104 protein-coding genes (1 of these 104 running past the window's edge) are annotated in these 115,343 nt (G+C 41.8%); 69 read left to right on the top strand and 35 right to left on the bottom strand.

Annotated elements, in window-relative coordinates:
* Positions 1-90: 90 nt before the first annotated feature.
* From P1X15_RS04250 to P1X15_RS04270, 5 genes are all read left to right on the top strand, one after another.
* Positions 91-498 carry a hypothetical protein gene (locus tag P1X15_RS04250; RefSeq protein ID WP_277336901.1) on the top strand — a complete coding sequence of 136 codons (408 nt, stop codon included), beginning with the start codon at positions 91-93 and terminating at the stop codon, positions 496-498.
* A 40-nt stretch (positions 499-538) separates the two neighbouring features.
* A complete protein-coding gene (locus tag P1X15_RS04255) occupies positions 539-1,024 on the top strand; it encodes a cyanophycinase (protein ID WP_277336902.1) in 486 nt (161 codons plus the stop codon).
* Between the two features lie 105 nt (positions 1,025-1,129).
* Positions 1,130-2,389, top strand: coding sequence for a YeiH family protein (locus P1X15_RS04260; RefSeq protein WP_277336903.1), 1,260 nt, complete (start codon positions 1,130-1,132; stop codon positions 2,387-2,389).
* A gap of 132 nt (positions 2,390-2,521) precedes the next feature.
* Entirely contained in the window at positions 2,522-3,352 is an 831-nt protein-coding gene (locus tag P1X15_RS04265; RefSeq protein ID WP_277336904.1) for a sterol desaturase family protein, read from the top strand.
* A 154-nt stretch (positions 3,353-3,506) separates the two neighbouring features.
* A complete protein-coding gene (locus tag P1X15_RS04270; protein WP_277336905.1) occupies positions 3,507-4,985 on the top strand; it encodes a lipopolysaccharide assembly protein LapB in 1,479 nt (492 codons plus the stop codon).
* Between the two features lie 803 nt (positions 4,986-5,788).
* On the opposite strand, the gene leuS is transcribed toward P1X15_RS04270, so the two are convergent.
* Positions 5,789-8,572, bottom strand: a complete 2,784-nt coding sequence (gene leuS, locus P1X15_RS04275) for a leucine--tRNA ligase (RefSeq protein ID WP_277336906.1) — start codon at positions 8,570-8,572, stop codon at positions 5,789-5,791.
* Between the two features lie 183 nt (positions 8,573-8,755).
* Here leuS and P1X15_RS04280 point away from each other — a divergent pair, with 183 nt between their 5' ends.
* From P1X15_RS04280 to P1X15_RS04295, 4 genes are all read left to right on the top strand, one after another.
* Positions 8,756-9,343: a Uma2 family endonuclease gene (locus tag P1X15_RS04280; RefSeq protein ID WP_277336907.1), complete on the top strand. Its 588-nt coding sequence runs from the start codon at positions 8,756-8,758 to the stop codon at positions 9,341-9,343.
* 79 nt (positions 9,344-9,422) lie between these two features.
* The gene (kdsB, locus tag P1X15_RS04285; protein ID WP_277336908.1) at positions 9,423-10,169 is read left to right on the top strand and encodes a 3-deoxy-manno-octulosonate cytidylyltransferase; all 747 of its coding nucleotides are present in this window, start codon (positions 9,423-9,425) and stop codon (positions 10,167-10,169) included.
* A 30-nt stretch (positions 10,170-10,199) separates the two neighbouring features.
* Positions 10,200-11,261, top strand: a complete 1,062-nt coding sequence (gene corA, locus P1X15_RS04290; RefSeq protein ID WP_277336909.1) for a magnesium/cobalt transporter CorA — start codon at positions 10,200-10,202, stop codon at positions 11,259-11,261.
* A gap of 92 nt (positions 11,262-11,353) precedes the next feature.
* Complete coding sequence (locus tag P1X15_RS04295; protein ID WP_277336910.1) at positions 11,354-12,469, top strand: mannonate dehydratase; 1,116 nt, start codon at positions 11,354-11,356, stop codon at positions 12,467-12,469.
* Between the two features lie 14 nt (positions 12,470-12,483).
* Here the strand turns inward: P1X15_RS04295 and P1X15_RS04300 are convergent, their stop codons facing one another.
* Positions 12,484-13,245, bottom strand: a complete 762-nt coding sequence (locus P1X15_RS04300; RefSeq protein ID WP_277336911.1) for a hypothetical protein — start codon at positions 13,243-13,245, stop codon at positions 12,484-12,486.
* 112 nt (positions 13,246-13,357) lie between these two features.
* Between P1X15_RS04300 and P1X15_RS04305 the strand changes: the two genes are divergently transcribed.
* The 3 genes from P1X15_RS04305 to P1X15_RS04315 all read left to right on the top strand — a co-directional run bounded on the left by P1X15_RS04305 (position 13,358) and on the right by P1X15_RS04315 (position 18,730).
* Positions 13,358-15,850, top strand: coding sequence for a PIG-L family deacetylase (locus tag P1X15_RS04305; RefSeq protein ID WP_277336912.1), 2,493 nt, complete (start codon positions 13,358-13,360; stop codon positions 15,848-15,850).
* Positions 15,851-15,947: 97 nt separating this feature from the next.
* A complete protein-coding gene (locus P1X15_RS04310) occupies positions 15,948-17,141 on the top strand; it encodes a hypothetical protein (RefSeq protein ID WP_277336913.1) in 1,194 nt (397 codons plus the stop codon).
* Between the two features lie 14 nt (positions 17,142-17,155).
* On the top strand, positions 17,156-18,730 hold the full coding sequence (locus P1X15_RS04315; RefSeq protein ID WP_277336914.1) for a hypothetical protein: 1,575 nt from the start codon (positions 17,156-17,158) through the stop codon (positions 18,728-18,730).
* Positions 18,731-18,745: 15 nt separating this feature from the next.
* Here P1X15_RS04315 and P1X15_RS04320 read toward each other — a convergent pair whose 3' ends face one another.
* Together P1X15_RS04320 and P1X15_RS04325 are read right to left on the bottom strand one after the other, a co-directional pair.
* Positions 18,746-20,440 (bottom strand): hypothetical protein, encoded by a 1,695-nt coding sequence (locus P1X15_RS04320; protein ID WP_277336915.1) that lies wholly within the window; start codon positions 20,438-20,440, stop codon positions 18,746-18,748.
* Between the two features lie 122 nt (positions 20,441-20,562).
* Positions 20,563-21,036, bottom strand: coding sequence for a hypothetical protein (locus P1X15_RS04325; RefSeq protein ID WP_277336916.1), 474 nt, complete (start codon positions 21,034-21,036; stop codon positions 20,563-20,565).
* Positions 21,037-21,214: 178 nt separating this feature from the next.
* Between P1X15_RS04325 and P1X15_RS04330 the strand changes: the two genes are divergently transcribed.
* The 6 genes from P1X15_RS04330 (at position 21,215) to P1X15_RS04355 (ending at position 28,388) form a co-directional block, all read left to right on the top strand.
* Positions 21,215-22,705 (top strand): S41 family peptidase, encoded by a 1,491-nt coding sequence (locus P1X15_RS04330; protein ID WP_277336917.1) that lies wholly within the window; start codon positions 21,215-21,217, stop codon positions 22,703-22,705.
* A gap of 17 nt (positions 22,706-22,722) precedes the next feature.
* Entirely contained in the window at positions 22,723-23,301 is a 579-nt protein-coding gene (locus tag P1X15_RS04335; RefSeq protein ID WP_277336918.1) for a TetR/AcrR family transcriptional regulator, read from the top strand.
* A 139-nt stretch (positions 23,302-23,440) separates the two neighbouring features.
* Positions 23,441-24,790 carry a 1-acyl-sn-glycerol-3-phosphate acyltransferase gene (locus P1X15_RS04340; protein WP_277336919.1) on the top strand — a complete coding sequence of 450 codons (1,350 nt, stop codon included), beginning with the start codon at positions 23,441-23,443 and terminating at the stop codon, positions 24,788-24,790.
* A 146-nt stretch (positions 24,791-24,936) separates the two neighbouring features.
* On the top strand, positions 24,937-25,371 hold the full coding sequence (locus P1X15_RS04345) for a response regulator (protein WP_277336920.1): 435 nt from the start codon (positions 24,937-24,939) through the stop codon (positions 25,369-25,371).
* A 132-nt stretch (positions 25,372-25,503) separates the two neighbouring features.
* Positions 25,504-26,130: a biliverdin-producing heme oxygenase gene (locus P1X15_RS04350; RefSeq protein ID WP_277336921.1), complete on the top strand. Its 627-nt coding sequence runs from the start codon at positions 25,504-25,506 to the stop codon at positions 26,128-26,130.
* Positions 26,127-28,388, top strand: coding sequence for an ATP-binding protein (locus tag P1X15_RS04355; protein WP_277336922.1), 2,262 nt, complete (start codon positions 26,127-26,129; stop codon positions 28,386-28,388). The genes P1X15_RS04350 and P1X15_RS04355 overlap by 4 nt, the downstream gene beginning before the upstream one ends.
* Here the strand turns inward: P1X15_RS04355 and P1X15_RS04360 are convergent.
* Positions 28,357-29,172, bottom strand: a complete 816-nt coding sequence (locus tag P1X15_RS04360) for a Cof-type HAD-IIB family hydrolase (RefSeq protein ID WP_277336923.1) — start codon at positions 29,170-29,172, stop codon at positions 28,357-28,359. The genes P1X15_RS04355 and P1X15_RS04360 overlap by 32 nt on opposite strands.
* A 451-nt stretch (positions 29,173-29,623) precedes the next feature.
* Here P1X15_RS04360 and P1X15_RS04365 point away from each other — a divergent pair, with 451 nt between their 5' ends.
* The 6 genes from P1X15_RS04365 to P1X15_RS04390 all read left to right on the top strand — a co-directional run bounded on the left by P1X15_RS04365 (position 29,624) and on the right by P1X15_RS04390 (position 34,712).
* A complete protein-coding gene (locus tag P1X15_RS04365) occupies positions 29,624-30,589 on the top strand; it encodes a DUF6528 family protein (RefSeq protein ID WP_277336924.1) in 966 nt (321 codons plus the stop codon).
* Between the two features lie 33 nt (positions 30,590-30,622).
* A complete protein-coding gene (locus P1X15_RS04370) occupies positions 30,623-31,312 on the top strand; it encodes a response regulator transcription factor (protein ID WP_277336925.1) in 690 nt (229 codons plus the stop codon).
* Positions 31,309-32,673 carry an ATP-binding protein gene (locus tag P1X15_RS04375; protein WP_277336926.1) on the top strand — a complete coding sequence of 455 codons (1,365 nt, stop codon included), beginning with the start codon at positions 31,309-31,311 and terminating at the stop codon, positions 32,671-32,673. Before P1X15_RS04370 ends, P1X15_RS04375 begins: the two co-directional genes overlap by 4 nt.
* A gap of 521 nt (positions 32,674-33,194) precedes the next feature.
* A complete protein-coding gene (locus P1X15_RS04380) occupies positions 33,195-33,593 on the top strand; it encodes a hypothetical protein (protein WP_277336927.1) in 399 nt (132 codons plus the stop codon).
* A gap of 282 nt (positions 33,594-33,875) precedes the next feature.
* On the top strand, positions 33,876-34,160 hold the full coding sequence (locus P1X15_RS04385; protein WP_277336928.1) for a hypothetical protein: 285 nt from the start codon (positions 33,876-33,878) through the stop codon (positions 34,158-34,160).
* A 150-nt stretch (positions 34,161-34,310) separates the two neighbouring features.
* Positions 34,311-34,712: a hypothetical protein gene (locus tag P1X15_RS04390; protein WP_277336929.1), complete on the top strand. Its 402-nt coding sequence runs from the start codon at positions 34,311-34,313 to the stop codon at positions 34,710-34,712.
* Positions 34,713-34,880: 168 nt separating this feature from the next.
* On the opposite strand, the gene P1X15_RS04395 is transcribed toward P1X15_RS04390, so the two are convergent.
* Positions 34,881-35,645, bottom strand: a complete 765-nt coding sequence (locus P1X15_RS04395) for a class I SAM-dependent methyltransferase (protein ID WP_277336930.1) — start codon at positions 35,643-35,645, stop codon at positions 34,881-34,883.
* 90 nt (positions 35,646-35,735) lie between these two features.
* On the opposite strand from P1X15_RS04395, the gene P1X15_RS04400 reads away from it, so the two are divergent.
* The 4 genes from P1X15_RS04400 (at position 35,736) to P1X15_RS04415 (ending at position 39,138) form a co-directional block, all read left to right on the top strand.
* A complete protein-coding gene (locus P1X15_RS04400; protein ID WP_277336931.1) occupies positions 35,736-36,092 on the top strand; it encodes a hypothetical protein in 357 nt (118 codons plus the stop codon).
* A gap of 324 nt (positions 36,093-36,416) precedes the next feature.
* Positions 36,417-37,802 (top strand): histidine--tRNA ligase, encoded by a 1,386-nt coding sequence (gene hisS, locus P1X15_RS04405; RefSeq protein WP_277336932.1) that lies wholly within the window; start codon positions 36,417-36,419, stop codon positions 37,800-37,802.
* Positions 37,803-37,954: 152 nt separating this feature from the next.
* Positions 37,955-38,170: a hypothetical protein gene (locus P1X15_RS04410; protein WP_277336933.1), complete on the top strand. Its 216-nt coding sequence runs from the start codon at positions 37,955-37,957 to the stop codon at positions 38,168-38,170.
* A 140-nt stretch (positions 38,171-38,310) separates the two neighbouring features.
* A complete protein-coding gene (locus P1X15_RS04415; RefSeq protein ID WP_277336934.1) occupies positions 38,311-39,138 on the top strand; it encodes a hypothetical protein in 828 nt (275 codons plus the stop codon).
* 457 nt (positions 39,139-39,595) lie between these two features.
* Here P1X15_RS04415 and P1X15_RS04420 read toward each other — a convergent pair whose 3' ends face one another.
* Together P1X15_RS04420 and yidC are read right to left on the bottom strand one after the other, a co-directional pair.
* A complete protein-coding gene (locus P1X15_RS04420; protein ID WP_277336935.1) occupies positions 39,596-39,739 on the bottom strand; it encodes a hypothetical protein in 144 nt (47 codons plus the stop codon).
* A gap of 56 nt (positions 39,740-39,795) precedes the next feature.
* On the bottom strand, positions 39,796-41,676 hold the full coding sequence (yidC, locus tag P1X15_RS04425; protein ID WP_277336936.1) for a membrane protein insertase YidC: 1,881 nt from the start codon (positions 41,674-41,676) through the stop codon (positions 39,796-39,798).
* Positions 41,677-42,109: 433 nt separating this feature from the next.
* Between yidC and rho the strand changes: the two genes are divergently transcribed.
* Positions 42,110-43,861: a transcription termination factor Rho gene (gene rho / locus P1X15_RS04430; RefSeq protein ID WP_277336937.1), complete on the top strand. Its 1,752-nt coding sequence runs from the start codon at positions 42,110-42,112 to the stop codon at positions 43,859-43,861.
* Positions 43,862-43,928: 67 nt separating this feature from the next.
* Here the strand turns inward: rho and P1X15_RS04435 are convergent, their stop codons facing one another.
* The 3 genes from P1X15_RS04435 to P1X15_RS04445 all read right to left on the bottom strand — a co-directional run bounded on the left by P1X15_RS04435 (position 43,929) and on the right by P1X15_RS04445 (position 46,040).
* Positions 43,929-44,627, bottom strand: coding sequence for an SAM-dependent methyltransferase (locus tag P1X15_RS04435; RefSeq protein ID WP_277336938.1), 699 nt, complete (start codon positions 44,625-44,627; stop codon positions 43,929-43,931).
* On the bottom strand, positions 44,624-45,388 hold the full coding sequence (locus P1X15_RS04440) for an alpha/beta fold hydrolase (RefSeq protein ID WP_277336939.1): 765 nt from the start codon (positions 45,386-45,388) through the stop codon (positions 44,624-44,626). The genes P1X15_RS04435 and P1X15_RS04440 overlap by 4 nt, the downstream gene beginning before the upstream one ends.
* A gap of 94 nt (positions 45,389-45,482) precedes the next feature.
* A complete protein-coding gene (locus P1X15_RS04445) occupies positions 45,483-46,040 on the bottom strand; it encodes a collagen-like protein (RefSeq protein WP_277336940.1) in 558 nt (185 codons plus the stop codon).
* Between the two features lie 296 nt (positions 46,041-46,336).
* On the opposite strand from P1X15_RS04445, the gene P1X15_RS04450 reads away from it, so the two are divergent.
* Entirely contained in the window at positions 46,337-47,002 is a 666-nt protein-coding gene (locus tag P1X15_RS04450) for a response regulator transcription factor (RefSeq protein ID WP_277336941.1), read from the top strand.
* Here P1X15_RS04450 and P1X15_RS04455 read toward each other — a convergent pair.
* Positions 46,983-48,749, bottom strand: coding sequence for a sensor histidine kinase (locus tag P1X15_RS04455; RefSeq protein WP_277336942.1), 1,767 nt, complete (start codon positions 48,747-48,749; stop codon positions 46,983-46,985). The genes P1X15_RS04450 and P1X15_RS04455 overlap by 20 nt on opposite strands.
* 290 nt (positions 48,750-49,039) lie before the next feature.
* Here P1X15_RS04455 and P1X15_RS04460 point away from each other — a divergent pair, with 290 nt between their 5' ends.
* The 7 genes from P1X15_RS04460 to P1X15_RS04490 all read left to right on the top strand — a co-directional run bounded on the left by P1X15_RS04460 (position 49,040) and on the right by P1X15_RS04490 (position 56,117).
* Entirely contained in the window at positions 49,040-50,068 is a 1,029-nt protein-coding gene (locus P1X15_RS04460; RefSeq protein ID WP_277336943.1) for a hypothetical protein, read from the top strand.
* A gap of 21 nt (positions 50,069-50,089) precedes the next feature.
* Positions 50,090-51,064, top strand: coding sequence for a hypothetical protein (locus P1X15_RS04465; RefSeq protein WP_277336944.1), 975 nt, complete (start codon positions 50,090-50,092; stop codon positions 51,062-51,064).
* Between the two features lie 47 nt (positions 51,065-51,111).
* Entirely contained in the window at positions 51,112-52,203 is a 1,092-nt protein-coding gene (locus P1X15_RS04470; RefSeq protein WP_277336945.1) for a hypothetical protein, read from the top strand.
* Positions 52,204-52,270: 67 nt separating this feature from the next.
* Positions 52,271-53,155 carry a hypothetical protein gene (locus P1X15_RS04475; RefSeq protein ID WP_277336946.1) on the top strand — a complete coding sequence of 295 codons (885 nt, stop codon included), beginning with the start codon at positions 52,271-52,273 and terminating at the stop codon, positions 53,153-53,155.
* Positions 53,156-53,268: 113 nt separating this feature from the next.
* Complete coding sequence (locus P1X15_RS04480) at positions 53,269-53,499, top strand: hypothetical protein (protein ID WP_277336947.1); 231 nt, start codon at positions 53,269-53,271, stop codon at positions 53,497-53,499.
* A gap of 40 nt (positions 53,500-53,539) precedes the next feature.
* Positions 53,540-54,673 (top strand): 5-(carboxyamino)imidazole ribonucleotide synthase, encoded by a 1,134-nt coding sequence (locus P1X15_RS04485; RefSeq protein ID WP_409049670.1) that lies wholly within the window; start codon positions 53,540-53,542, stop codon positions 54,671-54,673.
* A 124-nt stretch (positions 54,674-54,797) separates the two neighbouring features.
* On the top strand, positions 54,798-56,117 hold the full coding sequence (locus P1X15_RS04490) for an NAD(P)/FAD-dependent oxidoreductase (RefSeq protein WP_277336948.1): 1,320 nt from the start codon (positions 54,798-54,800) through the stop codon (positions 56,115-56,117).
* 165 nt (positions 56,118-56,282) lie between these two features.
* Here P1X15_RS04490 and P1X15_RS04495 read toward each other — a convergent pair whose 3' ends face one another.
* On the bottom strand, positions 56,283-56,714 hold the full coding sequence (locus tag P1X15_RS04495; protein ID WP_277336949.1) for a hypothetical protein: 432 nt from the start codon (positions 56,712-56,714) through the stop codon (positions 56,283-56,285).
* A gap of 131 nt (positions 56,715-56,845) precedes the next feature.
* Here P1X15_RS04495 and nadA point away from each other — a divergent pair, with 131 nt between their 5' ends.
* From nadA to P1X15_RS04555, 12 genes are all read left to right on the top strand, one after another.
* The gene (nadA, locus tag P1X15_RS04500; RefSeq protein ID WP_277336950.1) at positions 56,846-57,844 is read left to right on the top strand and encodes a quinolinate synthase NadA; all 999 of its coding nucleotides are present in this window, start codon (positions 56,846-56,848) and stop codon (positions 57,842-57,844) included.
* Between the two features lies 1 nt (position 57,845).
* A complete protein-coding gene (locus P1X15_RS04505) occupies positions 57,846-58,430 on the top strand; it encodes a zeta toxin family protein (protein ID WP_277336951.1) in 585 nt (194 codons plus the stop codon).
* The gene (locus P1X15_RS04510; protein WP_277336952.1) at positions 58,417-58,560 is read left to right on the top strand and encodes a hypothetical protein; all 144 of its coding nucleotides are present in this window, start codon (positions 58,417-58,419) and stop codon (positions 58,558-58,560) included. Before P1X15_RS04505 ends, P1X15_RS04510 begins: the two co-directional genes overlap by 14 nt.
* A 23-nt stretch (positions 58,561-58,583) precedes the next feature.
* The gene (locus tag P1X15_RS04515; protein WP_277336953.1) at positions 58,584-59,480 is read left to right on the top strand and encodes a sugar phosphate nucleotidyltransferase; all 897 of its coding nucleotides are present in this window, start codon (positions 58,584-58,586) and stop codon (positions 59,478-59,480) included.
* 125 nt (positions 59,481-59,605) lie between these two features.
* Positions 59,606-59,815, top strand: a complete 210-nt coding sequence (gene yidD, locus P1X15_RS04520) for a membrane protein insertion efficiency factor YidD (RefSeq protein ID WP_277336954.1) — start codon at positions 59,606-59,608, stop codon at positions 59,813-59,815.
* A gap of 24 nt (positions 59,816-59,839) precedes the next feature.
* Positions 59,840-60,190, top strand: coding sequence for a hypothetical protein (locus P1X15_RS04525; protein WP_277336955.1), 351 nt, complete (start codon positions 59,840-59,842; stop codon positions 60,188-60,190).
* Positions 60,191-60,195: 5 nt separating this feature from the next.
* A complete protein-coding gene (locus P1X15_RS04530) occupies positions 60,196-60,357 on the top strand; it encodes a hypothetical protein (protein WP_277336956.1) in 162 nt (53 codons plus the stop codon).
* A 73-nt stretch (positions 60,358-60,430) separates the two neighbouring features.
* Complete coding sequence (locus P1X15_RS04535; protein WP_277336957.1) at positions 60,431-61,516, top strand: complex I subunit 1 family protein; 1,086 nt, start codon at positions 60,431-60,433, stop codon at positions 61,514-61,516.
* Positions 61,517-61,779: 263 nt separating this feature from the next.
* Positions 61,780-61,926 (top strand): hypothetical protein, encoded by a 147-nt coding sequence (locus tag P1X15_RS04540; protein ID WP_277336958.1) that lies wholly within the window; start codon positions 61,780-61,782, stop codon positions 61,924-61,926.
* Positions 61,927-62,024: 98 nt separating this feature from the next.
* Positions 62,025-63,314, top strand: coding sequence for a PcfJ domain-containing protein (locus tag P1X15_RS04545; RefSeq protein ID WP_277336959.1), 1,290 nt, complete (start codon positions 62,025-62,027; stop codon positions 63,312-63,314).
* 56 nt (positions 63,315-63,370) lie between these two features.
* Positions 63,371-64,432: an RNA ligase (ATP) gene (locus tag P1X15_RS04550; protein ID WP_277336960.1), complete on the top strand. Its 1,062-nt coding sequence runs from the start codon at positions 63,371-63,373 to the stop codon at positions 64,430-64,432.
* Between the two features lie 44 nt (positions 64,433-64,476).
* Positions 64,477-66,003: an RtcB family protein gene (locus P1X15_RS04555; protein ID WP_277336961.1), complete on the top strand. Its 1,527-nt coding sequence runs from the start codon at positions 64,477-64,479 to the stop codon at positions 66,001-66,003.
* A gap of 99 nt (positions 66,004-66,102) precedes the next feature.
* Here P1X15_RS04555 and P1X15_RS04560 read toward each other — a convergent pair whose 3' ends face one another.
* Both P1X15_RS04560 and P1X15_RS04565 read right to left on the bottom strand, forming a co-directional pair.
* A complete protein-coding gene (locus P1X15_RS04560; protein ID WP_277336962.1) occupies positions 66,103-66,297 on the bottom strand; it encodes a hypothetical protein in 195 nt (64 codons plus the stop codon).
* Between the two features lie 126 nt (positions 66,298-66,423).
* Positions 66,424-68,154 (bottom strand): hypothetical protein, encoded by a 1,731-nt coding sequence (locus P1X15_RS04565; RefSeq protein ID WP_277336963.1) that lies wholly within the window; start codon positions 68,152-68,154, stop codon positions 66,424-66,426.
* A 315-nt stretch (positions 68,155-68,469) separates the two neighbouring features.
* Here P1X15_RS04565 and P1X15_RS04570 point away from each other — a divergent pair, with 315 nt between their 5' ends.
* Both P1X15_RS04570 and P1X15_RS04575 read left to right on the top strand, forming a co-directional pair.
* Positions 68,470-71,088, top strand: coding sequence for a valine--tRNA ligase (locus P1X15_RS04570; protein ID WP_277336964.1), 2,619 nt, complete (start codon positions 68,470-68,472; stop codon positions 71,086-71,088).
* A 1-nt stretch (position 71,089) separates the two neighbouring features.
* On the top strand, positions 71,090-71,866 hold the full coding sequence (locus P1X15_RS04575) for a hypothetical protein (protein WP_277336965.1): 777 nt from the start codon (positions 71,090-71,092) through the stop codon (positions 71,864-71,866).
* Between the two features lie 6 nt (positions 71,867-71,872).
* Here the strand turns inward: P1X15_RS04575 and P1X15_RS04580 are convergent, their stop codons facing one another.
* Positions 71,873-72,640 (bottom strand): hypothetical protein, encoded by a 768-nt coding sequence (locus P1X15_RS04580; protein ID WP_277336966.1) that lies wholly within the window; start codon positions 72,638-72,640, stop codon positions 71,873-71,875.
* A gap of 151 nt (positions 72,641-72,791) precedes the next feature.
* Positions 72,792-73,256 (bottom strand): Lrp/AsnC family transcriptional regulator, encoded by a 465-nt coding sequence (locus P1X15_RS04585; protein WP_028526450.1) that lies wholly within the window; start codon positions 73,254-73,256, stop codon positions 72,792-72,794.
* A gap of 241 nt (positions 73,257-73,497) precedes the next feature.
* Here P1X15_RS04585 and P1X15_RS04590 point away from each other — a divergent pair, with 241 nt between their 5' ends.
* Positions 73,498-74,016 (top strand): HAD family hydrolase, encoded by a 519-nt coding sequence (locus tag P1X15_RS04590; RefSeq protein ID WP_277336967.1) that lies wholly within the window; start codon positions 73,498-73,500, stop codon positions 74,014-74,016.
* A 208-nt stretch (positions 74,017-74,224) separates the two neighbouring features.
* Here P1X15_RS04590 and P1X15_RS04595 read toward each other — a convergent pair whose 3' ends face one another.
* Positions 74,225-75,700, bottom strand: coding sequence for an arginine decarboxylase (locus P1X15_RS04595; RefSeq protein ID WP_277336968.1), 1,476 nt, complete (start codon positions 75,698-75,700; stop codon positions 74,225-74,227).
* A 213-nt stretch (positions 75,701-75,913) separates the two neighbouring features.
* On the opposite strand from P1X15_RS04595, the gene glpK reads away from it, so the two are divergent.
* Positions 75,914-77,413: a glycerol kinase GlpK gene (gene glpK / locus P1X15_RS04600; RefSeq protein ID WP_277336969.1), complete on the top strand. Its 1,500-nt coding sequence runs from the start codon at positions 75,914-75,916 to the stop codon at positions 77,411-77,413.
* Positions 77,414-77,585: 172 nt separating this feature from the next.
* Here the strand turns inward: glpK and P1X15_RS04605 are convergent, their stop codons facing one another.
* Both P1X15_RS04605 and P1X15_RS04610 read right to left on the bottom strand, forming a co-directional pair.
* On the bottom strand, positions 77,586-78,383 hold the full coding sequence (locus tag P1X15_RS04605) for a sterol desaturase family protein (RefSeq protein ID WP_277336970.1): 798 nt from the start codon (positions 78,381-78,383) through the stop codon (positions 77,586-77,588).
* Between the two features lie 52 nt (positions 78,384-78,435).
* Positions 78,436-79,395 carry an L-threonylcarbamoyladenylate synthase gene (locus P1X15_RS04610; RefSeq protein ID WP_277336971.1) on the bottom strand — a complete coding sequence of 320 codons (960 nt, stop codon included), beginning with the start codon at positions 79,393-79,395 and terminating at the stop codon, positions 78,436-78,438.
* Between the two features lie 108 nt (positions 79,396-79,503).
* On the opposite strand from P1X15_RS04610, the gene P1X15_RS04615 reads away from it, so the two are divergent.
* The 3 genes from P1X15_RS04615 to xerD all read left to right on the top strand — a co-directional run bounded on the left by P1X15_RS04615 (position 79,504) and on the right by xerD (position 83,005).
* The gene (locus tag P1X15_RS04615; protein ID WP_277336972.1) at positions 79,504-80,463 is read left to right on the top strand and encodes a VWA domain-containing protein; all 960 of its coding nucleotides are present in this window, start codon (positions 79,504-79,506) and stop codon (positions 80,461-80,463) included.
* Between the two features lie 62 nt (positions 80,464-80,525).
* Positions 80,526-81,830: an ethanolamine permease gene (gene eat / locus P1X15_RS04620; protein ID WP_277336973.1), complete on the top strand. Its 1,305-nt coding sequence runs from the start codon at positions 80,526-80,528 to the stop codon at positions 81,828-81,830.
* 278 nt (positions 81,831-82,108) lie between these two features.
* Entirely contained in the window at positions 82,109-83,005 is an 897-nt protein-coding gene (xerD, locus tag P1X15_RS04625) for a site-specific tyrosine recombinase XerD (RefSeq protein ID WP_277336974.1), read from the top strand.
* 188 nt (positions 83,006-83,193) lie between these two features.
* Here the strand turns inward: xerD and P1X15_RS04630 are convergent, their stop codons facing one another.
* Positions 83,194-83,733: a hypothetical protein gene (locus P1X15_RS04630; RefSeq protein WP_277336975.1), complete on the bottom strand. Its 540-nt coding sequence runs from the start codon at positions 83,731-83,733 to the stop codon at positions 83,194-83,196.
* 167 nt (positions 83,734-83,900) lie between these two features.
* Here P1X15_RS04630 and P1X15_RS04635 point away from each other — a divergent pair, with 167 nt between their 5' ends.
* Positions 83,901-85,067, top strand: coding sequence for an aminotransferase class V-fold PLP-dependent enzyme (locus P1X15_RS04635; RefSeq protein WP_277336976.1), 1,167 nt, complete (start codon positions 83,901-83,903; stop codon positions 85,065-85,067).
* A 272-nt stretch (positions 85,068-85,339) separates the two neighbouring features.
* Here P1X15_RS04635 and P1X15_RS04640 read toward each other — a convergent pair whose 3' ends face one another.
* On the bottom strand, positions 85,340-88,402 hold the full coding sequence (locus tag P1X15_RS04640; RefSeq protein ID WP_277336977.1) for a glycoside hydrolase family 3 N-terminal domain-containing protein: 3,063 nt from the start codon (positions 88,400-88,402) through the stop codon (positions 85,340-85,342).
* 248 nt (positions 88,403-88,650) lie between these two features.
* Here P1X15_RS04640 and P1X15_RS04645 point away from each other — a divergent pair, with 248 nt between their 5' ends.
* The 3 genes from P1X15_RS04645 to P1X15_RS32560 all read left to right on the top strand — a co-directional run bounded on the left by P1X15_RS04645 (position 88,651) and on the right by P1X15_RS32560 (position 93,356).
* Complete coding sequence (locus P1X15_RS04645; RefSeq protein WP_277336978.1) at positions 88,651-90,450, top strand: TrkH family potassium uptake protein; 1,800 nt, start codon at positions 88,651-88,653, stop codon at positions 90,448-90,450.
* Positions 90,451-90,611: 161 nt separating this feature from the next.
* Positions 90,612-91,295 (top strand): TrkA family potassium uptake protein, encoded by a 684-nt coding sequence (locus tag P1X15_RS04650; protein ID WP_277336979.1) that lies wholly within the window; start codon positions 90,612-90,614, stop codon positions 91,293-91,295.
* A gap of 33 nt (positions 91,296-91,328) precedes the next feature.
* Positions 91,329-93,356, top strand: coding sequence for a serine hydrolase (locus P1X15_RS32560; RefSeq protein WP_409049671.1), 2,028 nt, complete (start codon positions 91,329-91,331; stop codon positions 93,354-93,356).
* A 75-nt stretch (positions 93,357-93,431) separates the two neighbouring features.
* On the opposite strand, the gene P1X15_RS04660 is transcribed toward P1X15_RS32560, so the two are convergent.
* The 5 genes from P1X15_RS04660 to P1X15_RS04680 form a co-directional block, all read right to left on the bottom strand.
* On the bottom strand, positions 93,432-94,499 hold the full coding sequence (locus P1X15_RS04660; protein ID WP_277336980.1) for an Ldh family oxidoreductase: 1,068 nt from the start codon (positions 94,497-94,499) through the stop codon (positions 93,432-93,434).
* Between the two features lie 83 nt (positions 94,500-94,582).
* A complete protein-coding gene (locus P1X15_RS04665; RefSeq protein WP_277336981.1) occupies positions 94,583-95,980 on the bottom strand; it encodes a pyridoxal-dependent decarboxylase in 1,398 nt (465 codons plus the stop codon).
* Between the two features lie 403 nt (positions 95,981-96,383).
* Positions 96,384-97,916 (bottom strand): RagB/SusD family nutrient uptake outer membrane protein, encoded by a 1,533-nt coding sequence (locus P1X15_RS04670; protein ID WP_277336982.1) that lies wholly within the window; start codon positions 97,914-97,916, stop codon positions 96,384-96,386.
* 29 nt (positions 97,917-97,945) lie between these two features.
* Positions 97,946-101,254, bottom strand: a complete 3,309-nt coding sequence (locus tag P1X15_RS04675; protein WP_277336983.1) for a TonB-dependent receptor — start codon at positions 101,252-101,254, stop codon at positions 97,946-97,948.
* A 52-nt stretch (positions 101,255-101,306) separates the two neighbouring features.
* Positions 101,307-102,170, bottom strand: coding sequence for a hypothetical protein (locus P1X15_RS04680; protein WP_277336984.1), 864 nt, complete (start codon positions 102,168-102,170; stop codon positions 101,307-101,309).
* Between the two features lie 175 nt (positions 102,171-102,345).
* Between P1X15_RS04680 and P1X15_RS04685 the strand changes: the two genes are divergently transcribed.
* Positions 102,346-103,602: an aminotransferase class V-fold PLP-dependent enzyme gene (locus P1X15_RS04685; protein ID WP_277336985.1), complete on the top strand. Its 1,257-nt coding sequence runs from the start codon at positions 102,346-102,348 to the stop codon at positions 103,600-103,602.
* A 180-nt stretch (positions 103,603-103,782) separates the two neighbouring features.
* On the opposite strand, the gene P1X15_RS04695 is transcribed toward P1X15_RS04685, so the two are convergent.
* Entirely contained in the window at positions 103,783-104,163 is a 381-nt protein-coding gene (locus P1X15_RS04695) for a PIN domain-containing protein (protein WP_277336986.1), read from the bottom strand.
* Positions 104,160-104,363 carry a type II toxin-antitoxin system VapB family antitoxin gene (locus tag P1X15_RS04700; protein WP_028666416.1) on the bottom strand — a complete coding sequence of 68 codons (204 nt, stop codon included), beginning with the start codon at positions 104,361-104,363 and terminating at the stop codon, positions 104,160-104,162. Before P1X15_RS04700 ends, P1X15_RS04695 begins: the two co-directional genes overlap by 4 nt.
* Before the next feature lie 229 nt (positions 104,364-104,592).
* Between P1X15_RS04700 and P1X15_RS04705 the strand changes: the two genes are divergently transcribed.
* Entirely contained in the window at positions 104,593-105,894 is a 1,302-nt protein-coding gene (locus P1X15_RS04705; protein WP_277336987.1) for a nucleoside hydrolase-like domain-containing protein, read from the top strand.
* A 272-nt stretch (positions 105,895-106,166) separates the two neighbouring features.
* On the opposite strand, the gene P1X15_RS04710 is transcribed toward P1X15_RS04705, so the two are convergent.
* Positions 106,167-108,083, bottom strand: coding sequence for a M14 family metallopeptidase (locus P1X15_RS04710; protein ID WP_277336988.1), 1,917 nt, complete (start codon positions 108,081-108,083; stop codon positions 106,167-106,169).
* Positions 108,084-108,351: 268 nt separating this feature from the next.
* Between P1X15_RS04710 and P1X15_RS04715 the strand changes: the two genes are divergently transcribed.
* Both P1X15_RS04715 and P1X15_RS04720 read left to right on the top strand, forming a co-directional pair.
* On the top strand, positions 108,352-108,879 hold the full coding sequence (locus tag P1X15_RS04715) for a GNAT family N-acetyltransferase (RefSeq protein ID WP_277336989.1): 528 nt from the start codon (positions 108,352-108,354) through the stop codon (positions 108,877-108,879).
* 44 nt (positions 108,880-108,923) lie between these two features.
* Positions 108,924-109,439, top strand: coding sequence for a peptidylprolyl isomerase (locus tag P1X15_RS04720; RefSeq protein ID WP_277336990.1), 516 nt, complete (start codon positions 108,924-108,926; stop codon positions 109,437-109,439).
* Between the two features lie 46 nt (positions 109,440-109,485).
* On the opposite strand, the gene P1X15_RS04725 is transcribed toward P1X15_RS04720, so the two are convergent.
* Positions 109,486-110,535 (bottom strand): agmatine/peptidylarginine deiminase, encoded by a 1,050-nt coding sequence (locus P1X15_RS04725; protein ID WP_277336991.1) that lies wholly within the window; start codon positions 110,533-110,535, stop codon positions 109,486-109,488.
* A 129-nt stretch (positions 110,536-110,664) separates the two neighbouring features.
* Between P1X15_RS04725 and P1X15_RS04730 the strand changes: the two genes are divergently transcribed.
* The 3 genes from P1X15_RS04730 to P1X15_RS04740 all read left to right on the top strand — a co-directional run bounded on the left by P1X15_RS04730 (position 110,665) and on the right by P1X15_RS04740 (position 112,027).
* Positions 110,665-111,204: a DsrE family protein gene (locus P1X15_RS04730; protein ID WP_277336992.1), complete on the top strand. Its 540-nt coding sequence runs from the start codon at positions 110,665-110,667 to the stop codon at positions 111,202-111,204.
* A 184-nt stretch (positions 111,205-111,388) separates the two neighbouring features.
* A complete protein-coding gene (locus P1X15_RS04735) occupies positions 111,389-111,613 on the top strand; it encodes a hypothetical protein (protein ID WP_277336993.1) in 225 nt (74 codons plus the stop codon).
* Positions 111,614-112,027 carry a putative toxin-antitoxin system toxin component, PIN family gene (locus tag P1X15_RS04740; protein ID WP_277336994.1) on the top strand — a complete coding sequence of 138 codons (414 nt, stop codon included), beginning with the start codon at positions 111,614-111,616 and terminating at the stop codon, positions 112,025-112,027.
* On the opposite strand, the gene P1X15_RS32565 is transcribed toward P1X15_RS04740, so the two are convergent.
* Genes P1X15_RS32565 through P1X15_RS04750 form a run of 3 tightly spaced genes read right to left on the bottom strand, consistent with a single transcriptional unit; the run spans position 112,017 to position 113,062 of the window.
* Positions 112,017-112,244, bottom strand: a complete 228-nt coding sequence (locus tag P1X15_RS32565; RefSeq protein ID WP_409049672.1) for a hypothetical protein — start codon at positions 112,242-112,244, stop codon at positions 112,017-112,019. The two genes, P1X15_RS04740 and P1X15_RS32565, sit on opposite strands and share 11 nt — an antisense overlap.
* 14 nt (positions 112,245-112,258) lie before the next feature.
* Positions 112,259-112,564 carry a helix-turn-helix transcriptional regulator gene (locus tag P1X15_RS04745; RefSeq protein WP_277336995.1) on the bottom strand — a complete coding sequence of 102 codons (306 nt, stop codon included), beginning with the start codon at positions 112,562-112,564 and terminating at the stop codon, positions 112,259-112,261.
* 15 nt (positions 112,565-112,579) lie between these two features.
* Complete coding sequence (locus tag P1X15_RS04750; RefSeq protein WP_277336996.1) at positions 112,580-113,062, bottom strand: hypothetical protein; 483 nt, start codon at positions 113,060-113,062, stop codon at positions 112,580-112,582.
* Between the two features lie 135 nt (positions 113,063-113,197).
* On the opposite strand from P1X15_RS04750, the gene P1X15_RS04755 reads away from it, so the two are divergent.
* Complete coding sequence (locus P1X15_RS04755; protein WP_277336997.1) at positions 113,198-114,313, top strand: DNA polymerase III subunit delta; 1,116 nt, start codon at positions 113,198-113,200, stop codon at positions 114,311-114,313.
* Positions 114,314-114,444: 131 nt separating this feature from the next.
* Complete coding sequence (locus P1X15_RS04760) at positions 114,445-114,708, top strand: GlsB/YeaQ/YmgE family stress response membrane protein (RefSeq protein ID WP_277336998.1); 264 nt, start codon at positions 114,445-114,447, stop codon at positions 114,706-114,708.
* Positions 114,709-114,771: 63 nt separating this feature from the next.
* Here P1X15_RS04760 and P1X15_RS04765 read toward each other — a convergent pair whose 3' ends face one another.
* Positions 114,772-115,343: the 3' portion of a VCBS repeat-containing protein gene (locus P1X15_RS04765; protein WP_277336999.1), read on the bottom strand. Its footprint extends 2,782 nt past the window's final position; the window shows 572 of its 3,354 coding nt (coding positions 2,783-3,354); its start codon lies beyond the right edge, outside the window; its stop codon occupies positions 114,772-114,774.

The raw sequence follows: 115,343 nt of genomic DNA on the forward strand, positions 1-115,343 counted from the left end.
TATTGAACATACTGACATTCAAAATGCCGCTAAATGCCGTTCTGATAAGGGTACTTTGTTACATATTTTTGGTAAAATCGCTACCGCTTTGTGCATTTACATCTTTTTCAACTCTTGATTCGCATTAGTACTCAATGGGTACTAGCCCAAACTCCGATTCGAGTCAATGAAAAATCTTCCACACGACATGGCCCTGAAAACGGGTCGCTCATTATCATTGGTGGTGGACAAGTCACTCCCGAAATATGGAGTAAATTTGTGGAGCTAGCAGGCGGAAAAGAAAAAGCAAAATTGGTGGTCGTGACTGCTGCTGCCGGAGACACTGCCGCTTTGAACCCAGCCGCAGTGGAATCTCTAAAAAAAAATACAGGGGTAGCCAAAGTTACGCTTCTACATACTAAAAGCCTCAAAGAAGCAAACAGTGAGGCTTTTGTAGCGCCACTTCGTGAAGCAACGGGAGTATTTTTTGTAGGAGGGCCGTCAGTGGCGTATTGCTGATTCTTACCTAAATACGCTCACGCATCAGGCATTCCAAGAGGTGTTGGATCGTGGAGGTGTGATTGCCGGTTCATCGGCAGGGGCCAGTATTCAGGGTTCTTTCCTCTGGCGCGGCGATACCAAAGGGCCGCATATTCTAGTGGGAGACCATACACAGGGGCTTGGATTTTTGAAAAATTCAGCCATTGACCAACACTTGCTGCGTAGAAATCGTGAGTTTGATTTGGTGGAATTTATCAAACATTCACCAGAATTGATCGGCATTGGCTTGGATGAGTCTACTTCCATTGTGGTGCAAAAGGACTCGTTGGAGGTACTTGGGAAATCGTACGTTGTGATTTATGATTACAATACCATTATTGGAAACGGGGATAAACATACCGTGAACAATCAGGAAGTAAATACGGCTTCCAACGGCCCGTTCTTTTTCTTGGGCAACGGTCAAAAATATGATCTTTTAAACCGTAAGGTCATTAAAGAACCTGCACGTCGTCAGTCTCCGGCTACTCAAGCTAATAACAAATAGCGTTTTTATACTGCCAAGGCTAAGTCATCTTGGTTTTGGCAGTACAAATTTTACCCGTTTTGTCGATTCCCGTAAAGCATATCTCTAAACCTAATCTCTCAAAAAATGCCTTCGATTTCTAAAAATCCCTTACTTTCCGAAGACTGGACGGTAGTAGTATTGGGCTTTGCAATTTTATTGATTACTCTTGCTGGCTTTGTATTGCCCGTACCTACCTTTGGTTGGGAAAGTACTTCCGATCTGTTTGAAAAAGTACTTTCTTTGAAAAATCTACAAATCATTCTTATTCAACTCATTGCAGTTGTGGTAATCGCGATTGCCGGTGCTTCACTGACGGGTAAAGAAATAAAGCCTTTTTTGATCGGCTTGCCTGTTGTCTATTTTTTAACCATTATTGCCCTCATCATTGCGGGAAACAGCGGTGTAAAATCCATTAATCTGGAAGCGGTGATTTTCAGTTTGGCGATTGGGCTGGTGATAGGCAATCTTGTGAAACTACCCAATTGGCTCAAATCAGCACTTTCTACCGAAGTATTTGTAAAAATCGGACTAGTACTTTTGGGAACCACCATTATCTTCTCCGATATTCTTAAAGCAGGTTCTTTAGGGTTGATTCAAGCACTGATTGTGGTGATTTCGGTCTGGTATTTTGCGTTTTGGGTTTCCAAAAAACTGGGCATCGACGAAGAGCTTTCTCTCATTATTTCGAGTGCCGTTTCTATTTGCGGGGTTTCGGCGGCTATTGCTACGGCGGGCGCCATCAAAGGGGATTCAAAAAAACTTTCCTATGTTATTTCGTTAGTATTGATTGTGGCAGTGCCTATGATGATTTTTCAGCCTTACATTGCCAAATGGTTGGGGCTTTCGGAAGAAGTAACAGGAGCTTGGCTGGGCGGTACTATTGACACCACTGGCGCAGTAGCCGCCGCAGGTACGTTGGTGGGAGAAACGGCCCTGAAAATCAGTACTATTGTTAAGTTCTCGCAAAATGTTCTCTTAGGCGTCGCTGCCTTTGCCATTTCTGTTTACTGGACGTATACCAACCACCCCTTGGCCAAAGATAAAGATACAAAACCAACGGCGGGTATTATTTGGGAACGCTTTCCCAAGTTTGTTATCGGTTTTTTGGCTGCTTCGGTACTGTTTTCGTTTTTCCTTACTCCCGAAACGGTCAATAATGTCAAGGGAAGTCTTAAAAATTTACAGGGACTATGGTTTGCGTTGGCATTTACAAGCATTGGCCTCGAGACCAATTTTTCAGATCTATTCAATGCTGAAAACAAAAAACCGCTCTATGCCTTTTTGATCGCCCAAATCTTTAATATTTTCATCACTTTGGCAGTTTCGTATTTTCTCTTTCGCTAATCTGGTTTGTACCTGATGTAGGGTCAGATGTGAATGTAGCGGAAAGAATACTCAAAAAATTTGTGTCAAAATACGCTCTAAATCTATAGGATATATAAGTTTAATTATTGTTCATTTTAATTTTTTTCAATCATGAAGTTTACCGACAGCTTAATTTATTATGAGATTCTTGGTTTGCTAATCGCGTTCAGCATAGCTGAATTTTTGACAGGAGCTTTTAAAAGCGGAAAATGGAACAAAAACGAATGGCACATTACCATTGCCGGATTGGCGCTGTCAAGTGTCATTACGCGCCCGTTGAGTTTTCTGTTTACGGCCTATGTGCTCAACTACTTTTTCCCTGATTATTATAATTATTTTTCGGGGATTTCACTTTGGGCCGGCGTGCTTATTACCTGCATTTTGGAGGATTTTACTCAATACTGGTGGCATCGCGCAGCGCATACTTATGAGTGGCTTTGGAAAGGACACCGAGTGCATCATTCCGCACCAGAAATGAGTGTTTTTCTATCTGGAAGAAATTCATGGGTTTATTTGCTGCTTTTTCCCTCTCGGATTGTTTCTGCAACATTGGTTTTTCTTGGGTTTGGGGAAGCATTTATTATCGGTTATTTCCTGAAAATACTGATCGGGATTTCGGCTCATTCCAGTATTCGTTGGGATAAACCCCTGTACGCCATTAAATGGCTTCATCCCATCATGTGGGTAGTGGAAAGAGTCATTTCTACTCCGGCTACCCATCATGCTCATCATGCCGCAAGCGATAAAGATGGTATTGGAGTGATTAACGGCAACTACGGAAACATGTTTTTTATTTGGGACATCATTTTCGGGACAGGTAAAATAACGCGCCAATATCCTGAGACGATCGGGCTGGAAGAGTATTATGAAGAGCCTTGGTATGTTCAACTGGGCTATCCGATTTTTAAATCAAAAGATAAAAGAAGTGAAATGTCGAAATAATTCAGGAATTACTTAATACAATTCCATTTGGGCGGTTCTCTATTGAAAATAAGAATGTACGAAATACTTATTTGTACCAAAAATTTGGACAGAAAAAGTAGCTGCCTCCATTTTCGAACCCAAAATCTGGTAAACCGCATTTATCAATACTGATATGATACTCCGTTTTCCCTTCATGATCTGTTTAGTCGTGCTTTTCCAAAGCGTTTTTGCTAATGATTTTGATTTTACACCAAATCTTCAAAAAGCCTATTTTGAGGTTTTTAAACTCAAGCTTCCTACATCCCAAAAGCTGATTGCTGCCGAAAAACCATCAAATCCGTTTAAAATTTATCTATCTAATTATATAGATATGATTGAAGTGCTGAATTCGGATAGCGAAGCCGCTTATGAAAGATTTGTAAACAAAGAAGGAAAACGGCTGGAATTCATTGAACAATTGAATCAAAACTCACCCTATAACCGATTTTTAAGGGCCGAAGTAAAGATGCAACTGGCAGTGGTCAAAATTAAATTTGGCAATGAAGTTAAAGCGGCCTGGAATATCGTTCAGGCGGCTCGTTTATTAGAAGAAAATCAAAAGCTCTTTCCCAATTTTGTGCCTCAACTTAAATCTTTAGGTTGTTTGCATATTTTGATTGGATCAATACCCGAAAATTATAACTGGGTAATTAAGCTTTTAGGTATAAAGGGTAATATTAAACAGGGTGTTGAGGAGTTAAAATTGGCTGGAAAAGATGAGATATGGGGGTTGGAAGCCTCTTTAATCTCCTTTTTTTTGCAAGAATATTTATTGAAATTTGGTGAGAGAGAAAATGTAAATTTACTTAAGGTCCTTGAAAATCACCCTGACTGCTTGAGTTTTTACATCATTGCTGTCAGTATATTACTTAAAACCGGCCAAGCTGACCAATCCGCTTTTCTATTGAAAAAATATTCATTTGGCGAGGAGTATCCTACATTCCCAATTTTAGATTTATACAAAGCGGATGTTCATTTATACAGGGGTGATTATTTATCAGCAGGGCGAGAATATGCTCATTTTTTAGAAAACTTCAAAGGAAGCACCTATCTCAAAGAAACATATTTTAAATTATTTCTTTGCTATTGGCTAACAGGGGAAGAATCAAAGGCAACACAAATACTGTCCAAAATTCCGGTCGTTGGAAAAACGATTTCAGAAGCAGATAAAGCCGCCGAAAAGTTCTATGAAAATTATACCAAGACCCATCAATTACCTAATAAGAGCCTCCTTCAAATTCGGTTAGCTACTGATGGGGGATACTACGAAAAGGCCGCAAGATTAGCAACAAATTTATCGGAGAAAGCACTGATTACATTGAAAGAGAAAGTTGAATATAATTTTCGGGTAGGCCGAATTTTTCAAAAAAACAATCAACCCGAAAAAGCTATTGAGCACTTTAAGCGAGCTATTCGTTTAAATGAGAAAGAAAACTGGCATTTTGGTGCAAGTTCGTCCTTGCAGATTGGCTATATTTATCAACTAAAAGGGCAACGTCCGTTGGCTAAAGACTTCTTTAATCAGGCGATATCCTACAAAAAACATGAATATAAAAATACGATTGATGGTAAAGCCCGTGCTGCTTTAACTGAGATGGGGTATATTGATTGAGATGCTTTCTGACTTTTGAATTTGTGAAGCCACTCAACTACAGACTATGATTACAATACCATCATTGCAAACGAAAATAACACACCCTAAATAATCAGGAAGAGAAGACCTCCATAGCCTCTTTTATTATTCCGTAAGTCGGCCATATGAGTAACGCGTTATTATGGGCGATATAAGTACATGACAAAAAAGGCTTTTCCGCCCCGAGTTGTTATCTTGTGGGTCACCACAACTCAAAAGATATGGCAAAGAAGGCAAAAAGTTGGCTAAACATAGTGATTTACAGGATTATTTGGGTAAAGAACTACCCATAAATGCAGCACGGATAAAAGTTCAAAGCGTTAATTTTGAACGATTGGCACAGGGTTTTGATAACCCTGTCGAGTTAAGTTCGAATTTACGTAGCTCTTAACCAACGGGCAATCAGATCTAAATCAACCGCATACCCACTAAAAAAACGCTGTATTCTGCGTAGATTACTACATAGCTGTGCATCGTACGGGTGCGTATGGGAGATAGTATGAACATTTCTAATAATTTAATTCTTGCTTTATGCTAAGGTAAAAGTAAAGCAGTTTCCCTATTTTTACCCTCCATGAGTCAATTAGGTTTGTTTTATAAGTCTTGGTAAACCCATTTTATAAATCTTTTTGCTCTTATTTTGACAGGAAAAGTAATATTAGCACAAAACTTTACCGTTGAATTGAAGAGACTCTGCTTTTAGAATGCCTTTGTAGTAAGAATATAAACTCAACGTTGGCAAGGTTCAAAACCTTGCCAACGTTGAGTTTATGATATTTTCGTTATAAAACAACATTTACAATCCGTTTTGGAACGACTACCACTTTTTTAGGTGCTTTGCCTTCCAACCATTTTTGAACCGTATCATTGGCCAACACCCCTTGTTCGATGTCTTCTTTTGACATATCGACAGGGAAAGCGAGGTTGGCACGAACTTTACCATTGATCTGGATTGGGTACTCAAACGAGCTTTCTACCAAATACTTGGGCTCAAACACAGGGAACGGAGCGGTGGTCAATGTTCCTGCTTCGTTGCCCAAAGCCACCCAAAGTTCTTCGGTAATGTGAGGGGCATACGGTGACAACAAAATGACCATTTCTTTCAAGATGGCTTTTTTGTGGCACTTCAAATCACTCAATTCGTTGACCCCAATCATAAACGTCGAAACAACCGTGTTAAACGAATAACGCTCAATGTCTTCCTCCACGCGCTTGATGGTACGGTGCAATACCTTCAATTCGTCGGCGGTTGGCTCGGCATCCACCAATTTCGATTTACCCGTTTGGTCCTCAAAGAACAATCGCCAAAACTTACGCAAGAAGTTCGACGTTCCGCTGATGCCGTTGGTATTCCACGGTTTAGCGTCGGTCAATGGCCCCAAAAACATTTCGTACATCCGCAAGGTATCAGCACCGTATTTGTCAACAATGTCGTCAGGGTTTACGACGTTGTACTTCGATTTTGACATTTTTTCAACTTCCCAACCGCAGATGTATTTGCCATCCTCCAAAATAAATTCAGCATTGGCAAAGTCTTCACGCCAGTTTTTGAAGGCTTCAGTATTCAAAACATCGTTTTCTACCATATTTACATCAACGTGCAATTTGGTCGTCTCGTACTGGTCTTTCAAGCCATAACTTACAAAAACGGGTTTTGCATTATCACTTGATTTCAAGCGATACACAAAATTACTCCGTCCCTGAATCATACCCTGATTCACCAACTTCGCCGCAAATTCTTCGTGAGGTACTAAGCCCAAATCTTTCAAGAACTTGTTCCAAAAACGGCTGTACAACAAGTGCCCCGTAGCGTGTTCGGAACCACCCAAGTAGAAGTCGATACGTTGCCAGTAGTCGATGGCCTCTTTAGAAGCAAATGCCTCGTTATTTTGAGGATCCATGTAGCGGTACCAATACCACGACGAGCCCGCCCAACCTGGCATTGTGCTCAATTCATAATCGTATTCTCCTTTGTATTTCCACCCTTCGGCGCGGCCTAGTGGCGGTTCGCCCGTTTCGGTGGGAAGGTATTTGTCAATTTTGGGCAATTCTAATGGCAAATCTGCCTCATCAATCAAGTACGGAACACCGTCTTTGAAATAAGCAGGCACAGGTTCCCCCCAATAACGTTGGCGACTAAACACCGCATTACGCAAGCGGTATTGTACCTTACCCTTACCCAATTTACGTTCTTCCAACCACTTGATAAGTGTGTCGGTCGCCTCTTGGTACGTCATTCCGTTGATAATACCCGAATTGATGTAATGACCTTCTTTGGTATTGTCAGCTTGTTGGTCAGTGTCTTTTTGGGTATCCAAAATCGGGATAATGGGCAAACCAAAATTCGTTGCAAAGTTCCAGTCGCGCTGATCACCCGAAGGAACCCCCATCACAGCCCCTGTTCCGTATCCTGCCAAAACATAATCGGCCAAATAGATAGGTACTTTTTCTCCGCTGAACGGATTGATACAATAACTTCCCGTGAACACGCCTGACACTTTCTTTTCGGCCATGCGATCTACCTCACTACGACTTGCCGCCCACTTGATATAGGCTTCTACGTCGGCCTTTTGGGCAGTAGTTGTGAGTTCAGCAGCCCACTCATGTTCTGGAGCTAAGACCATAAAGCTAACGCCGTAAATAGTGTCAACGCGGGTCGTAAATACTTCAATTAGTTTATCTTGACCATCAACAGCAAACTTTACGGATGCTCCCTGTGAGCGACCAATCCAGTTGCGTTGTTGTTCTTTCAATGGCTCAGGCCAGTCGATGGTATCTAGCCCATTTAACAAACGGTCGGCATAGGCAGTGATGCGCATCGCCCACTGTTTCATCAATTTACGCTCCACCGGGAACCCACCACGCTCCGACACGCCGTCTTTCACTTCGTCGTTTGAAAGGACAGTGCCTAAGCCTGGGCACCAGTTCACAAACGATTCTTCGGGAAACGTAAAGCGATACTTTAACAACACCAATTGCTGTTCTTTTTCACTCATCGCATTCCACTCGTCTGCGCTAAACTCCGTCACGTCTTCATCACAAACGGCATTCACCGCTGCCGAACCACCTTGCGCAAATTGCTCAACCAAATGACTGATTGGCAATGCTTTGTCGGCTGTACGGTCATAGTAGTGATTGAACAACTGCATGAAAATCCACTGCGTCCACTTGTAATAATTGGGGTCAGAGGTACGAATCTCACGGCTCCAATCGTAGCTAAAACCAATGTTTTTTAGCTGAGAAATAAATGTATTGATGTTTTGCTCAGTCGTAATGGCTGGGTGTTGACCCGTTTGAATCGCATACTGCTCAGCGGGCAATCCAAAGCTATCAAAACCCATTGGGTGTAAAACATTAAATCCTTTAAGTCTTTTATACCGCGAAATAATGTCAGAAGCAATATAACCCAGTGGATGCCCTACGTGCAGACCCGCTCCCGAAGGATAGGGAAACATGTCGAGGACATAATATTTGGGTTTATTGTGGTCGATTTCGGTCTTAAAGGTTTGGTTTTCTTCCCAAAACTGCTGCCATTTTTTTTCGATTTCGCGGTGATTGTATTCCATTTTTTTCTGTTATCAGTATATCGGTTAGCCGTTATTTGGAGATTGATGATAGCTTCAACGGATAACTATTAACAATTCAACAGATAACGGTTACAAAATAGGCCGCAAAATTACAGGTTTTCGATGACTTTTGGGGTTTGGAACTGAAATTGTTATTTTTGGTAAAAAAACGCGGTTAAAACTATGGTCGCCTTGGATGAATATGTATTGAAGTTGCCTGAGGAAATTCGTTGGGACGATGCCACGTTTTTGGCATTTTGTCGCATGAACGACGAGCTCAACATCGAAAGAGACGCCGAAGGAAATATCATTATCATGTCACCTACCAATACTTTATCAGGATTTTACGAGAATAAGTTGCTGTTTGTTCTTGAGCTATGGAATCATACCGCAAAGCTAGGATACACCTTTAGCTCCTCCGCAGGCTTTACATTCAAAGATGGCTCCATGCGCGCGCCAGATGCGTCTTTTATCCTCAAAGAACGGTTTGACGCCTTGCCCGATAGTGAAAAAAATCAGTTTGCGCACATTGCCCCTGATTTTGTGGCGGAGCTGCATTCCAAAACAGATAGCCTCCAAAAACTTCAACTTAAAATGAAATCATATATTCAAAACGATGTACGGTTGGGCTGGCTTATCGACCTTGCGGACAAAGAAGTATGGGTATATCGACAAAACGGGACGATTTCACGTGTTCCGTTTACTGCCCAAAAAGTCTCTGGCGAAGAAGTGTTATTAGGTTTTGAGCTGGATTTGAGTGTTTTTGAGTAAAGTTTTTTGAAATTTGTAGCCAAAAACTTTGTTAATTTTCGACAGAACTCTTTTTAAGAGTATAACATATTTACTTGAAATGATTATTGGAATTATACCCGCACGCTATGCTTCGACGCGCTACCCCGGAAAACCGCTCATCGACATTCAAGGTAAAACCATGATTGAACGCGTATACGAGCAGGCCTTGCGGGCAAAGTGCCTTTCAGATGTTATCGTTGCTACTGATGATGAACGTATTCTTAAGCATGTCCAGTCGTTTGGTGGTAAAGCAGTAATGACTCACCCCGACCATCCAAGCGGAACAGATAGATGTTGGGAAGCAGTTCAAGCGGTATCGACTTACGGAAAAGAAGGACGATATGTTATCAATATTCAAGGCGATGAGCCTTTTGTCGCACCTGAGCAAATTGATGAATTAGGGGCAGTGCTTGATGGCAAGGTAGAATTGGCCTCGCAGATGATTCCGGTTAGCGACCACGAATTGTTGTTTGATATGGGGGAAGCGAAGGTGATTGTAAATCAAGATTTCGAAGCTATTTATTTTAGCCGTCAGGTGATACCATTTTTGAAAGGCGTTGACCCACAAGAATGGCACAAACATCATACCTACTATCGTCAGGTGGGAATGTATGCCTATCGTGCGGATATATTAGAAAAAATCACTCAATTGCCTGTCTCAGATTTGGAAAAAGCCGAATCGTTGGAGCAATTGCGGTGGCTACAAAACGGCTACAAAATAAAAATGGTGCTTACTTCTTACGAAAGTCACTGCATTGATACGCCAGAGGATGTAGAAAAAGTGCTTCGGATGATGCATCTTTAAGCCTATTTTATCATAAGTACAATCGCTGATATGACACCTCCCTCGTCTTCTAGGTTTGGTCTTTCGCCCGGAACACTCGTATATGTAGGGCCCGAAGTAGCACATGATACTACCCTTACTTTGGTGGAGTACAATGAGCAATACTACGAACATCGTTCCCTCAAACACCTTAAAGACTGCCAAATATCGGGAGATAAGCCCTACATCAGTTGGCTTGATGTGGACGGAATTCATGAGCCACTGGTCATTGAAACCGTGGGCAAGCTGCATAATATTCATCCGCTTGTGTTAGAAGATATTATGAATACCAAGCAGAAGCCCAAAATCGAATTTTATGGCGATAGTTATGTGTTTGTGACGCTGAAGATGTTTTATTGGGATGAGAAAGAAGGGCAGATAGATGCCGAGCATACGAGTTTTGTGTTGGGAGCTAATTATCTCATTTCTTTTCAAGAAAAAAGAACGGGCGATATTTTCACACCCGTACTGGAGCGTATCAAAGCATCTGTGGGCAAAACCCGCCGCAATGGCGCGGATTATCTGTTGTTTTCGTTGATAGATTTGATAGTAGACAATTACCTCGAAATCCTTGAAAAAGTAAGTGAAGAGTTGGAGGAGCTTGAAGGGAAGATTTTAGCAGGCAAACACAAAGACCCCATCGGGCAACTTTATAACCTAAAACGTCAGCTTACTTTGATGCGCAAGCATGTGTGGCCCTTGCGCGATATGCTCAGTCAAGGGCTTCGCGAAAACTCTAAACTCATCAGCAAGAGTGTATTCCCTTATTTTAGAGACGTACATGACCACGTCACCAATGCCATCGATTCCATTGATTCTAATCGGGAATTATTGACGGGGTTGATTGATATTCACTATTCGACCCTCAGCTCGCGTATGAACAGTGTCATGAAAACGCTCACGATTTATTCGGCGGTTTTTATGCCTTTGACTTTTATAGTGGGGATTTATGGGATGAATTTTGATAATATGCCTGAGCTTCGTCACCCTGATGGTTATTTTTATACCTTGGGCGGAATGCTGGTACTGGCTATGGGGCTGTTGGTGTATTTTAAAAGGCGTGGATGGATGTAATAAGCCTATTTAAGATAAAACTCAATCTCAAAAACAGTAGGTATCTGACGGCCTTGGACTTTGAAAATAATGTAACTTAAAGTCCAAGACCTATGTCACACTCTCGCCGTACTTTCATCAAAAAAAGCACTTCTTTTGCGATCCTCACTATGGGTGGAGCTTCGGTAGTTTCGCCCAAAAAACATTCCAATGAAGACTTACGTATTTTTACAAAAGATGCAGGAATGCAGCTTTGTGAGGCATATTTTTTTGGAATGAACGAACAAAAAATAGCCCTGACTAAGCAGCTTGATGTGCTAGGAGCAGTGGGGGGCATCAGCCCCGCGATGGTGGGATTGAAAGAGGTCAAGCCTTGGGAAATGACCGCCGTCAAAGCCGTGAAAGAAGCATGGGATAAAGTGGGGCTTCAACTTAGGGTAATAGAAGGCCCGCCTTCCTTGGGCGAAAAAACCAAACTAGGATTGGAAGGGCGGGACGAAGAAATCGCCAATTTTATTACATTCATGAAAAATCTTTCCCAAGTGGGAATAGATACCATATGCTACAATTGGATGCCCGTGATAGGCTGGTACCGTACCCAAAACGACCGCCCTGGCCGTGGAGGAGCATTGGTAACGGCTTTTGACAATGAAGCTATCAAATCACTCCCGCTTACTTCATACGGAGAATTTTCGAAAGAAAGTTTGTGGAAAAACCTAGACTATTTCTTGAAAGCGGTAGTGCCCGAAGCCGAAAAAGTGGGTATCAAGCTAGCGATGCATCCCGACGACCCGCAAGTGGATAGTGTAAGAGGAATAGGGCGTATCATGAATACGGTAGATTCTTTCAAAAAACTATTGAAAATGTATCCGAGTCCGAGCAATGGTATTACGATGTGTCAAGGCAATTTTGCATTGATGGACAAAAACATCAACATCCCACAGCTTATCAAAGAGTTTGGCAAAAGTATTCACTTTGTGCATTTTAGAAATGTGCGCGGAGATAAATACAATTTTGAAGAGACCTTTCACGATGAAGGAATCATTGATATGTATGAAGCCATGAAAGCCTATTATGAAATTGGATTCCGAGGCGCGATTCGTCCTGACCATGTTCCTACGATGGCAGGAGATAGCAATCAATACCCTGGCTATAGTACAATCGGAACGCTCTACGCTATCGGGTATATGCGTGGGCTGATGGAGGCTGTGAGTAAAACAAAGCGCTAAGAAAAGGGCAATTATCAATTAAAACTTACTAACAAAAGCCATAGCGCAATTCCTAAAGCTGTACCTCCCAAAGTACGTAAATAGCGTCTACGTTCGCGCTTTCGTTGCTCGGGTGTCATATCTTTGAATGGAATGAGTGTTTTGCTAATTCCGCGCCCCAAAAAGTAAAACCCTCCCGCCAGAATACCAATGCTCAACAAACCCACTATCACCGCCCCAAAACCATAACTGCTACAGGCTAAGTTGCAGGCCAAAAGAGCCCCCACATAAGCCAAGGCTACACCTACCACAAACAATACAAAGCTGCCGATGCGACGGCCGGTGGAGGAAGACTCCTTTTGTTTGAAGTGCAATAAGGGCCTTTTAGCTTTTGGCAAGCTATTTGATTCGGAGGTTACGGAATGGGTATATTGGCTAGCATGAAGAGTGGCGGTAGGTGTAGGGAAGGCCGACATACGCTCCAGTAAACCACCGGCTATACAATAAGCGATAAGGTTTAGACAAAACATGACTCCCAAAGATTGTTTCTCCCATCTATATCGATGAGCCTTGATTTGGGTGCTTGTTTCTAACAGACTGTATTGATTCCATAGAAAACGCAGCATAATTACTCCGCCAATAACCACAAAAAGCACACCTGCGGGTAGAGTCCCCCACCACTCGCTTCCTACTATAATCCCAATTAAGAAATTGAAAATTTCTATCATTACAATGAGCGTAATGGCAATTTTGGGGTGGTTAGCAGCCCAAAACGAAATAGATTTGAGAGATGCCATGAGTGCTTGAGATTAAAAAATGGTGGAAGAATTTATAATCAAAAATAGAAGAAATTTATTCTTATCCAAAGTTTTGTAGTTTTGTCAAATCACTCGCAAATTTTGCCAAACTATGAGAAGAACCAAGTTTTACCTCCTTTTTACTTTTCTCTTTTCCACCCTTATTCTTCAAGCTCAAGTAAAGCCTCTCACTTCGAGCGAGATTCTGTTAAATCTTAAAAAATTGAACGTGTTGGGCAGTGCGATGCACATTGCGGCTCACCCCGACGACGAAAACACGTTGCTTCTTACTTATTTGTCGAAAGAACGGCTCGTTAAAACGCAATACTTGGCCTTGACTCGAGGCGATGGAGGTCAAAACCTCATCGGGCCAGAGCAGGGGGAATACATAGGTATCATACGTACCCAAGAGCTATTGGCAGCTCGTCGTATCGATGGTGCCGAGCAGTTGTTTTCGAGAGCTTATGATTTTGGTTTTTCTAAAACCCGCGAAGAAACCTTGAAGTTTTGGGGAGAAAACAATATCCTTTCGGATGTAGTGTATCATATACGCAAAAACCAACCGGATGTGCTTATTACGCGCTTTCCGCCAGATGCACGCGCCGGCCATGGTCATCATAATTCCTCCGCTTTTTTGGCTGAATTGGCTTTTAAGATGGCAGGTGACCCTACCCAATTTCCCGAACAACTCAAGGAAGTAAAACCTTGGCAGCCGAAGCGAATCGTATGGAATACATTTTCGCCCGGTTTTTCTAATCAAAAACCCACCGACAAGGGGAGCTTTATCACGGTAGATATTGGTGGATATAATACATATTTGGGGAAATCTTATGCCGAAATTGCCGCCGAAAGCCGTAGTTCTCACAAAAGCCAAGGGTTTGGTTCAGGTGCTAATCGCAATGCAAGGGTGGATTTTATGATGCATAAAGATGGTTCTCCTGCCGAAAAAGACCTTTTTGACGGTGTTGATATGTCATGGAGTCGGGTCAAAGGTAGCGAACAAGTAGCGTTGCTAGTGGACCAAGCAATTCGGAATTACAATATCAATTATCCTGCTTCGTCAGTGCCAGTGTTGGTGAAAATATACCAAGAACTAGGAAAATTAGATGGTCAAAATAAATATGTTCAGCAGAAAAAAGCCGAAATAGAAGTCTTGCTTCAAAATTGTTTAGGGCTTTGGTTTGAAACCAATCCTACCGACTATGCCGTGGCTCAAGGCGACCGCGCCGAGGTCAAAGTGAGTGCAGTGAAAAGAGCTGATTATCCTTTAAAACTTACAAAGTTGCAGTTTTTGGGAGTCAATAGAGATTCGACGTTGAATTTAGACCTTAAAAACAATGAGCTAACCAACCTTACTTTTAATTTTCAAGTACCTAAATCAACGCCGATTTCACAACCTTATTGGCTCGAAAAACCCATCAAAAATGGGGCTTTTCAGATAGATGACCAATCCAAACTAAGTACACCCGAAAATATCCCAACTCTCCAAACCGCTTTTACCTTTGTAATAGACGGACAGGCGTTTATTTTTAGCAAACCTTGGGTCTATAAATCTACCGACCCCGTGGATGGAGAAGTGTATCGCCCTTATGAAATACGACCCGAAGTGACCGCCAACGTTACTGAAAAAGTGTATGTATTTGCAGACAATCAGCCTAAAACGGTAGAAGTATTGGTAAAAGCACATCGCCCCAATGTAAAAGGTACGATGGCTTTTGAGGTACCTTCTGGCTGGCGTGTCGAACCAGCGCAAATTCCGTTTGAATTACCCGAAAAATACCAAGAAAAAATAGTGACAGTGAAGGTGTTTCCGTCGGCTGAGCAAAGTGAAGTGAAGCTAAAAGTTATCACAAAAACCGAAAATGGAGAAAATGCCTATAGTCTCAAAACGGTAGAGTATAAACATATTCCGACACAAACGATTTTTCCTACGGCAACTACTGCTTTGGTAAAACTTGACATCAAAAACAAAGCAAAAAACATTGGCTACATAGCCGGAGCAGGCGATGAAGTGCCGGCGGCTTTGCGTCAAATGGGCTGCCAAGTGACTTTGCTTGATGAGGGCGCATTGAGCAAAAATCTCGCCGTGTATGATGCGATTGTAGTGGGAGTAAGGGCTTACAATACCGAAGAACGCATAAAATATTTTCAAGAAAAACTCATGGATTACGTCAAAAATGGCGGTACTATGGTAGTACAATACGTGACGGCAGGTGGATTTGGGAATACGCTCAAAGTAAAAGAAATGGGGCCGTATCCTTTCAAAGTAGGCCGCGACCGCGTGACGGAAGAAGATGCCGAAATGAGAATCTTACAACCTGCACATCCGATTTTGAATACTCCCAACAAGATTACTGCCAAAGATTTTGAAGGCTGGATTCAGGAAAGAGGGATTTATTTTGCGGTAGAATGGGACAAAAATTATGTGACCCTCTTCTCTGCCAACGACACCGGAGAAGCGGCCAAAGAAGGTAGTCTTATTTATGCGCCTTACGGCAAAGGGCATTTTATTTATACAGGTATTGTGTTTTTTAGAGAATTACCCGCTGGTGTCCCGGGAGCCTATCGGCTTTTTGCCAATATGATTTCACTAGGTAAAAAATAACCGTTGCCGATTTTGTGTCATTTATAATGCCCAATAAGTCTTGGGAAGTTTTTTTTAATACTTTCCAAGACTATCTTAACTCATTACAGCCTTTTCAATGTTTTTCGAGATATACGATAAAATATATTCAGGTACTACTCAGTGGATTGATAGATTTACGGCTACTAAGTATTGGCAGTGGAAGTATGTTGCTTTTTTGACAATCTATATTCTAATCACTTCTTGTCCCAACTATTACTTACTAGGTGGTAATCGAAACGATAGCAAAAAAACAGTCTATATCCTAAAACTAGTAGATTGGATAGCGGCTCATCCATTTCAAAACTTTCCCGCCCAATATCTCAATTCTGAGGAGTTAGGTAGTGGTATGAAATCCCATTTTGCCAAGCGTCCAGGGCGTGTTGCCGTGCCGCTTTTTTGTAGGTTTTTAGGGCTGAATGCTCAGCATTATATTTGGATACAGCATTTGTTGGGGTGTTTGTTTTTATGGGGACTTATAAGGTGGCTTACATTATATACAAATGTGCGAATAGCCATGATATCCGCTTTCATGATGGCCAATTTGTTTGTGGTTAAGTGGTTTTATTACGACTTTTTTTATTACGACTCTACGGCTTTTTTGCTGATGTTCGTGGCTATTATGTACCGAAATCCACTTCTTATTATTGGGAGTGTTGTGATATCAGGTTTTGTAGATGAGCGTTCTGTGATTGGAAGTGGTGGGATACTACTGTGGTGGCTGTGGCAAGAGAGTAAAGGTAAACTTTACATCTCAGACCTAGCAGATTTTAAAAAATATAGGGCAACTTGGGCTACTATATTTGGAGTATTGCTGGTCATAAGTCTTCGTATTATGGTGTTACGTTTTACAACGCTTGAGGTCGATACTTCGCTGATAGGTAAGAATCCTATTCTCCAAAACATGAATACATGGCCTATTGCATTATTTATGACTTTCGAAGGAGCTTGGGCTGTGATTTTGATGACTATTTTGACCCTTTATTACGATAAGAAATGGGCTTTTTTAGTCTTGTTTATGACAACTTTATTGGCGATTTTTTTGGGAGGTATGATTGTCATTGACCTCACGCGTAGTTTTAGTTATGGTTTTTTGTTGATACTGTTTAGTTTGGTTTACCTTTATTCACCATCGCGTTCGGTGCAAATGGAGCGGGCGCTATTGGGATTGGCGGTAAGCTGTGTATTGGTACCTACTTATTACGTATATGGCCCAGAGATGAGTTGGTTGTCGCCCCTTATTCTGAAAATCCAAATTTTCTTGCGGGCTTAGTTTTTTTAAATCATATGAGTCAATCTCCGTCTTTCTGGCAGCCTTCCGAGCAGCAATACAAGCGTTTTATATGGGCTTGTATGGGCTTGGGTGCCTTCTTTAGGCTTTTTCATTATTTCAGTAATCGGTCGCTCTATACGGATGAAGCGTATTTAGCCAACAACTTGCTTGTGCGTAATTTTGGAGAATTGACCCAGCCTCTTGACACAGCCCAACATGCGCCGCTCTTTTTTTTATGGGTGCAAAAATTCAATCTTTTATGGGCGGGCAATGGCGAATTGGCACTACGGCTTTTTCCCTTAGTGGTAGGTTTAGTAGCACTTTTACTGTTTGAAAAACTATTAAAGGTTTTTAGAGTAGGTAAAGTAGGAAGTATGGTGGGTTTTGCTGCTTTTGCTTTTGCACATCCTTTGGTATATTATTCGTCAGAGTCGAAGCAGTACATTGTGGAGGTGCTGTGTACTATTTTAGGGCTTTTGATGTATTTTCGTTTTAGAAATACTTCGTCGTGGCGCGATTATTTGGTATATGCCACCGTAGGAGTAGCGATACTGTGGTTTTCATATTCATCTTTATTTGGATTAGCGAGTATCGGGTTGGTACATTGTTGGCAACTTTTACGTCAGAAACAATGGGTGCAATTGCGGATTTTTGTGGTAGTTTATGCAAGTTGGGGAATTAGTTTTTTGTTAAACTACTTACTTATCATTGCTCCCAATAGCCTTCAATCAGGCGAAATACAAAGTATGTGGCTTGATGCTTTTGCACCTTTTCCACCTACATCAGTAGCAGATTTGAAATGGCACTTTATTACTTTATTTTCTCTCTTCGATTATCCATTGGGGCTCAATTGGTCGTTTTTGCCACCCCATGTTCCTTATTATTTCACATTTGCTGTCTTTGCTTTGGGTGTGATGATACTTGGTAGTTGGGTGTTGTACCAACGCTCTAAAGCTGAGTTGCTTTTGCTTATTTTGCCTATTGGCTTGACTTATCTCGCATCTGCTTTAGGAAAATATCCTTTTGCTGAAAGGCTTATGTTGTTTGCGGTACCCTATTTTTTTGTTTTGATGGCTATCGGTGCGCAGCAACTTTATCAAATGGCGATGTACAGAAGGTTGCGAAGTGTGTGGGTTGTCATGCTTTTGATTGTGATAGCTCCGATGATTTCGGCGATAAAGGATGTTGTTTACGAAAAAGAATTTGGAGGATGGAAACGAAGAGAGATGAAAGCAGCGATTTCTTTTTTGAAAACCCACAAAAAGTTACAGGAGGTGCTGTATATCAATCATATAGCGTCGGCATTGCCTTATTATAATAAAGTAGAAGCCCTGAATTGGTCTTATCAGATGTTTACGATTGATGTAGTTCCTCCTGTGAATGAGCGGGAGATTTTAAGGCAAATTTATCTCAACAAACAACAGTCCGATACTTTTTGGATAGTGGTAGCCGGAGATTCAGAAATGGATAAAACCGCCGCTCCTTTGACCCATAAGCAAGCTTTTATTTACTTTTTTGATACTCATTTCCAAAGATTACAGCAGTTTAGAGCCAAGGGAATATATACCGCCCAATACCGGTTTAGGTAAAATATCCGCTAATGATTATTTGCCTGCTACTCTAGCATTCAGGTTTTTAATTTTTTTCAAGCCTTTGCGTTTTAGTACGCATTTGGCCATAGCCTGTCTTAGGCTTCGCCACAAAGTAGCAAAATAAGACTTTTTAGGATCGCGGGTATAGTCGATAGCGCCGCTTCGGATGGGTGCATTGGGCGAAGGGTTGTTGTCTTGAATAAAGACCAAATCCGCAATTCCAGTAATAAGCTTTCGCTTGCTCAAATTACCTTCTTCGTCTATTTTCAGAATTGAAGTTTTGAGGTCGTTATAAAGCAAAGTGCCATGTCCTTTGACCCTATATTCGTCACCTTTCATCGAAAACTTAAAACTTCTCACCACGCCCGATTCAATTTTGGTTAAAGCGAGGGGCTGAGTGACTGGATTGAGACGTTTTAAATCTATTTCACCTAGTTGGCCATCGCAGCTAAAAGTGCCTCTTGGTGAAGCGATATTGAACTTAAAGAGCGTAGTGAGTGGTGCTACTCCCATAAATTCGCTTTGGATGTGTGCTTCACAGATAGGGTTTTGATGGAGCGCGAGGCTATCGTTGGTGAGGTTGTAGAGCTTGCCGTGGGTAAGATTGAAATTAACGCCTCCGCTAGCTTCGGTGTCGGGATTGAATTCTGAATAAGAAATCAAAAAGTTTTCTACTTGCACTGTATCAAGTTTCATTTTGAAAGGCAATCGGCGAAATTGTTGCTGAGGGTACTTTCCCACTTTCGACCCACGAGCAGGGTAGGTACCATCTCCAAAAATATCAATGTTGCCGCGTTTGATGATGGCTTGGTCAGCTATCAATTTTTTTTCAAAAACTAATGCATCAAGGTTGACTTGATTGACCTCGATGTCGTGAAAGACAAAACCGATTCTGTCGTTTCCGTCTGCGCGGGTGGTGAAGGCGCGCCCCTTAAATTGTGGTGTATAATGAATTCCTTTGATACTAATTCGCCTTTTTTGGGAGGAAAATGAAATGCTATCAAGCCTAAAATCGTGCAATGCTCCTATCGACGGAATCGATAGGTTGGAGAGTTGAAAAGCGGTATTTTTGGAATAATAAAAACGTGTAGAATCTTGATGAGATAATGAATCAATCAAAAAATCAGTGATATTGACATTGAGTTTTTCGAGAACAATACGCTGCGGATAAGGCTTAGTTTTGTCAGAAAAAGTAAATTTAATGCCTTCAAAGTCGATTTTTTTTACCCTAAAAGATTTTACAAATTTTGAAATTACTCGGTAAGGTGAAGGCTTGCTGCGTGTGGTCAGAGGGGCTGGTTTTTGTTGAATAATTTCTACAGTTGGTTGACTAATTTTGATTAAATCAATTTCAAGTTTTCGACTAAAAACAAGTTTCAGTAGTTTAATATCGCGAAGGCTTACTTCTGGAATAGTGCCTTTGTACGTAAAATGCGAGGTCGATTGTTTATTGATTTGTTGTTGGTAAAGAGCCGTATCGAGGGTAAGTTTGATTTTTGTGAGTATGGCATTACCTGCCAAAGGTTCGTATTGAAGGCGGTCAAAGTTGATTTGATAGATGCCATCGGAGCTTTCTGCTACTGCGCTTTTGAGGGTTTTAGCGAGCAACGGCTCCAAATAATATTGACGTATAAGGCGCACCCCCAGCACCAAGGCGATGACTGCCCCTCCTACGATGATGGCCCATTTGGTGATTTTATTGCTCATTTTGGAATCGATTGATACTGGTGTGTCTGAAATTATATCTTTAAAATTTCATGCCAGTATCAACCGATAAGTCCTTGCGAGACTTCAATAAGCCTTCTTAAAAAAAGCAATCCTTTATTTTATTAGGAATGAGCTAGTTCTGATTTCCACTCAAAAGAAGGTAATTGAATAGGGGCAAGCAATTGCTCTTCGAGTAGATTGGCCCATTCGTTGATATACAGAACCACATCATCCCTAAAATTATGACGTAGGTATCGTTTATTTTCAGGAAGACGAATCAAGATACGCGGATCAGATAAGCGTTCGAGGTGTTTAAGGTCGTCGGGGGCAAGGCCAGCAGCCATCATTTCATTGAGGAGCAAATCCATCGGCAAGCCGCTAGTGGGGCAGTAGTCGTTGAGTTGCTCGTTCCAGTCGCCGCGTCCATTGGCGAGTGCATGGGCGTGGATTTCGGCTTTGGTAAGTTGGGTGATTTCTTGGGCTAAGTTGCCGCAATTGCAGCTACCCATATGGCCCCACTGATAAGGAGAGCCTTGTTCGATTTTCTTGGCGGTGCGGCGTAGTGCAGCGATAAGATCAAGATTGGGACGAGCCATACCCTTAAATGTTTAAGTTGGTTGAAGCATTAAGTTGTGTACTTGTTGGCAAAACGTCTTGTTAAGAGTTTTTGTTTTCAAGCAATTTATGTATTTTTTTGCAAAAATATGATTCAAACATATAGTTTGGAAGCCTACAAAACGACCTTCTGAAGCCTCATTCGAAATTTTCCACTCAATGAAATATTATAGTATCTTACTTGTATTGTCTTTCTTTTTTTTGATAGCCTGTAGCCCTAAATTCGACCCCCAACGGACCTATTCAGTAGAACAAACCCGCAGTGATTTTAGACTGATGCGAGCAGCATTGTTGGAAGCTCATCCGGGAATATATCGCTATACTTCGTCAGACAGCATTCGTTGGATTTTTGATAAAACCGAGCAAAAACTTGACCACCCCATGACTGAACGAGAGTTTAGGAGGGTCGTAAATCCTGTTTTTTCGTATATACGCTGCGGTCATACGGATATTTATCCTTCCAAACAGTATACCCGCTATATCAAAAAAAACAAACCCAGAGAATTTCCTCTTTCTGTATTTTGGGCCAAAGACAAACTCAAAATCACCCAAAACCGTACCGACGATACTACCCTCGTACCCGGTGTGGAAATAATAATGGTTGACAATCGCCCGATTGATAAGATAATGAATGAAATGCGCGACCTTATTCCGTCGGATGGTTATAATCAAACTTTTAAGATTAATCTTATCAACGGGAATTTTGGGTCGTTTTATCGCTATCTGTATGGCAACAACGATACCTTTAAAATAAGTACGAAAGACAGTACTGGCAAAATCCGTCATTTGACCTTAACCTACACCATTCCTCCTAAGCCTCTCAGAAGAAAAAATACGCCCAAGCCCGTAGCTTCTCCCAAACCTAACACCGTGCCTACGGCTTCTCCTTTGCCACGACCCAAACTGCCCAAAGGAGATCGGCGTCATAATTTGAAGATTTCAAATAGAGATAGTACTGTGGCGATTTTGGATATTAATACATTTAGGGACAATGGGCATCGTAAATTTTATAAAAAGGCTTTTAGGAGTATTCAAGAAAACAATATCAAAAACTTGGTGATTGATTTGAGAGCCAATGGTGGTGGACGGTCGGATGCTAGTGTCAATCTGATGTCGTATTTGTTGGATGCTGATTATGTAGTTTATGATACTATTCAAGCCATCAAGCGACGTCCTTCGTTTAATCGGCATTATGGAGGTAAGTTATTACGGTTCTTTGCACGAAATTTTTGGTCAAAAAAGACACCTACGGGGACTCTCAGCAACCGCTCTACGGCTAAAGTCCATCATCCCAAGAAAAAGTGGGGATTCAAGGGCAATGTATACTTACTTACCAACGGTGGGTCTTTTTCGGCGGCGGCGATTTTTCCTTCGATTATCCAGCAGTATAATCCACGAGCGGTAGTAATTGGACGCGAAACGGGTGGCGGACGCTATGGTTGCAATGCTTTTATTTCGCCTTATTTGACCTTACCTCAGACCAAAGCCAAAGTCCGAATTCCGATGTTTAAGATAGTGCTACATCTTCCTGGACGCGACCAAGGGCACGGCGTTATGCCTGATTATCCCGTGGAATATACGTATGAAGATGTGGCAAAAAATCGAGATTTAGACATCGAGAAAGTGTATGAATTGGTCAAAAATAAGTAAAGCAGAAGACTTACGATATGAGAACCAAAGACGAAACCAAAGTAAAGTTGATTCTAAACACTGCGCTCAAAATGATTGCGAGGGTAGGGTTGGCGGGGCTTAAAATGTCGGATTTGGCCAAAGAAGCAGGAGTCGCTACCGGAACAGTTTATATCTATTTTGAGGACAAAAATCACCTGATTCGGGAGTTGTATATGTATTTGCATCATGCACACGCCCGCGACCTTGTGCGGGACATTGGAGAGAGTGAACCGCTCAAAATAAAAATCAAAAAAATGAGCCGTAACTACCTCCTCGACCAAGTAAGTCATCCTGAATATGGCGCTTTTTTGGAGCAGTATTTTCGCTCACCTTATGCCGAAACCAACGATGCCATGCAGGTCGAAAGGGAACTATTAACGCAGCCGTTACATAGTTTGGTGGTAGAAGGTCAGTATCAGAGTCTCATCAAAGAAGCAGATCCTGTGCTGCTCGTTACGCTCATTTGTGGAATGCTCAATGAGGTAGCCAAAAAACTTATCTATGCTCAAAAGGAAATGACTCCCTCAGAATGGGAACTGACGTTTAGTGTGCTTTGGGATGGAATTAGAAGTTAGATAGCCACCCAATGACCTCATAATAAAAGTTTTAGTAGACTTTGCTCATTTAAGCTTTAATTAGAGTCGCGAAATGTAGCTCCTTTCTTTGATAAGATAGGAAAGAAGGTTTTCGTTTAAGGTCTAACTAACTTCACTTATGCTTTTTTATATTCTTCTTAAATGGATAATCCGGGTTGCTTTAAGGGTATTTTTTAGGCGTTTTCAGGTAGATGGCCTAGAAAAGCTAAAGGCATCCAAAGGACCATTGATATTGGCTGTCAATCACCCTAATACCTTTATGGACCCACTTATCGTGGCTACACTGATGCCACAGCGGGTAGCTTTCATTGCCAATGGCAGTATTTTCAACCGTTTTACCCGACCGATTTTTAAGTACTTGCACGTCATACCTGTTTATCGCAAAAAAGATACTTCGGATGTGCCACTTTCGCCCGCCGAACTCAACAAACAAACTTTCCAACGGTGCTATGATTATTTGGAAGCGCGAGGAACAATTCTGATTTTTCCAGAAGGAACGAGTGAGATTGAGCGGCGTCTGCGTGAACTCAAAACCGGAACGGCCAGGATTGCATTAGGGGCGGAGTACGAAAACGACTTTCAATTAGGTCTCACTATTTTGCCAATTGGTCTCAATTACTCCAATCCTATTCATTTCAGAAGTGAGGTGTTTGTTAATGTAGGGCAACCGATTGCTGTTTCAGATTTTAAGGAAAAATACCGACCCGATAGTTTTGAAACAGTGGAGGAAGTAACGGATTTGATTCAAAAAAGACTCAGTGATACGGTGATTATCACCGAAGATGACGAAGAAGATACCTTGGTAGGTCAGATTGAGACATTGTACAAAAATCAATTGTTTGAAGATTTGTTGCTGAATCGTCGTTTGAAAAAAGATGAATTTTTTCTGATTAAACAAATAGTAACTGCCGTCAGACATTTTGAAGAGCAACGTCCTCAACTTTACAAATCACTTCAAACTCAACTCACTAACTACTTTGACAATCTCAAACAGTTGCATCTTTCGGACGAAGTATTTGCACAGACGCGGCGCATCTATCCATACCTTTGGCAGACGATATTGCCTTTAGTGATAGGTTTTCCGATTTATGTATTAGGCTTGATTTTCAATTATATACCCTATATACTTCCTTCCAAAATCGCTCGTTTGATTACTTCCGACGCCACCTATCGTGCCCCTCTTATGATGAGTCTTGGGGTGGTTGTTTTTCCAGTAGTCTATGCTTTTCAGATAGGGGTGATACATTCATTTTTTCAAGATGTTTGGCTTACTTTGGGCTTTGCGGTTTTGCTTCCCTTGAGTGGTTATTTTGTATTGTGGTATTGGGATGTGGTCGTGAGATTAAGGCATACTTGGCAAGCTCTCCGATTATTCCGTCATAAACCTTCTTTGATGAAAAGTTTGATAAACCAAAGAAATGGTATATTTGAGGAGCTAAAGGAGGCGAAAAAAAATTACCTGAGGTAGTTTTGGTATATTATTTCCTTTTGTTGTTAAAATCCTACGTCTATTCTAATAGCAAAGCGCAAGGAGTGTTTTGGAAAAAAGAGAAGAGAAACGTCTCAGGAAGTGGGTTAGGATTTTCCAACCTCCAACCTTATATTTGCTAATATATGAAAAACGAAAAGGTTAATATTTTCTATATTGATGATGATGCAGATGACCGTATGCTTTTTGAAGAGGCATTGGCGGAAGTAGATAAGAGCATCGCTCTCACTGCTTTAGAAGATGCGGATGAGTTGCTATATATTTTGGACAATCCTCCTCCTGTCCCGTATCTTATCTTTGTAGATTTGAACATGCCGCGTAAAAACGGTTATCAGCTACTAAAAGAAATTAAATCGAATCAATCATTTCGGAGGTTTCCAGTGTTGATTTTGACTACTTCGGCTGAAGAAGAAGCTATCGAAAATGCTCGCTTGCTTGGTGCAAATGCTTTTATTACGAAGCCTAGCAATTTTGCGTCCCTAAAAGCTATCTTGAACAAATGCCTAAAGTTGGACTGGAATATCGCCAGCCCTCATGGCTTTGTGATTGGTGCCAACTAATTCACCATAATTTGAGTAGTGTGAGTGCATATAATCTTTGTGTGCATAAAATACGTATAATATAGTGTAAGCAGAGCGAAAAATGGAGGGGACAAAATCTTTTTGTACCACTATAACTTTGATAAATTACGTATGCAAGACGCAACGATTGATTATACTCAAGATAGAAAAAAAGAATTTCTAAAAAGACTCCGTATGCATACGCAGTCTCAACATACAGCGCTAGAAGAGCACCCATTGTCGGTTTCTCTTTTCAAAGAAGAGGTGAATTTAGATGATTACCTACGATATTTAAAGGCAATGTATGGGGTAGTAGCTGGTTTTGAAGAAGCCTATTATCCAATTTTGAAAGATTGGGTACCGGCTATTGAGCTCCGTCGCAAAACCCCTTGGCTTGCACAGGATTTACAACTGCTCAAGAGCGATATACCTTCTTCTATATCCGTACCCACCTTTTTAGAATATTCTCCAAACCCAGCTTATTTGTTGGGTAAAATGTACGTTATGGAGGGCTCTGCACTGGGAGGGGCTGTTATTTATAAACACTTACAACCCAAACTGGGATTTTCGCCTGAGGAGGGAGGGCGTTATTTTTATGGCTATGGGAGCCAAACAGCAGGCATGTGGAGAGCTTTTTTGGAAGTGTTGACTACGCAAGCATTGGTAGAAAATGCCGAGCCAAATATACTAAAAGGCGCAGCGGAGCAGTTTGTAGCTATACAAACATTTTTCGACACCCAATTATTAGTATCTCGATGATTATCAATACCATTGTCAATCGCGATATAGCCAATTTAAAGGATTGTGAAAGTGAACCAATCCATATTCCAGGAAGTATTCAGCCGCATGGATTTCTTTTGGCTTTTGATGCAGCGTTTAAGGTCGTTTATGCCAGCGACAATTGCTCCGTTTTTATAGGAGTTCCTATTGAAAAAATCTTAAACAATCGTTTTGGGGCGATTTTTTCTCCAGCGATAGAGGTAGCTCTCGAAACACATCTCAAACAATATGGCTCCCAGGTGGCGCAGCCTTTTGTACTCGAATATCAAAATCAAAAATACAACTGCACACTACAACCTACTGGACAGTGGTATTTGTTTGAAGCAGAGCCTTTTCCTGATGGTCATTTACGGCTTCCAGATTTGTATAATCAAACTCGGAAGTTTGTCCATTATCTTCAAGAAACAGCTACGTTACAGTCTCTTTGTCAGTTGATTGCGGCCGAAACTCGCGACATTACGGGCTACGACCGGGTGATGATTTATAAGTTTGATGAGGCTTATAATGGGGCAGTGATTGCCGAAAGCAAGCGCGAGGATTTGGAGCCGTTTTTGGGGCTTCATTATCCTCATACTGATATTCCTCCTCAAGCGAGAGAGCTTTATTTGCGCAACCTTATGCGTATGATAGCCGATGTACATTATGAGCCAGTGCCTATCCTAACGACCCAGCATAGCACTCACCGCGATTTGGATTTGAGTTTGTCGGTATTGAGAAGTGTGTCGCCGATTCATATTGAATATCTCAAAAACATGGGCGTAGGTGCGACGCTCACGATTTCGATTATCAACAATCATCGACTGTGGGGGCTTATTTCTTGTCATCATTATAGTCCCAAAAATCTCCCTCACTATACGCGCCTTTCGGCACTGCTACAAGGGCATTTTTTATCTTCCCAAATCAACGTCCGTCAACAGGCCGAAGAGTATGCTCTCGCCAAAAATGTGGAACAGAGCTTGGAAGTAATTTTAAATATGACGTCTCACGTTCATCAGGATTTTATTCCAAGGTTTCTGACAAATGAGCATAGCTTAAAAGTCGTAAACGCCCGAGGAATGGCGATTTTGTACGACAACAAACTATATCTACATGGTACAACACCTACCGAAGAGGAAGTATATCAATTGATAGGTCAATTGTCCAACATCTCAAAAGGAAACGTATTTTATACCAACAAACTGGTAGACGTCTATCCTAAGGCTGAGCAACTTACGACTACTGCGGCAGGAGTAATATATTATCCTTTTGGGGGATATTTGCAGGACTGTATACTTTGGTTTAGACCAGAGACTCCTCAAGAAGTAAATTGGGCGGGCGATCCCTCAAAATCTATTGAATATAATCCAAACGGTCTTTCTCCGCGCAAATCTTTTGATTTGTGGAAGCAAATCAAAAGATTTGAAAGTCGTCTGTGGGAAAAGCCCGAATTGACAGCCGCTGCTACGGTATCCTATGCGCTTCAAACACAAATACATCTCAACCAGCTTACGCAGGATAAAATAAAACTGGCTCAGCTTAGCGATAAACTCCAAAAAGCGGTATCCGAACTCGAAAACATCAACTGGATAAGTACGCATGATTTAAAAGAACCATTGCGAAAGATACAGACTTTTGCGTCGCGTATTTTGGAAGATGAGCACAACACTTACGCACCTATGGTGATTCAGTCGGTGACTAGGATGAAAGATGCTGCCGTAAGGATGCAGACGCTCATTCAAGACTTGGTCGCTTATTCGCAGGTAAGTAAAAGTCAGAACCAGCTTGTAGATACCGACCTTAATAAGATAAATGAAGAGGTATTGGCTGAGTTGGCGAGCGAAATCAACGAAAAAAATGCGGTTGTAGAATCGGATACTTTGCCTTCGGTAAAAGGCGTTTCGTTTTTACTGAAACAGCTATGGATTAACGTGATAGGTAATGCGCTGAAATTTAGCAAAACACACATCCCATTGTCTATCCAAATCAGATGTACCATGGTCGAAAAAACAGTAGAAGGACGACTGAAATCTTTCTACCAAGTTTCCTTTATCGACAATGGTATAGGATTCGACAATGAATATGCACACCAGATATTTGAGGTTTTCAAACGCATTCATAGTCCAAGTCAATACCGAGGTTCAGGAATTGGTCTGTCGATTTGTAAAAAAATTATGGAAAATCATCACGGGTTTATGGACGCTCAAAGTCAGAAAAATGTCGGCACAATCATCCGAGTATATTTCCCGACTGTGCTTTGAGTACATCGTTAAGGATTTGTAAAACACCATTTTCATCGTTGGTTTTGGCCCTAAAACGTGCCGCTTCCTTTACATATTCATGGGCATTTTCCATGGCGTAGGAGTAATAGGCCTGATGCATCATTTCGAGGTCGTTGAGATAATCGCCAAAGACCATAGTCTCATCGATACTCACTCCATAGGTTTTTTGTAATATGGCAAGAGCTTGGCCTTTATTGGCAAGTTTGTGTGATATATCTAGCCAGATACCCGCCGACACTTTTACTTGTAGCGGTGCTTCCCATGGTTTGAAATGCAGATAACTATTGGTAGCAGAGCCTGCCAAATCGCAGATGCTTACTTTCAAGCACGAGTCGTCGTCGATTTTGAGTAAATCATCTACTAATTCGTAGCGTTCAAAATACTTCGTAAACTGTGCCCAAAAGGCGTCTTCCGTATTTTCGACATACGCTTTCTTTTTCCCACACAAGATAGGATAAGCATTTGGAATTTGACGTGCTACCCGAATCAACTCTTTGGTAGTGAGATTATCAAGCGACTGCACATATAGTTCTTGGTTTTGAAATACTACATAACTACCATTTTCGGCAACAAAAATAACGTCGTCTTGGATAGGCTCAAAGCGCTTGCGGAGATTGTAATATTGGCGACCACTAGCAGCCGCAAAATACAAGCCCCTAGCTTTTAGTTCATCAAAAAGTGGATAAAATGTATCACTCAATTCCCCTTTGGAATTGAGCAAAGTTCCGTCCATGTCGGTGGCTATCAGTTTAATGTCTTTCATGTATAAGTAAGGAGAATTTGTGGCTCAGAAGTTCACTATGATTGATGACATCTGTTTACTTTTTTCAAAAATGTACTATTTTTAAACCAAGCAATGGTTTTTATCACATAAGCAACTAAGCAAAATTAAGCGAGTATAAAGCTAATTTTATTTTAACCCCATGCCTTTAGGCTGGGGATACAATCTGAGAGCTTTACGTGGGGCTTTAGCCCTGATTTTTTGACAAAAAGGCGTAAAAATCAGGGCTGAAGCCCTACGTTGTGCTTTACCCACCCCAGCCTAAAGTCGGAGCGCTGATGCGACGTGGAGTGAAAGGAGTCACCTATTGTTGATAATATCCAGTTTAACATTGCATAATTATTTAAGTCTTAGTTTACAATCAATCCACAAAAAAATGGGTATGGCTTGCCTTTTTTGTCCTTAAAAAAGTGGATAGAAAAATCTTTTTAAAATGAAGTACATAAAAAAACTAAGGGTGCTTTTGATGGTTTGGGGAAGTAGCCTTGCAGTTTATGGACAAGTAGCGACTTTAAACACCAGCCAACGATGGCTGCTTTTGACTGAGCAATCCCAGCACCGACTTTTGGTAGTGGATGTAGACAACGGAAAAGAGGTATGGGAGTGGAAACCCGAAGCCTCAAATGTAAAGCCCGAACACGTCAAATGGTTTTCGAATCCTAGTGATGCCAAAGTGGTATACAATGGCGAATATGTTATCACTTGTGCCTCTGGTGGTGGAATTGCTTTGATTAGGGTGAAAGACAAAAAAACGGTGTTCTATGCCTATGCAGGAGGCAATACACATTCGGTAGAAGTATTGCCCGATGGTAATCTCGTAAGTGCTTCTAGTACTGGAAATTATCTTTCTGTTTTTTCAATAGACACTTTACGTTTTCCCGACCATGTATACCGAAAAGACTTGTTTATCCCCTCAGGCCATAATGTGGTTTGGGATCGTACCCAGCATTTGCTGTGGTCGGCTGGGATGAATACCCTATACGCTTATCAGTACAATTTTAATCGTGCTACTCCCCAGCTTCGGCAGATTGATTCGTTGATGTTTTCGTCTACCCGTACAGAAGCTCATGATTTGTTTCCTCTAAAGGGTGTTGACAAACTTTGGTTGACTGATTTGACAAATGTGTATATTTTTGAAACCCATAGCCGAGCATTGCAAAAGGTAAGTGGGCCTGCACATGTCAAAAGTGTAAGCTCCCGAAAGGAAGATAATGAAGTGGCGATTAGTCATCCAAAGCAATCGTGGTGGACCGACGAAATACAGGATTTGAATGGCAAACGAATCTATCAGAAGGAAGGGTTAAAAATTTATAAAGCACGCTGGTGTGTTCTAAATTCCTTTAGTTATCCTCCAAACCACTCTTTGAAATATACCAGCTTGCCTATATCTAAACCTTAAAAACGACTTTCAAAAATCACAAACGCATTCAAAATGGAAAATACGGCGCAGTTGTTATTAGTAGAAGATGAATCTAAAGTCGCAGCATTCATAAAAAAAGGCCTCGAAAGGCAGGGTTTTAAAGTAGATATTGCGGAAGACGGCCGGCTTGGAAAACAGTTTTTTGATGAACGTACCTACGATTTGCTAATTTTTGATGTCAATCTTCCCTACATGGATGGGGTAGAACTCGCTGCTTATGTGCGGACCAAAAATACTCAGATCCCCATTTTGATGTTGACGGCCTTGGATACCACTGCCGACAAACTAGCGGGATTTGATGCGGGCGTGGACGATTATTTGGTGAAGCCTTTTGACTTTATGGAGTTGATTGCGCGTCTCAAAGCATTGCTCAAACGCGTAATCAAAACCAGTGAATCTACGAATATTTTGAAAGTAGCCGATTTGGAATTGGATTTAGATCAGAAAATAGCGCGGCGAGGCGGGCAAGCCTTTGAGCTTACGGCCAAAGAATTTGCGCTTTTGGAATATCTGATGCGCAATCGGGGTAGAGTCGTATCTAAGATTGATATTGCCGAGAAAGTATGGGATATTGATTTTGATACCGGTACCAACTTTATAGAAGTCTATATCAATTATTTACGGAAAAAAATCGATAAAGATGCCTCTTCCAAATTGATCCATACGGTAGTGGGCATGGGCTATACCCTTAAAGAAAAATGACAATTCGAAATCGTCTTACGGCACTTTTTACGGCAGTAGTGTCGGTGTTGCTACTATTGTTTTGTATTGTCATTTACTTTTTTGCAGAATATCATCGGCAAGAGGAGTTTTTTAAACGCTTGCGAGAAGAGGCACGAACTACGGTGGAGTTGCTTTTTGATAAAGAAACCATTAGTCCTGAATTGCTCAAATTGCTGGATCGCAACCAAATGACGGTACTTCATCAAGAGGAAATCATTGTTTATGATTATCAAAATAAGCTTCGCTATGAGAGCGGAACCGATTATCTCAATATCGATAAAGCTACCCTCGACCGGGTCAGGGTAGAAAAAGAAGTACGATGGCGCGAAGGACAGCGGGAGATTGTGGGAATTTATGTGGTAGATCGCCAAAACCGCTTTGTGGTTTTTGGCTCAGGGATAGACAAGTACGGTTTTAGAGAGGTTCAAAACCTTGCGCTTGTGATGGCAATTGGGTGGTTTTTGGCTACTATGGTGGTCGCTGTGGTAGGATGGATATATGCTTATCGGGCTTTGGAGCCTCTCAAAAAACTCATCGCACGAGTAGACGATATCACTGCTTCACGACTAGATTTACGGGTAGAAGTGTCTAATAGCCAAGATGAAATAGGGCAGCTTGCCGAGCGCTTCAATCATATGCTTGATCGTTTGGAAGATGCTTTTCGAATGCAGAGAGCTTTCGTTTCGAATGCATCCCATGAGCTTCGCACACCACTTACGGCTATCACGGGGCAAATAGAGGTAGCACTTATGGACAACGATCCTCAAGAATGGCAAGATACATTGCGCTCAGTATTAGAAGACGCTCGTCAGCTCAATCGCCTTTCCAATGGGCTATTGTCTTTGGCAAAGGTGAGTATGGACGAATCGGCGGTGAAATTTACGCCAGTGGCTATTGACGAAATATTTTGGCAAGTGCGAAGCGAAATCATGAAAGCGCATCCCAAATTTAGCGTAAGAGTCGATTTAGAAGGGTTTTCGAATGATGCAGCACGTTTTGAGGTGATGGGCAACGAACCTTTACTGCGAGTGGCATTGACTAATTTTATGGAAAATGGCTGTAAATTTTCGCCCAATCATACGGTCAATGTAAAGTTTAATAATCTTCCTAATACTTTAGAAATCCAGTTTCACAATATAGGGCCAGTGATTCCGGCCGATGAGCTACCACATATCTTCAAACCTTTTCGGCGAGCTACCAATGCCCGCCAAGTAGCAGGACATGGCATAGGGCTATCGCTCACAGAGCGTATTGTAAGGCTACACCGAGGAAGAGTGGTAGTAGAATCAGAAGAACCCAAAGGCACCACTTTTACCTTGGTTCTTCCCCATAAGTTTTAGTATCTCCTAACACTGAACATCCCGAATCTAGGTGATTTGATTTTTGCTAGATAGGCCCATTCCCTTCGCTTGATGTTTGGCTTCTTCGAAGCTACAAGACATTGCTGCCTCTGAGAGGCAAAAAAATTCTATCAAGCAAGTCCGAAAAAAACAGAAGACTTTGGAGAAGTCAAACCTAACTAGCTTTTGAGTATAAAGCTCAAGTCTGTTAAGGTAGCTTATGTTTATAGGTATTTTAGATAAGTAATTGCAAAAATTAGTTTCTATTATTTTTTATTCTGAAAGTAAGTTTAATCGCTTGATAATCTGTGATATATAGTTAATTGATAACAATTGACAGACTAAGACTATTACTTAGGTAAAAATAGATTCTAATGTGATTCTAATACTGAGCTAAGTTGGTTCTAATGTTGAGGCCTTAGTTTTGCAATGTCAAAAGACAAACAGATAGTAGCAAAAAAGCTACGCTGTGTATTCCAAAAACAGATAAGTATTCCATTATATAAAAATCAGAAATTACGATGAAAACGTTCGTTCATATTCTTATAGCATTTGTATTGGTAGGTAGCACTGTAGCTGTAGCTCAGAGCAGCCTCAACTCCCCTCATAACTACAAGCGCCCGGTGAGTCAGAAATCTTCTAAAAGCGAAAATGCGCTAGTAGTTTCAGCCGAGCAGCGAGCAGTCCCGTTGAAGTTGCAAAACAACGTAGCTTCGGCTCACAACTATAAGCGTCAAGGTGGAGCTAGTGTAGAGAAAGAGGCAACACTCGTATTGGCGAGTCCAGTGATAGGTCCTGTGCCGCAAAATCCGTTGTTGTTGCCTAATCACTACAAGAGCCAAAAGCCGATGAAAGTAGAAGAAAGAGTAGCGCGGAAGGTAGTATTGCCGGAGGCTCCCAAAGATAGTTTGAGCAAGTAAATTGCTCCTGGGGGTGGTCACAAGAAATTGCCCCCAAACCAAATTAAAAAGCACGATTCTTTTTCCATCCATACCATTGTTATTTAGTTTAGATTAGAAAACTGGTTTAAAGACAAACAGCCTCGAAGAGTTTTCTTCGGGGCTGTTTTTTGGCAGTCATGCCTTCGAAATTTCCTTTGCTTATGTGAAGATTGTATAAAAGCTTCTAAGGAAATTCTAATGTAAGTCTAAGTTGGGTCTAATGAGGGCTAGATAACTTTGTCACATTTAATTTTCAAAATTATGGCACGCTATTCTCTTGATTATTCATTCAAAAACACATTTCCTAGCCCGCCTCAGAAGCGTAATTACGGCTTGATGTGGGGGATAGGTATGTTGTTGTTTGCGTTTTTGTTTTTCGGAGGAATCGGAACCGCATTTCATTTCCGAAACTCTCATTTATCGTTAGTGAAAGCTCATAATAGACTGAAAGTGAGTTATGATTCGCTTCATTCGGCCAAACAACACGCCGACTATCAACTCTATGAAATGAAAGCTAAATTGCAGCAGCTCGGCGGCACACCTTAAAAATTCTAATACCTTTCTAATATTAGCCTAAGTTGCTTCTAATACCGTCGCCGTAGCTTTGCAATGTCAAAAGACAAACAGATAGTAGCAAAAGCTACACTGTGTATTCCAAAAACAGAGAAGTATTCCATTTTAAAATCAGAGATTATTATGAAAACGTTCGTTCATACCCTTATAGCATTTGTATTTTTAGGTTCGACTGTGGCCATAGCCCAAAGCAGTCTCAATTCTCCACACAACTACAAGCGTCCAGTAAGCCAGAAGGTAGCTAAAAGTGAGAGCTCTCTCGTTGTATCAACCGAGGAGCGGGCAGTCCCGTTGAAGATGCAGAACAACATAGCTTCGGCGCACAATTATAAGCGCCAAGGCGGCGCCAATATAGAGCAAGAAGCAACACTCGTATTGAGTACACCTGTGATAGGACCTGCTCCACAAAATCCTTTTTTGTCGCCTAATCACTACAAAATTCAGAAACCAATGCCTGTAGAAGAAAGAGTAGCTTATAAAGTGGAAACACCTCCTTCTCAGCTAAAAGATACAGTGAGCAAATAATTTTGCTCAGGGGTGATTGCTTGCAATTGCCCCAAACCAAATTGTAGCAACGATTCTTTTCCTTCCACACCATTACTATTATTGTTTAGATTAAAGAACTGGTTTAAAGACAAAAAGCCCCGAAGATTTTTCTCCGGGGCGCTTTTTTATGGTCTTATTAGTAATAGCTTATTTTTGACAAAAATAAATAATTTCGTTGGCCGGAAGGGCAAAAAGCTTTACTTCTTGCGGCGTCAGTTGGTCCATCACAAAACGGTCTTCGGTTACTTTAAATCCGCCTTTTTCGAGGCGTTTGCCATAATCTCTCCCAAAAAGGCGCAAGTGGTCATCCTGCCAAAAATGCTTTTCTCTTTCTTTGGGATCAGTGATAGAGGCGTCTTCATAAGTTGTAGCTTTCGACAAATCTTGGGGAGATTGGATAATCGCCCATCCACCGGGTTTCAACACACGATATAGCTCCGACATAGCCTTTATATCATCGTCGACGTGTTCCATGACGTGGTTGCAAAAAGTGACATCGAAGGTATTGTCAGGAAAAGGAATTTGGTGAATATCCATTTTGACTTTCGCCAAAGGCGATTCAATATCGGCGGTGATATAATCCAAGTTTTTCATTCGCTCAAAACGGTCGATAAAACAATATTCGGGAGCTACGTGTAGTAATTTGAGATTATCTTTAAAAAAATTTGTTTTACGCTGAAGATATAAGTACATCAAGCGGTGTCGTTCAAGTGATAAGCAATGAGGACAGAGGGCATTGTCGCGTCCTGAACGCCCATAGGGTAGAAATTTACGAAATTCGCTACCACATACGCTACACTTAACCCCTTTTCCTAAATAAAGAATAGATAAAGCACGTGCCCCAAAATGACTCACAAGTTGTAAGTATTTGCGCGGGACGTGTCTCAGTACCCAACTAATGATTTCTTTCATTCGCTAATTTTATGAGATTTTTTTCAACAATTACTGCAAAGTTTTTACTTTTCGACTTAAAAGCAAAACCTAAAGACACCAACTACAAATATGATTCCAAAAACCTCAAAACCACCCGGCCAAAAATTGGTCAAACGCATGAGTTCCCGTACCAAATGGATGATACTGGGCCCGCTAAGTACTCTATTTTTGGGGTATGGGTTGTGCGTATTTAGCGAAGCAGGGCACCTGAAGCATACCAATGCTCCTTTTCGTCAATGGTTTTTGATGGGTACGTATAGCTTGATCGTAATCAATGGTGCCCTTGTGATGTTTGGGCAAGCCGTCATTTTTCGCATTCAGTATAAATATCGCCAAGAAATGCGCCGAAAATTGAAAAAAATGCAGAAAGAGTGGGAGACTGCCCTCAAAAAGAAAAATGCCGCTCAAGGCGGCAAATTTGGTTAAGCTTTAGCGGCAAATTCAGCCTTGATAGCCTCTACATCAACTTTTTTGATTTCTGGCTTCCACAAACGTTGCTTCATTAGTTTTTGCTCGTTTTGCGGTATCATTACGTTGCGCTTGCTTTTACGCAAAAGTTTAGTCACGCCCATTGTAGTATTATCTTTAAATGATGGTTCTAAAAAATGAGCCGCAAAAATACGGACTTCTTTTTAAAAAAGTAAGTGCTCTGTGCTTTTTTTTCGGGGGAGGTGCTACTTTTGTGGTTTCTTTGAACAGGCTACAGGTACGCAAACGGTGGCTCTTCGATTCTTATTAACTCCTAATATAATGAGTAAACCTTCTTTAGCGCGTGGGACGCGTGATTTTGGTCCCGCGCAAATGACCAAACGCAACTACATCTTTGATATTATTCGACGTGTATTTCAAAAATATGGATTTCAACCCCTCGAAACCCCTGCTTTCGAAAACTTGTCGGTACTGATGGGGAAATACGGGGATGAAGGCGATCAACTTTTGTTCAAAATACTCAATTCTGGGAATTTTGCCGATGGCCTCAAAGAAGACCACCTTCAAGAAGGCTATAAAAAATTAACGCTCAAAATCTCCGAAAAAGGGCTTCGTTATGACCTCACTGTACCTTTTGCTCGCTATGTAGTGATGAATCGCGGAGAGCTGGTGATGCCCTTCAAACGCTATCAGATTCAGCCGGTATGGCGTGCCGACCGACCACAACGGGGGCGCTATCGGGAGTTTTATCAGTGTGACGCCGATGTGGTTGGGACCGATTCTTTGCTTTGCGAAGCCGAAATCGTACTCATGATTCACGAAGTGCTGCGCGCCTTGGGGCTTGCAAGCTTTGCCGTCAAAATCAACAACCGTAAGATATTAAGTGGTATTGCAGAAATAATTGGTGCCCCCGGACAAGAAGGCCCTATGTGCGTGGCAATTGATAAGTTGGACAAGATTGGCAAAGACAAGGTGGAAGAAGAACTGGCAGAAAGAGGATTTTCGGCAGAAGCTATTCAGAAACTGCAACCTATTTACGGATTAGCCGAGGAGCAAACGGATATTTTTGGTAAACTGCGTGAGTGGTTGGCTACTTCTGAAATTGGGATGAAAGGCATTTCGGAACTTGAGGAGGTATGGAAAAAGGTCTCAAACTTTGGACTTGATTCTCCGTTGATGCAGCTCGACGTCACGCTCGCACGTGGCTTAAGCTATTATACAGGTGCTATTTTTGAGGTAAAAGCCAATAAACCCAACGGCGAACCCGTCCAAATGGGAAGTATCTCAGGAGGAGGACGCTACGACAATCTCACGGGTACTTTCGGTATGCCGGGGCTATCTGGAGTAGGTATTTCTTTCGGGGTAGATCGTATCTATGATGTTTTGGAAGAATTAGGACTTTTTCCAGAAAATCAGTCGGTTTCTACCCAAATCATGATTACTAATTTCGATGCGGAAGCGGAAGCATATGGTCTGGGGGTATTACGGCAAGTTCGTGAAGCAGGAATTAATGCAGAGCTATATCCTGATGCCGCCAAGCTCAAAAAACAATTTGACTATGCCGACCGCAAGCGTATTCCCTATGTGTTGATTGTAGGTTCGGACGAAATTCAAACGGGTATTTTATCTCTCAAAAACATGAAAACAGGAGAGCAAGAAAAACTTCTTCTTACTGATATTATCTCAAAGATTTCCAGTGCTTTATGAAACAATCCGAGAGGAGAAACCTTGGTTTGTTCAAAGTAAGTTAGAGTATATTAGTGAAGTTTTAGAAATTATATAAAAAGTACTTTGTTTTTAAAAGTATTTTTTATATAATTGTATACTTTATTATTCTAAAACTTAAATGGTTATCACTCATGAAAAACAAAGCAGGTGTCATTAGTGGCTTTATCTTGGGCGTAGGGGGCTTTCTTTTAGTATTTAAGTTGGTCTTCTTGGATAGGATTGCACCATCAGATGAGCTAGCTCCGGGTATAGTGGTTATTATTTCAGTCATCAATGGATTTGTATTTGCTTTTATCGGCTCTCAAATTCAGAATTATTTTACCAAAAACAACAATTACAAAATTTAAGAAATAGACTGTGAAAGCTATTTTTCAATTTTGTATGCTTTCCAAGGTTATAAAAAAAACTTCTTTATCAGGTTGATAAGAGCGTGAAAAATATATTTGGTAAATTTCTAACTCGTAAAAGTTGAATCGTTTCTTTGATTATGAAAAAAAAAGGTTTGGAAATTTTACTTCGCTACAAAAGTTACTCTAGAGCTACTCAATCTTTTAATAAAATCACTGAAGAAGAATTTAAGCTAGCAAAAGAAGAAGGTTTTATGTTCGATAAAATCATGCTTTCTCATAATCAGTCTGTTGATTGGCTGATAGAGGCTCGTAAAAAAGTGAAGAAAACTCATGTCACAAGTTGCTTTATTTCTAGTTTGTTAAGTAATAGGCTAGATTGGAGGTGTGGCTTATCAGCTTATGTTTTGAGTATGCATTATCCGCATCATTCTTATACATACGAGCCTTCCAACGAGTTATCTACCTGCAGTGTTTGTGGGGAGTATGTTCTTAATGATTTTGAAGAAATTGATTTATCTTTTTATAATAGTTCTCGTTTTCGAAATGGCATAGCAATTTGTGGGAATGAAGTACAAGCTAGTTTACTAGCATTTTGTCTTGAGCAGCATAGCCAAATACCAGAATTCATGCCTTCTCAGGCAGATATAAAAGTTTTTAAGGGCATTATTGAGGTTATCAGTCAAGCAAAGTTTACTGATACACCAAATGACCTAGAAAAATCTTTAGCTGCTAAAAAATTGTTTAAATCTAATCATTGGCAAAGGAGACACTTTCTTGAAACATTAGGATTTTGTAATATACTTGAGCATCCAAAAGCTAGAGGGTATACTGCAAATTTTGTACCTCCAAATAAACGGTATAAAAACGACCACTTGAGTGAATGGGATTATCCAATTAGGTTGTGGCGAGGTCAGTATGGAATAAATCAGAAAGCTATTGGCTATTGGTTTGGGGAGTTTTTCTGATTACTGTTTTCTTCCGACAAGCATATTTGGACGAGCAATAACTTACCCCAAACTATCATTTATTTGGGGCAAAAATGGTGCCGCGTCTCTGACGCAAAGCATGTAAGCTAGAGAGTCTTTCGTAACTACTGTTATGAAAGACTCTTCTTAGATTCTCGTTATCAACTCTTTTCCTACTTTTTTACTATTTCCATGTCCGTTCTTGAAGTCAATGGCTTGACTTTGAGTCGAACCAAAAGTTTGCCTTTTCGAGCAACAAAAATACAAAAATGCTACTTTTCACTATGAAAAAAGCTTTATCACCGAAGCCGCTGAGTTGTTTATAGCCAGAGGGATTTCGATTCAACAAACGAATCAAACAACTTATCGGTGGTTTCAACATTACCAAAACGTTCAAAAGCATAGTATAAAGTGCTGTTTTTATCAGTGAGTTTTGCGGTATAAATTCGCTGTATATTCAGGTATCATCCTGCATGCTGTCTTTTTGGGGAGTTAGTTGAGCATTGGGACCTAAAATGAGTTCACTTTCCACCGCAGTGAGATTGATAATTTTTGAAAAGTATCCCCTAATAGAGTCCATATTTCTAAGCGAAGCATTCATCAAAAAAGGCTTGGAGATAATCCCCAAGCCTTTTTTGATGATTAGTTAAAAAGGTTTTAGTTCTTCTTCTTCAACTGTTGACGTTTTGCTTCTGTTTGCTTTTTAGCGTCGTCAGCCTGTTTTTTGGCTTCTTCAGCGGCTTTCATAGAGCGTTCAAGCATATCCGAAAACTTAGATTTCTTTTTCTCTCCCGAAGCGATTTTCTTACGGTTATCTTCCAAAATACCCCTGATCTTGTCGTCATTTACAAAACGGCGAATCACTTGCTGTTGAATGATAGTCACTACGTTTGAAACCAGATAGTAAAAACTCAATCCTGCGGGGAATGTATTCATGATAAACATAAACATCACCGGCATAAAATACGTCAACATACGCATGTCGGGCATGCCAGGCTGCTGTACTTGAGTAGGAGTGATTTGATTGTTGTACCAAGCATACACAAGCTGCGACACGGTCATCGCAAGTGTAAAAATACTTACGTGTGCTCCATAAAAAGGAATCGCAAATGGCAATTTGATAGGCGCATCGTAGGTAGACAAGTCGCTAGCCCACAGAAAAGACTGCTGACGAAGCTCAATTAGATTCGGAAATAAGAAAAACAAAGACATCAAAATAGGCATCGTGGCCAGTACCGGAATACATCCACTCAGTGGACTCACACCCACTTGCTGGTAGAGCTTCATTTGTTCTTGCTGCATTTTGGTAGGGTCATCGCCTACTTTTTCTCTGATAATAGCCAGCTCTGGAGCAAGCATGCGCATTTTGGCCATACTTACATACGACTTATAAACGAGCGGTGTCATGAGAAGTTTTACAATCAATACTAGCACAATGATGAGCAAACCGTAGTTAGAAATAAACTTCTCTAAAAAGTTGAACATCGGAACAAAGAAAAACTTGTTGAGGGGTTTCAAAAACGCATATCCCAAGTCTACATTATCCCCAAAATCAGGCGCAGCTTTTACTTCTTTTACTACTTGATAGTCGTTAGGGCCAAAGAAAAACTGAAAATTTCCTTTGCCTGCTTTCAAATCAGTGGTAGCAATTGCCCCTTCACTTTGCATCGTTTTGATGTAGTCATTGTTGGTAGCGTCTACGAGTGATTTTAGCGTCACATTGTTGAGGAGAGAGCTTTTAGCAATAAAAGCCGTCACGAAATATTTGTTTTTGTGTGAAAACCACGAAACAGGTTGTTCAATTTTTTCTTCCACATTGTCACCTTGTCCTCTTCCTATATCAGAAAGGCTACCGTCGGAGTAGTAATTGGTGGTTACTACTTTACGGTTTTCGGCCATGTCGTTTTCAAATTGTTTTAGTTTGTCTTGCCATACAAAACGTGTAGGGTCGTTTTTAACTAAAGCATCTAGGCCTACCAATTGTACATCATAATCAATCAGATAGCCACTGCCTTGAAGGGTATAGGTTTGGTCGATGTATTGATTGGCACCTAGGGCTAATCTAAACGAAACTTTCGTAGATTGCCCTGCTGTGAGAGTGGTATTGGCAGCAGTGGTGGTGAAATATAAATCTGAAAGATTGATATTGCCTTTAGTGGTAGGAAGTTCTAAACTGAACTTACTGCTTTTGTCGTCGATAAGGTAAAGAGGCTGTTGCTCATAAGTTTTGTATTTTTTGAGTAAAACTTCTTTGACGTTTCCGCCTTTGGTACTAAAAGTGACACGCAGGTCTTCGTTTTCGACCACAATATCTTTGGCAGTTCCTTGAGCAGCGCTCGAAAAATCTCCATAAATAGCCTTGGCAGAGACTGAGTCTAACTGTCTTTGGGCAGGAGTGGTAGCGGCTGGATTGCTAGGGGTAGTTTTGGCTTGGCTAGTGGGAGTAGGCTTGGCGGGTTCGGGACTTGGAGCTAACCATCCATATACCGCTAGCATTGTCATAATAAGCACTAATCCAATAATTTGATTTCTCTCCATTATTTTGGTTTTAACGTTATCTTTATTCGTTGAGTCCTATTCTGCTGTGGGTCGATGCGTCATAGTTGTTTTTGCAGAATAGATTTCTTCAACATTTTTTTCAAAAAGCGGGTGCAAAGTTAGTGAGTTTTCAAGAAATAGCACTTGGAGAAGGGATGAGTGGTAATATTTTAGTGAAAATTTAACGCAAATGCTTAAAAAATGAATAATTGGTGAAAATTTTTCTTGACACAATCACGTTTTAGAGTTAACATTGCAAAACATTTCTGACAACACCGCGGTACCATCTGATACTGATAGACCCAAAGACCGCCTCCCTTGTTCAGTTCAAGCTTTCAATCCTATTTAATTTCTTGGTTAGCTCTCAAATTGTTAAACACCTAATAGTAAAAGAATTCCTTGTGTAAAGTCTCTCTTTACCTCTCCCTATTTTATGCTCAGTACTGACGATCTCAACAACAAACTCCTGTCGGAGTTAAGAGTTCTTGCCGAACAAATCGGACTCAAAGACTACAATAAATTAGCAAAAAAAGATCTTATAAACAGGATTTTAGAACGCCAATTGACTGCTGCGCAGCCAGAAGCGAATACTCCTGCCAAACGACCACGTAAGGGGAATGAAACGGCCGCTGTCGAGAAAAAAGTACAGCCTTTAGCCGAAATTCCTCCCGTTCGTGAATATACCCATTCTGACCATACCGAAAAACGATCTAAGCGTCAACGAATCCAAAAAGAAAAAGCTGACCCTCAAGTACCTATATTATTCACTACACCAGCACTTGAAGCACAAGGCGCTTTGGAGGATGTTCCGCCTCCAGTAGAGGAAGCACCCGTATTGGAGGAAGCAGTTGTACCTAATGCGTTTGCAGAAGATGAAGGATTTGAAGATTTAAAAATAGAAGATTTACCAGAAGATGAATTTTTGGATACATCTTTTATTACTGAAAATCTTGAGATTGAGTCACCTATTGAGATTGAGCCGCCTAAGCCCGAAGAAAAACCACGCGAATACAAAGACGAATACTATAACAAAGTCAAACGTCAGTATAACAACTACGTCAAAGAATTTGATGGTTTAATTATCAATGAAGGCGTGCTGGAAATTATGTCTGATGGAGGATATGGCTTCTTACGTTCGGCTGACTACAATTACCTTGCTAGCCCCGACGATATATACGTTTCGCCTTCGCAAATTAAATTGTTTGGCCTTAAAACCGGTGATAGCATTCGAGGTTCTGTAAGACCTCCCAAAGAAGGTGAAAAATATTTTGCGTTGCTTAGAGTTGAAACCGTCAATGGAAAAACAACCGAAGAAATTCGTGACCGTATTCCGTTTGAGTATTTAACTCCCCTTTTTCCTGAAGAACATATCAAGCTCAGTGGAAAAGCCGACAATTATTCGACTCGTGTTTTAGACTTATTTGCACCTATCGGAAAAGGGCAACGTGGGATGATTGTGGCGCAGCCCAAAACTGGTAAAACGGTATTGCTGAAAGAAATAGCCAATGCTATTACGCGCAATCACCCCGAAATTTACCTCATTATACTACTCATTGACGAACGCCCCGAGGAAGTAACAGATATGCAGCGTAGCGTAAGGGCGGAAGTTATCTCTTCTACCTTTGATGAGCAAGCCGACCGTCACGTAAAAGTGGCGGGGATTGTACTCGAAAAAGCCAAACGCATGGTAGAGTGCGGGCACGATGTAGTGATTTTGTTGGACTCTATTACGCGCCTCGCCCGTGCACACAATACCGTTACTCCTGCCTCTGGCAAAATCCTGTCGGGTGGGGTAGATGCCAATGCTTTACACAAGCCCAAAAGATTTTTTGGCGCAGCTCGTAACGTAGAAAATGGAGGATCACTTACGATTATTGCTACGGCATTGATTGATACAGGCTCTAAAATGGACGAGGTAATTTTTGAAGAATTCAAAGGTACTGGTAACATGGAGTTGCAGTTGGATCGTCGTTTGGCCAACAAACGTATCTATCCAGCTATCGATGTGATGTCGTCAGGTACGCGTCGTGAAGATTTGCTGCTTGATAAAGAAACCCTCCAACGTATGTGGATTCTCCGTAAGCATTTGTCGGATATGAATCCCAACGAAGCAATGGATTTCTTGCTCGACCGCATGAAAGGAACTCGCACCAACGAAGAGTTTTTGGTGTCGATGAATCGCTAAGCGTTTTTTTATTCATAAAGACTACAAAATGAGCCCGCTCCACTGAGCGGGCTCATTTTGTAGGTGGTTAACCAATTAAAAAAACGGTTGGCTTTTTGTGTAAGTCCACCTGATGTTTTTTCCAGTCTTTGGCCGTGAAGGTTTTGACAAATCCGTCTGGCGCCGTTAGATGACAAGCCACACAGATGCGGGTGCTGGGGTCACAATGTAGTACCAAATCTTCAAGAAGCTGATTGTTTCGGTAAGGCGTTTCTATAAAGAGCTGGGTTTGTTTTTTGGTAATCGCTTCTTTTTCTAATTGCTTAATCGCTTTGATTTTTAAAGCCTTTTCAATGGGCAAATACCCGTGAAAAACAAAAGACTGACCACTCATTCCTGAAGCCATTAGTGCAAGTAACAGAGAAGAAGGCCCTACCAAGGGAATGACTTCTATGCCTAACTGATGGGCAATTTTGACCGCAATTGCGCCTGGGTCAGCCACTCCTGGGCATCCTGCTTCCGACATCACTCCCGCATCTTTGCCTTCTTTCAACAACTGCTTTAACTGATTCAACGTATCTGTTTCGGGCGTGTCTTTGTGAAGCTCAAGAAAAGAAAGCTCGTCTATGATTTTGCCAGTTTTGAGAGAACTAATAAAACGCCGTGCGGTTCGTAGGTTTTCAACAAAAAAAATATCCAATTTTTTAACCACTTCAGGGATAAGTATAGGCAAAACACTCTCCATAGTATCGGGTGCAAGTGGTGTCGGAATTAAGTATAATTTCATTGTAAAAAACTAACAAGCGATTTGACAAAAGCCTCGGGTTGCTCGGCTTGTACCCAATGGCTCGCTCCTTCGATAGTATCTACTATCGAATTTGGAAACAACTCTTTTATTTTTGGTAAATCTTTGTCACGTACATAGCCTGACTTTTCACCTCTCATAAAAAGGGTAGGTTCTTCTACTACTCGCTGATTGGTAATGTCCTGACTAATGATTTCGATGTTTTCGTCTAAAACGGGCAAATTGATGCGCCACGCAAAATTTCCTTCTTCGTTGCGGTAGAGATTCTTAAGTAAAAACTGACGCACCGACGGACTAGGCTCATACTGACTTAGTATTTGGTCGGCTTCATTGCGGTTTTGGAGTGTATCGAGCGGAATAGCTTTCAAGCCTGCCAATATATCCCCATGATGTACTTTGTACAATCTAGGTGCAATATCTACTACCACCAAATGACTAAAAGTATCGGGGTATTGCATGGCGTATTGCATTACGGTTTTTCCTCCCATAGAATGCCCTATTAAAATAGGTTTTTCTAATTGTTGCTGTTGGATAAAATCGTGCAAATCATCCGCTAATTCTGGATAAGAATGGGTAGGGAGTTGGGGCGACCGCCCGTGGTTGCGTTGGTCAACACTATAAACCGAAAACCCATGTTCGGCTATCACTTTGCTGATAGTGAGCCAGTTGTCAGCAGAGCCAAACAGCCCATGAAGAATAATAATGGGGCGACCTGCGCCTATTTGACGAAAAAAAAGTTGCATTGCTGTCTTCAAAAACGCTTTTGTTGGTTTTACAAAGATAGCAAGGCAACTTTCTACCCCAAGTGCTCTGGGGGATTTAATTAGTATTGAGAAATTAATCTTCGAGATTCAAGACTCTTTTTACTTCATTATAATCTTTCCAATTGACATTGCCCAAACGGGCCCCCGTGGCTGGAGGAACGATCACAGCGCGATACTCTTCATCCGTAAAAAAGTTGCTCACATTCACGGCTTTAGAGAAAGAGATAAAAGCCGAAATTTTGCCAGGTTCGGCGGCAAATGAGTAAGTTACATGAGCACCGTCAAAATAAGTATCCCAGGGTACTGCATTGACAAAACTTTTGTTGGAAGCTACGCGGTTGTAAAGTAATACCATTCCGCCATCAAGCGTTTTTTGGGTCAGATACGTCTGAATCGCCCCTCCTTGCAGTCCGATTGAAGTGTACAGCTCATTTTGGTCGTAATTGGTCACAAAAGATTGTTTAGAGATAGAGACCCAGTTGGTCGAATAAAACGCCGCCCCACTGCTACCGGGGTCGCCCTTAGGGCCTTGTACTCCTTGCGGGCCTTGTGGACCGGGGTCGCCTTGAGGGCCTGTGCACGCTGATACCAAAACAATCAATGCAAGTGATAGATAACTTAAGATTTTCATAGTATTGTTAGAGAATTCTTCGGCCTCCACGAAGAATAAATTTAAAGGTGAATCATATCTGAGAGGCTCATTGACGAAGATATGAGTGGATTGTAATTGAACAAATTATTTTAAATATCCCTTCTAACGCCTATTCGCCCAAAAACCATATAGGGGACGGTTTATATTTTATTATTCGGGCTATCAGTAATAAAAAATAGTAATATCAGAACAAAAGTCGATAAATTTAGTAATTTTAGATGCCCTTCTTTCGCTTATTTTGTATGTAATTTTGGGCATATATAACTACTCAATTTGTGGAAAATATTAAAAAGACACTCAATACGGCGTCTTCTCATCGATTGTTTCCTGTCAGAGTTATACTTGCTGATGACCATCAGTTTGTGTTAGAGACTTTAGAGCTTTTAACGAATGGTATTTCACATTTGGAGGTAGTTAAAACTTGTAAAGAAGGTAGTGAAGTATTGTCTTTTTTGCGAGAAAACACGGCTGATCTGGTAATTGCAGATTTTAGGATGGAGGGAATGGATGGCATCAGCATGGCCCGAAACATCCAACAATTTTATCCTAATGTAAAAGTGATGATGCTTACGATGTCGGATGAGATAGACTCTCTTAGGCAAGCGGTGCAGGCTGGAGTGGTTGGGTATGTGCTCAAAAAAGTCGGAATCGAAGAACTCAAAGAAGCGATTGAAATTGTAATCAGTGGAGGTAAATATTTTGATCAAGAAAATTTGTATCGCCTATTGCAACAACCCATTTCTGGTGAGCCGCTTCTGACCAATCGTGAACTTGACATCATTCGACTCATTGCCCAAGAAGCTACTACATCCGAAATGGCTGATAGACTTTTTATTAGTGAAAAAACCGTCGAGACGCACCGTCGTAATATTATCAATAAACTAGGCGTAAAAAACTCGGTAGGAGTAGTGATGTATGCTGTTAAGCGGGGATTGGTATAGTTATTTCTATCTTGGTACCTGTTTCGTGATTTACCTCTAGTTTACCGTGCAGATTATGAGTTCTGGTTTCCACATTTTTCAATCCCATGCCATTGTGATTTTGTATCGTTGGCATACCCACACCATTATCTTTAATGAGGAGTTTTATTTCTTGTGAAGTAGCGCCCAAAATCAATTGAGCTTGAGAAGCATGAGCATGGCGTAAAATATTGGTAGTAAGCTCTAAGGCAATATTGTAAAGTTCAAACTCAATATTAGGCGAAAATCTAAGGGGTAAGTTCGGAACACTCAAAGTGAATCGGGTTCGACCGAGTTCGTTAAGGTCATTAGTTAATTTTTCTAAAGCGGCTATTAGCCCAGCAGACTCAAATTTGGTAGATATCAGATTGCGTGAGATGAGTCGAAGCTCAGTCAAAGATTCTGCCAAAGCTTGATCTACTGAGTCATATAGTTTGGCATTAGCAGGATTGAGAGCGTGTTTATCTATCATCTGAAATCGCCATCTTATACCCGTGATTTTGGAAACTAGATTATCATGTAAGTCAGAGGCCACACGCTTTCGTTCTTGCGTTTGTCCAAGCAAAAGAGCAGTTGATATTTCTGCATTTTTGGCTTCTAGTTCTTTCTTCGTTTTTCGAAGATTGTTGCTATACCAAACCAGCCCTCCCACAATCAAGAGCAGAATGGCAGCAGCTATTATGGCATAATTGAGGCGTTGCTGTTGGAGTTGGGCTTCTTTTTCTGCCGCAAATTGTTTACGTTCGGCGGCTAGTTTTTCTTCCATAAAAACCCCATTTTTAAGCAATGCCTCTTCTCGTAGGCTATCTTGCAAAGCATAACTCTCTTCTTTATAAATAAAGGCTTCTTGCCAGCGTCCTTGTTCTTTGAGGGTACGGTACAGGTAATCTAAAAATACACGCTTGAGTTCAGGCATTTTGAGGACTTGTAGTAAGTTAAGCCCCTTTTTAACCCACTCTTCCGCTTCTATAAATTTTTTGTTGTTGAGTAAGACGGGTACCAAACCATTCAAGATGATGATACTAAACCACTTATTATCTATTTTTTGTGCTATTTTAAAAGCAGATTCAAAGTGATTTATGGATTTGGGATAATCTCCGTAATAGTGGCAATATTTGCCCAGCACTTCATGAGCATACATGAGTTTTTCTTCGTCTTGTTGTACCTCTAAGGTTTGTAAATAAGCTTCACTAGCTTTAATGACTCGTAGGTTGGTGGCTTTGGTGAGAGGCTGGTCGGGTTCTGTAATTTTCAGATTATCTGGATAGTGAAAGTTGGATTGGGTACGGCCTTCAGTGGTTATGGCTTGGTAAAAGGCCGCTTTTTCTGACTTGCCGTCCAGATAGTTGGCAGATTCAAGAATGTACAAATCTTTGATGACCGATAGATACCAGTCCTTTTTGTTTAGTTTTTTGAATAATTCAGCTGCTTTATGAAACTCTTCCCGTCCGGCAGCTTTGTTGGTCAGCCGCACACGCGAATTGACCAAACTTTGGCCTTTGTAATAATACCCTTGGGCTATCAAGAAGGGAACTCCGGTGCTTTGGGCAAAGCGCAAAGCACCAGAGGCGAAGTAGTAACTAGAATCGGTATTGAAGTCGGGAGTTTCGCTATTGTATTTTTGAAATAGTTGTACGTAGGTGTCAAATCGTAAGGAATCAGTACCCGTTTGACCCCAAGCGTATGTACAGCATAGTATTGATAAAGACAGCAATAGAGCGTTTCTCATAGACCAGCAAAAATTGTGTTTTAAGTAACAGGCTAATTTTCACATTTCCAATACCGTTTGCTAAAATCAGGGAATTCCCTGAAGGAGAGACTCAGGGAATTCCCTAATGAAAAATCAAGGAAGATAGGTATTTCTATATGTTTTTGATTTTTAGAACTTTACGGCTGAAAATTGACAAGTTTTATGACAGTATAATGTGGGTAATATAGGTCAGGGAAAGGGGTAATTAGGCTGTGTCTTTTGGGTCGGTAGATGTTTTTTAATAAAGAGTTACTTTTCTTTAAATCGATATGAAAAAGAGCCTCATTTTTTGGACAGTACTAGGGGTATTTTCCTTACGTATCTTTGGACAAACGTCGAACAACCAAAGTTCTACTCTTTCGGAGAAGGAACTACAAGCGGCTCGCGACATCATGACTAAGTTTAATACTCAGCTTGAAGTAGAGCTTAAAAAACGGGCGGAGTATCCACAAATGCTCAAAGACATACAAGCACTCAAGGGAATAAAAGACCCAAATCTGAGTAAAAGTGCGGTCAAAGCGTATCAGAATACCTACAAAAAAACGCTAGACGAGTCAATCGCTAAAGCAGGGCTAGACATAAAGAAACTGCATACGTCGTTGGCGACAGTGCTAAAAATGGGTACTTGGACTTACAACGATTACAGCATTATTTATAACAAAATCGTACAAGGTACCTTAACGCCTATCGCTACTAGTTCCAGAACAGAAACCGTTGCGTTGACAGGCTTTACCGAAGCAGTTGAAAAACAACAACTAGGAGGAATAGCGAGTCATGCCTTTAGTTCAAATTCTCTTGTAAGTTTTGTGAGAGTGGAGCAAGGCGGAACCAATGAAATAAAAATAGCATTAGACAAAGATTTTAACCTACCCACTGACGCAAAGAAAATAACAATCAATGTAAAAGCGACAGTCGCTATTGATGCCTATTCTTACACGTTAGGGGCGTTTTCGTCAAGTTATACCCAAATCGTGTTTCACCCTTTTGGGCCTAAAGGACTCAATCATATTACTGCCGGGACCATCGCCCTTCCTAGTGCACCTTATACGAGGGTTATACATGTCTTTGGGGTCATTGGGTGGGTTTCACAAGATGGTTTTCAGGCCCCAATCAATGAATCCTATGTGGTAAAAAGACCTCTAAATTCAGGTGAAACTGCCAATCCCCTCATGAATCCTACAAGTATTGCTACAGGTTTTGCCATCCGTTCGCAGACAATAGTAGCTGGGATAGGTTCGCAGGCAGGTGCGCAAGCAAGCGTCAGCGATATTCGTATCGAAGCGTTATTAGAATACTAAATCACTAATAAATATACCTCTATGAAAGGGTTTGTATTTTGTATGTTAGCAATAGGGCTTTTTAACTACACCTCTGCATGGGCGCAAGACGACAAAGCTTCGCTGTCTGAGCAAGAGCAAAAAGCAATCGAAAATGTGATGAAGGCTTTTAACCAAAAATTAGAAGTTGCGCTTCTGAAACAGGATAAGTATCCACAGATGAAAAATGAGTTGGAAAAGATGAAAATGCTTAAAACAGCCAAAGAACGCTCGGCCGCCGTTGAAAAGTATCAAAACACTTACCGCTCGGTCATGGACGAGGCCATGACCCTAGCGCAGCTTTCTCGTAGTGGGTTGCAGCAAGCATTAGAAGCAGCGGCCCCACGCTATACTTTTAAGTTTTCAGCAAATTATACGATTGAAATGATTCTGAGGGCGACTAGAGGAAACCTGGCCTTGAGTGTTTGGCAGCCCCCCCCGCAAGTAACCGTTATAAATCTTGGTAAGTTTGAACGAATATTAAGTTATGACGGATACATAGCAGGACACCAAGAGATAACCTATACAGATAATTCGGCTAAATTAAAGGCCATGTCGGTTGGGGCGGGTATGTATAAAACAATGGTCATTTATCAAAAAAAATACGCTGTACCAGTTAATGTCCGAAAAGCAACCTTACATGTCAAAGCCAAATTGAAGGGTGACGCTTATGCCCTATGCATTGGAGGGTCTGTAAGTAGTGTTAGTTCAGGTTATTGCTCCATTGGTTCCAAAGGAGAAGCAAGTAGGATTAATTTGCTTTTTAAAGATATTTATGCTTCTCATTTGCTTGTTTTTGCATGGGTCGGTTATGAAGATGCAGAGCTTGAATTAGACGAAAGGATAGACTTGCCTCTTGGCAAAGAAGTAGAGATTAAATTTAATACATCTGCAAGCGCTACAGTAGCACTTTCTAGTTATGCAGAAGCCAATACCTCTATCAGTGAGATAAGTGCAGAAGTCTATTTAGAAAATTAAACTTAACCGCCATACCGTTTCTGTACCTTGCCGACATTGTTTAGCTTATGTATGCACGTATTATTTTTGTACTCATTGTGATGAGCTGTAGTGTTTGTGCACAGACCGAAATCCCTACACTCAACGCCGACAAACCGCTCGAATTTACCATTCCAACATCGGCGGCTTTTGACTTGCTCGGAGTGACACCCGCCCAAGTCACCAAGCCAGGCAATATCCGCGATTTTAAGGTGGATTGGTCGTTTGCATCATGGCGACTTAAACCCAACATCGCTATTCAGGCACAGCCGATTTGGGAAATATTTTATAATCGAGCCAACTTGCAAAAATACCAAGGAGCCACAAAATGGATGAAGTTGCTCTCTACCCTTGACGTATCGGCAGGTACTATTGAAGACGACAATCAATTGCGAAGGTTGGCCATAGCTGCTAAAATCACTCTATTCCGAAGCCATGATCCTATGGATGAACCTGATTTATTGCGAGGAGCTACCGAACGCTACTACGAACAACGACAGGAGTTGATTAATGTTCAACAGCGATTAAGTGATTCACTTCAAAGGCTTCCGACTACGTCCGAATACTTGGAAATTCGGATGACAGTGTTGCAACAAGCACAAGCTTTAGAGACTCAGTTGACGATGTTGGAAAAGCTGCAAAAACAGACAATCTCCACCTTAGCCAATACTTATTTAAAGGAACACTGGAATGCAAGTTTTCTGGATGTAGCTGTAGGAAAATCGTACAATTACCAAAAAGACCAGCTCGATAGTCTTAACCTTCAGCAAGATGGTGTGGCCGTGTGGGTCAACGGATGCTTGGGATTAGGGCGTAAATGGCTCATGACTGGTATGCTTCGTTTTACACAGGTTAATATACCGCACCGCCCCAATACTCAGGAACTACAGGGCGGACTTAGTATTAGGTACGGAAGTCCGAAGTTCAATTTCTTCGTAGAAGTCCTTAATCGTGATCGGCAGAATCTGTTTCGATTTCAATCCGTAACTATTGCGTATGGGGGTGATTGGCGTTTTGGTAAGAATGTTATGCTCAGCTATGGTGTACGGACGGTGTACGGACAGCGTTTTTCGTTTAAACAATTGGTTCCAGTGGCAAGTATTGCCTGTATGATGAGATGATTTTTAGATAACAATGCTTGCTAATCGTAGAAAATAAAATCCTCCACGAAAATTAATGGTTACCTCTATGAAATCTATCTTGTTTTTATGTAGCCTTTTATGCTATTGCTTTAACCTATGTGCACAAGAAGAACTGCTTTATTCTAAAGAGGGAAGTATAGGAATAGGAGCAGAAATGACAAGTGGTATGTATTCTGTGACAATGGAATTTCCAGTAGAGACCAATACCCCTTTGCGTGTCACTGCCAAACTCAATGTACCTAGTCGTTGTTTTTTTGAAGTGATTGATAATACAGGCTTCATGGTAGGAGGTGGGACAAGAACTTTTGAAAACCCCGCCGATCAATCATTACCAGCCCCGATTACGGTTCTAAATGTATCTTCGACTCCTTCGGCTGGTAAATTTGGGTGTGGAGTTGTTTGGCGAGTGAATATCAGATTTCCTGATATAAGAGTTGGAACAGACTCCAAAGTATTGGCAACACTCGAAGTCTTTGGAAACCCCACTCGTAAAAAAATTGTGTTTTCACCCACCATTTTGAAGATAAATTCAGCGCAAGAAGCCTCTGTCTCCCTTGCCAGTTTCCCGTCTATTTCAGGCAAGGTTAGTATTATGATAGGTTGGAATAGCGGTGAAAACTATCCAGAAAAAATCTTAATTTCTATGCCCAAAAGCAGTGAAATTAAACTTACGACTGCTCAAATACAACAATTAATAAGTGAAACACGGAGTACCGTTCCTACTAAACGTCCAACTTCGTCTGTTGAGATTCAGCCTAACAATAACTATTTTATATTCACATTTGATAAACCCAGCGGTGTCCAGACAGCTACGCTAAAAGTGATTACCACAACCAATAGTTTTTTTTCAATTGGTTTTAAAGGAATCTGGCACGTATGTCCTTTTAGTAGAGCAAATTTGATGGAGTTGATTTCATTATATAATCCTTAAATCATTTCTTTTTTTGATGGAAAGATTTGTCCCCCTCTAAAAGTCGGTTAACTTTTGGAGGGGGACAAATCTTTATTTTTATCTTTGCCCCAAACCAAAAATCAGAAACAACAATGAGTTTACAGAAATCATATCCTTATCTCTACCGCTGGGCAGAGACCTACGGAAGAGTGGAATTTGGACGGTTGGAAGAGGCGGAAGGAGTAGTAAGATGCATCGACGAAAGTGGGATTGTTTTTGCTTCTCCCAAAAAAGTCAAAGACCTTGATGCCGCGCTTAAAATGGCCGAAGATGCTATTTATGAATGGTTTGAAATCAACGACCCCGACGAATTGGATGATTGAAAAAGGGAGGAAAATAAAGTACTAACAAATCAATAATAACGTGTTTGATATTAAACAAAAAGTAGGTGTTTTGGGCGGAGGACAGCTTGGGCTGATGCTCTTGCAAGCTGCGGTTGACTGGAACTTGCACGTCAAAATCTTAGACGCTGCCGACGCACCATGCGCTGCCATTGCTCCCGAATTTGTAGAGGGTTCTTTACAAGATTACGAGGCTGTGTATCAGTTTGGACAAGACGTAGAAGTCCTCACAATTGAGATTGAAAAAGTAAACGTAGAGGCACTTGAAGCACTGGAAAAAGAAGGTAAAAAGGTATTTCCACAGCCTCATGTAATCCGACTGATTCAGGATAAGCGTACCCAAAAGCAGTTTTATCGTGACCACGGCTTACCTACTGCCGATTTTGTATTGACCCAAAATCGAGAAGATGTCAAAAACCACCTCGATTTTTTACCTGCTTTTCACAAATTAGGCCGCGACGGATATGACGGCAAAGGTGTGCAACGCATCGCCTCCGTCGAAGATATATCTAAGGCATTTGACGCGCCAGGCTTGTTGGAAAAAGCCGTAGATTTTGAAAAAGAGCTCGCAGTGATTGTGGCTAGAAATGAAAGAGGTGAAGTGGTTACTTTTCCCACGGTGGAGATGGTGTTTCATCCCGAAGCCAATTTGGTGGAGTACTTATTTGCCCCCGCCGAAATTTCGGATGAGATTGAAAAACAAGCCAAAGAATTAGCTATCCGCACCGCACAAGCCATCGGTATTGTAGGGCTTCTGGCGGTCGAGATGTTTTTGACCAAAGATGGGCAAGTGCTTATCAATGAAGTTGCCCCTCGTCCTCACAACAGCGGTCACCATACCATTAGAGCTAATTTTACGTCTCAATTTGAGCAGCATTGGCGTGCCATCCTTAATTTGTCTTTAGGGGATACTACAGCTTATACTCCTGCTGCAATGGTCAATCTGCTGGGAGAAGAAGGGCATACAGGAGCCGCCTATTATGAAGGTATGGAAGAAGTACTTGGAGTACATGGTATTTATCCTTTTTTGTACGGTAAAAAAATCACCAAACCATTCCGTAAAATGGGCCATATCACCGTCACTGATAGCACCTTGGAAGGTTTAAAACAAAAGGCGGATTGGGTCAAAAATGCTTTGAGAGTAATCTCAAAATAACGAACCAATAGGGTAAACGCAACGTTAGATAATTAGGACTTCCTGAGTTTACAACTATTGATTAAGGCTAAAATTTGGAAAGTCTCGTTTAGTATCTATGAAATATCACCATTAGCCATTAGATATGACACCCAATCTCCCAAAAACTGAACTTAAGCGCGTCGTAATCATAGGCGCGGGGTTTGGTGGGCTTATGCTTGCACGTAAGCTATCGCAACGTTCTGATTTACAGATTGTATTAATCGACAAAAATAATTACCACCAATTTCAGCCGCTTTTTTATCAAGTGGCCATGGCGGGCTTGGAGCCTAGCTCTATTTCTTTTCCACTTAGGAAGGTATTTCAATCCAAAAAAAATGTTCATATCCGAGTCACAGAGGTGTTGAAGATTGATACAACTGCCAATGTCATCGAAACCAAACTAGGCCCCGTCGAGTATGACTACTTGGTAATAGCTACTGGTGCAGATACCAATTTTTTTGGAATGAAAAATATGATGGAGAATGCCCTTCCGATGAAATCAGTGTCGGAAGCTTTGGCATTACGTAATCGGATGCTCCAAAATTTTGAAGATGCCCTCAGTGTCGAAACCGTCGAAGAGCGACATGGATTGATGAATGTGGTCATCGTAGGGGGCGGCCCTACGGGTGTGGAAGTAGCGGGTACCTTGGCCGAAATGAAACGGCACATTCTTCCGAAAGATTATCCAGAGCTCAACTTCGACTCCATGCAGATATATCTTTACGAATCTTCGCCCGAAGTACTGGAAGTAATGTCTGACCAATCTTCTAAAAAAGCCAAACAGTATCTGACAGATTTGGGCGTAAACTTGCGCTTAGGGGTAAGAATCATCGATTTTGATGGCAAGTATGCTACCACCAATACTGGTGACCGTATTCGTACCAACAACCTGATTTGGGCGGCAGGAGTGAAAGCCAATGGACTTGAAGGAATCCCGGCGGAAGTATATGGCCGTGGGGGACGTATCAAAGTCAATCGTTTTAATCAAGTCGAAGGTCTGCCCAATGTATTTGCCGTAGGGGATGTAGCTTTGATGACCGAAGAAAAATTTCCCAATGGTCACCCCCAATTAGCCCAACCTGCTATGCAACAGGGTGAATTGTTGGCCAAAAATCTAGTCCGAATCATCAAAGGCGAGGAGCCTAAGCCATTTGTGTATAAAGACTTAGGATCTATGGCTACCGTAGGCCGAAACTTGGCGGTCGTAGATTTGCCTTTCTGGAAGTTTCAAGGCTTTTTTGCTTGGCTTACTTGGATGTTTGTGCACTTGATTTCAATCGTTGGGGTCAAAAATCGACTGTTGATTTTTATCAACTGGCTTTGGAATTATATCACTTATGACCAGTCTTTGCGCCTGATTATCAAGCCCAAGATTTTGAAAGAAAAGGAGCCAACGCCCGTTTTAGAAAAAGAAATAGCTTAAAACAAAATCTGGGCTTTCTATCAATATTGACCCTCTTCGAGGCTATTTTTAGTGCATATAACCTGCTCTGGAAATAGCTTCGGAGATGCCCAACATAAGTTTTAGCCACAAATAGTGGGCTTCTACCTTGCATCCGCTCACCAATCTCCATGATGACTCACGTTTTTAGGCAAGACTGCGTATCCAATAGACCCCTACGGTAAATATTACGCCCCATATCACTCCCCAAAGTAGCATCTGACTGATGATGATAAAACGGGATACTTTGAAGGAAACAGCAATCAAAGTACCTCCAATGGGTGTAAAAAGGAGGGGGGTCAACAATGCAATCCCCGTTATGCCAGCTCTTTTCCAGACTTTGACCGCCATACGAGTACGCTTGCTAAAAAGACGCGGTTTCTGAGAACGATAGCGCGCGATTAGGTTCTGAATGGCTGTCCCTAAAAATACAAACAAAACGACGCTCAGCATCATGCCTATGATGGTACAGATAGTAGTTTCCCACCACTCTAATCCTAAAGCTACGCCCGTGACAGGCCCGGCAAAAAACTTCAACATGCTGGCTAAAATCACCGAACTATATTTGGCCCACGGCATTGTAGTTGGAATATTTTGTGAAATGATTGCTTAAAATGATTGCTTGTGGCACTACCACAAGCTAAAATCCCAAAGATACACTTAAATTCAAAAAACAATTTGTGTAAGTTTGAGCCAAATATCAGAAGCTAATGGAAATCCTTGAACAAGTACAAAAATACGGCTATGTGCGCGAAACGGTCGCACCCGAGATTGACCTCGTTGCCGAAATCAACCGCTTGCGGAAAGAAAAAAATGCCGTCATATTGGCTCACTACTACGTAGATGGTGCCATTCAAGACCTGGCAGATTATATTGGCGATAGCCTCGGGCTTTCGCAACAAGCCGCAAGTACGCCGGCGGATATGATTGTATTCTGTGGGGTTCACTTCATGGGTGAGACCGCCAAAATCCTCAGCCCTGAAAAAAAGGTGGTGATTCCTGACCTCAATGCAGGCTGCTCCCTGGCCGATTCGGCGCCTGCCGATAAATTTGCGGCTTTCAAAGCCCAATACCCCGACCACCTCGTGCTTTCTTACATTAACTGCTCAGCCGAAATCAAAGCACTTTCGGACATTATCGTGACTTCGTCGAATGCCGTAAAAATAGTAGAACAAATCCCTAAAGACCAGAAGCTTATCTTTGCGCCAGATGCCAATTTGGGGCGCTATGTGGCCAAAAAAACGGGTCGTGACATGGTACTTTGGGATGGTGCCTGTATCGTACACGTGGATATTTCGGAAGCAAAATTGAAAGCTTTGCGCGAAAAATACCCCAATGCTTTGCTTGTAGCCCACCCCGAATGTAAAGACAATATTTTGCTTCAAGCGGATTTTGTAGGCTCTACCACGGCTATTTTGAAGTTTGTGAGCGAAAGCCAACACGACGAGTTCATTGTGGCAACCGAAGCGGGGATTTTGCATAAAATGAAACAAGCGGCAGCCGGTACGGGCAAAAAAATCATCCCAGCACCAGCTACCGAAAACAATACCTGTGCTTGTAGCGAATGCCCGTACATGAAAATGAATACGGTCGAAAAACTCTACAATTCACTTTTGTACGAACAACCCGAAATCACCGTTCCTGAAGATATTCGCCTCAAAGCCTATGATTCGGTAATGCGAATGCTAGAAATGAGCAAAAATTTGTAGAATGCCTAGCTTGTATATCATTGCAGGCCCCAATGGAGCAGGAAAGACTACTGCGGTTAAAGTGCTTTTACCCGACGTTTTTCAAGTAAATACTTTCATTAATGCAGATTTAATAGCGGTGAAGCTAAATCCAAAATTTCCAGAATCTGTGGCGATGGAGGCAGGTCGGCAGATGTTAGTTGAAATCGAAAGGTGCTTAAATAATCGAGTAACTTTTGTAATAGAGACAACTCTTGCCACAAAATCATATGTCAACCTAGTGAAAAAGGGGCAAATAATGGGATACGAAGTAGTGTTGATTTATTTTTGGTTAGAAAGCCCTACTCACGCAATAGAACGAGTGGCACGACGTGTTAGACAGGGAGGCCACCACATTGCAAGTGAGGTGATCGTGCGTCGTTACTGGAGAGGGCTGAAAAATCTAATAAACCTATTTATTCCGTTGGTAGATAAATGGATCATCTTTGATAACTCTGATTATACGCAGGGGCATCCTTGGCGAATTGCAGAACGATTGCCCCAAGGCGATATGATTGTTGAAAACGCTGAACTTTGGCTAAAAATTAACAATAATGAAAATTCTTAAACGAGACCCTTTGTTTGAAAAGATAGAACAAGCGTTGTTAAAAGCTTATCATCATATCCCTGCGGAACTAGAAGCCGAAAAGAAGAAGAAAGCCGAGGCTCACTTACCGTCTAAAACTCAAACGAAGTAAATTTTGCAACCATAATTTATCCAATGAAACCCACCCTTTTAATCCTTGCCGCAGGAATGGGCAGCCGCTACGGCGGCATCAAACAACTCGATCAGTTTGGTCCCAATGGCGAAACTATCATCGATTATTCGCTTTATGATGCCATCCGCGCTGGTTTTGGCAAAGTAGTGTTTATCATCCGCGAAGAACTACGCAATGATTTTGAAGAAGTGTTTGCCCCCAAACTTCAAGGAAAAATAGACTACGACTACGCTATCCAAGGTTTTCAGAGCTACGTGCCTGAGGCTTTGGGGCAAATCGAACGTGCCAAGCCGTGGGGAACAGGCCACGCCATGTTATGCGCTTGGCAACAGACGGATACGCCTTTTGCGATTATCAATGCCGACGATTTCTATGGATTGGAAGCCTTTGAATTAGTGGCCGATTTCTTAAAAAATAGCACCGACGATACCGAGCATACTTTGATTGCATACGAAGTAAAAAAGACCTTGTCCGAAAACGGAACCGTATCGAGAGGCGTGTGTGAAGTCAATGATAGTGGCTATCTCGATGTAGTGACGGAGCGTACCAAGATATTTCCGCAAGAAGATAAAATCTTCTTTGAAGAAAACGGTGACCTGACCGAACTTACGCCTGAAACGCCTGTTTCGATGAATTTTTGGGGTTTTAAGCCTTCGGTATTTCCGATTACGGAGGCATTGTTTACCGAATACGCCCACCAAAACTACAATGCGCCTAAGGCCGAATTTTATATACCCGTGGTGGCTACGCATCTCATCAAAAGCGGTGCCGGACGTTTGAGAGTGATTCCGAATGCTTCGGAGTGGTTTGGGGTGACTTATCCCGAAGACAAGCCTACCGTACAGGCAGCCCTCCAAAAACTACACGAAGCTGGAAAATACCCCAATCGATTGTGGTAAGAACACAAATTTGTCATGCAGTCTTGTCATGTAGTCTTGTCATGCCGTCTTGTCACGCCGTAGGCATCTACAATCAACCGCTGATTTTAGATGCCTACGGCATGACAAAGCAACTATTCATTCTTATGAAAACCATCCTCGTCTTTGTGGTAAGAGCCTATCAGGTGATGTTGTCGCCTTATTTGCCCAACTCTTGCCGTTATACGCCTACTTGCTCGCAGTACATGATTGAGGCTGTACAAAAACACGGGGCATTGAAAGGCGGCTGGATGGGCCTCAAGCGTATTGGTCGCTGCCACCCGTGGGGTGGGCATGGGCATGACCCCGTGCCGTAGTATCTCATTTTTAAGCCACGGACTATGAAATATCCGCGTAAACTTTCTTCAGGAGCCAACAATACCGTCATTGTTTTGTCAGATACGGAGGTGGCCAAGCTGTATTTGCAAGATACTCGCTCTGATATTGGGTCGGAGGCTGAGAAAATGAAATATGCTAATGGCGTTAATGGGTTGGTGGTCAGGTTTGTAAGGTTGGATTATGACGAAAACTTACAAGCCGAAATGTTGGTAATGGAGCGCATCCGCCCGATAGATTACCGTGCTTATGAAGTCGAAATACGCGAACTCAGGTTAGATGTATTTGAAGATGAACTCCGTGCTCTTCATCAAGCGGGATTTGTGCATCGTGACCTCAAGCGCCCTCTGATATAGGCGGTTTGGCATTTGACAATATCTTACTTACCGAACAGGGCTTGCGCCTCATCGACGTGGGGATTTCGGCCCTGCGTTCACAAGTAGGTTTGAGAATTTTTGAAAAGTACGTAGAAGCCGAATTGCAAGAAATGCAGCAGTTTAGAACCTATTTCTTAAACAGGTAGTATCTCTTAGGAGAATATTGGTTATGCAAAAAGGATTTTTGCGTAGTTTTGGGCGCAAATTTTCGCAATCCTCATGCCTTTCACGCTTCCTATATTTTTGGTCATGGCTCTTTCATCGGTGGTGGTGGGAGTCTATCTCGAACGCAAAATCTCGGCCTTTATCCAAGACCGACTTGGCCCTATGGAAGTGGGAAAATGGGGCTTGCTACAGCTTGTGGCTGATTTGCTAAAACTACTTCAAAAAGAAGACATTGTACCAGCCGCCGCCGACCGCAAACTTTTCTTGATTGCGCCTTTGGTGATTTTTACGGCTATTTTTGCAGGCTACGCAGTCTTGCCATTAAGTCCTGATTTACAAGGCTCTACTACAGCAGTAGGGATTTTTTATTTGCTTACGATTATCTCCGTGGATGTGATAGGTATTTTGATGGCGGGCTGGGGTTCCAACAACAAATTTGCACTTTTTGGAGCGGTACGTTCGGTTGCGCAGATAGTATCTTACGAAATTCCACTAGGCTTGGTGGTGCTATGTGTAGTCATGACTGCCCAAACGCTCGACTTACAGACGATTAGCTATCAACAAGGGCTTTACTCAGAAGAAACGGTCTATCTTTTTGGTCTCAAATCCTTGGGAATCGACATCACGGGGATTGGTGGTTTTCTGAGCTGGAATATCATCAAAAATCCTTTTTTGCTGATTGCTTACATTGTATTTTTTATTACTACGCTCGCCGAGTGCAATCGTGCGCCCTTTGATATTCCTGAAGGTGAGTCAGAGCTAGTAGGCGGGTTTCATACCGAATATTCAGGAATGCGCTGGGCGCTGCTGTTTTTGTCCGAATACGCCATGATGTTGCTTGTGTCGCTCTTGGGAGCCATTTTGTTTTTGGGGAGCTGGAATACACCGCTACCCAATATCGGCCCTCTGCGCCTTGCCGACTGGACAAGTGGTGCTCCTGGCACTATTTGGGGAAATGTTACGGGTGCTTTTTGGCTGATTTCCAAGGCTGGAATTGCCATTTTGATACAAATGTGGGTACGCTGGACTTTCCCCCGTTTGAGGGTAGATCAGCTCATGTTTTTGTGCTGGAAAGTACTCACTCCCGTGGCTTTGATTCTCTTTCTTATCTGCGGAATCTGGCGTTTATTGATGATTTAGAAAATAAATCCAACAAAAAATTGGAATTTTAAAAATACTTTTTTCTACTTTTGTGGCGTCAAACTAAACAAAACACGTCCGATGCTTTTTACTTCCTATGACATACTGAGCACCACCACCGCGAGAATCCGTGGGTGCAGGGGGCATATAGGAGTCGATTGTGACGTATTTTAGGTAGCTATCAAACCTCAAAATATACAGCCTGACTCCCCTGAGTCGGGCTTTTTTTTATTGACTGAATCACCCCCAATGCAATTAAAATCATGAACAATTTACTCATTCACATCCCTATCCCGTCCGATTCGTATGCTTCGCGTCAGCGGTGTATTTCGTGGGAATGGGTGTGTGATATGGCAACCAAGGTTGCAAAAAATATGATTCTGGAGGTCCGAATACAAGTGGATAGGTAGCGTCAGCGATACGCCCTTCACTTACCCCCGACCTGCAGATGAGCAAGTCGGGGGTTTTTGTTTTTAGAGCATTGATAGTCAATAATTTTAACAAAGAAATGAGCAATCATAAACATATATCAAGACAGCGCCGAATGTACTTGAAATACGAAGAAGCCCAACAAGAAGCGGCGTTGGCGGGGGCTTTAAAGGAATCATCAAAACGCCACCGAAATTTTTTGTACGTAGTACAAGAACTCAAAAAAGAAACTTTTAATCATGCCTTGGGGCAGCAAGACCGTCGTTATAGCGAGTTGAATGGGTTTTTGAACGATGAGAATTGGGTAAAAATAAAAGCAAATTTGCTAGAAGGGCTAGCAATTTTGACGGAAGTTCTGGAGAAAAAATGCCCGGAGTGGTTTAAGGATACGGATTATCTAATTGCGATGTTGATGGTAGGTCGCTATCGCAAGGCTTGGCTCAACCCGCTTGAAACATGGCGCCCCAAAGCCAAAAACGATTATAGCAGGTTCATGGAATTGGTATCTTACTTGTTTTTGAAATACGAAGCACCACGATTTCTGTATCACGCTTTTTTTCATCCGGAAGATTATGTCTACCTCGGCACATTCATTTTTTTGGGGAATGGCGGAAGTATGAAAGAAGTCCATTTTCCAGTGAAATTGACCAAACGGATGCAATATTATTTTTTGCACGCGCCTGAGGGATTGAGGGTTACGCAGGCGGTACGTTGGGCTCAAGTATGCGGCATGGGCGGCGATTATGAATTAGCCCACCGATTGGCTTATTCGTCACTGGGCTATGATGCCAAACGTGATGAAGCACTTTGGGAAGATTTTGTCAGGATTTTGATACAAGGTGGGATGTTTAATTTGGATAAAACCACCGAACTGATTGACTACGTAAGGGCAAGCTGTCAGCAGAATCCAGCGTATTCGTTGAAAGGCCGAACTTTGCAGTCCCTTTTGCGTCAAAGTGCCGAGTGGCATCACCAAATAGCTCGTGTGAAAGGCTTAAAACAGCTCGTAGCTTGGCAAGGAATGGACTGGCCTACCTTTGAAGTAGTAGAAGGAAAAGAGGAATGTACGATTGCTTACAAAATGGTAGAGTTGCTATCCAACAAGGAGTTGCATGACGAAGGACAGCGAATGCACCATTGTGTAGGGTCGTATGCCGAAGATTGTTTTTTGGGGAGAACACGTATCTTTTCCCTAAGAAGCTATCAATTTGGCACCGAAGAACGCCTTGCTACCATCGAAATTGACGTGCGTCAGCGGCGTATTGTACAGGCCAAATACCGCTACAATCAAAAAATCAGTGATAAAGCTAAAGACCTATTGAATCAGTGGGCAGTACGCCAAAGGCTCGTGTTGTCGCGCTATCTTTAGAAAGATGCTGAATCATTAAGTAGAAATAACTCATAACGTTGTGGAAATGCAGTGTTATGCGCCGTTTTTCTTCAAGTCAAACCCTTTTGAGCAATAATAAAATGAGAAAATTAGCAAGTATTCAAAAAATTAAAGCATTAGAACCAATTGAAGGTGCTGATGCAATTGAAAAAGCGACTGTATTAGGTTGGCAGTTGGTTGTAAAGAAAGGCGAATTTAATGTAGAAGATATGGCTGTTTATTGTGAAATAGATAGTTTAATGCCCGATAAGCCTGAATTTGAATTTCTTAAACCACGAGGCATGAGAATAAAAACCGTAAGGCTTCGTGGTCAAGTATCGCAAGGAATTTGTTTCCCCTTATCAATTTTACCAAACGATTTTGCAGTTGTTGAAGATGCTGATTGCACTGATATTTTAGGGATAACAAAATACGAACCTGCTATGCCAGCTTGTTTAAGTGGTATTGCAAAAGGCAAATTCCCTTCTTTTATTCCTAAAACTGATGAAACAAGGGTTCAAGTTCTTCAAAAAGTATTAGATAAATACAAAGGCGAAAAATGTTATGTAACTGAAAAACTTGATGGTAGTTCGGCAACATTTTATGTGAAGGATGGCGAGTTTGGTGTATGTAGCAGAAACCTTGAACTAATTGAAGATGCTGAAAATAGCTTTTGGAAAGTTGCAAGGCAAATGGATCTTGAAAGCAAGTTGCGTTCAATCGGCAAAAATATTTCCATTCAAGGCGAACTTATTGGGGAAGGGATACAAGGTAATAAGCTGAAACTAAAAGGGCAGACAGTCAAGTTTTTTAATGCTTTTGACATTGACAAATTTGAGTACCTGAATTTCTTTGACTTTAATAAATTGATGGGGGAACTTAAATTACCAATAGTACCAATTGTTGCATTGGATTACGAACTGGAAAACGATATTGATGCAATAATTAAAATGGCAACAATTAAAAGCCAAATATTAAAAGATGTTTGGGCAGAAGGAATTGTAATTCGTCCTTACACCGAAAAGATAGACTTGCTTTTGCTAAACGAAAACTTTGACAACGGTCGAGTTAGTTTCAAAGCTATTAACCCTGAATTTCTGTTGAAATATGGTGAGTAGTTGGTGTCCTAAAATAACTCATAACAGAGGAACAAAACCAAAACATGGAAACACAAATTACGTTGGAGGAAATTTTAACGTTGGGAAACATTCCCGAAAACCTCCATGCTACGTTTTTACGCGTAGCCAATGGCTTGCTACATCGCGCCGAATACCCACGCGAAAAAGTCTTGGGATTGATGGCACAGATGCTCGACAACCCCAAAAAATACGCTTATTCTAAAAATAAAGTAACCAACTTGGCCAAAGCTGTATGGGACTTGCATCGCACAGGACAAAGCATAGTACTTTCAGAAACTGCGAAAACTTTGCTACCGCCCCCTGAAGAATTCTATGTATTAGAATCAGGAGAAAAACAAGGTGTTAAGAGCTTTGATTTACGTACGGGTCCCTTGCCTTATGCGGTATTTGGACGTAACTACATCGAAGACGGCGCTTTAGCCCAAATGCAAACAGCGGCAAGTCTTCCTATCTCGGTGGCGGGGGCACTGATGCCCGACGCGCACCAAGGGTACGGCTTGCCGATTGGAGGTGTTTTGGCCACTACTTCCAACACCGTCATTCCTTTTGCGGTAGGAGTAGATATTGCCTGTCGCATGTGCCTGTCGGTGTTTGAGATGCCTGCTGATTTCTTGAAGAGAGAGCCGCATTTGCTGAAAAGAACCTTAGCTGAGCATACCAAATTTGGAATCGGAGGCGAAACCCGCGACAAATTTGACGAAAGTGTGATGGATTTGCCTGAGTGGAATGCCACCAAGGTGATTAGAGATTTGAAAGACAAAGCTTATCGCCAACTCGGTACCTCTGGCACGGGCAATCACTTTGTGGAATGGGGCGTAGTAGAAGTATTGGAAGAGGATGCATTGTTGGGATTGCCTGTTGGGACTTATATGGCGCTGCTTTCGCACTCAGGGTCGCGGGGATTTGGTGGCAATGTGGCCAATTACTACTCAAAATTGGCGATGCAAAAGACCAAACTTCCCAAAGAAGCGGCACATTTGGCATGGTTAGATTTGGACACGCAAGAAGGGCAAGAATACTGGATTGCGATGAACTTGGCTGGAGAATATGCCTCCGCCAATCACCACGAAATCCACGCTAAAATAGCGCGAGCCTTACATGAGAAGCCACTAAAAATGGTTGAAAACCACCATAATTTTGCGTGGAAAGAAACCTTGGTTGATGGTACCGAAGTCATTATGCACCGCAAAGGCGCTACGCCGGCTGGAGTTGATGATTTGGGGATTATTCCGGGGTCAATGATTCATCCTGGCTTTGTGGTGAGAGGCAAAGGTAAAGCAGAGGCACTGTCGTCGGCATCTCATGGGGCAGGGCGCGTGATGTCGCGTACCAAAGCACTCAATAGTATCACTCGCCACGACCTCAACAAGGCTCTAACAGAGGCAGGAGTACAGCTGATTGGAGGAGACTTAGATGAAGCTCCGATGGTATACAAAAACATCGAAACTGTCATAGAGGCGCAAAAAGACCTTGTGCAGGTGTTGGCAAAATTTACGCCTAAGATTGTAAGAATGGCCGATGCCAACCGGAAAGAAGGGCGTGAAGATTGAATCTAGTAGTTTCAAAAAAGACCGATGGTAAAAGAACTCTAGCCATCGGTCTTCTTTCACTGTTAGTAGAGCATACACGGTGACTGAATTTTCAAAACCTCAACAACGCGTGGTTTTGAAAGATACCTGGTACATTTTGTGGTACTTAATCGACTTTTCGGGTTCGAATTTTTTCATAACGTAGCTATAATAAAGCCATGTAAACCCTACAAGCATCACCAAGGGCAACAATACATCCAGAAAGCGTAACCAAGCGTTGGGGCTGGTTTTGTTGGTAACTGATGATGTGTTCATTTGAGTAAAGAGAGTGTTGAGTAATTCTGTTACAAATAAGGCATTTTAATCCTCAAAAAACCATCTTGTGGCGTGGACAAAATGGCCTAAAACGTGGACAAAATGGCTATTTTAATAAGAATACGCTCAAAGATGTTCCAAAATCAATTTGAAATCAGTGTCTTCTTGATGAAACTCTAATTTTTTGCGAAGTCGATAACGGGATTTTCGTAGAGACTCCGTAGAGACCCCCAACATATAGGCCATTTCTTTGGAGGTCAAATCTAGTTTAAGCAAGGCTATCAATCGAATTTCGGCGGGGGTGAGATCAGGGTATTTGAGGTGAAGATTGTCAAAAAAATTGGGATAGACTTGTTCAAAAAGTTGTTTGAAATATTTCCAATCATCATCAGTCAAGATCGTACGATGATGCAAAGTTTCGAGTAGGGCAGGGTCATACTGCAACCCTTTCTGTGAATCCAATTCTGCGCTCATTTTTTCAATAAGCTCATTTTTGTTTTTGATGGATTCCATATAGTGAGCGAGCTGCGTGGTGGCTTGGAGGAGCAGTGCTTCCGTTTGCTTTTTCTCACATTCTTGTACTACTTTATCGCGCAATCGACGTCGATTCAAATAAAAAATAAACCCTGCCGACACAATCAAAATAAACGCAATGATAAAGTTCCTTTTCCAGACGGCCTTGTCTTTTTCGGAGGCTATTTCTTCCAAATCATTGATGTATTTTTCAGCGGAGATTTGGGCGTGAGCTTTCAGCAAGATTTTATTGTCAAAAACCTTCCTGAGCGAATCTTTCAACACGGATAGTGAATCGCGGTACAATAAAGCGGTAGTATAATCTCCCTTTTTTTGGTAATAAAGGGTTTGTACATCATAATAATTCACCCCAAAATTGGTCCAAATCCACCTTGGGTGTAATTTTAGGGATTTGTCGATGAAGGTCTTTGCTTTGGCTACACTGTCTAACTTCAGCAAAGAATAAGCAAGATATAAGCATGTAATAGCGGTGTTTTCGGGAAGTATTTTTTCATTGACCTTAATATCTGCATACAGGTAAGGAAGCGAGGCTTCATAATGATTTTGGAGCCTTTTGGTATTTCCATAATTTCCACTTGCAATACCAACATAGCTTTGAGAATGTACGCTGTTAGCTACCTCTATGGTTTCTAAGAAAGCTTTTTCGGCATTCGCATAATCCTTCATTTTGAGATAGGCCATTCCTCGGTTATTGAGCAAAAACTCATTCATCATTAGGTTTTGCTTGTTGTATTTTTGGGCTAATATAGAATACTTAATAGCCGAAGGATAATCTTCAAAGTAATAGTAAAACTCAAAATACACGCTTAAGTAAAGGGAGGCTTCGGGGATATTTTCGTAGCCTATCTGTTCAAAAGTTTGGTTGGCACTTAATAGAAGCTTAAAGGCTTCGTTAAAATTGAGTGCTTTAAAATACACATAGCTTAGATAAAGAGAAAAGGCTGCCCTGATAATAGGGTAGGGGCTTTGGTCAAAAAAAGCTTGTTTATTTTTGAAGAAGGCTGTGCGCCCCGCTGCATCATTGTTAAACCTAAGAAGTTGTTGATGATTGGCTTTATAAATTTGGGCATACCAATAAATAAGCATTTCATTACGGGCTTTGGCTTCGGCCAGTAGCGTATCGTACATTTTGAAGAGCTTGACAGTGTCGCTTTGAAGACCTATTTTGTCGGTATATAAAATGAGTTCAGGGATACGTTTTTCTTCAGAAAGTGTGAAAATTCGCTCAACTTGGGCATATACGATCGATGAGTGTAAAACACCCAAAAACATCACTATCCAATATTTACTTATTTTATTAAAATAAGTACAGAGTTTTCCCATTATAATAACACGAGTAAGTTGTTTCTCATAGTCAGAAGCTTGGGCTTCTGATGATAACTTTTCGTAACGATGGCTTAACTACAGTCTAAAGATAGATTGTAGTATTATAGAGAGGTGGTAAATGGCAGTTGTCAAAATTAATAAACACCTCTAAATTAACCAACTTTTGCTTCAACAATCCTATTCCCTTCCAAACCCTGACAGGGTTCAAGCAGAAATCCCTATCTTTGCACACATTTTTATCATGGTCCAGCCCCACGTGGTGTTTTGTGAATGCCAGTGGGCTGCTGTCTAAAGTCAATATTTTATCAACACATGATTTCGAAGACCTACAATCCGCGTGACATTGAAGACAAATGGTATAGTTTTTGGCTTGAAAATCGCTATTTCAACTCAAAGCCCAATCCTGACAAAGAACCCTATACGGTGGTGATTCCGCCTCCCAATGTGACAGGAGTGCTTCACATGGGACATATGCTCAACAATACCATTCAGGATGTGCTCATCCGTAAGGCGCGTATGGAAGGCAAAGAAGCATGTTGGGTGCCAGGTACTGACCACGCCTCTATTGCTACAGAAGCCAAAGTGGTAGCGATGCTCAAAGAACAGGGCATTCAGAAAAGTGATTTGACTCGTGAAGAATTCTATAAATATGCCTGGGAATGGACCGACAAATACGGCGGGATTATCCTAAAACAATTAAGAAAACTAGGAGCGTCGTGCGATTGGGACCGTACTCGATTTACGATGGAGCCACCTCTGTATGATGCCGTCATAGATACGTTTATTCATTTATACGAAAAAGGATACATCTATCGCGGGCATCGGATGGTGAACTGGGATCCCCAAGCCAAAACCACCGTGTCGGACGAAGAGGTGATTACGAAAGAGGTGATGTCGAAGTTGTCTTACTTGCGCTATCAAATCGCAGGAAGTGACAATGAGGCCATCATTATCGCCACTGTTCGCCCCGAAACTATCATGGCCGACTCGGCGATTTGTGTTCACCCTGATGATGAACGGTACAAGCACTTACACGGCAAAAAAGCCCTCATTCCGCTCATCAATCGTGAGATTCCAATCATTACGGATGAGTATGTTACCATGGATTTTGGAACGGGCGCTTTGAAAGTAACTCCTGCTCACGACCAAAACGACTATGAACTTGGCCTGAAACATCAGCTCGAAATCATCGATATCTTGACCGAAGACGGAAAGCTCAACGAAAAAGCCCAGATTCTTGTGGGAGAAGACCGTTTTGTGGCTCGTAAAAAAATCATCAAGTTGCTCGAAGAAGCAGGCAATCTGGAAAAAGTTGAAGATTACAAAAGCAACGTAGGTCATTCAGAGCGTACCAATGCCATCATTGAGCCGCGTTTGTCGCTACAGTGGTTTGTAAGAATGAAAGAGCTATGTCAGCCCGCGCTCGAAAATGTCATGAACGACACCATTCAGCTACATCCACCTAAGTTTAAAAATACATACCGAATCTGGATTGAAAATATCAGAGATTGGAACATCAGCCGTCAGCTATGGTGGGGACAGCAGATTCCGGCTTATTACCTTTCTGACGGTACGGTGATTGTGGCCAAAAACAAACGCGAGGCTTTGCGAAAAGCTCAACACGAAATGCAGCTTTTTGCCTTGACCGAAGCCGACCTTACCCAAGACCCCGACGTAGTAGATACGTGGTTTAGCTCTTGGCTTTGGCCTATTTCGGTATTTGATGGTTTCAAAGACCCCAACAACGAAGACATCAATTATTATTATCCTACCAACGACTTAGTGACCGCTCCCGAAATCTTGTTTTTTTGGGTCATGCGGATGATTATTGCTGGTTACGAGTTTAGAGGTGAGCCTCCTTTCCGTAATGTGTACTTGACGGGAATCGTACGCGATGCCAAAGGCCGTAAAATGTCAAAATCTCTCGGCAACTCTCCCGACCCACTTGTATTGATAGACCAATACGGAGCAGATGGTGTACGTACGGGGATGCTTTTCAGTTCACCTGCGGGAAATGATTTGCTATTTGACGAAAAACTCTGCGAACAAGGCCGCAATTTCTGCAATAAAATCTGGAACGCTTTTCGCTTGGTAAAAGGCTGGACAGTAGCCGATTTGCCTGCTTCTTCGGCTGTGGCGGTTGAGTGGTTTGAGGCTAAGTTTAATGATACCGTAGCCGAAGTACATGATTTGTTCAACAAATACCGTCTCTCTGATGCGCTTAATGTTGTTTATAAGCTAATTTGGGATGATTTCTGTGCGCAGTATTTGGAAATGATCAAACCCGAATACGGTCAACCTATTGACAAAATCACTTTTGATGCCACTATCGATTTCTTTGAACGAATTATGGCACTGACGCATCCGTTTATGCCGTTTATTACGGAAGAAATTTGGCAGGATATTCGTCAAAGAGGCGAAAAAGAAAGTTTGTGCGTGGCCGCCTTCCCTACTGCTCAAACAGCGGACAAAAAATTGATTGCTGATTTTGACATTTTCTTTGACATCGTCACCAATATCCGAAATCTACGCAGTACCAAAAAAATCAGCCCCAAGACGTCACTGCCACTGACCATCAAAACAGAAAATAAAGAACTTTATCAAAAGTTTGAAGGCTTACTCATAAAGCTCGCTAATGTGTCTGATATTCAATATACTACCGACCAAGCCGAAGGACTCTCGTTTTTGGTGAAAGCCGATGAGTTTTTTGTCAACTTAGCAGGAGAGCTAGACGTAGCTGCCGAAATCGAAAATCTCCAGAAGGAATTAGAATATAACTTAGGATTTAAGAAATCAGTAGAAGGCAAACTCTCCAACGAGCGTTTTGTGCAAAATGCTAAAGCTGAAGTCGTAGAAAAAGAGCGCCAAAAGTTGGCGGATGCAGAAGCAAAAATCGCCACCATTCAAGAAGCCTTGAAGCGGTTGGGGTAGCATGGAACATTTGATTTCGTCTATTATAATAGCATTGTTGCCTTTTATTTTTACTGCTAAAATCTCTCCTCCAAACGTAGTGCAACTGAAACGTTTGGAGGAGTTGGTTCCAATCTTTAAAAAGGATGATTTAGCTCTAGGATTTAAAATTATTTTAGTCTGGTGGCCTGTATTAACCCTTATTTTTGGTGCCATATTTTGGGTTTTACTAGCATTTTTTGAACCTTCTTACCCTGACGCAAAATTCTTTTTATCAGCACTTTATGGAAGTGAAAATCAATTAAGTTTTGCAGCAGGGGCAGGAATGTTGCTAGGACTGGGATTTTTGCCTTTTGCTATTATTGTTTCTTCAAGAAACAAGTACGCTCAAGATTTTGAGTTATATCTTTTCTACACTTACCAAGAACTAAATATTAGCTTGATTGCCTTTGCTAGAGGCTTTGGACTTTTTTGGGGTATTACTGGTGGGATGTTATTATTGATAATGGATGGGGCATATTTTAAAGTTAATGATACGTCGATTGAGTTTAGACATTTTTTTTCTTTAAGTGTTGCTACGTACTCCTTTGATGAGATTCGAAAAATAAGCTTTTCATCTACTACAAAAGCACCTAATGGAGACACTGTTATGCAAGATAGGTATCAAATAACTTTTAAAAACGGTACATCTTGGGTTATGGATGGTTGGCTTTCTGGAAATGCTCCCATTGATAGTGTAGCAGAATTTTTATCAAAACAAACTCATTTGAAAATTATATATGAACCATTATCAGAGTAGAAACTTCTACCCTTTAAAAGAATTTCTAGCAGTGTATACCTGCCAACCGCATGTAATCAGGTAGCAAGCAATAGTCCCAAAAATAGGAATCGCTACTATAAGCATAGGGTTGAAGGGGAGTGATTGATGTAATAATGTGATCAGGGTGAGACCCACAATCGCCAAAAATGACATGACTAGTATGCTTTTATAGAAAGCGTTGAAAGTTTGGCTTTTGAAAACATGATAATATACCAATCCATAACCTACAATAGCCACCATACTTGTCGCCATTATCGCAAACCTGCTCAGAAGGATACATATCCCAAAAAGTAAGATAATTAGTAAAGGCAATAAGGCATTTGGAAAAAATTGATGGGTTTTAGGAGGAAATACCAGCGGCTTTTGTTCTGGAAAAATAAAAAACTTTAGACTATTCCATTCATAAAGAAGCGCAAGTATATTGAGTAGCGTAAACACCGCATCCACGTAGGGCGTACCTTGCCATTGCTGTGAAATCGTCACCATCAAAATACCTAAGTTCATCGGGATGAGCATGATAAGCCCTAACAGTGAATAGCGCTGCGACAATACCAACGCCCCTGCTAAGACTTGAGAAATCGCAACAAAAAAGCCAAAAGTACGTAGGCCATGAGGGGTGAGTTGTTGGATAAGGAGCGGTGGGCCTATCAACTGACCAAACTGTCCTTCTGTAAGTTTGCAGAGACCAGAAGAAGTAAATAAATATCCCAAAAAGAGACGTATCAGTAGTACATTGAAATCTTTGAAAGTCATGGTTGGAGGGGAAGGTTATTGGGGATATCAATCTAGAAAAGACCTTTCAATGTACCAATCAAAACATGATAGAAGGTAATAGGAAGAGGTAGAATGACAAAAAGCGCAACCCACAATGGGATGCGCTTTTTGAAAAGTATCTAAACCTTGACTAGTAAGGAATAGGCAATACTTTACTTTCTTTAAAAGTAGAGAGAATGACCATAGTTTGGGTATTGGCTACTTCTTCGATTTCATTGATACACTCCAATAACAGTTTTTGATAGGAGGCAATGTCTTTTGAAATTACCTTCAACAAAAAATCTCCTGAACCAGTAATGTGATGACATTCTATGATTTCGGGAATCTCATTGACTCTTTTAACAAATGATTCGGTTACGTCTCTTTTGTGACCTACCAATGTGACTTGTATGAAAGTTGTAACGCCGAGGCCGACTTTTTCGCGATCCAACTGTGCGTGATAACTTTGGATAATACCGTGCTGTTCGAGTTTCTTTACCCGCTCAAGAGTAGGGGCGGGAGAAAGACCAATTTCTTTCGAAAGTTGTGCATTAGTGATTTTGGCATTGGCTTGCAAAATATCCAAAACCTTGCGGTCTATTTGGTCTAATTTCATGTGGGAATTAATGAATTTTAATAAAAAAGGCACTAAACAAATAATATACTGCAAATCTAATGATATTGTGGAATTATTTTTTATTAAAACCGAAATTTTATTCAATAAAACCAAACAAAAACTAACTTTTGTGAAATAAATAGTAATATTTTAAAAAAAAATAAAAATTATTTAACTGATTTAATTGCAAAAAAATCACAAAATAGTATTATTATTGGGCGTTGAAATTTGATTGTATGTTATGAAACAAAAATGTGTTTTTCTTGATCGCGACGGGGTTCTTAACCAAGACCTAGACGGATATTTGTATCAAGTGGAGGAGATGATTATCCCAGAGGGAGTACTAGAAGGGCTTCAGCAGATGAAGAAAGCGGGCTACCTATTGATTGTAGTCACCAACCAAGCTGGAATTGCAAGGGGGCTTTATACCCGCGAAGACGTTTGGAAGTGTCATCAGTATTTCCAAGAGCAATGTGGGTATTTGCTTGATGATCTGTACTATTGTCCGCATCATCCAGAGTACGATAGTCGTTCGTTGATGCGTAAGCCAGAGTCGCTTATGCTCGAAAAAGCGATTGCCAAATATGACATTGACATTACGGCCTCTTGGATGGTAGGAGACCGTGATAGAGATATGCAAGCTGGAAAACGTGCCGGGGTACAGACAATACACCTTACTCCTGACCCGAATAAGTCGGCAGGAGATAAGCATGCCACCAATTTTTTGGCCGCAACTCAGTTAGTGATACAGACTCCTTAAGCTTTTTTTACTGATTTTAGGGAGCTATCATAGGCAGGGCAATACCCTTTGCGGTTGCAGCTAGAAGCAGCTAGTACGACCAAAATCAATGCGAAGGAAAGGACTTTTTTCATGATATATATTAGACATATTCCCTTGGGTCGCACCCCGTGTGAAACCCAAGGGAGATTCTAGTTTTTTTACTACGAAAATCGTGCCGATTTTATTGTTAGCTATGAGCCAATTCTTCTACGGCCTCAATATCAATTATTTGATCACCGATGACTTGCTGATCATCAGAAGGTTTTGGGGCGTACCCCAAAATATCTAACATACCTTCACTGCCTTGCTGTGGTGCAAACAGACGAGTGATGATATTGCCGTCTTCGTCACGGTCTACTAGTACATGCTGTGGCGCAGGAATGAGACAATGCTGAATCCCACCGTAGCCTCCTAAAGATTCTTGATAGGCACCCGTATGGAAAAATCCTACGTACTGTACTTCATTTTGCAAATCAAACACTGGTAAGTACAAGTCAGCGCTGTGAGCCTCCGTATTATAGAAATCCTGCGAATCACAAGTAAGACCGCCGATATTGACTTTCTGGTACGGATTGTCCCAATTATTAACAGCGAGCATGATATATTTTTGATTCATGCCCCAAGAATCTGGCAAATGAGTAATGAAAGAGCCATCAATCATATACCACATTTCTTTGTCGTTCTGGAGTTTTTGATCAATGATTTGATAAATCACCGCACCACTTTCGCCTACAGTGTAGCTACCAAACTCCGTGAATAAATGAGGTACAGGCACATTGTTTTTGTTACAAATCCATTGGATGTTTTCGACGATTTCGTCAATCATCTGTTGGTAATCGTAATTAAACTGCAAGGAAGTTTGAATCGGCAAACCGCCGCCAATATCGATAGAATCAAGATCGGGGCAGATTTTTTTCAATTCACAATACTTAAACATAAACCGAGTCAATTCACTCCAATAGTATGCCGTATCTTTCATACCAGTATTGATAAAAAAGTGCAGCATTTTGAGCTTGAAATTCGGATTAGGTTTAATCTTTTCTTTATAAAGCTCAATGATATCGCTATATCTGACTCCTAATCGCGACGTATAAAAAGCAAAGTTTGGCTCTTCGTCGGTCGCAATTCGGATACCAAAATTGACTGATTCGGCGGTTACATTCTGGGCATAATAATCAATCTCACGCAAGTTGTCCAATACAGGCATCACATTAAAACCATCGTTGATGAGGTCGGTGATCGCACGTTGATAATTGGGAAGCTTATAGCCGTTGCAAATGATGTAGTTGCTTTTGGTTATTTTGCCACTTTGATAGAGATTTCGAATAATCGGAATATCAAAGGCCGAAGAAGTTTCGATATGAATATTGTGCTTGAGGGCTTCTTCTAAGACAAAGCTAAAATGAGAAGACTTGGTACAGTAACAATAAGTATAAGAGCCTTTATAATTGAAGCGCTTAAATGCGTTTTTGAAAAACTGCTTGGCGTTACTGATGTGCTCACCGATTTTGGGTAAATACGTGATTTTTAGAGGCGTACCATACTGACGAATAATGTCCATGAGGGGTACATTGTTGAACGACAGCTCGTCGTTCTGGACGTTAAACTCCAGCGTCGGGAATTCAAACGTCTGCTCAATTAGGTTGGTGTAAGTACTTTTCATTTCGCCTTAAAAGCATAAAAGGAATGTTTGGTGAAACATGATAAAAAAGCTTGCGAAGTTGCAGTAAAATAACGTTTTTTCCAAAGGAAATGCTTAAATCTTACGTTAATTTTTGTAATACTGGTGATAGGCAGTAGGTTGGCTTTGGTTCAAATTTGTATAGCAAGATTTCTCCGCTTAACTTGGCACTTTCCAAAAATAACCTTTAACCTCATGTCAAAATACATAGCTGCTATTGACCAAGGTACGACTAGTACCCGTTGTATTATTTTTGACCGAAAAGGAAACATCATTTCCGTAGGCCAAAAAGAACATAAGCAAATTTATCCTCAACCTGGATGGGTGGAGCATGATCTTGAAGAAATCCGAAAAAATACCTTTGAAGTGATTGCCCAAGCTCGTATCAAAGCATCTATATCAGCTACTGATGTGGCAGCAGTAGGTATTACGAATCAGCGCGAAACCACTGCCGTATGGAATCGTCGAACTGGAAAGCCTTATTACAATGCATTAGTGTGGCAAGATACTCGCACGAGTGAGTTGGTAACTCGATTTGAGAAAGAAGGAGGGCAAGACCGCTTTCGCGCACAAACTGGCCTACCACTGGCTACTTATTTTAGTGGATTGAAACTCCGCTGGCTGCTCGACAACGTTCCGGGACTCCGCGAAGATGCCGAACGTGGTGATGCGATTTTTGGTAATATGGATACTTTTCTGATTTGGCACCTTACAGGAGGTGCGCAAGGTGGTGTCCACGTAACCGACGTTACCAATGCAAGTCGTACCCAACTCATGAACCTCAAAACCTTGGCTTGGGATGAAGAACTGCTCTCTATATTTGGTATACCCCGTTTGATGCTACCGCTTATCAAAAGTAGCAGTGAAGTGTATGGTAGTGTGGTGCTGGATGTATTGCCCAATGTACCTATTGCGGGAGATTTGGGCGACCAACATGCGGCTTTGGTAGGACAAACTTGCTTTGAACCTGGGCAAGCCAAAAATACGTATGGAACGGGTTGTTTTATGCTACTCAATACGGGGACTGAGCTTAAAGAATCTACCCAAGGTCTCTTAACTACGGTAGCGTATAAATTTGGTAATCAGCCTGTTAATTATGCGCTGGAAGGGAGCGTAGCAATTGCGGGTGCTTTGGTACAATGGCTACGTGATAATCTAGGACTTATCAAAAAAAGTGAAGAAGTAGAAGTCCTTGCAAAATCGGTAGAAGACAATGGTGGTGCTTATTTTGTGCCAGCCTTTTCGGGACTGTATGCGCCTTATTGGAAAGCCGATGCTCGGGGAGTGATTGCGGGATTGACTCGCTATGTCAGCAAAGGTCATATCGCTCGTGCGGTGTTGGAGGCGACTGCTTACCAAACATTGGATGTGATGAATGCTATGGAAAAAGATGCTAACATTGAGCTACAATCTTTGCGAGTAGATGGTGGAATGGTCGCTAATCAAACCCTTATGCAATTTCAGTCAGATATGCTAGAAGTACCTGTGGTATGCCCTGCCGTCACCGAAACTACTGCCTTGGGAGCTGCTTATGCCGCAGGATTGGCGGTAGGGTATTGGGAAAACTTTGATGATTTGCGCCAAAATTGGGGCGTTGCCCAGACATGGACTCCTCAAATGGAAGCTACTCAAAGGACTAAACTCTACAAAGGCTGGCAAAAAGCCGTAGAAAGGTCTTTCGGATGGGCAGAATAAATAGATAAGCAAAAAAACAAATCATCCTGAAGATTAGCTACCCTAGCGGAATCAAGATGCTAGTTAGGTTTGACTTCTTCTAAATCACAAAACCTTGCCGTCTCAGAGAGGCACAATGTTTGTGATTAACAAGTCCAAAAAATAAAGGATTTTGGAGAAGTCAAACCCTCAGCTAATTTAATTGCTTCTCTTTTTTACTTGTTTTTTTATCAAACAACTTCACAAAATCGGGACTTTCGGTGCCAGCCCATTTATCCCAAAAAGTAAAATAAAGCCCAAAGTTGTATTTAAATTGAGAATGATGTAAGCTATGGTGGGTGGCTCCTATCCACCATTTGCCAAACCAATGCCGCTGGAAATCTTGCGGATACAGTTCCGTATTGAGGTGATTGATGACACTGGTGGTAGTCATCAATAATAAAATGATTCCAATAGCTATATAATGCAAAGGAATGATAAACATCAATACCGGTAAAACCACCGCTTGGAGTATGCTTTCAAGGGGGTGAAACGAAAAAGAAGTCCACGCCGAAGTGGTAATGCTGTCGTGATGGGCTTTGTGTACCCATTTATAAACTTTGGGATGGTGCATCCAGCGGTGTAGCCAATAGTAGTAGGTTTCGTGAATAAACAGCACCAAAACAATACTTACTACAAACCACCAACTTGGATAGTCGTTGAAGTGGGTGTAAATCTTGGTGTAATTTTTTTGCCAAGCCACTATCATGCCCGTTCCGATAAGCGCAAAAATAACAGCCGTAATAAACGAGTATCCGATTTCGCGCCAGTGCTGCTGAGGTCGGCGCGCACGGACATTTACTTCTCTTTCTTGAAATAAAGAAGCATATTTGACTTTAAACAAATAATGAAAAAGGGCGGCAATCAGCACATAGCGCCCAAAAATCCCTAAAAACATAAAAAGGGTAGTTTGTGCAAAAACGTGCCCTTCACTAAAATTAATTGTTTCCATAGCTATTTATCAACTACATTGTCAAAGCTAATGTTTGACAAAAATTGTATAACTATTCTCTTACCGCCGCTCTACGGATGCGGTCGTTGATGGCGCGGCCTAAGTTTTTTTCTGGAAGCAATTCCGCATAGATAACCTCAATAGGCAGATTGTCGAGCTGACGCATGTATGCAAAGAGATGCTTTGCCGCTTCACTATAGTCTCCTGAGACTGACAAAATCCTTTGGTTTTCGGTAGGTAAACCACTCACAAAGGTTTGGAAAGTTAATGCTCCGATGCTCTCTGGAGGGTATTTGGCGATTATTTTATCAAAATGCTCAATAAAAAGAGGTTTACGAGGTGAATAATGACTCTTGAGCATTCCGGGTGCTTGAGGGTTAGAAGTAGAATGAGCCAAGACTTTCACGGGGCCTACCACCTCCTCAATGGCCTCGACTGCCGTACCACCGAGCCGGTATACTATGGTTGTTTCACCTTCAAAGCCCACAATTGTGGATTCAATCCCAATTTGGCTTGCACCCCCGTCAAGTATGTAGGGGATTTTTTTGCCCAGCTGCTTATCCACATGTAGTGCCGAAGTAGGACTGATATAACCAAACGGATTGGCACTGGGGGCGGCTAGTGGAAACGAGAGGCTTGACAATAGCTCTAGCGTGAGAGGGTGATTTGGAATACGCACCGCCACAGAACTCAGTCCTGAGGTGACTAAGTCAGAGATGGCATCGGTTTTAGGAAGTAAAAGTGTAAGAGGGCCTGGCCAAAATCTCTGGGCTAATTGCTGTGCTTGGGCAGGGAAGTAAGAGACAAATGAAGGGATTTTGGTGATACTATCTGTGTGAACAATGAGTGGGTCGAATTGTGGACGATTTTTTACCTTAAAAATTTTGAGAACAGCGTCGTCATTGAAGGCGTTTCCCGCTAGTCCATACACAGTTTCGGTAGGAATCCCCACCACTTCTCCCGTTTCGAGGAGGGTTTTGACAGAAACAATATCAGTACCTATGATTGCCATGCTGCAAAGTTAGTTTAGAGTTTGCAGTTATCCCCCTTTAAAGTTTGGAGATTTTTTGCTTATTTGAGTGTTGTTTTATGCTATAGCGATATTTTATACTTATTATATATGAATTTTAACTATGAGCTCACCGCCATAGAGCATTTTTTTATAGGTACCTTTTTGCTCTTATATGCTTTGTATGTAGGGCGTACTTTTTGGGTGGCTAGAGCATTGGGTACTACTGCTCGGGCAGTGGTAATCAAGTTTTTTCTCCGAACTACTTACTTTGGTTTGCTGATTGTAGCCTTGCTTGGACCTTTTTTTGGAGAGCCAGAGAGGGACATTATTGCAGAGGGTAAAGATGTAATGGTGTTGGTAGATGTTTCAAAATCTATGGATGCCACCGATGTACAACCTTCTCGTCTCGAAAAAGTAAAATTTGAATTGCAGCGTCTCATTGCTTCCTTACAAACCAACCGCTTTGGTCTTGTTGTTTTTGCTACCAATCCTTTTTTACAAGTCCCTTTGACGTTTGATTTAAACGCATTTGAGCTTTTTACCCAAACTTTGAATACTTCCCAAATGAGTAGTGGCGGTACTGATATTTGTAGCGCGATAGACCTAGGGGTACAAAAACTGATTCATAACAAATCTCTCAATACTTCAAAAATTCTTTTGCTTTTTACGGATGGTGAAGATTTTGGGAATTGCGAGCGCAAGACATTGACCTCCATTAGACAATATGATTTGCAGCTAGTGGTAGTGGGTATCGGCACTCCAAATGGTGGACGTATCAAAGACGGAAATACATGGCTGAGAGATGACCAAAAGCAGGTGGTCGTATCACGACTAAATTCCACTTATTTAAGAGAACTCGCAATGGCAACTAATGGCAAATATTTTGAAATCAATAATCAATCAAATGCGATCTCGGATGTAGTAGATGCAATCAATTCTGTAGAAAATCGCTTGATTGATAGTCGCAAAGTTGCCGTTGTCAGTAATAAATATAGGTATTTTCTAATCGCCGCTTTGGTACTTATCTTATTCGATATACTGGTGACCGTTACCACTTTTCAAGTCTAAAAATTAAATAATAGTTAAATGCTAAAGCACAACTAACTGTGCGCAAGAACTTAATATAAATTATGTCAGAGCAAAACCATTTACAAACTTCACTTACCCCTACATTACTATGGGGGCTTGGTGTTGGGTATGTTATCTCAGGAATGTATTTTGGGTGGAATGTGGGGTTAGAAAAAGGAGGTACATTGGGTATGGCCGTAGCTACGGCATTGGTAGTGATTATGTATGTATGTTTTACAATGGGCTACGCAGAACTAGCCTGTGCTATCCCGAAGGCAGGTGGAGTTTCGGATTATGCCACGCGCGCTTTAGGCAAGGATTTGGGTTTTATTGCGGGAATTGCTCAAGTGTGTGAGTTTGTATTAGCCCCTCCTGCTATTGCGGTGGGGATTGGGGCGCACGTAAATCTTTTTTTTCCGAGCATCCCTGCTATTTATGTAGCGATAGGTGTATATATATTGTTTACTATGCTCAATATCATTGGGGTGAAGTTGGCAGCAACTTTTGAGTTTTTTGTGACCTTTTTGGCCGTAGTTGGTCTGGTACTTTTTGCTGGAATCACGATGGGCGAAATATCATTCGAAAATTTGAGTCGTAATTCTCTCCCCAATGGCTGGGCGGGAGTTTGGGGAGCTATTCCGTTTGCGATTTGGTTTTTTCTTGGGATTGAAGGTTTGGCTAATGCTGCCGAAGAAAGCCAAAATCCTCAAAAAGATTTGACGCGTGGGTTTGGTTCAGCGATGCTTACCTTGGTGATTTTGTGCATCATGACTTTCATTGGGTCAGTAGGAGTAGGGGGCTGGGAAGCCGTCGTATTCAAGACCGACGGTACGGTCTCAGACTCACCTTTGCCCTTGGCTTTGGGTAAGCTAGTAGGAGAGTCAGCTACGCTTTATTCATTGGTGATTGTGTTTGGGCTTTTTGGACTTACTGCCTCATTTCATGGATTGTTGATGGCAGCTGGGCGTGCTACTTTTGAGATGGGACGTATCGGCAATTTACCGTCTTGGTTGGGTGGGGTAAATCCTAGTTTCAAAACTCCCGCAAATGCGTTGATTGCTAACATGACTTTTGGAATATTAATCTTACTATCCAATACCGCTGCTGATATTATTGTACTATCTGTATTGGGAGCTCTTACTTTATATTGTTTTGGAACCGTGAGTGTTTTGCGACTCCGTCAAGTCGAACCCGACCTTAAGCGCCCTTTTTTAGTGCCACTATACCCTTGGGTGCCACTTTGTGCTCTTGGCTTGGCTGTTTTGGCCTTGGTAGCTGTGGTAGTTTCAAATGGAATGCTAGCTGTATATTATAGTGGAACTTTAGCAATAGCTTTTGTACTTTACAAAGTTTTTGTTCGTAGATAGAACTGCTAAAAAAGCCCTTTATAAGAGGATAAGCTATTTAGGATAGTTTCATAAAAGATTTTTTTGCGTTTTAATCAGATTTTAATCTACATTAAAATAAAATTTTATTAATATTGCTAGCGAATTCAATTTTCTCTCTAAAGAGTTGAATTTATAGAAATGGTGTGGATAACGTCGGAAAGCTGTTCGAACTCTCGGGCAGCTTTTTGTTTTTAAATTTTTATTCATTAAGTATAGTAAAATTCCTCAAAACGGGTGTGTTTTAAGTGTGTCAAAATATGTGGGAAACCTACCTAAAACATTTCAAAGACTATCTATTATTAGAAAGAGGACTAGCCGACAATTCGGTAGAGGCATACGTAAGAGATGCTTCCAAATTAGCAGAATATTTAGAGCTACTTGGCGGAAAAGAAATACCTGAGGTCATTGAGTTTGATATACTAGGTTTTTTGGGATACCTCCATGATTTGGGCTTAGCAGCTTACTCTCAAGCACGGATTTTGTCGGGTATCAAGGCTTTTTTTAAATATTTATTATTAGAAAATATCATCTCGGTAGATCCTACTCAGCTCATCGAATCTCCTCATTTGTCACGGCATTTGCCAGATGTACTTACTTATCCCGAAATCGTCACTTTGTTGGAAGCCAATGACCTTTCTACTTCCGAAGGAGCGCGCAACCGCGCTATGCTTGAAGTACTTTATAGCTCAGGATTGAGGGTGTCAGAATTGGTAGATTTACAGATAACAAACTGCTATTTCGATGCGGGTTTTATCAGAGTGATTGGTAAGGGAAGTAAAACGCGATTAGTCCCCATCGGCCAAGATGCCATCAAACATACGCTGCTGTATGTAGAGCATGTCAGAAGTAGAATAGAAGTTCACAAAGAACATGAGGATATTGTGTTTCTTAATCGACGTGGCAAGCAGCTTACGCGCGTGATGGTATTTTTAATCATCAAAGATTTAGTAGAAAAGACGGGGCTGCAAAAAAACGTAAGTCCTCATACTTTTCGACACTCCTTTGCTACTCATTTAATAGAAGGAGGGGCGGATTTGAGAGCGGTGCAAGAGATGCTGGGCCACGAGTCGATTACGACTACTGAAATATATACCCACCTCGACCGAGAGTATCTAAGAGAAGTAGTGACCAAATATCACCCAAGGGCTACTTAGTATTTAAGAAACGCAGTATTATTTTTGACGTTGGAGCTGCCACCATAAAAAAGTCGCGGAGGGGAAGTGCCCTCCGCGAACTCTGCTTTACTTTACCCCTTATTCAAATCACACTAGAAGTATGTGATTCAAGATTTTTAAGTGTTAAGGTCAGTTAATTGCTGACTTAACTACTTATGAATGTTATATCATACAGCTTCAGCGGTTGATTTTTCGCCCACAAAATACTGTTCACTGTTTTTGAACAATAAATTGAAAGAAGTCAAAGAACCATACACTTTCGTGATATATTGCTGTATATTAATTTTTTCTTCGTCGTTTAGATTACTGGCATTGATACGCTGCTCCAAAACCCGTAAGCGGTCGCGTGTCATGACTATTTTGTGAAAAAACGTATCGATTGGTATCTCTTTGGCAGCTAAATCGTGACGTCCAGGTTTTAGAATTAGCTTTCCGCCTTTCCATTTATCGCCCAAAGGAACTACCTCCGTGACATCCAACCATTTTTGAAGTACTTTGGTAAGTGTGTGTTCTACGTCGAATAAACTTACTAGGTCATTGTCCAATTCTACGGCCTCTACGACATCAAAATCTGTGTCGAATTTGATAATTTTGGTGCCGTGTTCGATGAAAGTGACAGTGTAACCGGTAGATTTGAGATTGATAACCACCCCATCTCCAAAGGCGGCATGTCTAACTCTTGAACCGATTCCTAGAATACTATTCATACTTTTTGCAATTATTTAATGGATTATGTTTGACATTGAGCAAGAGGTGTGCCAAACTTGTTTTTTTTCTAAATTTTTTTTTCATACTTCTTTAAATATACTGGTTTTCAGGTATTTCTTTTTTAAAAAATTTGTTTAAGTAACTGTTTTTTTACTCCTAATAAAACATGAAAATAAAAAACTTTTTTTCACATTTTGAGCTTTTAGAAGGTGTACATTTCATTAACTGCGCTACAAGAGGTCCCTTTTCAAAGGCTGTAGTACAAGCAGGTATAACTTCGATTGAGCAATTTACACCTTCCATTCATACGATTAAACCAGAAGATTTTTTTGAGGGGGCTTGGCGGGTACGTGAGTTGTTTGGAACATTGGTAAAAGCTGATAAAGAACGCATAGCGATTGTGCCGTCGGTATCTTATGCCATGGCCATAGTGGCGCGCAACCTCCACCGGAAGCCAGGCCTTAAAGCAGGGCATCATGTATTGTTGATGGAAGACGAATTTCCGAGTGATGTGTATGCATGGGAGCGTGTTTGCCAAGAATTATCGTTGGAGACGAAGACTGTCCCAATGCCTCAGGGGGAGGTCATTGGAGAAGAATGGAATGCTCGTTTTTTGGAAGCTATCAATGAAAATACAGCCTTAGTAGTAGTGCCCCATGTACATTGGCAATATGGGATTCGGTTTGATTTGGAGAAAATTTCGCAGCGAGCCAAAGAAAAAGGCGCATTGTTGGTGGTGGACGGTACCCAATCCGTAGGCGCCTTGGATTTTGATGTAGAGAAGATTCAACCAGACATGCTGGTAAGTGCAGCTTACAAATGGCTCATGGGGCCTTATGGAATGGGACTGGCCTACTTTGGGGCATTTTTCGATGATGGTATACCGCTTGAAGAAAGTTGGATGGCACGGCAAGATAGTCACCTTTTTTATAAACTGACGGAATATCAACCAGATTATCGTCCTAAAGCGTATCGGTATAATGTGGGAGAACATTCTCATTTTATTCAGATGCCTATGCTCGAAGTGGCACTTAAGGAGAAATTAGAATGGGGTTGTGAAACTATACAAGCCCATTGTAAAGAATTGTGGGAAAAGCCTATCAGACAGCTTTCTGAAAAGGGAGTTAGGTTTGAGCCAGATAATGTGAGAGCCCACCACTTGGTAGGAGTAAGATTACCTCATGCAACAGATACCCTCCAAATACAGCGAGCTTTGCAGCAACGAAAAGTAATCGTGGCAGCGCGGGGACAGGGGATTCGGGTTTCTCCACACTTGTATAACACACCCGAAGATATGCAGGCATTGGTCGATACCTTGCTTGATGTATTGTGACAAGGGTAGGGTTTACACCTCTTTTATATACTGAAATGGGGTCAGACGCAAGGGTCAGACGCAAAGGGCAGACGCAAGGCCTGCCCCAACGGGAGGTTTTTTGTAGGGGTAGGCCTTGCGTCTGACCCATACTACCCCATATACAAAATGGTGCAAACGCAAGTTTTTGTAAGGGTAGGCCTTACGTCTACCCAATACTACCCAGATGTAAGGGGGCAGACGCAGGGTCAGACGCAGGGGGCAGACGCAAGGCCTGCCCCTACCAATAAATATTATTTTATGCCCAATCCGTCATAGACTACTTGTAGAATAGAGGTGCGAAGGTTGAGGGTAGAAATACCACTGTTGTCACGGGTAGGATAAACCCGATTTGAAAGAAACACATAATTGAGATTGTAGGCGGGGTCGTTCCAAATCATAATTCCTGTAAAACCAGTATGACCATAGCTCAAAGGGCTTGCACTTCGAGGGGCATTTCCGCAATATTCGCGGCAAGGTTTATCAAAGCCAATCCCACGGCGTGACTCAGGAAACTGATAGCTTGTGAACTCATTCATGGTTTTCTCGGCTACAAATTGTTCGCTACCATATTGACCCTTTTGGAGAAACAACTGGGTTACTTTCATGAGGTCGTTGGCATTGCCAAACAAACCTGCATGGCCGCTAAGACCATTGAGCATGCCAGCCGCTTCGTCATGTACGCGACCATGAACGAGGGTATGACGGAAAAAAGTGTCACGTTCGGTGGGTAAAATTGTATTCAATGAATGCGAACGAAGCGGATTGAAAGTAAGGGAATTAGCGCCGATTTTGCGATAAACTTGGCTTTTGAGAAATGTTTCAAAGTTTTCATCCGTCAGATTCTTAACCACTAGTGGGTATAAGATAAACGACAAATCCGAATAAACATATTCTTTCTTGGGATTGAGGGGCGAGTCTTTGATAGCCTCGTACATCTTTTTATAGTATTTTTTATGTAACCAAAGGCTGTCGGTTATTTGTATCGAATAAGCTCTCTTTGACTCCTTGCCCCAGCGAAAAGTACGTTTTTTCCAAGTGCCATCAGCCTTGAGACAATCACGCCAGAAAGGAATGAATGCCCGCAATCCTGCTTGATGAGTGAGTACTTGTCGCCATACCAAATCTGCTTTGTTAGATTTTTTAAACTCTGGTAAGTAATCCTTCATAGTGGCGTCAAGGTTAAATTTACCTTCACCGTGTAGTCTACCTAAGGCCAAAGTAGAGCCAACGATTTTGGTGACCGAAGCTAAATCGTACAAATCAGTGAGTTGAGTAGGGCGGGGAGGAACTGTTACGCCTGGAATAGGTGTCGGATATACGTGGGTACCGTAAGCTTTGCGATAAAATACTTTACCATCTTTGGCGAGTTGTACTACGATACTAGGCGTTGCTTTTTGAGCAATGGCATTGTAAGCCAAAGAATCTATTTTAAAAGAAAGCCATTGACTATTGAGTCCCACTTCTTCCGGGATGGTATATTTGAGGCGACCAATGGCGGGAGTTTCAATACCTGTCCCATATTTAAATTGTGCGTTGACACTCACGGGCAATTTGCCTTTGGCTCCAATCGCCCCAAACAATAGCTGTGCCGATAGATCTTCAGTAAAAGAGGTAAGCTGATACGCCATCACAAGACCTTTAGCATTGGCGATGTCGTCTAGTTTGTTGAGCGAGTACGCGTTTCCAAAAACAGTAATGACCGCATTCTGATTATTGGCTAATTCCTTAATCCAAGCGGCAGTTGTAGGTGAAATGCCATAATTAGCGCCGGGGCGGATGTTGTTGAGATGGGCGCCTACCAACACAATATCGTAGCTTTTGAGGGCTGTACGGATGCGGTCTTGAATGCTATCGGGGGTTTGGGGATGTACTACATAATGCTCCACATTTGTATAGAGCGAAAGGGTCTTTTGAAAGGTAGTAATGTCGCCTGTGCTGAGGGTTTCGTTGCGAGTGCCAAGGGCTACTACGCCGTCTTTGGTAGTGGTAGTAATGGCAGGGGCATCAGTCAAAGAAATAGAGGCAATCGTGATTTTGTCTAAGTCTTTGATGGGTATAATATTGTTATCGTTTTTGAGTACTGTGAGCGCGTTTTCAGTAAGGCGCCGATTGATAAGCTCCGCTTGCTTATCGTTGAGGTCGGTAGTCAAATTCCGAGTATCAACGGGCTGATAATGGTCGAGACCTACCCATGCTTTGGCGGCAAGTACTTTTTTGACACGCGCATCTATTTCGGCTTGGCTTATGCGGCCTTCTGCAATTGATTTTTTGATTTGGGCAATTGCGGCGGGGACATTGGGACTAAACTCTAAAATATCCATCCCTGCTTCCAATCCTTTGGCATCGCCTAGGCCATTCGGAAAATATTTGGTAAGACCTTTCATATTCATGGCATCCGAATAGATAATCCCATTGAAATGTAATTGGTCTTTCAAAACACCTGTTACAATGGGTTTGGATAGCGTAGAAGGGACGTTTTTGGCGGTATCCAGTGAAGGTATCGCCAAGTGGGCCATCATGATACCATCAGCTCCCTTTTCGATGAGTTTACGGAAAGGATATAATTCCACCGAATCCAAACGAGCACGATTGTGGGGTATGACAGGCAAATCATAGTGGGAATCTACGCCCGTATCGCCATGTCCTGGAAAATGTTTAATAGAGCTTAAGATGCCGCCATCTTGCATCCCTTTCATATAAGCATACGATTTTTCAAACACTTTTTGGGGATTTTCGCCAAACGAACGAAAATTGATGACGGGATTGTTGGCGTTGTTGTTGACATCTACCGAAGGGGCAAAGTTGATATGAACGCCTAGGCGTTTTTTGTGAGCAGCAATAGAGCGGCCCACTTGATAAATCAGCTCGTCGTTGCCTTGAATAGCTCCTAAGGTCATTTGATAAGGAAAACGTACTGTGCTATCGAGCCTCATCGCCAAGCCCCATTCCGAATCCATGGCTACCAAAAGCGGTACTTTCGAAATCGATTGATAATAATTGGTGAGCTGGGCTTGCTGTACTGGGCCACCTTGAAAGAAAATCACCCCGCCTACTTTATAGTCTTTGATGTACTGAGCCACCACGCGAGGATTGGTAAAAGTGGTATCAATAATCACTCTTTTGGGATTGGTAGGATAGCCATGAGCTGCCACCATGATGAGCTGGGCGATACGTTCGTCGGGGGTGAGGCTATTGAAGACTGAGTCTACCCAACGCTGATTGGGATTTTGTAGAAAAGGCGGAGTAACTTGTTGGGCAAGAGTTTGGGACAAGGAGACAATTACTAAAAGGAGACTCCCGAAAAATCTGTTCATGTTGATGATGAATTGCAAAGAGGAAATTGAAATTTGATGGGTAAGCGGTGGTTGATACTGTGTGCAAATATATGGATTATTAAAACTTTATGAGGGTGTTGAGCGCTTATAAAGTTGGCTTTATAAATAACTCGGAGTTTAATGATTGAAGCGTATTGGATAAATAGCATTCCTGAAAAAACAATTCAAATAGTTATGTATTAACTATTGGGCTTTTATCTTTACGTCCTACAATTTAGGACAATCCAATGGGTCTGAAGCGGAAATATTATAAATACCTCAATTATAGAAATCGTCTAATCAGTCGTTTACATGATTTTTTTGAAGACTTATCCTTTTATGTAGGAGTATTTGTTTTTTTTGTAATTGTGTATGATTTGGGTTTTCCGCATACGGTCGGTTACTTTTATTTTTCTGTTATTTATTTATTGTTTTTGGTAAGTTTTACCGTTGCCATTGCCTTTCGTTCTTTACTTTTCCCTTCAACTAGTCAGCGACAAAACACAATTAGGTGGTTAATAGTGGTGGGGTTGATGTTTTTTTGTTCGTATAAATATAGCAAACTCAAGTATCAGCCCGATTTTCATTCATTGAGTTATTATGGAAGTTTAGCCATTTGCGGATTATTGTTACTATTTGATGTTTCGCGTAAAATCCTCCTACTTTATTCCAAACGCTTCAATCCTGCCTTGAGTTTTGTGTTGAGTTTTGCTTTATTGGCGTTGGTAGGTTCAGGGCTATTGATGCTACCTCGGGCTACAGTCCACGGCATAAGTTTTGTAGATGCCTTGTTTATGTCGGTGAGTGCTGTATGTGTGACGGGCCTTGCTACGGTCGATATGGCCGTGGAATTTACGCGTTTGGGTAAGCTTATTCTGTTGGTATTGGTGCAGTTGGGAGGGCTAGGGATGCTGTCGTTTACAAGTTTCTTTGGCTATCTGTATCAGGGTAGTTTTTCGATTGAAAATCAACTGTTTCTCAAAGACTTTGCGACCTCGGAGCGTATCGGGGATGTTTTCAAAACCTTGTCCCAAATCATCATGATTACTTTTGGATTGGAACTGATGGGGGCGGTGTTGATTTATTTAACCATCAACGACAGCCTTTTTCAAACCCCAGGTCAACAAATGAGGTTTGCGATTTTTCATAGTGTATCATCCTTCTGTAATGCGGGTTTTTCGATTACTCCCAATGGGCTGTTCAACCATGAAATCAATCAAAGTTATGGATTTCAATGGATAGTGGCGTCGTTAATCATTTTGGGGAGTATTGGTTTTTTTATCATTACTGATTTTTATGCATACCTCAGGCATTATACAAAGCAACTTTATTTTTGGCTCAGGTTTCAGCTACCTATTCAGCACCTTCCTCGTATTGTAAGTATCAATTCTTTGATGGTACTGCTGACGACAGGTTGCTTACTTTTGGTGGGTATGGTGGCGATTTTGATGATTGAACAAAAAGGTATCTTAGCGCATCATCCCACTTGGTGGGGTAAAATCACCACTGCTTTTTTTGCTTCTGTCACCCCTCGCTCAGGTGGATACAATACCTTTGATATGAGCTTGCTACAGCCCGCTACTGTGTTGATTTTCTTATTGTTGATGTGGATTGGAGGCTCGCCAGGTTCGACTGGTGGTGGAATCAAAACTACGACCTTTGCGGTGGCAATGCTCAATATCGTAAGTTTGGCAAAGGGAAAAGACCGGGTGGAATTTGCCGGTCGCCGGATTCCTTCCGAATCAGTGCGAAGAGCTTTTACGGTCATTACTTTATCACTGCTTGTCATTGGGCCCGCTATCCTAATTATCACTGTTTTAGAACCCAATCAATCTCTTATTGGGGTGGCGTTCGAATGTTTTTCGGCTTTTTGCACGGTGGGTTTAAGCCTAAACCTTACCCCCACTTTTACAGATGCGACCAAGGTGGTTTTGATTGTTCTTATGTTTGTTGGAAGGGTAGGTACGTTTACGTTGTTGGTCGCGTTTGTAAAGCGCGTAAAAACAATGAATTATCAATACCCCAACGAAAATGTTTTTATCAACTAGGAAGTGTGAATTGGGGAATGTGTTGATTTGAAAATGTGTTGATTGAGTGTGAATTGACTGTAATGGTTTGATTTTAACTGAATAATGTGCTGGTAAATACGGGGTTGAATCTAGTTTTTAAATTGTCGAATTACCTGATTATTTAATTAAAAAAGCTTTTTATGAAATTTTTTGTGGTAGGACTCGGCAATTTTGGTGCCACCCTTAGCATCAATCTTACTTCACTTGGGCATGAGGTCATTGGGGCTGATATAAGTCTCAACAAAGTGGAATCACTCAAAAATCGTATTACTCATACGGTGTGTATGGATTGTACGGATGCCAACAACCTACACAGCTTGCCGCTCAAAGAAATGGACGTAGTGATAGTCGCCATTGGAGAAGATTTTGCGGCTTCGGTTTTGATTACGGCATTGCTCAAACAACAAAACGTAAAAAAGCTGATTGGGAGGGCTTTTAATGAAGTGCATCGAACGGTGATTGAGGCTTTGGGAGTAGATGAGTTGCTTTTTCCCGAACAAGAAGCCGCCGAGCGCGTAGCCAAACGTTTGACTTTGCCTTTTGTGGAAAATTCTTACGAAATATGCGAGCAGTCGGCAATGATGGAGTTGAGTATTCCTCCTAAGTTTTATTATCAAAGACTTGACGAAACAGGCCTAACCGACATCAAAGGCTTGAAAGTAGTAGGCTATCTCAATATTCAGTCTGAAAAAAGTATATGGGGATATACCCGCAACGTCAAAAAATTGGATGTAGAAGTAGCACCTTCCAGAGAATTGAAGCCTGGGGATAGATTGTTGATTATTGGAAATGTAAAAGAAATCAAAAAAATCATTGATAAATAAATACTTCGCTTCATCTTCAAACGACTAACCTGTATGCGTAGACTTCTATTCTCATTGTGTATGGTGGGAGTATCTGCTTTGGGAGGTGCTCAAAATAAAGCTGCTTCCTATTTTCCATTAGCCCATGATTGGGCGTCCCAAACGCCCGCTGCATTGGGACTCAATCCCGCCAAAATTCAAGAAGCGATTGCTTTTGCACAAGCCGCCGAATCCAAAAACCCTCGAAATCTTGAATACTCTCATTATCAGAGTTTTGGAAAAGAACCTTATGGGTATGCTATTGGGCCTTTTGCTGATCGAGGCGATCAAACAGGCGTGATTATTTATAAAGGATACATTGTGGCGCAATGGGGCGAGCCTTCGCGTTGTGATATTACCAATAGTGTCACCAAGAGCTTTTTGTCAAGTGTAGTAGGGGTGGCCGTAGACAAAGGTCTGATTAGGAGCGTTAAAGATACTGTAGCGTCTTATGTACCCCCAATTGAGGTGTATGGGCAGCCTGTAATGCGACCTGCCGAAGAATGGGGCAAACCCGAACTGCTCCGACTGTTTGATACCCCGCACAATCGCCGTATTACATGGGATGATATGCTGCGTCAAACGTCTGATTGGGAAGGAACTCTCTGGGGAAAGCCCGATTGGGCCGACCGTCCCGATAAGGATGCCTCTACGTGGCTTACTCGTCCGCGCAATACTCCTGGTACAGTATATGAATACAATGACGTACGAGTCAATGCTTTGGCTTTGGCCGCTACGGGTGTATGGCGTAAGCCTTTACCGCAAGTATTGAAAGAGTATATCATGGAGCCTATTGGCGCTTCTAATACGTGGCGTTGGACAGGCTATCGCAATGCGTGGATTGTACTCGACGGGCAGCCTGTTCAATCGGTCAGTGGAGGTGGGCATTGGGGAGGTGGTATGTTTATCAATGCGTTTGACATGGCTCGTTTTGGATTGTTGACGTTGCACCGAGGCAATTGGAACGGAAAACAACTCTTGTCGGAACAATGGGTAAAACAAGCCACTACGCCTACAGCGGCCCAACCTACTTATGGCTACATGAATTGGTTTCTGAATACCGACCGTAAACCTCTACCGAGCGCGCCTGCCAATGTATACTACCATGTAGGAAATGGAACCAATATTGTATATGTAGACCCAGAGCATGAGCTGGTAATGGTGTTGCGGTGGATTGAAAATAATGCCCTTGATGGCATTGTTAAAAGGGTATTAGAGGCCTTTACCCCATCCGTACCCGATACTGAGATTTATCTCACTGACTTAAAAATAGCAGGCGATAAAGCAACCCTCGGCAAACCTCTTAATATTACAAAACGGCCCGGATATGATAATCAACCTTCTTTTACGACTGATGGCAAAAAAATACTCTATACACAGCAGTCCAATGGGCAAACGGATATTTGGGCGTATGACCTGTCAAAAAAAACAAATACTGCACTAACCAAAACCCAAGAAAGTGAGTATTCGGCAACGGTGACGCCTGATAAGAAACATGTTTCTACGATAAGAGTAGAAGCCGACCAAACACAGCGACTTTGGAAGTTTGATTTGGCGACGGGAGGCAATCCTGAGCTAGTATTGAAAAACATCAAACCCGTGGGCTATCATTGTTGGTATGGTACCGATTCATTGGTTTTGTTTGTTTTAGGAAACCCCAATACCCTTCAAGTAGCACGAGTATCCACAGGACAAGGACAGGTGATTACGACCAATGTAGGTCGCTCATTACTAAAGATTCCTTCTCAAGAGGCAGTGAGTTTTGTGCATAAAGTTTCGGCTAATGAGTGGCAAGTGGAGGCATTGGATATGAAAACTTTACAACCTAAAAAGCTCATATCCACCCCTGCAGGTAGTGAAGATTGCGCATGGTCAAGTGACGGTACGCTATGGATGGCGCAGGGGGCAAAACTCTACAAATGGAATCCTAAGTATAATACTGAGTGGCAGGAAGTAGCTAATTGGAGTAGCCAAGGAATCAAGCAAATCACGCGGTTGGCAATCAATCCCCAAAACAATAAATTGGCTTTTGTGGGGCAGTAAGTCTAACGAAAAGTGGCGTTCAGAGGTATAACGCAGGCGGCGTTCTAAACGCCGCCTGCGTTAATAACTGGAATTTTAAAGTGTTACCGCAAACCTTTTCCCCAATTCCTCTAAAGATTGTACAACGGGGGGCAATAAGTCTAGACCATTTTGGGTGCGTTCGGCTTCCATTTCACGCTCGGGATCGCCAGGAATGAGTACTTTTTTGCCTTCTACGGCTTGCGCGTTCCTAAAGCGTCTAATCCAAGTATCCATGTGTGCCTTAAACTCATCGGCTGGGCGAAAGCCATCTACACGCATGGCTCCAAAAAAATGACCCGTACCTTTGCCGACGCCTTCGGCAGCCGCCATAAAACCCGCCGTGGCAAAAGGTGGTACCCACGGCCCATAATTGGCTCCTGACAATACGCCCGAAAATATATCAACGATGGCACCTAAGCCATATCCTTTGTGGCTACCATGCTCGCGGTCAGAGCCTAAAGGAAGCAAGGCTCCACCATTTTTGATGGGGTTGGCGTCGGTCGTAATTTCGCCAGTGGCATCTTGAGCCCAGCCTAGCGGAGCGGGGAGGTTTTTGCGCTGTAAAATTTCAAATTTTCCATAAGCGGCGGCTGTACTGGCAAAGTCAGCCACAAAAGCGGGTTCCTCATTGGCCGGTACAGCTACAGCGATGGGATTGGTACCAAGCATTTTTTCTAACGAAAAAGTAGGCGCTACGAGTGGGGCGGCGTTGGTCATTGCCATCCCTATCATATCGTGTTCGAGCGCCAACATAGCATGGTAGCCCGCAATTCCAAAATGATTAGAGTTTTGTACTGAAATCCAGCCCGAACCTACATTCTTGGCTTTTTCGATGACTATCTCCATGGTTTTGGGGCCTACCACCAAGCCTACGCCCGCATCCCCATCTACCACGGCAGTGCTAGGGGTTTGATGTACAATCCGAACATTAGGTTTGGGGTTGAGACGACCGTGGTCAAACAAACGTACATAGCCGGCCAAACGCGCAATGCCATGAGAATCAACGCCGCGTAAATCAGCAGAGATAAGTACTTTGGCAGCTAAAATAGCATCAACTTCCGAAAAACCGATGCTTTGAAATATATGTTGGGTAAAAGTTTTGAGTTGCGTAACACTAAACATGGACTTTTAATCTTAAAAATTGGAAAAATATAAACGTCGCAAAGGTCGTAATATTTAGGAAAAATGTGCCTAAATCAAAGCTTTTAAGACAAGTGCTGCAAGACATCGGTCATTTCATCAATCGCAATTTGTACGTCGTCGGCAGTAGTGCGCCAATTGACGAAAGCCGCCCTAATGCCTCTTTTACCTTGATAAATGGTAGGCGTCATAAAGACTTTAGCCCGTTTGTTGAGTTCTGACAAAAAAAGAGGAACTTTCTCTTGATTTTCGTCTCCTTCAAGCGTAAAACAAACGTTGTTGAGGCGCGTAGGCGCCAACAATTCAAACCCTTTGCTTGTTGTGATAAATGCATCTAAAAGTTGAGCCATTTTCACACTATTTTCCACAATCCATTGATACCCTTTCTTGCCATAGGCTTTCAATGAAAACCAAGTAGGTAAGGCTCGCAGTCTTCTTGAGTTTTCGGGTAAAAAATTGAGGAAGCTAAAATTATCAAGGGGATTGCCAAGATAAGGAGCATTTGAATTTTGAAAGGTCTGAATTTGTAATTTAATGTGTTGTTTTTGAATCAAGAAGAAAGCACTTTCATAAGGTACATTCATCCATTTATGACAATCGATAGTGATACTATCGGCTTCTTCCCAACCATCTACTAAATGCTTATAATGGGGTGAGCAAGCCGCAAAACCTCCAAAAGCCGCATCAATGTGCCACCAAAAAGAATACTGCTTTTTGAGAGTAGAAATAGCTCTAAAGTCATCATAATCAACCGTATTGACGGTGCCTGCGCTAGAAATCAAAATAAAAGGCTTGCCTTCCAACGCTTCTATTTGGGTCTGTAAATCTTCCATATCAATCGCTTCTCGGTTATCACTCAGGGTCTTGAGGTGAACAAAATTCTGACTCCCTATGCCCAACATGGATAGTGATTTGACCGCTGATGAATGAGGGGTAGCTGTCAGAATCGGAATAGCCTGACGAATGCCTTCTCGTGCAATATCATAGCCTTGCTGTAATCCCGCCCATTGGCGAGCTACGGCCAAGCACGTAAAATTGGACATTGTAGCACCCGTCACAAATCCCCCACCAAAAGAAGAAGGTAGTCCAAAAAGATTGAGGAGCAATTCAATCGTCTCTAATTCAATCAGTGCTGATACATCGCCTTGTCCCTGAGTGCCTTGGGGGTTTTGGTCATAAAGCCCCGCCAACCAATCTCCTGCCACCGAGGCAGGCGTAGCGCCACCCGTCACAAATCCCCATGACCTAGGCCCCGACGCAGCCACAAGCAAGGTGTCAAATCTCTGTTTAAATTCTTCCAAAGTGGCTATAGCTCCTAGTCCTTCGGCATTGAGGGGTGGAGAGGTAAGCTGTGGAGCGGCGACAGAAGTGGGGCGCTGAGCTAGGTTTTCTAAAAAATCAACACTTTGTTGTACTACTTTTTCGAGAATGCTTTCAAATGCGATTAAATCTTTTTGCAACATGGCTAACAAAATTTGTTGAAGTTGCAAAGAAAATGGGAAATAGCACAAGACAACTAAATGCTTGAAAATTAATCAGATTTGATAATATTGTGGCAACAGCTCAAGTACAAGTGGAGCGTTTTTTAGGAGTAACCCAATAATACAACAGTGAAATCAATGTCCAAGAGGCAATTACCCCAAGGGTCATTCCTCCAATGACGGTCAGGGCTAGGGGCCGTTGGAGTTCGGCGTTCGAAATCGTTGTTCATAGAACATAATGGTCTCCACAACTAAGTCAATAGGGGCTAATCTGTTTTTCTAAGAGTAACATTGAAAACAGGAATTGGCTTTGTAAGTTTTGAGTTAGCTCCTATTTTCAATGCTACCCTTGAATGATAAACAAAAAATTTTCTGTTAGCCTTATTTAATACCCCTCGTTTTGATACATTTTTTGAGGGTCGAGTTTATATTCATCAAAGGGAATAGGATAGTAGTAGTCTTTCAGACCAAAATTAGAGACTTTGGCCGCACCATAATCAGCTTGGATTTTCGTACTCATGTAAGTGACCAATTCGGTAGGACTAAAGAAACGTAGTAAATCAAACCAACGGTGGTTTTCGAATGCTAGCTCAATGCGGCGTTCGTGCAAAATAGCTAATTTGAGCGTCGGGAATTTTGAGCTATAGGCGGTGTTGAGGCGTGAGGCTTCATAGAGAGGCATTTGGGCTCTTTCTCTCACTTGGTTCAAAAACCCAATCGCGGCGGTTTCGTCTCCTAAGTACATATTTACTTCGGCAAGCATCAAAATTACATCGGCATAACGTATCAAAATCCAGTCGTTGCCACCGTAGCCGTTGGCAGTAGCTGCCGCGCTTGCGTCGCGGTATTTGGTAATGAAATAATCTTTTACGTTGGAGGCATTAGCGTATTTGATCGAAAAATCTTTGCGCAAGTCTCCTTCTTCGTATTCTTTCACCAAATCAAGTTTTACATTACCACCCACGCCTGTGTTCACGCGTAGTGAGTTGATGGTTTCGCCTTGCGCTTGGTTATTAGCCGCAATGCGTGACGAATAGTTGATGTCGCCTTGGCGATACACAATCTGGAAGATAATCTCGGGATTGGTAGATTTTTTGGCAACATCAAACACATCTTGGTAAGGAATCTCTTTCAGCGTACCAAAAGTTTTTTTGTCGTAAGCACTCATGAGGTAAGTCTTGGCTTGGGTCAAATTGGCGGTGCGATTGGCACTAGCAAGGGTCGTGGCCATAGTAAGGTACACTTGCCCCAAAAGAGACAAACCTGCCACTTTAGACACTCGTCCTTTGTTGGCTACTGACTGATGATTGGGTAGTGGGCTATTGACTACCTCAGTGAGGTCGGCTACGATTTGAGCATATACCTCTTCTTTCTTTTGGCGGGCGGTATTGGCTTTTACTTCGTCGCTTGAGCTAAGGGTCTTGGTGATAAGGGGTACATCGCCCCATTTTCTTACCAAATGAAAATAAATCAATGCCCTAATAAACTTAGCTTCGGCTTGGTATTGGGATTTGATGGAAGGATTACTAAAATTCACTTTTTCGATTCCCTCAAGCACTAAGTTGGCCCTCGAAATGATTTGATACAAAGCTAGCCAGTGGGTTTTGAGGTAAGTGTTGCTGGGCAACAACGAAAAATCGTTGAATTGAAATGGCTCTCCGGCGTTAGATTGGTTGTCGTTGCGGCCAGCATTGTCAGAACGTTCTTCGGAAAACAGGGCACTGCTTTCGGCAATTCCGTTGTTGTTGCGGAGTGATTGGTAAACGCCGTTGAGAGCCAACAAAGCGTCGTTTTCGGTTTTAAAATAGTCAGAAGTAGCGACTGAGTTGGGGTCGGTTTCGACCAAAAATTGATCATTGCAAGCACTAACGCTTATCAGTAGCGATAGGCTTAAAAGACAGATACGTATATTTTTCATTGGTTATGATTCGATTGAAATCCAGTGTTTTAGAAAGTAAGTTTTAGTCCTACATTGTAGGCACGAGCCAAAGGATACATACCATAATCGACGCCAGGTGTGAGGTTGGCACCGCCGTTGTAATCTACTTCAGGGTTATAGCCTTTGTACTTGGTGACGGTAAAGGCATTGTTGATATTGGCAAACACCCGCAAGCCCGCTACTTTCCATTTGGTCATCCAAAGCGTGGGAAGATTGTAGCCTAAGCCAATATTGGTACAGCGCAAAAACGAACCATTTTGTAAATAAAAAGTTGATAAGCGGGTGCTGTTGCTTTGGGTACCTCCACGAGATGCGCGATACACGAGGCCATTGCCTGGCTCAGCTTCCGAACGATAGCGGTTGATGACATCTACGTATTGATTGCCAGATGCTTCCATGTTGTATACATAATAATCCTGACCGTCCAATACTTGGTTGCCATAGACACCATTGAAAGCTGCATTGAAATCAAAATCTTTGTAACTAGCATTGAGCGAAAACCCGTACGTAAATTTGGGATAAGGTGAGCCGATTGCTTGTTTGTCAGCATCATTGACTACGCCATCGCCGTTTACATCTTCAAAAATCAAATCACCTGGACGAAGTGGATTGCTCGAAGCCGTAGAGCGGGCAGGGCCTTTGAGTAGGTATCCTGCGGGAAAAGATTGCTTAGAGGCATTGTAGTTGGCATTGTCGATAGCGATGTTTTCCATGTCTTTTTCGCGCACCATCCCAATCACCTTGAATCCATAAAACATGCCAATGGGTTGACCTTCTTGGGTAATGTGAGTTAGGTAAGAGCGCTCGGCACCGTTGGTGATGATGGTATTGGCACCACCCATGTTGAGTACTTTGTTGCGGTTGAGTGAAATATTGCCGCTCAAGTTTAATTTAAAATCTTTGTGCGAAATAACCCGCCCGTCGAGCTGTAATTCAAGTCCTTTGTTTTGAACTTTAGAATCACGTAAGTTGGTAAGAATGGTAGAAGTCCCCGAAATCGCCGATACAGGCTGATTGAAAAGCAGGTTGAAAGAATTACTCAAATAAGCGTTGAATATTACCGAAAGACGGTTTTGGAACAATCCCAAATCAAGACCCACATTGTACTGCGAGGTAGATTCCCATCCTAAACGTTGGTCTTTGATAGAATTTGCCCACATTGCGGTAGCGATATTGCCATTTCCAAAAACTGTTCCGCCTGGATTTGACATGGTTTGGAGATAGTTGTAATTCCCGATGTTATAATTTCCGGTAAGTCCCCAGCTTGCTCTTAGTTTTAGGGTAGAAGTTTCACCCAATAAATCGCCGTAGAAGGCTTCATCGGAGATATTCCAGCCAGCAGATACCGATGGGAAAGCTCCCCAGCGATTGAGGGGGCCAAAGCGCGAAGAACCATCACGACGGAAAGCCGCAGTGATGAAATAACGTCCTGCATAGCGATATTCGGCGCGGGCAAGATAAGACAGGAGTGTCTCTTCTACTTTGCCGGTATTGCTATTCATAAAAAAGTTGGCAGGGTCGGCACCTTTGGCGGTGATTTCTTGAATCAAATCATTTTGGAAGCCTTGCGCCGATACGCTGATAAGGTCGCTGTTGTATTTTTGGGCGGTGTATCCTACCAACAAATTGATGCCATGTTGGCCAAACTGCTTGGTATAGTTGGCTGTAAATTCACCGAGTAGATTCGTAGTAGACAAAGTTTGAGCAGTAGCACGTGCAGCGGCATAAGATTGGGTAGAATAAGGAGGGTTATTGCCATTACTCAAACTTGTGGGTAGATAATACTCGTATTTTTCGTTGTAAGTCTGCAAACCTACGTTGGCTTTGGCCGATAAGCCAGGCAGGAGTTCGTAGGTCATATTTCCGTTGTAAGTGGCCCGCAATCCCCGTCGATTGATATTGGTTTCCATGGCCAATGCTACGGGGTTTTCGATGGTTTGATAGCCATAGAGTGGAGATTGGGCTGCCACGGCATTTTTAATCAAATTTCCGTTGTCGTCGTATGCTCTGAAAGTAGGAGGATAAATCAATGCACCCAAAATAACTCCTTGATTGAAACGACCTTCTTGTACTTCGCGACCATTGGTAGAAGTCACAAAAACACTCGCTCCTACTTTGAGCTTGTCGGTGAGGTCGCCGTCCACATTGGCGCGGAAATTGAGCCGTTCTTGTTTGGTGCTAACGATGATTCCTTGTTGATTTTGATAGCCTAAGCTCACCAAGTACCGTCCCCCTTTGTTCCCTCCCGAAAAAGTCAGGTTGTGGCGTGCCACAGGAGCATTGCGATAAAGTTCATTTTGCCAATCGGTGTTGTATTTGGGTGCAATCATCTTCTGGCTTGCAAAGTCGTACAAATCCGTAGGAATGCTTACCGCACTGGCATTTCCTACTTTCGAAACTCGCGTAGCATTATCATCAGAGTACATGTCGTTTGTCCAAGGTTTTCCTGAGTTTTCGACTAAGTCGCGGTAGGTGCCGTTGCGGGCGTCGATGAGTAGCTGAGTGAATTGTTCGGCATTGAGTAGTTTTACTTTTTTCTCCAATTGACTCACTCCATATTGAAATTCATACTCAGTTTTGCCTTTTCCGTCTTTACCACGCTTGGTAGTGATAATCACCACCCCGCCAGAAGCTCGTGAGCCGTAGATAGCAGCCGAAGCAGCGTCTTTCAAAATGTCGATGCTTTCGATGTCGTTGGGATTGATAAATACGTCATTGCCTGCTGGGAAGCCATCGATGACATATAAGGGATCCGAACTAGCATTGATAGAGCCAATCCCCCTTACCCGAATTTTGGTACTTACATAAGGTGCACCGCTTACTTGGGCAATTTGGACACCGGCCAATTTCCCCACCAAAGCTTGTCCAAGGGTAGGAGCGGCAAGGTTGAGTTCACGGGCTTTGACGTTGGAGATAGCGCCCGTTACATCACTTTTGCGCAAAGTTTGATAACCTACTGCTACCACCTCATTGAGCATGTTGATGTCTTCCTTGAGTTTTATGACAAGGGTATTTTGATTGTTGATTGTGATTTCCTGTGGCACATATCCTACCGACGAAAATACCAAGATAGCTCCATCAGCGACTTCAATCGAAAACTTACCTTGTGCGTCAGAAACCGTTCCTTTGCGAGTTTGTTTTTCTACGATACTTACGCCTGGCAATGGTTGGTTGGCCTCATCGGTGACGATGCCCGAGAGCTTGACATTTTGGGGTGCTTTGCTAGCAACTGCTGGCGCTAGCGTGCTCAGCATAAGCCCCAGAAACAAAATGCAGTAGCGCATCCAATCTTTGATTGGTGTTGTGTAAATGTTCATTACTAATATGTTAGGTGTTTAAAAGAGGTGAGAAAATGATGATTTTGAAAAACTATGGTAGTGATACGAAATGCACATTTTGGCGGCGAGAAGAAGTAACCGCAATCCCTATATTGAGAGTATTGAGTAGGCAAAAACCTTCTAGTTCGTCGGCCTTATCGACATCAATGGTATTCACAACATGTTGTTGACCAGTTTCAATGGATTTTTGTAAATCCAAAAAAGTAAAGCGCCAACGTCGGCCTTCGATTTGATTTTGAATGAGTACTAAAATCCCTTTAGAAGGAATCCAATGCAAATTTTGAACCCAAGCCGAACAGCTAAATTTCTTGAACACCACGCCCGGCTCACTTGTCTTTTGAGCTTGGCTGAGACGGGTAGGATCGTAGAGGCGTACTTCGTTTTTTTGAGGGCCATAGTCGGAGGTGGCTACGTACCATTTGCCGTTGTATTGGACATACTCAGGACGTGTACCTTGTATACAGGCATCGTCTTCAATTACATGCAGCAGATTGTTATCTAATGTGCCTGTTTTTAACAAACCATTCCAATCTACGGCATAAATCATCGCTTTCCAGCGCGTGCCTTCGGGGTTGAGTCTGATGCTGTTGCCGATGAAAGTCGGGAGGCTACCGTTGTAAGCAATTCCAGTAGGGTGGTTGATAATATCCTGATTTTGTTGCGTAAACTTGATTTCTTTGCCTGTATAAACCAGTTGGTTGGCTTGCAAATCATACACTCTCATCATTCCTACTTCACGGTCACCGTACAAAAAAACTTTGCCTTGGTGGTAGCTTACACCTTGACAAGCACCAAGCGAATCAATCGTGGTAGTGCTTACAATATTTATATCCATGCTTGCCCATCCAAAAAATAAAGCAAGCATGGCACTAATAATGGTAATTAAGATTTTCACATCATGGGTGGTTGTAATACCGCACAAAGGTGAAAGTTTATTGTTATCTCTATTTTAAGACTAAGTTTCTAAATCATTAAATCATGAATAGTTCAAAAATTTCGAGTCGCAAATCAAAGTCCCCTTCAAAATAAAATGTTTCTTTGGTAATCGATTCATCAAGCTCTTAATCACTATGCTTCTCAACAAACGTCAATTCATGCAATCCTTAACAGGTTTGATTGGCCTGTCACAATCGAATATCGATGCTCTCCTAAGCAGTATTTACTCCCAAACACCCGAGCAAGTGGCTCAAGATGAGGCTTTTTGGGGAGAGTTACGTAAAGGATTTACGGTCACCAAAGATTTTATTCATCTCGAGAACGGCTATTATATCTTGGCTTCCAACGAAGTACTGGAAGCCTATATTCAACATATCCGCGACATCAACGCCATTTCGTCACGGTACATGCGTACGCGGCAGTTTGACGACAAACTAGCCGTCCGAAAACAACTTGCCGAGCTGGTAGGAGCTTCTTACGAAGAAGTGATTATCACGCGCAACACCACCGAATCGCTCGATACTATCATTTCGGGGATTGATTGGAAAGCGGGCGACGAAGTCGTAATGGCAATGCAAGATTATGGTGCAATGGTCGATATGTTTAAGCAGCAGGCGCGGCGTTATGGAATTGTAAACCGTATCATTTCCATTCCAAATCATCCTTCTTCTGATGAGGAGATTGTGGCTTTGTACGAAAACGCGATTACGCCCAAAACTCGTTTGTTGATGCTATGCCACATTATCAACGTGACGGGGCATATCCTGCCCGTGCGTAAAATCGCTGATATGGCTCACGCCAAAGGCGTAGAAGTGATGGTAGATGGCGCTCACGCAGTGGGGCATTTTGATTTCAAACTTCCTGATTTACATTGCGATTACTATGGAAGTAGTCTTCATAAGTGGCTTGGATGTCCGTTAGGGGCGGGCATGTTGTATGTCAAAAAAGACAAAATAAAGCAGATTTGGCCCCTTTTGGGCGAAACAGGCTACCCTGACGATGATATTCGAAAACTCAATCATACAGGTACTCACCCTGTTCATACGGATTTGGCCTTGGCCGATGCGATAAAATTTCACCAAAAAATCGGGATTGCTCGTAAAGAAGCACGACTGAGATATTTGCAGACGTATTGGACATCGCAGGTGCGCAATCATCCGGGGATTGTCGTCAATACTCCCTCCGATCCCGCCCGCCACGGCGCTATTGGAAATGTAGGTGTAGAGAAGCTGAAACCGGCTGAATTGGCCAAGACTCTCATGGAGCGTTACAAAATCTGGACCGTCGCTATCGACTACGCCAATGTGCACGGTGTAAGGGTAACTCCTCATTTGTTTACGACTACTCAGGACTTGGATGCCTTGGTGAAGGCGCTGAAAGACTTGGCGTAGAAATGCTTTATAAGCTAGTTTGGGGCACAATTTTTATTAAAAGCGGAGGGAACTTCTTTTCTGTTCGCGATATTGATTAGTGGTTAGCCCTACTTTTTGCTTGAAAAATCGCGTGAAGTGTTGGGAGTATTTGAAACCCAGTTCATAACTGAAGTTGTATTGTCAACCCTTCACCTCCTTTTAAAATTCAGTTAATTTTAATGTTGTTTGCTGTGCTATCAATCGAAAATGCTTATCCAAACTCCATAGCTCCAGATTCTGGTCGAGGCAATGCTGCGCTATCATAAGATCTGGCAAACCTACTTTATTAATTCCATTTGTAAGATTCAAAACCTGTAGAGTTCTAATTCCTTCCCAAAAAATAGTGTAAGGCACGCAAGGTAGGGCATTTAAATTTTGGATGAGCTCTCTCTGACGTCTATGTTGTAAGGCAGGGATAAGTTCAGAAAGTATGATTTCGTTGGTACAAATCAAATCCAAAGTGATTAATTTTTCTAATGACTCAGCGTTTTCTCCCTTGCGAAAATACCCTACCCACACGGATGTATCTACTAGAATCATAGTTTGGAAGCTCTATCACGTAAGCTATTCAAATCAATATCTAAATCAACTTTTCCCTTAAAATTGAGCAGTTTTAATCGTTTTTCTCTTTCGATTAACTCGTGTAGTGCTTTTTTAATCGCGTCAATTTTTGATTTTGAACCTGTGATTCTCATAGCTTCTTCAATCAAATCTTCAGGAAGGTCAATGGTTGTTTTCATTGTAGTATATGTTTTTATACATACAAATATATATAAAAATACGGGTTTTGAAATAAACTATTGTAAAAATACCTATATGAGCTAATGAGGTTCATGTTTTTACGATTTTTTATTTTTGTTTTCGTTAATTTTCTAATTTTGACTTTATTTGTAAAAAATATCAAATGTATTATTGTAATAAGATAATTTTTTAGGAAAGTTAAGGATAAATCGAAAATAAGTAAAAACAATGCCGCTCTATTTGAAATATAGCTTGATTTTGATGGTTATGATGAACGCGTTGGTAGGATTAGGTCAATCCAAAGAAAAGCCCCGCGTTATTGTCAGTACCGATATCGGTGGTACCGACCCCGACGACAATCAGTCGATGATACATTTGATGATGTACTCAGATTTGTTTCATATCGAAGGTTTGATTTCGTCGCCCTATGGTAATGGCCGAAAAAAAGACCTTTTGGACATGATTGCGCTCTATGAAAAAGATTTTCCGAAACTCGTCTCACACAACAAAAACCTAACACCACCCAATGCACTTCGTCAAGTTTGTAAACAAGGCGTGATTTCTGGAGCTCCTTATGCGGGCTACACGACTGCGAGCGAAGGGTCGGCATGGATTGTGACCTGTGCCAAAAAGAAAAGTAATCAGCCTCTTTGGGTGCTGGTTTGGGGAGGCTTAGAAGATGTAGCGCAAGCTTTGCATGATGCGCCCGAAATTGAAAATAAAATTAGAGTGTATTGGATTGGCGGGCCTAACAAAAAGTGGAGTGTCAATGCCTACTCTTATATCGTGGAGCATCATCCCAATTTGTGGATGATTGAAGCCAATGCCACTTACCGAGGCTGGTTTATGGAGGACGAAAACGCCCCCAAAAACATGAGTGAAGGAGCCTATTACGACAATTTTATCAAAGGAAAAGGGGCAATGGGAGCTGATTTTATCAATTATTACAAAGGTCATATTAAAATGGGAGATACTCCTTCCTTAGCGTATTTGATGAATGGCAACCCGTCTAATCCAAAAGGCGAAAGTTGGGGAGGTAGATTTACGCCTATTGCGTATAGTTCGAGGCATATTTTTGAGCGAAATACTACCACTGCCGATACCATCCCTGCTTATGGAGTAGTAGAATGGCGCTTCAAAGGGCCGCTGCTCAATCTCCCCGCCGACTCTGTTTGTTTTACCATAGAAATCCAAAAACAAGAGTGGCCGGGCTATTATTTGGGGAATGGCGTATATGGTGTAAGGTATTCTTCCAAAAAACCAGAAGTGAGTTCGTATGTAACGCATAGCGCCATAAGCGCATTGAATGCCCAAAAAGGGCAATATGTGAGCACAGTACCGTGGCCCGGAAAACCCAATAAAGATGACTATCGTTTGGGAAAACAATGGTACGGAGATGTGCCCGAGGCAGCCTTCTTTTTGGGAGAGCAGCAAGGCGCCCGAACGGTTTCAAAATATCGTGCTGCTTTTTTAGGAGATTGGGCGAAGCGGTGGAAATGGCTTAATATCAGTCATTCTGAATTTAGATGATTCCTAAAAAGACTTTCTGATTTGTGTTTGGGTAGGTACAAATTTATGTTAAACTTCTCCGAAGTCATTGTTGTTGTGAGGATTTGTTAGCTACAAACATTGCGCCTCTCCGAGGCAGAAAATCGCTTCGGAGAAGCTTAATCTTTGTAGCATGAGTTTCTGATCTTCACACCAGGGACTTCGGAGAAGTCAAACATAAATCTTTTTGACTACAAATTTTGAGTTTTCACATTTATCAAACCTCTAGTTGTTACTCTTTTCAATCTTCGGAATTACTTCCCAATCGTAATTTCTTTTTCTTTATAACCTCCTCGCGTCGAAAGCAGTTTTACTTTGGCTTTGATGGAGGTTGTTTGATTGAGTTTGACGCGGAAAGTCGCTTCTTTTTGTTGGCCTACTTTGGTATAGTCGCTGTAGATAGTTTTGTCGTACAAAGCGGGTAGGGTGATGACAGCCTTGGCGTTTTCAAAACCTTTCAAAAGCTCTTTGTCAATGTCGAGGGTGACGCGGTCTTCTTGGACGATTTTTACGAGTTTGGCTTGTTCGAGCGCCACGGGTAGTTTTCCTACATTGCTCCAAGTTACTTTGATTTCGTATTCGTTGTTAGCAAGTGGTTTTACTGTTACGTCTTTGAGGTCGATTTGGGGTAATTCTTTAGCCATCGCTAAGTTGAACCGCGATTGTTTCGAAATCCAGTTTTCCAACTGCCAAGCGGGACCATTTTGGGCAAAAAACTTGGGGTGAAAGCCACCAATCTCGACCTCTCCCAGTACAGGGTGCATAAATTTGGTCCAAGGTTTGAAACCTTGTTTTTTGTTTGCTTCGTCGTCCCACATAAGACCATCGTACTCATCATATTGACCATCTTTGTTGTAGTCTTTCATGGCACCGCCGTTCCAAAGTTCGTCGCCGTACCATACCGAGCCGTAGTAGAAATAGCCAAAATCAGGGCCATGACCAAAAAGTGGATTGGGTTTGGAGGGGTCGCCAGTCATACGGTCGGTTTTGCTACGAGTGCTGTAAGTATCATATACATCGCCCGCCCAAGGATAGCCCGTAAACGATAAGCCAAGGCTGTCCATGTGTTTGTAAATAGCTAAATCTGACGGAAACATACTTTCGGCACTTTTGGAAGTGGAAGGGGGACGAAGGTGCATCGGCACGCGCGTATCCATCGAATTGACGACCGAGATGTGCGGATGTTGGAGCAAAAACAATACGGTCGAACGAGTTTCGATTTCGCTCAGGGGATATTCGCCTGCTCCGCCTTGGGTATAGCCTCGGCCTGAGCGGTCGCCTCCTTGGTCGGGACGCCAGTTTTCGGGATAATTGCGGTGATTGTCGAGGCCACCTATACCGTCTTCGTTGTATTTTCCATCGCCGTCGTTGTCGATACCTTCAGTATACACGAGCCATTCACCCTTTCCTTCCAGTACTTTTTTCATCAAGCGTCCCGACGGGTCGCGTGGGTCAAGTACATAATCGGCTTTTTCTTTTTCGGCTTTGGTGGTGGCTTTTTTGCGTATCTGATAAATCACGCCATCACCGTCGAGGTCTTCTTCGGGGTCTTCGTCGAGCAGCCCGTCGCGGTCATCGTCTTTAGGCCGCACGGTGCTGCGGTTGCGTTGTGCCGTAAAAAGATACATATTGGCACCGTCAGGGTTGTTTTGGGGACGGAGATAAATGGTCTTTGTATCAATTAATTGGGTAATACTCTGGTCTTTGCCATAGTTTTCGAGTAGGTGCTGCGTGATCCATAAAATAGCTTCACTGCTTGTAACTTCACCACTGTGGCGACCCGCCTCAAAATACGCCGCAGGTTTGTCGGTATGTTTCCCCGTTTTTTTGTTGGTGATAGTCATTTGTAAAATAGAACGCCCTTCGTAGCTTTTGGCCACTTCATACAAATCCACGATGTTGGGAAACTGCTCTGCCCACTTACGATACCAATGATACATCACATCGGGAGAGTGATAAACTTCAAAAGAGAGCTTGTCAGTAGGAAAATACTGAACGTCTTTGAAATGATGTTTTTTGAAATAACTAACGCCGTGGCGTTCTCCTTTAACGGTGTAGAATTTGCTAGCGGTGTCTTGTTCGGGCCATTTTTCGTCGCCATAATACAGTTTTTGGGCCGAAAGCTGACTGCAAACCAAGACACTTACTAGCAGGGTAGCGAAGTGTTTCATAAGGGTTAATTTGTTGTTGGAGTGAAAAAGTAGAAAATTACGCAGCTCCTTTTACTTTACAAAAATTTGGATAGGAAATAAACCTGAATAATGTACATCCAAGCCTATTTTTTTAACTTTGTAGTCCTAACTAAAATAATTGCCTCTGCAACTGCTGATTACTCTTTGGATGCCTGATAGGGTGGCGTAGCGGCGTTGAGCCGCCATGAACGTTTGTGTAGATACCACAAACACCTATTTCTTATTACGTCCCAAAACCATTTTATCCATGTTTTCTTTAGAATCTAATCGTTTGCGGCTTATCCCGCTCAATACCTCCCAATTGCAGCTTCATGCTTCACACTACGAAGCGCTACAACGTTCTCTGGGTTTGACTCCCCGACTCATGCTCATGGAAGAATACTTTCAAAACGAATTTGACGATGCTTTGGCCAATTATTGGCTTCCCGAAACGGCGGCCAATTCGGTAAACTTTCAGTGGTTTACCAATTGGCTCATTGTACACAAAGTCGATAATTGCGTAGTAGGTGGAATCGGAGTGGCAGGCTTGCCCAACGACCAAGGCGAAACCGAAATTGGCTATGGCATTGATCAAGCATACCGCAACCAAGGCATTGCTTCCGAAGCGCTCGCGCGTCTGTCTGAGTGGGTATTTCGGCATCCTGCTGCTAAGGGGCTGATAGCCTACACACCCTTGGATTTGGTTCATTCTCAGAAGGTATTGCAAAAAACGGGTTTTGTCTCTGTAGAAGAAAAAGAAGGGATAATTTTGTGGCGAAAATTGAAACCAAATTAGGTATCAACTTTGAAAAATTGTAGGTTTGACAAAAATTTAAATCAATGAAAATAGCACCAAATCAAGTCGTAGCAGTTACTTATGAATTGAGTTTGCTCAACGACAGCGACGAATGGCAAATGGTCGAAACCGTGGGAAATGACCAGCCTATGTATTTTATTCAGGGTATGAGCGGATTGCCCGAAGCATTTGAAGAAAAACTAAATGGACTTTCGGAAGGCGATACTTTTGATTTCAAACTTGACGCCGAACAAGGCTACGGAGACTATGATACTGAAGCCGTAGCGGAGATTCCTTTGGAAGTATTTAAAGTGGATGGCGAGCTTCAAGCCGATATTTTGCAAGTAGGTAATATGGTACCTATGACCAATGAAGAAGGGCACCGTTTGATGGGGCAAATCGTTGAAATCGACGAGGAATTTGTGCTTATGGATTTTAATCATCCCTTGGCCGGTCGTCAGATGCATTTTGTCGGAACTGTAGTAAAAGTAAGACCAGCTACCTCCGAAGAGCTAGATCATGGTCATGTACACGGTGACGGTGGCGTACATCATCATTAATCACTTCGCAACGTTGGCGAGGTTTCAAACCTCGCCAACGTTATCGTTACACCACAGGCTCTTGCTGACTTAAGCAGTGAAAGCTTCCCAGACCCCATACAATATCCGTGGAATCAATTCCCACTACGGGGCGGTCGGTAAAGCATTGACTCAAAATATCTAAAGCACGCTGGTCGTTGGCACACCTGAAAGTAGGAACAATCACGGCTACATTGCTGATATAAAAGTTAGCATAAGAAGCAGGAAGCCTCAAATCTTCGCTATACACAGGCGTAGGCATTGGCAGCTCAATGATATTGAGAGGTTTGCCATTAAGGAGCCGCATTTGTTTCAATTCGTGCAAGTTTTCTTGTAAAATCTCGTAGTTAGCGTCAGATTTATCTTCTTCAACAATAGTCACTACGGTATCTTCATTTACAAATCTTACGGTATCGTCAATATGCCCGTCGGTATCGTCACCTACGATGCCATCACCTACCCACAGCACTTGTTCAACGCCATAATAATCCATTAAATATTGCTCAATTTGGCCTTGATTGAGGTGCGGATTGCGGTTTGGATTGAGCAGACAAGCCCGGCTTGTAAGGACAGTCCCTTTGCCATTAAACTCCACAGAGCCACCTTCCATGATAATTCCTGGTGTGGCATACTCTAATCCTAAATAATGGGCAATGGCTACAGGAATAAGGTCGTCGTTGTCGTAAGGAGGATATTTGCCACCCCAAGCATTGTAACCCCAATTGAGCACAAGACGCTCGTTGGTGTTAGGATTGATGACGATACCAGGGCCGTGGTCACGGCACCAAGAGTCGTTGGTGGGGTGTAATGGCAATTCTATTTGCGACATATCCACGCCAGCATTGAGCAAATGAAGTTGTATCGTTTGTTTAACAATCTCATTATGAGCGTTGATACACACTTTTTCTCCTTTGCTGATGGTTTTGATAAACTCAATATACGAAGGAAGCATGAGCGGCTGTCGCTCATAAGTCCAAGATGCTTCCGTATGAGGGAAACTCAACCAAGTGGCGCGATGAGGGTGCCATTCGGCAGGGAAGAAAAAGCCCCTTTCTTTGGGCGTAAGTTGATTTGACATATGTGTGACTAACTATGTGCGTTTTTTTTAGCCTGCAAAAATAGCCAGAAAACTAGATTCTTTGCGAGGTTGTTTGGTAAGTGTTGTTATCTTTAGCAAAAAATAATTCATCTATAAACTATCTCTATCATGCGTTTGGTTTTCTGCTTTCTTATGTCCATTGTACTTGGCGCAAGTACAGTAAGTTATGCCCAAAAAAAGGTTTTTCCAGTCATCAAAAGTGGCGGAGGAATGTTTGAAGTGCCTGAAGCGGAGCCGATTGCAGACAAAAAAATGAAGTATAAAGTATTGTACGAAATATCAAAAGGTGCCGACAAGCCCGATTCAATCAATAGTACACTGGATAAACTAGCGCGTTTGGTCAATCTACATCTATCGGCAGGGATTCCTAAGCAAAATCTCGATGTGGTGGCGGTGATTCACTTTCAAGGAACACCCCTTATTTTGACGGACGAAGCTTATAAGAAAAAATTTGGAGTCCCCAATCCTAATACTGCCCTCATCAACGAATTGGCAGATAATGGTGTGAAATTTTATATCTGTGGACAGTCGCTCTATATGCGTAAATTTGACAAAGAACCCCGCAATCCAAACATCAAAGTGACTCTTTCGGCGATGTTGCTGATGACTACGCTTCAATCCAAAGGCTATGTGCCGATTATTCCTTAGTGGAGGACTTTTAGGCGGAGAAAACATATTTTCCTTGGAATCTGCGGAGTTGGATTTTATTATTTATCAAACGATAGAGGTCTTAATTAAAGGATGTTGAGAGTAGAAACTCTTAGATTTTGAGTTAATTTTTTTGCTTTAAATTTTGTTGTTAGCTTTGAATAATACAAGCTACTTTATCATTATGGAAGTACCTACTAAACTCAATAAGATGCAACTGCACTTTTTGCAGTTTCTATCGCAGCGACAAGTGTCTGAGCAGGAGCTGGAAGATATTCAACGCATGGTTGCACAGTATTACTTTGACAAGGCTGAAGCTGAGTTAGAGAAAGTAATCAAAGAAAAAGGGATCACCGAGGCGGATGTTGAAAACCTCAAAAATCAACATTTAAGAACCTCTTATCGTTAAATGGTGCGCATTGTACTAGATACGAATTGCTTATTAATGTCTGTTTCCAAGCGGTCTGGGTATTATTGGTTATTTGAAATGCTTCAACAAGACAAGTTAGAATTGGTAGTAACTACTGAAATCTTGGGCGAATATGAAGAAATTATGGGTAGATTTTACTCTCCTGTTTATGCTGATTTGGTTTTGAACGGTTTGCTCAACTTACCTAATATAGTATTGCTAAATCCAATTTATTATCGTTGGGAACTTATCAAAGTAGATAATGATGACAATAAGTTTGTAGATGCCTATATAGGTAGTAATGCTGACGTCTTGATAACTTATGATAAACATTTCAAAGAGCTTGATTTGATTTCATTCCCCAAAGTAGTGCGAATGACTATAGAAGAATTTAACGTCTTTCTTAGCTCGTAATTTCATATTTTTTCAATTCAGATAAAGAAACTGTTGGTTTTTGATTGTTAATTACAAATTTCAAGGTTGTCATTGAAATACGTTTTATCCCATCTCTAATGGTCTTTCGAGAAGCTTCGTCAACAATTAATTTTAAGTCGCTTGACACATAATTTTCCGTTAAAGCAGCGAGTCTATCGTAATCTATACCAAAATCAATAGGCCGATTTTTTATCAAAATATAGATTAAAGCTAAGCAGATTCCAAATGAGGAGAAGTAGTAATAATGAATAGAGTAGTGTCTAGGTAAGACTCAATAAGATACAGTGTTTCTAAAGTGAAATTGTGTGTACCTGAAAGCCATTTGGTCACTTCTGAGGGGTTTTTGTGCATCGCCTCAGCCAATTGTTTTTTACTCCAACCTTTTGCTTTTAGGGCTTCATCAATCCGTGCGGCCAACAGCATCGTACGTTTTCTTTTATTAAATTCTGCGGGATTTCTTTGGTCTATAAAATCGGCCACAATCTTACTACTATACTTTCTTGCTTGAGTTTTCATGTGATTATCAACGTTTTAGTCTTCAAAAATAAATGTTCCTTCCAAACGATTTTGGTCCGTAGACCACCATAAATCTCCTGTTTTAAATGCCTCAGTAATTCTTTTAGAAATGTACCTGAGTAGATAGTTTTCTTGCCTTAATTTTTCATCTTCTTGCAATGCTCTTACATTTTTGTTGCCTCCTCCGTCAAGTACTATACAAGTACTTCCATAGCGTATTGTGTAAAGCCTGAGTTTCTTATCAGGAGAATCGTATAAAGCACAAACTCCATCGCCAAGTGTACCTTCATTAAGTTTGAAATAGTGTTCTCTTGCCCCTGTAAAATGTCCAATAATTTCAAGTCTATCAATAATAGAGCCTAATTCATCTGGATATAAAAGGTGATTTTCTTGAATAAATTTGTCAAATAATGTCAAATCTGTATCGTCTATAAAAATGGAATAAATGCTTGCTTTGGCTCCCGAAAATTCGTTTAACTCTACAATTTCAAATTTCATACAGCAAAGATAGTTATTTTACTTATAAGTAAAATGATTGATTTGAAATTCTCCAGATAGTGCAGTAATAGAAAAAGTATGAAACAAAATGCCAACATTCTTTAATTTTGTACCGAACTCCAACTGCTATTTATTTTGCTTTTCAGAGATATATTAGGTCACGATGATACCAAGCGTGCGCTTGTTCGTTCGGTTCAGAGCAATCACGTAGCTCATGCTCAGTTATTTGATGGCCCTCCTGGGGGCGCAGGTATTGCGTTGGCCTGGGCTTTTGCTACCTACGTCAACTGCGAAGACCGCCAGCCCGACGATGCTTGTGGGCGTTGTGCTTCGTGTATCAAAATGCGGAAATTAGTCCATCCCGATGTGTATCATATCTTCCCGCTACCGCGCACTCCCAAGGAGGGAGAAGACTTGCTGGGTGAGCTTACGCCTCAATGGCGGGGGTTTTTAGAATCGCATCCTTATCGTACTTTATCGGAGTGGCTGGGTTTTATCAATGCCACGGGCAATCAGCAGGGGATTATTCCTATCAAAGAATCAAGGGGAATCATCAACAAACTCTCTTTGAAAGCTTTTGAAGGAGAATTCAAAATTATGCTCTTTTGGCAGCCCGAGCTTTTGAATGTCCAAGCCGCCAATGCGTTGTTGAAAATATTGGAAGAACCACCCGAAAAAACCTTATTTTTGATAGTGTCAAGTCAGTCGGATAAGTTGTTGACTACCATTATTTCTCGTACTCAACGGGTGGCTATCCGAGCTTTTACGGACGAAGAGGTAACTGCTTTTTTGCTTCAAAAGGGTATCGAGGAGCGACGGGCGCGGCAGATTGCTTATTTGAGCGAAGGCAACCTTTCGACGGCGATGCGTCTTACACTCGATACCGAAGACGACCGCCACACTTGGTTTGCCAATTGGATGCGTAAGTGCTATTCGCGCGATTTTGCTACTTTGGTGAAGTTAGCAGATGAGTTTGATGGTTTGGGGAAAGAAAAACAAAAAGGAATTTTTGATTATACCCTCAATTTGTTTCGTGACTTATTCTTATGGCAAAATGGCATCGAAGACCTTCTCAGACTGCAAGATGAAGAATTGAGTTTTGTGCAAAAATTTGGGAAAGCCGTCAATCCTAAAGCCATCGAATTGTTGATACAGGAAATTACGGAGGGTTATTATCACCTCGAACGCAATGCCCGCGCCAAAGTTTTGTTTTTAGATATTTCGTTGATAGCCGCCCGTACGATGCGCTAAACTTAATCCGTAGTTTGTTATTGAAGAGGTTTGTGTAAAATAGCTGTAAAACGGGCGAAGTTTTACAAATAAATGTGACTTTTAGGGAATTAAAGGGTCAAGACTATGAAACACTCTAAATCATAACGCTCATGAATTTTATCATCACCATCATCGTAGGGGCTATTGCTGGTTGGCTAGCCGATTTGGCTTTCAAACGTTTTTCTTTCTCATTACTTTACCAAGTCTTACTCGGAATTGCTGGGGCATTTGTAGGAAGTTTTTTGTTTGAAGGTGAATTTCATTCTATGTTAGGATTGCCAAGTTTTGTGGCTAGAGTGCTAGAAGCTTTTGTAGGAGCTTCAGTCATATTGCTCTTGATTATTTTGTATCGCCGTTTTACGAACAAAAGCTAAGGTGATTTGCCGGTTTAAGATATTACAAGAAAGCCTCGAATTTTTTCGAGGCTTTCTTGTGAGTTAACGTAAAGTATAGCTTGTTATTTTCTGTTGATTGACTCCGAAGCAAAGAGTGTTGTTGATGTTTAAGATACTTCGCACTTCACCCTTAAGATTGAAACCTGACCGAATTTGAGGTACATAGCTAAAGTTATTGTTGCCGTTGTTGTGCAGCAATATTCCCAAATTAGCATCATACTGGCCCAGCCGCAAACGCGTCCGAAGCTGATTTCCACAAACTAATAAATCTTTTTTGCCGTCTTTGTCATAGTCTATGACTGCCATAGCGTGAATAGGCGACATTTGAATCTCAATAGGCAACGGCTTAACTACAAATTTGCCATTAGCGTTTTGCTCAAACAATGTAGTGGCGAGGTGAGTGGCTTCTAATCGCGTGGCCCCTTCTAGCTCAGAAGCTCCAAACATATCTTTGAGGGTGGCATCGGCGTAAGTTTTATAGTCGGTGTAGCGTTTACCCATGATAGGAAGTTGACCTATCATTTCATCGCGGGTGATGTATGGATAGCTCTTGCCTTGAATGTAGGTACATAAAATGGGATCAATGCGACCGTTTTGGTCAAAATCCTTGAAAT

The organism is Runella sp. MFBS21 (genome assembly GCF_029433105.1).
Lineage (GTDB): Bacteria > Bacteroidota > Bacteroidia > Cytophagales > Spirosomataceae > Runella.

Excerpts from the sequence above, each read along its gene's own strand:
- P1X15_RS04445 (WP_277336940.1), bottom strand. The coding sequence starts at position 46,040 with ATGAAAATCTTAAGTTATCTATCACTTGCATTGATTGTTTTGGTATCA.
- nadA (WP_277336950.1), top strand. The coding sequence starts at position 56,846 with ATGGAAATCCTTGAACAAGTACAAAAATACGGCTATGTGCGCGAAACG.
- P1X15_RS32560 (WP_409049671.1), top strand. The coding sequence starts at position 91,329 with ATGCGTAGACTTCTATTCTCATTGTGTATGGTGGGAGTATCTGCTTTG.
- P1X15_RS04615 (WP_277336972.1), top strand. The coding sequence starts at position 79,504 with ATGAATTTTAACTATGAGCTCACCGCCATAGAGCATTTTTTTATAGGT.
- P1X15_RS04670 (WP_277336982.1), bottom strand. The coding sequence starts at position 97,916 with ATGAAAAATATACGTATCTGTCTTTTAAGCCTATCGCTACTGATAAGC.
- P1X15_RS04595 (WP_277336968.1), bottom strand. The coding sequence starts at position 75,700 with ATGAAAAGTACTTACACCAACCTAATTGAGCAGACGTTTGAATTCCCG.
- P1X15_RS04465 (WP_277336944.1), top strand. The coding sequence starts at position 50,090 with ATGAAAGGGTTTGTATTTTGTATGTTAGCAATAGGGCTTTTTAACTAC.
- P1X15_RS04545 (WP_277336959.1), top strand. The coding sequence starts at position 62,025 with ATGAGCAATCATAAACATATATCAAGACAGCGCCGAATGTACTTGAAA.
- P1X15_RS04700 (WP_028666416.1), bottom strand. The coding sequence starts at position 104,363 with ATGAAAACAACCATTGACCTTCCTGAAGATTTGATTGAAGAAGCTATG.
- P1X15_RS04590 (WP_277336967.1), top strand. The coding sequence starts at position 73,498 with ATGAAACAAAAATGTGTTTTTCTTGATCGCGACGGGGTTCTTAACCAA.
- kdsB (WP_277336908.1), top strand. The coding sequence starts at position 9,423 with ATGATTATTGGAATTATACCCGCACGCTATGCTTCGACGCGCTACCCC.
- P1X15_RS04515 (WP_277336953.1), top strand. The coding sequence starts at position 58,584 with ATGAAACCCACCCTTTTAATCCTTGCCGCAGGAATGGGCAGCCGCTAC.
- P1X15_RS04585 (WP_028526450.1), bottom strand. The coding sequence starts at position 73,256 with ATGAAATTAGACCAAATAGACCGCAAGGTTTTGGATATTTTGCAAGCC.
- P1X15_RS04710 (WP_277336988.1), bottom strand. The coding sequence starts at position 108,083 with ATGAAACACTTCGCTACCCTGCTAGTAAGTGTCTTGGTTTGCAGTCAG.
- P1X15_RS04580 (WP_277336966.1), bottom strand. The coding sequence starts at position 72,640 with ATGACTTTCAAAGATTTCAATGTACTACTGATACGTCTCTTTTTGGGA.
- P1X15_RS04570 (WP_277336964.1), top strand. The coding sequence starts at position 68,470 with ATGATTTCGAAGACCTACAATCCGCGTGACATTGAAGACAAATGGTAT.
- P1X15_RS04350 (WP_277336921.1), top strand. The coding sequence starts at position 25,504 with ATGCAAGACGCAACGATTGATTATACTCAAGATAGAAAAAAAGAATTT.
- P1X15_RS04410 (WP_277336933.1), top strand. The coding sequence starts at position 37,955 with ATGAAAAACAAAGCAGGTGTCATTAGTGGCTTTATCTTGGGCGTAGGG.
- P1X15_RS04460 (WP_277336943.1), top strand. The coding sequence starts at position 49,040 with ATGAAAAAGAGCCTCATTTTTTGGACAGTACTAGGGGTATTTTCCTTA.
- P1X15_RS04640 (WP_277336977.1), bottom strand. The coding sequence starts at position 88,402 with ATGAACAGATTTTTCGGGAGTCTCCTTTTAGTAATTGTCTCCTTGTCC.
- xerD (WP_277336974.1), top strand. The coding sequence starts at position 82,109 with ATGTGGGAAACCTACCTAAAACATTTCAAAGACTATCTATTATTAGAA.
- P1X15_RS04360 (WP_277336923.1), bottom strand. The coding sequence starts at position 29,172 with ATGAAAGACATTAAACTGATAGCCACCGACATGGACGGAACTTTGCTC.
- P1X15_RS04480 (WP_277336947.1), top strand. The coding sequence starts at position 53,269 with ATGAGTTTACAGAAATCATATCCTTATCTCTACCGCTGGGCAGAGACC.
- P1X15_RS04390 (WP_277336929.1), top strand. The coding sequence starts at position 34,311 with ATGAAAACGTTCGTTCATACCCTTATAGCATTTGTATTTTTAGGTTCG.
- P1X15_RS04660 (WP_277336980.1), bottom strand. The coding sequence starts at position 94,499 with ATGTTTAGTGTTACGCAACTCAAAACTTTTACCCAACATATATTTCAA.
- P1X15_RS04305 (WP_277336912.1), top strand. The coding sequence starts at position 13,358 with ATGAGAAGAACCAAGTTTTACCTCCTTTTTACTTTTCTCTTTTCCACC.
- P1X15_RS04725 (WP_277336991.1), bottom strand. The coding sequence starts at position 110,535 with ATGTCAAATCAACTTACGCCCAAAGAAAGGGGCTTTTTCTTCCCTGCC.
- P1X15_RS04575 (WP_277336965.1), top strand. The coding sequence starts at position 71,090 with ATGGAACATTTGATTTCGTCTATTATAATAGCATTGTTGCCTTTTATT.
- P1X15_RS04280 (WP_277336907.1), top strand. The coding sequence starts at position 8,756 with ATGGTCGCCTTGGATGAATATGTATTGAAGTTGCCTGAGGAAATTCGT.
- P1X15_RS04645 (WP_277336978.1), top strand. The coding sequence starts at position 88,651 with ATGGGTCTGAAGCGGAAATATTATAAATACCTCAATTATAGAAATCGT.
- P1X15_RS04685 (WP_277336985.1), top strand. The coding sequence starts at position 102,346 with ATGCTTCTCAACAAACGTCAATTCATGCAATCCTTAACAGGTTTGATT.
- P1X15_RS04605 (WP_277336970.1), bottom strand. The coding sequence starts at position 78,383 with ATGGAAACAATTAATTTTAGTGAAGGGCACGTTTTTGCACAAACTACC.
- P1X15_RS04475 (WP_277336946.1), top strand. The coding sequence starts at position 52,271 with ATGAAATCTATCTTGTTTTTATGTAGCCTTTTATGCTATTGCTTTAAC.
- P1X15_RS04355 (WP_277336922.1), top strand. The coding sequence starts at position 26,127 with ATGATTATCAATACCATTGTCAATCGCGATATAGCCAATTTAAAGGAT.
- P1X15_RS04760 (WP_277336998.1), top strand. The coding sequence starts at position 114,445 with ATGAATTTTATCATCACCATCATCGTAGGGGCTATTGCTGGTTGGCTA.
- corA (WP_277336909.1), top strand. The coding sequence starts at position 10,200 with ATGACACCTCCCTCGTCTTCTAGGTTTGGTCTTTCGCCCGGAACACTC.
- P1X15_RS04565 (WP_277336963.1), bottom strand. The coding sequence starts at position 68,154 with ATGGGAAAACTCTGTACTTATTTTAATAAAATAAGTAAATATTGGATA.
- P1X15_RS04295 (WP_277336910.1), top strand. The coding sequence starts at position 11,354 with ATGTCACACTCTCGCCGTACTTTCATCAAAAAAAGCACTTCTTTTGCG.
- P1X15_RS04665 (WP_277336981.1), bottom strand. The coding sequence starts at position 95,980 with ATGTTGCAAAAAGATTTAATCGCATTTGAAAGCATTCTCGAAAAAGTA.
- P1X15_RS04705 (WP_277336987.1), top strand. The coding sequence starts at position 104,593 with ATGCCGCTCTATTTGAAATATAGCTTGATTTTGATGGTTATGATGAAC.
- P1X15_RS04395 (WP_277336930.1), bottom strand. The coding sequence starts at position 35,645 with ATGAAAGAAATCATTAGTTGGGTACTGAGACACGTCCCGCGCAAATAC.
- P1X15_RS04740 (WP_277336994.1), top strand. The coding sequence starts at position 111,614 with ATGGTGCGCATTGTACTAGATACGAATTGCTTATTAATGTCTGTTTCC.
- eat (WP_277336973.1), top strand. The coding sequence starts at position 80,526 with ATGTCAGAGCAAAACCATTTACAAACTTCACTTACCCCTACATTACTA.
- P1X15_RS04750 (WP_277336996.1), bottom strand. The coding sequence starts at position 113,062 with ATGAAATTTGAAATTGTAGAGTTAAACGAATTTTCGGGAGCCAAAGCA.
- P1X15_RS04555 (WP_277336961.1), top strand. The coding sequence starts at position 64,477 with ATGGAAACACAAATTACGTTGGAGGAAATTTTAACGTTGGGAAACATT.
- P1X15_RS04340 (WP_277336919.1), top strand. The coding sequence starts at position 23,441 with ATGCTTTTTTATATTCTTCTTAAATGGATAATCCGGGTTGCTTTAAGG.
- P1X15_RS04715 (WP_277336989.1), top strand. The coding sequence starts at position 108,352 with ATGTTTTCTTTAGAATCTAATCGTTTGCGGCTTATCCCGCTCAATACC.
- P1X15_RS04490 (WP_277336948.1), top strand. The coding sequence starts at position 54,798 with ATGACACCCAATCTCCCAAAAACTGAACTTAAGCGCGTCGTAATCATA.
- hisS (WP_277336932.1), top strand. The coding sequence starts at position 36,417 with ATGAGTAAACCTTCTTTAGCGCGTGGGACGCGTGATTTTGGTCCCGCG.
- P1X15_RS04415 (WP_277336934.1), top strand. The coding sequence starts at position 38,311 with ATGAAAAAAAAAGGTTTGGAAATTTTACTTCGCTACAAAAGTTACTCT.
- P1X15_RS04525 (WP_277336955.1), top strand. The coding sequence starts at position 59,840 with ATGAAATATCCGCGTAAACTTTCTTCAGGAGCCAACAATACCGTCATT.
- P1X15_RS04325 (WP_277336916.1), bottom strand. The coding sequence starts at position 21,036 with ATGGCTCGTCCCAATCTTGATCTTATCGCTGCACTACGCCGCACCGCC.
- yidC (WP_277336936.1), bottom strand. The coding sequence starts at position 41,676 with ATGGAGAGAAATCAAATTATTGGATTAGTGCTTATTATGACAATGCTA.
- P1X15_RS04675 (WP_277336983.1), bottom strand. The coding sequence starts at position 101,254 with ATGAACATTTACACAACACCAATCAAAGATTGGATGCGCTACTGCATT.
- P1X15_RS04380 (WP_277336927.1), top strand. The coding sequence starts at position 33,195 with ATGAAAACGTTCGTTCATATTCTTATAGCATTTGTATTGGTAGGTAGC.
- P1X15_RS04510 (WP_277336952.1), top strand. The coding sequence starts at position 58,417 with ATGAAAATTCTTAAACGAGACCCTTTGTTTGAAAAGATAGAACAAGCG.
- P1X15_RS04495 (WP_277336949.1), bottom strand. The coding sequence starts at position 56,714 with ATGCCGTGGGCCAAATATAGTTCGGTGATTTTAGCCAGCATGTTGAAG.
- P1X15_RS04650 (WP_277336979.1), top strand. The coding sequence starts at position 90,612 with ATGAAATTTTTTGTGGTAGGACTCGGCAATTTTGGTGCCACCCTTAGC.
- P1X15_RS04735 (WP_277336993.1), top strand. The coding sequence starts at position 111,389 with ATGGAAGTACCTACTAAACTCAATAAGATGCAACTGCACTTTTTGCAG.
- P1X15_RS04610 (WP_277336971.1), bottom strand. The coding sequence starts at position 79,395 with ATGGCAATCATAGGTACTGATATTGTTTCTGTCAAAACCCTCCTCGAA.
- rho (WP_277336937.1), top strand. The coding sequence starts at position 42,110 with ATGCTCAGTACTGACGATCTCAACAACAAACTCCTGTCGGAGTTAAGA.
- P1X15_RS04345 (WP_277336920.1), top strand. The coding sequence starts at position 24,937 with ATGAAAAACGAAAAGGTTAATATTTTCTATATTGATGATGATGCAGAT.
- P1X15_RS04260 (WP_277336903.1), top strand. The coding sequence starts at position 1,130 with ATGCCTTCGATTTCTAAAAATCCCTTACTTTCCGAAGACTGGACGGTA.
- P1X15_RS04560 (WP_277336962.1), bottom strand. The coding sequence starts at position 66,297 with ATGAACACATCATCAGTTACCAACAAAACCAGCCCCAACGCTTGGTTA.
- P1X15_RS04630 (WP_277336975.1), bottom strand. The coding sequence starts at position 83,733 with ATGAATAGTATTCTAGGAATCGGTTCAAGAGTTAGACATGCCGCCTTT.
- P1X15_RS04270 (WP_277336905.1), top strand. The coding sequence starts at position 3,507 with ATGATACTCCGTTTTCCCTTCATGATCTGTTTAGTCGTGCTTTTCCAA.
- P1X15_RS04315 (WP_277336914.1), top strand. The coding sequence starts at position 17,156 with ATGAGTCAATCTCCGTCTTTCTGGCAGCCTTCCGAGCAGCAATACAAG.
- P1X15_RS04505 (WP_277336951.1), top strand. The coding sequence starts at position 57,846 with ATGCCTAGCTTGTATATCATTGCAGGCCCCAATGGAGCAGGAAAGACT.
- P1X15_RS04540 (WP_277336958.1), top strand. The coding sequence starts at position 61,780 with ATGAACAATTTACTCATTCACATCCCTATCCCGTCCGATTCGTATGCT.
- P1X15_RS04385 (WP_277336928.1), top strand. The coding sequence starts at position 33,876 with ATGGCACGCTATTCTCTTGATTATTCATTCAAAAACACATTTCCTAGC.
- P1X15_RS04550 (WP_277336960.1), top strand. The coding sequence starts at position 63,371 with ATGCGCCGTTTTTCTTCAAGTCAAACCCTTTTGAGCAATAATAAAATG.
- P1X15_RS04730 (WP_277336992.1), top strand. The coding sequence starts at position 110,665 with ATGCGTTTGGTTTTCTGCTTTCTTATGTCCATTGTACTTGGCGCAAGT.
- glpK (WP_277336969.1), top strand. The coding sequence starts at position 75,914 with ATGTCAAAATACATAGCTGCTATTGACCAAGGTACGACTAGTACCCGT.
- P1X15_RS04335 (WP_277336918.1), top strand. The coding sequence starts at position 22,723 with ATGAGAACCAAAGACGAAACCAAAGTAAAGTTGATTCTAAACACTGCG.
- P1X15_RS04320 (WP_277336915.1), bottom strand. The coding sequence starts at position 20,440 with ATGAGCAATAAAATCACCAAATGGGCCATCATCGTAGGAGGGGCAGTC.
- P1X15_RS04745 (WP_277336995.1), bottom strand. The coding sequence starts at position 112,564 with ATGAAAACTCAAGCAAGAAAGTATAGTAGTAAGATTGTGGCCGATTTT.
- leuS (WP_277336906.1), bottom strand. The coding sequence starts at position 8,572 with ATGGAATACAATCACCGCGAAATCGAAAAAAAATGGCAGCAGTTTTGG.
- P1X15_RS04400 (WP_277336931.1), top strand. The coding sequence starts at position 35,736 with ATGATTCCAAAAACCTCAAAACCACCCGGCCAAAAATTGGTCAAACGC.
- P1X15_RS04470 (WP_277336945.1), top strand. The coding sequence starts at position 51,112 with ATGTATGCACGTATTATTTTTGTACTCATTGTGATGAGCTGTAGTGTT.
- P1X15_RS04455 (WP_277336942.1), bottom strand. The coding sequence starts at position 48,749 with ATGAGAAACGCTCTATTGCTGTCTTTATCAATACTATGCTGTACATAC.
- P1X15_RS04720 (WP_277336990.1), top strand. The coding sequence starts at position 108,924 with ATGAAAATAGCACCAAATCAAGTCGTAGCAGTTACTTATGAATTGAGT.
- P1X15_RS04310 (WP_277336913.1), top strand. The coding sequence starts at position 15,948 with ATGTTTTTCGAGATATACGATAAAATATATTCAGGTACTACTCAGTGG.
- P1X15_RS04300 (WP_277336911.1), bottom strand. The coding sequence starts at position 13,245 with ATGGCATCTCTCAAATCTATTTCGTTTTGGGCTGCTAACCACCCCAAA.
- yidD (WP_277336954.1), top strand. The coding sequence starts at position 59,606 with ATGAAAACCATCCTCGTCTTTGTGGTAAGAGCCTATCAGGTGATGTTG.
- P1X15_RS04330 (WP_277336917.1), top strand. The coding sequence starts at position 21,215 with ATGAAATATTATAGTATCTTACTTGTATTGTCTTTCTTTTTTTTGATA.
- P1X15_RS04365 (WP_277336924.1), top strand. The coding sequence starts at position 29,624 with ATGAAGTACATAAAAAAACTAAGGGTGCTTTTGATGGTTTGGGGAAGT.
- P1X15_RS04635 (WP_277336976.1), top strand. The coding sequence starts at position 83,901 with ATGAAAATAAAAAACTTTTTTTCACATTTTGAGCTTTTAGAAGGTGTA.
- P1X15_RS04435 (WP_277336938.1), bottom strand. The coding sequence starts at position 44,627 with ATGAAATTATACTTAATTCCGACACCACTTGCACCCGATACTATGGAG.
- P1X15_RS04440 (WP_277336939.1), bottom strand. The coding sequence starts at position 45,388 with ATGCAACTTTTTTTTCGTCAAATAGGCGCAGGTCGCCCCATTATTATT.
- P1X15_RS04420 (WP_277336935.1), bottom strand. The coding sequence starts at position 39,739 with ATGAATGCTTCGCTTAGAAATATGGACTCTATTAGGGGATACTTTTCA.
- P1X15_RS04375 (WP_277336926.1), top strand. The coding sequence starts at position 31,309 with ATGACAATTCGAAATCGTCTTACGGCACTTTTTACGGCAGTAGTGTCG.
- P1X15_RS04370 (WP_277336925.1), top strand. The coding sequence starts at position 30,623 with ATGGAAAATACGGCGCAGTTGTTATTAGTAGAAGATGAATCTAAAGTC.
- P1X15_RS04535 (WP_277336957.1), top strand. The coding sequence starts at position 60,431 with ATGCCTTTCACGCTTCCTATATTTTTGGTCATGGCTCTTTCATCGGTG.
- P1X15_RS04265 (WP_277336904.1), top strand. The coding sequence starts at position 2,522 with ATGAAGTTTACCGACAGCTTAATTTATTATGAGATTCTTGGTTTGCTA.
- P1X15_RS04695 (WP_277336986.1), bottom strand. The coding sequence starts at position 104,163 with ATGATTCTAGTAGATACATCCGTGTGGGTAGGGTATTTTCGCAAGGGA.